Origin of the sequence: Streptantibioticus rubrisoli, assembly GCF_024436055.1 — a bacterium.
GTDB lineage: Bacteria > Actinomycetota > Actinomycetes > Streptomycetales > Streptomycetaceae > Streptantibioticus_A > Streptantibioticus_A rubrisoli.
In genome coordinates this window covers 1-97,699 of record NZ_JANFNH010000022.1, presented here as the reverse complement: position 1 = coordinate 97,699, position 97,699 = coordinate 1, and the positions used below count along the sequence as shown (strand labels likewise).

Sequence of the window (97,699 nt, the reverse complement as noted above, 5' to 3'; positions counted from 1 at the left end):
GGGGGGGGGGGGGGGGGGGGGTGGGGGGGGTTGGGGCCTTCCGGCTGGAGCAGGTGGCCGCTGATCCGGTCCTGGCGGAACGTGGTGTTGGCGCCCTTGACCAGCATCGTGTTGGCGGCCGGTCTGGTTCCACCGGTGGCGTACTCGGGCTCACTGGCGTACTGGCGGTCGGAGTGGTTGGTGAGCATCGTCGGAACCGCGGCGGCGACCAGCAGCAGCATCACGCCGAGCGCCACACCGACCGCGGTCAGCAGGGTGCGGGTCCAGGCCTCGCTGCCGCCACTGGTGGCGAACCGGGCGCCGAGCGCCAGATCGCGCGTCCAAGCGCGCAGCGGCGTACGGGACTTGGCGGACGTACGGACGGTGGCGGTCACGCGGCGTGCTCCAGGTCGCGGGCCCTGCCGTCGCGCACCACGACCTCGCGGTCGGAGTAGGCGGCGACCCGGGCCTCGTGGGTGACCAGGACGACGGCGGCCCTGGTGTCTCGGGCGGCCGCGGTCAGCAGTTCCATCACGCGTTCGCCGTTGAGCGAGTCCAGGGCGCCGGTGGGCTCGTCGGCGAACACCACCCGGGGGCCGGTGACCAGGGCGCGGGCGACCGCGACGCGCTGGCCCTGGCCGCCGGAGACCTCGCCGGGGCGCTTGGCGGAGACCTCGGTGACCTCCAGGCGGTCCAGCCACTCGGTGGCCCGGCGTTCGGCCTCCTTGCGCTTGACGCCGTTCAGCCGAAGCGGCAGCGCCACGTTCTCCACGCAGGTCAACTCCGGTACGAGCTGGCCGAACTGGAAGACGAAGCCGAACTCGTCACGGCGTAGCGCGCTGCGTTCGGCGTCCGACATCTCGGACAACTCCCGGTGCCGATACCGTACTTGGCCGCCGTCCGGGCGGACGATTCCGGCCAGGCAGTGCAGCAGCGTGGACTTGCCGGAGCCCGAGGGCCCCATCACGGCGACCACCTCGCCGGGGCGTATGGAGAAGTCGGCGTTGTCCAGGGCGGCGGTCTGTCCGTAGGACTTGCGCAGGCCGGTCGCCACGAGCAGCAGTTCGGTCATTTCCTGACCTCCTTGGCCAGCTGGTCGAGCCGGGCCGCGGTCAGTTCAAGCCACCGCAGGTCGGCTTCGAGGTGGAACAGCGCGTGGTCGCAGACGAGTTGGTCGGCGAGGTCGCCGCCGGTCTTGCGGCGGGTCAGCTCCCGCATCAGGCGCAGGTGCTCGGAGCGCTGGGTGTCCAGCAGTTCGGCTGCGCCGCGGTTGGTGAGCAGGGCGAGCACGACCTTGGTGTAGAGGGTGCTCTGCAGGTACGGCTCGGGCTTCTCCGGTTGGCTGAGCCACCGTTCGACGTCGGTGATCCCGGCATCGGTGATCGCGTACCGCTTGCGCTCGGGGCCGCCGCCGGGCTCTATGCCGTCCACCTCGACCAGGCCGTTCTTCAGCAGCCGGGCCAGCGTGGAGTACACCTGCCCGTACGCCAGGGGGCGGTCGTGTCCGAACCGTTCGTCGAAGGTCCGCTTGAGGTCGTAGCCGTGCCGGGGGCCGGACTCCAGGAGTCCTAGGAAGGTGTGGCCGATTGACATGGCAGGGACTCTACATCATGGGTATACACCAGGTGTATACGTTGGCGGTATAGAGGCCTGGGGGCGGTACCCCCAGGCCCGTTACGGTTCAGCTCGCTGATTTCGGTGGTCTGCCGCGGCGCGGGATCGGCTTCGCTGTGCCCGGTAGCCGTCCGGCCTCGGACAGTGCCCGGCGCAGCAGGTACTCGATCTGAGCGTTGGTGCTGCGCAGGTCGTCCGCCGCCCAGCGGGCGATCGCGTCGTGGACGGCGGGGTCCAGCCGCAGCAGCACCTTCTTGCGCTCGGCGCGGGCGCTCGCCCGCCGCGGCTCATCGGCGTCCTCGGCGGGCTCGGTCACTGGTAAAGGGTGCCCGTGTTGAGTACCGGCTGGGCCGCGCGGTCACCGCACAGCACCACCAGCAGATTGCTCACCATGGCGGCCTTGCGCTCCTCGTCCAGGTCCACCAGGTCCTGCTCGGCGATCCGGGTCAGCGCGGACTCGACCATGCCGACCGCGCCCTCCACGATCTTCTGCCGGGCGGCGACGATGGCACCCGCCTGCTGGCGCTGGAGCATCGCGGAGGCGATCTCGGGCGCGTACGCGAGGTGGGTGATCCGGGACTCGATGATCTTGACGCCTGCGGACTCCACCCGGGCGGCGATCTCGGTGGAGAGCTGCTCGGTGATCGCCTCGGCGTTCTCCCGCAGGCTCAATTCACCGTCGCCGTGGGCGTCGTAGGGGTACTTGGTGGCGATGTGCCGGACCGCGGTGTCGGTCTGGATGGAGACGAAGTCGACGAAGTTGTCCACCTCGAAGACCGCCTGGGCGGTGTCCTCGACCTGCCAGACCACCACGCAGGCGATCTCGACCGGGTTGCCGTAGGCGTCGTTGACCTTCAGCACCTCGGTCTCGTTGTTGCGCAGCCGGGTGGAGATGGTGCGGCGCGAGGTGAACGGGTTCACCCAGCGCAGTCCGTCCTGCCGGATGGTGCCCTGGTACCGGCCGAACAGCTGGCAGACCCGTGCCTCGCCGGGGGCGACCTGGGTCAGTCCGCGCAGTGTCAGCAGTACGACGACGATCAGTGCCGCCCCGCCCAGTATCAGCGCGGTGGAGGCGGCGCCCTTGTGGCCGCCGCCTGCCATGTTGCCGCCCGTCACGATCAGGACGATGCCGATGGCCAGCGTCACCAGCGCCAGCAGCAGGAAGGGCAGTCCCGGCATGCCGAGCGCGCGCCGCTCGGTGGTGTGTGGCCGGGGCATCTCCGGAATCGCGGCCTCGGCGTCCTGGCGTGGGTCCTGCAGTTCGGTCATGGCTGCCTCGTTTCGGTGGTCCGGCCGCCCGTCCACGGCGGATGGCGGTGTTGCGGCACGCTGTCACGTACCTAGCAAAGTGATATCACAATACCGGGCTGTTGAAACCTGCCGATTTGGTTCCCTGTTGGCGGCGTGGGTCTTCTCACGTACCGAAATTGTGCGACTTTGGCCAAATAAGGCCAGCTACCGGTGCTAGCTTCATCGGTCGCGCGCATGTACAGGGGAGTCGCCGGTGCGCGCGGTGACCACTGGGCGGGGTGAGGAGACCGGAACGTGGGCAGTAGGAGCAAGGCCAAGCCGACCAAGGGCAGAGTCGGGGCCAACGGCAGGCCACGCCGCCGCTGGCTGCGGTGGGTGCTCGGCAGCACCCTCGGTGTGCTGTTGCTCGGCATGGCGGCCTTCGTCTACCTGTACGAGACGGTCCAGCTCCCGAAGGCCAACGCCTCGGCCACCCTCCAGGCGAACGTCTACAAGACCGCCGACGGCAAGGTCATAGCCAGGTCCGGCACGGTCAACCGCGAGAACGTCGACATCAGTCAGATACCCGCCGGCGTGCAGCACGCGTTCGTGGCCGCGGAGAACAAGACGTTCTACACCGACAGCGGCGTGGACGTGCAGGGCATGGCCCGCGGCGTCTACAACACCCTGACCGGCAAGGGCGCCCAGGGCGGATCGACCATCACCCAGCAGTACGTCAAGAACTACTACCTCAGCCAGCAGCAGACGATCAGCCGTAAGTTCAAGGAGCTGTTCATCTCCCTCAAGGTCGACCGGGAGATGAGCAAGGACAAGATCCTCGAGGGCTACCTCAACACCGTCTACTTCGGCCGCGGTGCCTACGGCATCCAGGCCGCCGCCCAGGCGTACTACGGCGTCGACGTCAGCAAGCTCACCGTGCCGCAGGGCGCCTACCTCGCCGCCCTGGTCCAGGCACCCAGCCAGTACGACGTGGTCACCGCCACCCCCGAGGGCAAGCAACTGGCCGTCAACCGCTGGAACTACGTCCTCAACAACATGGTGGAGATGCACTGGCTGGACCAGGGAACCCGCGGCCAGGCGAAGTTCCCGCAGCCGATCCAGCCCAAGGGCACCCCGGGGCAGACCGGTCAGACGGCCTACTTCATCGACGAGGCCGACCACGAGCTGACCACCAACAACGTCATCTCCGACCAGGACCTGGCGGCCGGTGGCTGGACCATCACGCTCACCATCGACCCGACCAAGCAGCGGGCCCTGGAGAAGGCCGTCAAGACCGAGCTGACCAGCCAGCTCGATCCCAAGGCGCGCAAGGTCGACGCCGACGTCCAGGCGGGCGCCGCCTCGGTGGACCCCAAGACCGGCTACGTCGTGGCGCTCTACGGCGGTCAGGGACCGCCCAAGCACTACATGGACAACGCGACCCGCCAGGACTACCAGGTCGCCTCCACCTTCAAGCCGATCGAGTTCGCCTCGGCGCTGGAGAACAACGCCCAGACCCAGGACGGTCGGCAGATCACCGCCAACACCATCTACGACGGCACCAGCGGCCGGGTGGTACAGGGCACCAGCCAGCCGTTCGGCCCGTCCAACGAGGACCATGTCAACTACGGCAACATCACCGTGCAGAAGGCCATGGACGACTCCGTCAACTCCGTCTTCGCGCAGATGGCGGTGGACGTCGGCCTGAACAAGGTGGCCGACACCGCGGTCAAGCTGGGCATGCCCGCGAAGACCGCGGGCCTGCACGACGGACCGGCGATCGCGCTCGGCACGATGGGCGGCAGCCCCCTGGAGATGGCCGGGATCTACGCGACGCTGGACAACCACGGCAAGCTGGTCACCCCCACCATCGTGAAGTCGGTGGAGCGCGGCGGCCAGAAGCCCGAGCTGAAGAACCCGATCGGCGACCAGGCGATCAGCCGCTCCACGGCCGACACGGTGACCTCCGTGCTCACCGAGGTGGTCAACTCCGGTACGGGTTCCGCCGCCCAGCAGGACAGCCAGGTGGCGGGTAAGACCGGTACCTCCGACAGCAACAAGTCGGCCTGGTTCACTGGGTACACCCCGGACCTGGTGACCTCGGTCGGGCTGTTCGGCGAGGACGCCAACAACCACAACCAGGTGCCGCTGTACGGCGTGGGCGGCGTCGAGCGGGTCAACGGTGGTGGCTTCCCGGCGCAGATCTGGGGTGCGTACACCCGGGCGGCGCTCAGCGGCGAGGACCCGCAGCAGTTCGACCTGCAGACGGACCAGGGCGCGGCGGTGCAGTCGGACACGCCGTCCACGGCGCCGTCCGTCTCGACCCGGCCGTCGACCTCGCCGTCCACCAAGCCGTCGACGGCGCCGTCCACGCCGCCGTCGACCGCGCCCTCCCGCAGCGTGCCGCCGGTGAACCCGGGACCGAGCCGGTCCCACGTCCCGTCGCCCCCGGTGACGGGCGGTGGCACGGCTTCCCCGCCGGGCACCACAGACGGCTCAACCCAGGGCGGCGGCCCCAACAACCTTGACGCCCCGGGCCGTTTGCCACAGAACGGCTAGCCCGGGCGGTTTGGGAGTTCGGGGGCTGTCGGGCTTGGGGGCCAGGGGGCGAAGCCCCGACCCAAGAGCCGCCGCGACGGCGAGCGACCACCACGGCGTGGCCCGGCGGCCCCGAACCAACCGCAACCCCCATCGCCCGAATCCGCCGGAAGGGCAACATGCAGCCCCGGGCACGGAGGGCGTTCACGTGCGCGGGGCTGCGGTCTGTCGGGGCGGGAGGCCGTTGACCTCCGCCGCGGCGCGTGCGCCGGTCTTCTCGTGGTGCGGGGTGTGCGTTGACCACCGGCGAGGTGGAGAGGCGGGCCGACATCGCGGGCGCGTCTGCCGGACGGACACAAGCTGACGCCAACAGTTGGACTCGGCCCAAGCCTAAGCCTGATGTGGAACTTCGGATGTCTTATCCGTGGCTTTCGAGTGGCTGCCGCCGCCCGGCCTGAGGATCAGGGCCCGCTCGGTAACGGATGCGGCGCGGACGGCGGCAGCGGCAGCTCGAACCAGACCACCTTCCCCGCGCTGAGCCGCGTCGCCCCCCACCGCTGGGTCATCCGGTGCACCAGGAACAGTCCGCGCCCGGTCTCCTCCTGCGGCGCGGCGTGCCGCATCCGGGGCAGTTGCGGGGCGTCGTCGCCCACCTCGCAGCGCAGTACGTCGGTGCGCAGCAGCCGTAGCGTGATGGGCCGTCCCGCGTACCGCACGGCGTTGGTGACCACCTCGCTGACCAGTAGCTCCACCGAGTCGGCCAACTCGTCCAGGCCCCAGCGCTGCAGCGCCCGGCGCACCAGTCGCCGCGCCCGGCGGGCGGTCTGCGGATGCGGCTCCAGGAACCAGTACGCCACGTCGCTCGGCGCGATCCCGTCGAACCGCGCCGCCAGCAGCGCGATGTCGTCGTCCCGGTCGCCGGGCCCGAGGATGTCCAGTACCTCGTCGCACAACGGCTCCAGCGGCGGCGGGCAGACGATCGAGCCGACCGCGGCCAGCCGCTCGCGCAGCCGCTCGATCCCCGACCACACATCGCGGGTGCGCGACTCCACCAGCCCGTCGGTGTAGAGCAGCAGCGTGGCGCCGGCCGGTGCGGGCAGTTCGACCGCCTCGAACGGCACTCCGCCCACCCCGATCGGCGCGCCCTCCGGCACCCGCAGCACCTCGGTGCGCCCGTCGCCGTGCAGCATCACCGGCGGCGGATGCCCGGCGTTCGCCACCACCAGCCGGTGCGCTATCGGGTCGTACACCGCGTAGACGCAGGTGGCCATCCGGTCATGGCCGAGCCGCTGAGCCTGTTCGTCCAGGTGGTACAGCACCTCCTGCGGCGGCAGGTCAAGGCCCGCGAGGGTCTGTACGGTGGTGCGTAGCTGGCCCATGATCGCGGCCGACTGCATCGAGTGGCCCATCACATCACCGACGATCAGCGCCACCCGGCTGCCCGGCAGCGGCAGCGCGTCGTACCAGTCGCCGCCCACGCGGGCGGTTTCGGCGGCCGGGAGATAGCGGCTGGAGAGCTGGACGCCGGTGGGCTGGGGGAGCGAGTCGGGCAGCATCGCGCGCTGCAACTGGTCGGCGATGTCCGCCTCCCGCCCGTACAGCGCCGCCTTGTCGACGCCGAGCGCGGTGTGGGTGGCCAGTTGGGCGGCCACCAGCAGGTCGTCGTTCTCGAACGGCGGCCGGTCCGGGCGGCGCAGCAGCACCGCGGCGCCGATCACCCGGCGCCGCCCGCGCAGCGGGGCGAGGATCGCCCGCCGCCCGCCCGGCACATCGGTGTTGACCAGCTCCGCGAGCGCCGCCGCGACCTGCGGGGAGTCGGCGAACAGCGGCCGCACCCCGCGCAGCACCTCGGCGAGCGGCCCGTCCATCCGCACCCGGGTGGTCTCCGCCGCGCCGCTCACCTCGGGCGCGGGCACCAGCGGCAGCCGGACGCCCGCCCCGGGAATCTCCGGGATCGGGGTCTCGGTCGGCTCCTCCGGGATGCGGTCGGTCCGGCGCAGCCGCAGCACCAGTGGCTCCACCGGCCGCTCGTCGCCGACCGGCAGCGGATCGCGCAGGTAGACCAAGATGGCGTCGGTGAACGTCGGCACCACCGACCGGCACAGGCCCAGCACGATCTCGTCCAGGTCGATGCCGCGCGCGATCCGCCGGGTCGCCGCCCCGACGTAGCGCAGCCGCAGGCTCTCCGCCGACTCGCTCTCCGGCCGGGTCCCGCCCTCCTGTCGCGGCCGCGCCGCGGGCTGCGAGGCGAGCGGCACCGGGGTGTCGGGCGCCGGGCGGGCACCCGGGATACCCGGCACGACGGCGCCGGGTGCGTCCGGGGCGTCCGCCGGGGTGCCCGGCAGGGGGCGTGGGCGGCCGCCGGGGGCGTCGCCCATGGGCGGGGGTACGTCGCCGCGCCCGCCGTCGCCGCCGCGCGAACGGCTTTCGCCGCGCGGGCCGTTGAGCGGTAGTGCGCCGGGGGTTTCCGTGGCCTGGCCTCTCGTTTCGTGCTCACGGTGGGCACCGTGCCGTACGTGTTCGGTGGCTTCGCCGGGCTCGGCCGCGGCCGTCGGTGCCGGTTGCCCGGCTCCCGGCGCGCCCGGCTCGTGCGGGCGCGCGGCGGCGCCGCTCGGCGCGTTCGTCTCCTCGGCCGCCCGCCAGGCGGCGCGGTGCTCGGTCACGCTAGGGGTTCCATCCGTATCCGTCCGTGGGCCGCCGTCGGACGGTCAGGCGAGTCGGCGGCAGTGCAGGAAGAGTTGCTCCTCCGGAGGCACATCGGTGCTCGCCGGTGCGTACGAGTACGAGGACTCCTCGGTGATCTCGAAGCCCGCGTCCCGTACGACGCGTCGCAATTCGTCCCGCAGGTATCCGGATACCCGGATCGTGTTTCCCAGGAACGGAATGGCGAAATCATCCACATCCGCTTCCACCATGGACAGTGCCAGCAACCCGCCGGGCACCAGGAGTTCACGGATCAGCCGGAGTGTGAACGGGATCTCGGCGCGCGGCAGCATCAGCAGCGAGAAGAACGCCGCGACCCCCTCGTAGTGCCCCCGGCCGCCCACGATCCGCGCGCCTGAGCCGCCGGGCCGCAGGTCGGCTATGTCCAACTGGTGGAACTCCGCCTCCGGCACGTGCTTTCGGGCCAACTCCACCATCACGCCCGACAGGTCGATGCCGACCACGTCATGCCCCGCGTCGGCCAGTTGGCGAGCGGTGGGCAGCCCGGTACCGCAGCCGATGTCCAGCACCCGTGAACCGGCGGGTAGTTCGGCGGCCAGCCAGGCGCCTGATCGCAACTGCCCTTCCTTGTGCGGAAATGCCTCGTCGTACCGGTCGCCGATGGCGTCGAACGCCTCGGCCTGGCCGGTACGGTCCCGCCCCTGGCCCTCGGCACGGGAGACGCCCGTGCCCTCGTATCCGCCGGTTCCCACGGACTCCCCTGACTCAGCGTCAAGCATTGGTATGCGCTTGCTTTTTTTCGCGATGTTGCGGAGCACGATCCTACGGTTGGTGGGGCGGGGGGCATCAAGAGTCTTTCGGATTTCCACAGTGGAGCGAGGGGTTTTACGTGATGTATCCACTGTGGTCCGCGGGGTGCCTCCCGGGCGCCGGGCTCAGCCCGCCGGGCGGTCCCAGTCGTCCGGGAGCCGCGGCACCGGCCAGGCCGGATCCGGGCGCCACCGCTCCCAGCCGTCGCGGAACGGCGAACCCCACTCCTCGATCACCCGCACCGCACGCGCCCCCGCCTGCCGCACCCGAGCCGCCAGTTCGACGTCGACCAGCCCGTCGGCCTGCGCCTGGGCGAACTCGTCCTCGTCCCGCCAGCTCCAACTGCGGTCTGGATTAACCGAGATGTCGAGAAAGTGGTCCTCGGAGTCCACCCCGAGCGACCAACGGCTTCGCGGTTCCTCCAAGTTGACGTACCAGTTCTTGAACCGCCAGCCCGGCTCCCAGAACAGCCACACCGACCACGGCTCGCCCGGGCGGGCCAGCTTCAGCACTCCGGTGCCGTGCCAGCTCTCCACCCGGGTGGCGCGCGGTTTCAGATAACGGGTGGAAAGCGGTTCGTGGTACACCGAGGTGCCGTCGGCCAGCACCGGCTTCACACACCGGGTGCCCGGCGCCATCCACACCGCCAGCACCTCGGCGTCATCGCGCACCACGGTCACCGGGCGCGCGATGTGTACCTGCGCGCGGTAGCGCGCGCCGTTGCCGCGGTAGCGCCAGAGCACTTGCGTGCCGGGCGCCCAGCGCCCGGCACGGCGGGTCGCGGAGGCGGTCTGCGAGTCGGCGGTCATGCACGGATCCTACGGACCGGGGTGTTGCGCGTGGGTTACGGGTGGGTCATCCGCAGGACGTCCAGCGCCTCGTCGAGTTGCCGCTCGGTCAGCAGGCCGCGGTCGACATAGCCCATCTCCAGTACCACGTCGCGGATGCGCTTGCGCTCGGCGAGTGCCCGCTTGGCGACCTTCGCCGCCTCCTCGTAGCCGATGTAGCGGTTCAGCGGGGTGACCACCGACGGGGACGACTCGGCGTACTCGCGGCAGCGCTCCTCGTTGGCGGTGATGCCGTCGACCGTACGCTCGGCCAGCAGCCGGGAGACGTTGGCCAGCAGCCGGATCGACGACAGGATGTTCGCCGCGATCACCGGCAGCGTCACGTTCAGCTCGAAGGCACCGGACGCGCCCGCCCAGCCGATGGTGGCGTCGTTGCCGACCACTTGCGCGGCGACCATCGCCACCGCCTCCGGAATCACCGGATTGACCTTGCCCGGCATGATCGAGGAACCCGGCTGGAGATCGGGCAGCGTGATCTCGGCCAGCCCGGCCCGCGGGCCCGAGCCCATCCAGCGCAGATCGTTGGCGATCTTCGTCAGCCCGACCGCGATGGTGCGCAGCTGCCCCGAGGTCTCCACGATCGCGTCCCGCGCGCCCTGCGCCTCGAAGTGGTTGCGGGCCTCGGTCAGCGGCAGCCCGGTCTCCCGCGCCACCTCGGCGATGACCGCCGCCGCGAAGCCGGGCGGGGTGTTGATGCCGGTGCCCACCGCCGTTCCGCCGAGCGGCAGTTCGGCCAGCCGGGGCAGCGAGGCGTGCAGCCGCTCGATCCCGTACCGCACCTGTGCCGCGTAGCCGCCGAACTCCTGACCGAGCGTCACGGGAGTCGCGTCCATCAGATGGGTCCGCCCGGACTTGACGATGGTCGCGAACTCCTCCGCCTTGCGCTCCAGCGCGGCGGCCAGCTGGTCGAGGGCCGGGAGCAGGTCGCCCATCACCGCCGAGGTGGCGGCGATGTGGATGGAGGACGGGAAGACGTCGTTGGACGACTGGCTGGCGTTGACCTGGTCGTTCGGGTGCACCGGGCGGCCCAGCCGCTCACTGGCGAGGGTGGCGATGACCTCGTTGGTGTTCATGTTGGACGAGGTTCCGGAACCGGTCTGGAACACATCGACGGGGAAGTGCTCGTCCCAGCGGCCGTCCGCGATCTCCCGTGCCGACTCGACGATCGCCTCGGCCACGTCCTTGTCGATCACCCCCAGTTCGGCGTTGACCCGGGCCGCCGCCGCCTTGATCCTGGCCAGCGCCGCGATGTGCGCGCGCTCCAGCCGCTGGCCGCTGATGGGGAAGTTCTCCACCGCGCGCTGGGTCTGGGCGCGCCACTTGGCCTCGGCCGGAACCCTTACCTCACCCATCGAGTCGTGCTCGATCCGGTACGTCTCGCTCATACCTATGACAGTGCCCGGGAACGGTGATCTGTTCCCGGGCACTGCTTTTCGGTCACCCGTCAGGATTGTTCCGCCGACCGCCGGGTCACGAGGACCGCACCGGGATCGAGGTGAACGTCGGCGAAGGCGCCGGGTCCTGGAAGAAGTCGTTGCCCTTGTCGTCCACCACGATGAACGCCGGGAAGTCCTCGACCTCGATCTTCCAGACCGCCTCCATGCCCAGCTCCTCGTACTCCAGGACCTCCACCTTCTTGATGCAGTCCTGCGCGAGCCGGGCCGCGGGTCCGCCGATCGAGCCCAGGTAGAAGCCGCCGTGCGCGGCGCAGGCGTCGGTGACCTGCTTGGAGCGGTTGCCCTTGGCCAGCATCACGAAGGAGCCGCCCGCGGCCTGGAACTGCTCGACGTAGGCGTCCATCCGTCCGGCCGTCGTCGGACCGAAGGAACCGGAGGCGTAGCCCTCCGGCGTCTTGGCCGGACCGGCGTAGTACACCGCGTGGTCGCGCAGGTACTGCGGCATCTCCTCGCCCGCGTCCAGCCGCTCCTTGATCTTCGCGTGCGCGATGTCACGGGCGACCACCAGCGGGCCGGAGAGCGAAAGCCGGGTCTTCACCGGGTACTTGGTGAGCTCGGCGCGGATCTCGTCCATCGGGCGGTTGAGGTCGATCCGCACCACGTTGTCATCGAGGTGCTCGTCGGTGGTGTCCGGCAGGAACCGCGCCGGGTCGGTCTCCAACTGCTCAAGGAAGACGCCCTCAGCGGTGATCTTCGCCAGCGCCTGGCGGTCGGCGGAGCACGAGACCGCGATCGCCACCGGGCAGGAGGCGCCGTGCCGGGGGAGGCGTACGACGCGTACGTCGTGGCAGAAGTACTTGCCGCCGAACTGGGCGCCGATGCCGATCTTCTGGGTGAGTTCGAAGACCTTCTGCTCCAACTCCCTGTCCCGGAAGCCGTGTCCGGTCGGGGAGCCCTCGCTCGGCAGCTCGTCCAGGTAGTGCGCGGAGGCGTACTTGGCGGTCTTCAGCGCGTACTCCGCCGACGTACCGCCGACCACGATCGCCAGGTGGTACGGCGGGCAGGCGGCCGTGCCCAGCGAACGGATCTTCTCCTCAAGGAACTTCATCATGCTGGCCTCGTTGAGGACAGCCTTCGTCTCCTGGTAGAGGAACGACTTGTTGGCCGAGCCGCCGCCCTTCGCCATGAACAGGAACTTGTACGCGCCACCGTCGGTCGCGTACAGCTCGATCTGCGCCGGGAGGTTGGAGCCGGTGTTCTTCTCCTCCCACATGGTCAGCGGCGCCATCTGCGAGTAGCGCAGGTTCAGCTTGGTGTACGCGTCGTACACGCCGCGGGACAGCGCCTCCTCGTCACCGCCCTCGGTGAGCACGTTCTGGCCGCGCTTGCCCATGACGATAGCGGTGCCGGTGTCCTGGCACATCGGCAGCACGCCCGCGGCGGCGATGTTGGCGTTCTTCAGCAGGTCGAGGGCGACGAAGCGGTCGTTGGGGCTCGCCTCGGGGTCGTCCAGGATCTTCCGCAGCTGGGCGAGGTGGGCCGGGCGCAGGTAGTGCGAGATGTCGTGCATCGCCTCGGCGGCCAGCTTCCGCAACGCCTCCGGCGCCACCTTGAGGAAGGTCCGGCCGTCCGCCTCGAAGGTGCTCACGCCCTCGGAGGTCACCAGCCGGTACGGGGTGGTGTCCTCGCCGAGCGGAAGGAGATCCGTGTAGGCGAACTCAGGGTGGGTCGGACGGGAGTCGCGGGGCATGGAAGGCGTCCTCACTCGGCGGCATCGACGAAGCGGAAACCAGGGTAAGACGTGGCCGGGTGTGGCGGTCTGTGAGGTAGGGCTCACCAGAGCAGGACCGGCCTAGTCACGATCTATCGCGTTTGGCTATCGTGGTTGCCGTGGACGAGTCGTCGCTCCAGAAGCGAGAGCAGAAGCCGTACGCGGAGCCGGAGATGCGCGCGTCGGACGTGGACCGGGACCGCATCGCCGAGATCCTGCGCGATGCGCTGGCCGAGGGGCGTCTGACGCACGAGGAGCACTCCGAACGCATTGACGCCGCGTACGCGGCCAAGACCATCGGCGAGTTGGAGCCGCTGGTACGTGACCTTCCGGTGCCGGGTGCCGCATCGGCGCCACGGCCCGCGCCGGTGCAGGAGCCGCCGTCCGGCGCCAGCGAGAACCTGATCGCCGTCTTCGGCGGCTCCACGCGCAAGGGGCGCTGGCGGGTGGGCGGCCGTACGAACGCGTTCGCCTGCTTCGGCGGGGTGGAGATCGACCTCACCGAGGCGGTGTTCGAGCAGCGGGAGATCACCATCAACGCGGTGGCGGTCTTCGGCGGCGTCGAGATCAAGGTCCCGGAGAACGTGACGCTGCGCGGCAACGGCGCGGGGATCTTCGGCGGCTTCGACGTCAAGACCCACGAGTCCCCCGACCCGGACGCTCCCGTGGTCGTCATCACGGGAATGGCCCTGTTCGGCGGCGTCGATGCCAAGCCCAGGCGCGGCAAGCGGCTGAAGGCCTGGGGGCGCGGCAGCCTGGAGGGCTGACCTTACCGGGGCCGCGCCCCGGCGTCGGTCTGGTGCGGCGCGGGCCGCGGCAACTCATTCGCGCCGCAGTGGCGAGCGACCCCCACGGTGGAGCCCGGCGGTGCCCAACTCGCCGCGATCAAAGGGGAGTTCACCCGCCGGGCGTAGCGCAGAAGTTCACGGCGCGCGCACAGCGCAATGCTTCCGTTCAACGCGGCGGGGCGAACGGGCGCAGCCCCGAGGCGTAAGGGCGCAAGCGGCGATGGGCTCGGGGCGACGCGCCGAAGTGCCCCGCCCGCACCACCACCCCACCGGGGCGGAGCCCCGGTGGGCACGCTCCGCATGAACCAGCGCACAGCGGGTAAGGGTTGGGGCATCGTCACTCATACGACTGGGCGGGGAGCTATGCGGTAGGGACAGTCGTACGGAGCGGCGGGCAAGGGTGACAGAACGCCGAAGCCGTCGTCAGGAGTACCCCGTGCTGCAACCGATCGAGCCCGTTAAGGACACCGCCATGTCCCCGTACCGTCACCCCCGGGACTTGGCAGGACCATGGCACGCCGAGGCGGCGTGCCGCCGAGATGAGGCGGGCATGTTCTTCGCGCCGTCGAAGGAGCCGACCGCCGCGCGACTGTCCCGCGAGGAAGCCGCGAAGCGGGTCTGCGCGCGCTGCCCGGTCATGCTGGAATGCCGGGAGCACGCGTTGCTACAGCCAGAACCCTATGGGGTGTGGGGCGGTCTGACCGCCGCGGAGCGCCGGGTCGTACTGGCCCGTCGCCGACGCCGCGACGCGGAACTCCAGCGATCACCGAGGATCGCCGCCGCGGGCTAGTCCCGCGACACCGCGCAGTACGGGACGGGGGCCCCGCCGAAACGGTCGGTGGGGCCCCCGCCCGTGTGCTCGCCTACCGGGCGCGGTCGAAGTCGATCGCGCTGTACGCCCGCAGCTTGGACAGCTTGTGCGTCGAGTCGATCTGCCGGATCGTGCCCGACTTCGACCGCATCACCAGTGACGAGGTGGTCGCGGTCTCCGCCCCGTACCGCACGCCGCGCAGCAGTTCGCCGTCGGTGATGCCGGTCGCCACGAAGAACACGTTCTCGCCGCTGACCAGGTCGTCGATCCGCAGCACCCGGCCCAGGTCGTGACCCGCGTCCAGCGCGCGCTGCCGCTCGGCGTCGTCCTTGGGCCACAGCCGCCCCTGGAAGGTGCCGCCCAGGCACTTGATGGCACAGGCCGCGATGATGCCCTCCGGCGTACCGCCGATGCCCAGCAGCAGGTCGACGCCGGTGCCCTCGCGTACCGCCATGATCGCGCCCGCGACATCGCCGTCCGAGATGAACTTGATTCGCGCGCCGGTCTCGCGGATCTCCTTGACCAGGTCCTCGTGCCGCGGCCGGTCGAGCACCACGACGGTCACGTCCTCCGGGGCGCAGCCCTTGGCCTTGGCCACCGCGCGGATGTTGGCCCCGGCGGGGGCGGTGATGTCCACCGCGTCGGCCGCCTCGGGCCCGGCGGCCAGCTTCTCCATGTAGAAGACCGCGGACGGGTCGAACATGGCGCCGCGCTCGGCGACCGCCAGCACCGAGACCGCGTTCGGCATGCCCTTGGCGGTCAGCGTGGTGCCGTCGACCGGGTCGACGGCCACGTCGCACTCGGCGCCGGTGCCGTCGCCGACCCGCTCGCCGTTGTAGAGCATCGGCGCCTCGTCCTTCTCGCCCTCGCCGATGACGACGACACCGTTCATCGACACGGTGTGGACCAGGGTGCGCATGGCCTTCACCGCCGCGCCGTCCGCGCCGTTCTTGTCACCGCGGCCCACCCAGCGACCGGCGGCCATGGCGGCGGCCTCGGTCACCCGGACCAGTTCCAGCGCGAGGTTGCGGTCGGGGGCCTCCGGGCTGACTTCGAGTTGGGACGGCAAGTTGTGCTCGGTCATCGAGCGCACCTTTCTGTACGGCGACGGCCGGAAACGAGGGTGTTGCGACCTTATCGGTAGCCCGCTCACCTTGAGCAGGGCGCCCGTCACATGAGCGCGTGCACCAGTCATGATGACGCCGCACGGAGTGTGCCCGCCACAGGGCGGCCCGCCGCCACCGGCACCCCTGGACCGGACGGCGAGGGCCATGGGGGACGATAGGGGCGTGGCAAACATGCGTGGCAAGCAGACGGTACGGGACATGGTGCTGTCGATCGCGGTGATCGGCGTGCTCGTCGCGGGCATCTACGTCTTCGTCCCGCACTCCGGAGGCGACCCGGTCAAGACGGTCAGCTACCAGGTGGAGCTGGGGCAGGCGCGGCGCGCGGCGCCGTATCCGGTGGCCGCGCCGGAGGGGCTGTCGAGTCAGTGGCGGGCGACGTCGGTGACCTACGACGGTTCCGACCCGAAGAACTCGCAGTGGCACCTCGGCTTCATCGACCCGGAGAACCAGTACGTCGCGGTGGAGCAGACCAACGGCGACCCGCAGGCGTTCATTTCCGACAAGACGCAGTCCTCGCAGCAGAACGGCTCCCAGAAGGTGGCCGGTCAGACCTGGCAGCGCTACGACGGCGGCCGGTACCGCGCCTTGGTGCGGAAGAACGGCGGGGCGACGACGGCGGTCCTCGGCACCGCGCCGTACGACCAGTTGGCCCAGATGGCCGCGGCCCTGCGGACCTCCGGCGGATCGTGAGCTGAGTCGCCGCGCGGCCGCCCCGGGTGCTCTGGGGCCAAGCGCTCCGCTGGGAGTGCGGCGATACGCCGTCGATCGTCCGCGGTGCCATGGTGGCTGGCCGCGCGGTTCCCCACGCCTCTTCAGGGCGCTGCCGAACCGCAGCGGACTTGCCGCGACCTGCTCAGGCCCGACGAAGAGGCCCCCTGCCCTCGCACGCCGTCGGCGCCTACCCGAACAGGCCGTGGACGGCCCGCGTCCGGTCACCGGCGCCGACGTGAACGTATTCGCCGACCGGAACGCGGCTCCCGGGCCGCCGGGGCGAGCGCCAGCCGGTCACTCATCACCGTCCCCCTCCTGACCGGACCGCCCAGCGTCCGCCGCCCCCTCCTCGCCCTCGGCCAGCGCCGCGTCCAGCCGCGCCCTGGCGCCGTCCAGCCAGCGACGGCACACCTTGGCCAGCTCCTCACCGCGCTCCCATAGCGCGAGGGACTCCTCCAGCGTCGAGCCGCCAGCCTCCAGCCGCCGCACGACATCGACCAGTTCGTCGCGCGCCTGCTCGTATCCCAGCGTGTCCCGCTCGGCCGTCTCCTGATCTGCCATGGGACCAAGCCTAGGCGGGGGGTACGACAGCGCCGTCAACGGCGCGGGACGCGTGGCCCGGCACCGATCACCCCGCGCCGTCCGCGACCCGCACGCTGAACTCGCCGACGGCCACCCGGGCGCGCAGCTTCTCGTCCGTCACCACCTCGTCGGCCGCCCGCACCACGGCACCGTCCGCGCGCTGCAGCACCGCGTATCCGCGGCGCAGCGTCGCGGCGGGGGAGAGCGCCAGCACCCGCGCCCTGGTGTGCTCCAACTCGGCGTCCGCCCGGTCCAGCAGATGGCCCAGGCACCGGCGGGAACGTTCCACCAGAGCGGACACCTCCGCCTCCCGCTCCGTCACCATCCGGTGCGGATGCGCCATCGACGGACGGCTGACCGCGGCCGCCAGACCCCGCTCCTCGCGCTCCAGGAGATTGCGCACGGTGCGCAGCGCCCTGTCCCGCAACTGCTGTATCCGCACCTGCTCCTCGCCGACGTCCGGCACCACCTTCTTGGCCGCGTCGGTGGGCGTGGAGGCGCGCAGATCGGCCACCAGATCCAGCAGCGGGGAGTCGGGTTCGTGCCCGATCGCGGAGACCACCGGGGTACGGCAGGCGGCTACCGCGCGTACCAACTCCTCGTCGGAGAACGGCAGTAGATCCTCCACGCTGCCGCCGCCGCGGGCCACCACGATCACGTCCACGCCTGGATGGGCGTCCAGGTTCCGGATCGCCTCGATGACCCTGGGCACCGCCTGCACGCCCTGCACGGGCACGTTGCGCACCTCGAAGCGGACGGCGGGCCAGCGGTGCCGCGCGTTCTCCAGCACGTCCCGCTCCGCGGCCGAGGCGCGACCGCAGACCAGTCCGATCAACTGCGGCAGGAACGGCAGGCGTTGCTTGCGCTCGGCGGCGAACAGCCCTTCCGCGGCCAGTGACTTCTTCAACCGCTCCAGCCGCGCCAGCAGTTCGCCCACCCCGACCGGCCGGATCTCGGCGGCCCGCAGTGACAACTGGCCGCGCGGTGCGTACCACTCCGGTTTGGCGTGCACCACCACCCGCGCGCCCTCGGTGACCACGTCCGCCACCGCGTCGAAGACGGCACGGAAGCAGGTGACGCTGATCGACACGTCGTGCGAGGGGTCGCGCAGCGTCAGGAACACCACGCCAGCGCCCGGGCGGCGGGACAACTGGGTGATCTGCCCCTCGACCCACACCGCACCCAGCCGGTCGATCCACCCCCCGATCAACCGCGACACCTCGCCGACCGGGATCGGCGCTTCCGCTGACGTGCTCAGTGCCATGTGCCGAGACTATCCGGCACCACTGACAGCCCGAACGCGTTCGGCGTTCCCACCCTAGTTGGAATTTTCCGACTTCAGCATGAATCTGCTCGCTTTCGCCCGTGCGGGATGCCAATTTGGTGCGGTGGAGCAGCAACCCAGCACCCGTACGCCGACGCCTGCCCCCAGCGGCGTGCCCGAGCCCACCGCGACCTGCTACCGGGCGCGTCGTCGAGCGTCGCTGCCCGCTCCGGTGGTCACCGCGGTGCGCCGGGTGCTGCGGCCGAGCGCCCGGCTCACCGGGCTCGGCACCGGGCTGGTGGTCGTCACCCTCACGGTGCTCGGCGGCGCACTGGACAACGTCTTCACCGACGGCCCGGGCACGTTCTTCGGCGCGGTCTTCGTGACGGCCAGCGTGCTGGGCGCGCTGTGGGTGCGGCGCGCGGACCTGGCCGCCGCGCCGGTCAGCGCCCCCATCGCCTTCGCTCTCGCGCTGGGCGTGACCGGTGAGTCCGGGGACGGCAGCTTCCTCGGCCATGTCGCGGGCACGGTGACGGGTCTGGCGACCCGGACCGGCTGGCTCTACGGCGGCACGGCGCTGGCGGCGGCCATCGCCGCCGCCCGTAAGATCGGCGCGCAGCGGGCGCGCAAGCGCCCGTAGGGCGGGGGCTCCAACGCCCTCGCGGCTTCGGGGACTTACCCGAGGCAGGCCATCGCCGCGCCCACGATGCCCGCGTTGTTCTGTAGCTGCGCGGGGACGATCTGGGCGCGGATGCCGTTGATCAGCGGCAGGAACTTGTCCGCCTTGCGGCTCACCCCGCCGCCGATCACGAACAGATCGGGCGAGAACAGCATCTCGACGTGCGCCAGGTACTCCTCCACCCGGGCCGCCCAGTGCTTCCAGCTCAGGTCGTGGTCTTCCTTGGCCTTGGACGACGCGCGCTTCTCCGCGTCATGCCCGTGCAGCTCCAGATGCCCCAACTCGGTGTTGGGCAGCAGCCGTCCGCCGGTGAACACCGCGCTGCCGATCCCGGTGCCGAAGGTGAGCAGCACCACCGTCCCGTCGTGGCCGCGGCCCGCGCCGAACGACATCTCGGCGATCCCGGCCGCGTCCGCGTCGTTGATCAGGGTGACCGGCAGCCCCAGCGCGTCGCTGAACAGGGCAGCGGCGTCAAGGCCGATCCAGGACTCGTCCACGTTCGCCGCGGTACGGGTCACCCCGCCGGTGATCACCCCGGGGAACGTCACCCCGACGGGGCCAGACCAGCCGAAGCGGCCGACGACGTCCTTGACGCTCGCCGCCACCGCGTCCGGCTTGGCCGGGTGCGGGGTGAGCACCTTGCAGCGCTCCTGCGCCAGATCACCGCGTTCCAGGTCCACCGGGGCGCCCTTGATCCCGGATCCGCCGATGTCCACACCGAAGACATTCATGGGACCCAAGCTAAGGCCGCCCGGCCCAGGTCACCCGCCGGACGGGCGAGCCGCCTCGGCCCGCCCGCCATCCGGCACCCGCACGGGAGGCGTTACGCGCCTTCCGGATTCCTCAGGTTCCGCCGCAGCTCCTTGGGCAGCGAGAACTGGATGTGTTCCTCCGCCGAGGTCACCACCTCGACGTCCGCGTAGCCGCGCTCGGCCAGCCAGTCCAGCACGCCCTCGACCAGGATCTCCGGCACCGAGGCGCCCGAGGTGACGCCGACCGTCGACACGCCGTCCAGCCAGGCCTCGTCGATCTCGTCGGCGAAGTCCACCAGGTACGCGTCCTTGGCACCGGCCTGCAACGCCACCTCCACCAGCCGCTTGGAGTTGGAGGAGTTGCGCGAGCCGACGACGATCACCAGATCGGCGTCCGCACCGATCTGCTTCACCGCGACCTGGCGGTTCTGCGTCGCGTAGCAGATGTCGTCGCTCGGCGGGCTGACCAGTGCGGGGAAGCGCTCCTTGAGCCGGTCGACGGTCTCCATCGTCTCGTCCACCGACAGCGTGGTCTGCGACAGCCACACCAGCTTGTTCTCGTCGCGCACCTCGAGCCGGTCGACGTCCTGCGGCCCGTCCACCAGGTGGATCCGCTCCGGCGCCTCGCCCATGGTGCCGATGACCTCCTCGTGGCCCTCGTGGCCGATGAGAAGGATGTCGTAGTCCTCGCCCGCGAACCGCTGGGCCTCCTTGTGCACCTTGGTCACCAGGGGGCAGGTCGCGTCGATGGAGGCCAGGCGGCGCTCGGCGGCCTCCTCGTGCACCACCGGTGCGACGCCGTGCGCGGAGAAGATGACGATGGCGCCCTCGGGCACCTCCTCCGTCTCGTCGACGAAGATCGCGCCCTTCTTCTCCAGGGTCTGCACGACGTACTTGTTGTGCACGATCTGCTTGCGTACATAGATCGGCGCCCCGTACTGCTCAAGCGCCTTCTCGACGGTGATCACGGCCCGGTCCACACCTGCGCAGTAGCCGCGGGGAGCGGCGAGCAGTACCCGGCGGGAAGTCGTAGCAGTCATGCCTCCCATCGTAAGGGCGCCCGCCGACGCTCCCGGGGCGCGGCTGGGTACCCGGCGGGCACCAGCGGTGATGCAATCGGGACGTCGCCCGCCACCGCCTTCGACCGAGGGCGCCCACGGCCCCGAGGAGGCACCCATGGCCACCGCCAAGCTGCGCCGCACCCTGGGGCTGCGCGACCTGGTGGTCTACGGGCTGCTGTTCATCGCGCCGATGGCGCCGGTCGGGGTCTTCGGATCGCTGGACGCGCGGTCGCACGGCGCGGTCGCGCTGGTGTACGTGGTGGCCACGGTGGCGATGGCGTTCACCGCGTTCTCGTACGCGCTGATGGTGCGAGTGGTGCCGCAGGCGGGCTCGGTGTTCGCCTACGCGCGGGCCGGACTGGGGCCCGTGCCCGGGTTCGTCGCGGGCTGGATGGCGATGCTCGACTATCTGCTGATCCCGGCGGTCGCCTACCTGTTCTCCGGCATCGCGCTGCACGCGCTGGTCCCGGCCGTCTCTCCGTGGGTATTCACCACCGTCGCAGTGGTGCTCACCACCGCCCTGAACATGTGCGGGGTACGGGCGGCGGCGCTGGTCGGCTTCCTGGTGCTGGCCATGGAGATCGCAGTGCTGCTCGTCTTCGTCGGCGCGGCGGTGGTGGTACTGGTACGGCACGGCGCCAGCCGCGGCCTGGCCTCGCCGTTCACCGGGCAGGGCGGGTTCTCCGGCACCGCGGTGCTGGGCGCGGTGTCGGTGGCGGTGCTGTCGTACCTCGGGTTCGACGCGATCGCCGCGTTCGCGGAGGAGAGCAGCGGGGGATCGCGGCGGGTGGCGCGGGCGGTGCTGTGCTGCCTGGCGCTGGCCGGGGCGCTGTTCGTCGTCCAGACCTATCTGGCCGCGTTGCTGACCCAGCGCTCCGCCGCCGCGCTGGCCGCCGACCCGGCCGGGCAGGGCTCGGCGTTCTACGACGCGGTGGAGGCGGGGGTCGGCGACTGGCTGCACCAACTGGTCGCGGCGAGCAAGGCGATCGGCGCGGCGTTCGCGGCGCTCGCCGGGCAGGCGGCGGCCGGGCGGCTGCTGTTCGCCATGGCCAGGGAGCGGCGGCTGCCCGGTGCCCTGTCGAAGGTCGACCCGCGCAGCGGCGTGCCGCGCCGCGCGCTGCTGGCGGCGGCCGTGGTGACGCTCGCCGCGGCGGTGTGGGCGGCGCGCCGGGCGGACGGCCTGGACCGGCTGGTCTCGGTGGTGGCCATCGGCGCGTTGACCGCGTTCGCGCTGCTGCACCTGTCGGTGGTGGGCTGGTTCGCGGTCCGGCACCGGGACGCCGGGTTCAGCGCGGTCCGGCACGTGGCGGTGCCGGTGCTGGGGCTCGCGGTGACCGCCGCGGTGATCGCGGCGGCGGCGCGCACCGCGCAGTGGGCTGGGCTGGGCTGGTTGGGGCTGGGCCTGCTGGTCCTGGCGGCGCAACGCGGCGGGCGTACGATGCGGGCCGCTTAGACTGGGGGATCGGTCCCCGCCGGGACCGAACCATTCGTCCTCGCCCTGGGAAGTCGCCACGTGTCGCTCACGATCGGAATCGTCGGTCTGCCGAATGTCGGCAAGTCGACCCTGTTCAACGCCCTGACCAAGAACGACGTACTGGCGGCCAACTACCCGTTCGCCACGATCGACCCGCACGTCGGTGTGGTCGGCGTCCCGGACCCGCGGCTGGACAAGCTCGCGGAGATCTTCACCTCCGAGCGCAAGGTCCCGGCCACGGTCGAGTTCGTCGACATCGCGGGCCTGGTGCGCGGCGCCTCCAAGGGCGAGGGCCTGGGCAACAAGTTCCTGGCCAACATCCGTGAGTCCGACGCGATCTGCCAGGTCATCCGCGCGTTCAAGGACGAGAACGTCGTCCACGTCGACGGCAAGGTCTCGCCCAAGGACGACATCGAGACCATCAACACCGAGCTGATCCTCGCCGACCTGCAGACCATCGAGAAGGTCCTGCCGCGGCTGCAGAAGGAAGCCCGGCTGCAGAAGGACAAGGCCGCGGTGGTCGCCGCCGTCGAGGCCGCGCAGAAGATCCTGGAGGAGGGCCGCACCCTCTTCTCCGCGGGCATCCACAACGGCACCGAGCAGGCCGCGCTGCTGCGCGAGCTGTTCCTGCTCACCACCAAGCCGTTCCTGTACGTCTTCAACGTCGACGAGGACGAACTGGTCGACGAGGACTTCAAGAACGAGCAGCGCGCCCTGGTCGCCCCCGCCGAGGCGATCTTCCTCAACGCCAAGATCGAGTCCGAGCTGATCGAGCTGGACGACGACGAGGCGCTGGAGCTCCTGCAGAGCATGGGCCAGGACGAGCCCGGCCTGGCCACCCTCGCCCGCGTCGGCTTCGAGACCCTGGGCCTGCAGACCTACCTGACCGCGGGCCCCAAGGAGGCCCGAGCCTGGACCATCAAGAAGGGCGCCACCGCCCCCGAGGCCGCCGGAGTCATCCACACCGACTTCCAGAAGGGCTTCATCAAGGCTGAGATCATCTCCTTCGACGACCTCGTCGAATGCGGCTCAGTAACCGAAGCCCGCGCCAAGGGCAAGGCCCGCATGGAGGGCAAGGACTACGTGATGCAGGACGGGGACGTGGTGGAGTTCCGGTTCAACGTTTAGGTTCCGATTCGCTGTTCGCGTTGCCGCGGGCATCTTTCAGGCGCGCAGGTCATGCGGGGTCGGCCCTGGTTGGGTCGGCCCCGTTTGTAGTTAGTCGAGCAGGGGCGGAAGGTCCTGGTTGTCTGGGTCCAGGCACATCGAACCGCGGTTCACGCTGGCCGAAAACCCATCACTTCTGTTGATCAAATCTCCTCCCGTTGTCAGTACCGCGTGCTCTCATAACCTGCGCGGGGATCACCAAAGCCTTTGGACAAGGGGGGACTTGGTCTATGGCGTTACAGGTCAAGGCGTACGTTCGGGCCGCTGGCCCGGGCTTCGTGATGTTGGTCTATGCCGCCTCTGGGGGCGGCACGGAGGTCGAGGGCGGGGCGGAGGTTCCTTCTCCACCTGGTCCTGCGTCCAGCGTGCCGCTTCAGCTGGGTGTGGTCCGATGAGCCGCCGTCGCCCGGTGCGGCGGACCGTTCGGCGCCGACCGGTCCGCCGTTCCAAGAAGCAGGACGATCGGATTGCCCTGCTGGCGGCAGGGGCTGTAGCGATCGTCGTGCTGCTCACCGTCGTGCAGTGGCTGTTGGCGCACTGGTGGATCCTCCTGCTCGCTGGCGTGGTCGCGGCTGTTGCCGGTGGCGTTTGGCTGTGGCAGGCGCGGCAGCGGGCCGAGTGGGAACGGGTGCGTGCCAGTGCTCTGCGGCTGCGGATCGCGGAACTGGACGCCTTGGACCATCGTGCTTTCGAGTTCGCGATACGGGACTTGATGCGACGGGACGGCTGCCAGGCAGAGCAGCTCGGCGGCGCTGGCGACAACGCGTGCGATGTGCGTGCTGTCGATCCCGCGGGTCGTGTCTGGGCCATCCAGTGCAAGCACCGGCGGGACGGAGACCGCGGATCTGCCGTCGGCGTCGGTGTCCTGCAGCAGGTCAATGGCACCGCACGGCAGATCCACGGGGCGGATATCGCTGTCGTCCTCACCAACGGTCGCTTCAGCTCCAAGGCCATTCCTTGGGGGAAGGAGCACCGGATCCATCTCGTCGACCGGCGAAAGCTAGGCGAGTGGGCTGCCGGCTCCCGTCCCCTGTGGGATCTGCTGGATCGCATCCCGCCCCCGCGCCGTCCTACCGCGCTGTCCTGATTCGCAGGGGCTGCGGGTAGGCAGGGGCACCTGCCAGCCGGTGTCCGCCCGAAGGGGGGTGGGTGTGCTGCGCGTATGTACTCGCAAAACCAGCCACCAAACAAGCGCTCTGTCGCAATCACTGCTGACGGCACCGCCGCGGTGCCTGGTTCGAGCTCTGCGGGAAGCCGGGGAGCCCGAGTGCTGAGGGGAGGACGGGCCGGGTGATATTGACCATCAACGTGGCGATTCTGCTGGCCGTGATCATCGTCGTGCGGTTGCGTCGGCGCACACAAGCACGGAGCAGGTTCGATGAAAAGCTGACCGTGGTCATTGTCCTGGTCTTCGGCGTGCTGGTCGCTCCGACCAGTTTCGGGCACTGGATCCTCAACGCCGTGGGCCAACTCGCCCGGAGCGTCTCGCACGTCGGCGGCCCCTGACTCGGCTTCACGGGTCGACGCCGCCGACTCGCTACCGAGAGGTCGGTCCGCCCGGGTCCGCGGAAGCCGTTGACGGGACGGGCTTCGCCGAGGCGGGGGACCACTTGAGGGTGATGTTGAGGTGAACTCCCGTGCTCGCGGTGGCGATCAGCGCGCCCATAGTGCCGTCGAGTTTGACGCCGAACTCGATCTGCACCTCGTCTGGTCGGCGGGGCAGCCCGTGCAGGGAGTCGAGCATGTCGGAGGCGGCGCGGGTCACGGGTGCCAGCGCCTCTCGTAGCGTGGCGCCTGCGTGCGCCAGGCTGATGCGGCCGGCGGGTGAGGTGCCGACGCCCTCGTCCGGGCTCTCCACCACCACCGTTCCGCCGGAGTCCAGCGTGAACTCGATCCGCTCGGGCATGGGGTCTCCTTGGGCTGTCAGGTTCCGCAGGTGAAGGAGGGATGGTCGGTGCTGTAGGCACCGGCCCGTACCTGGTCCAACCGGTCGAGCAGCGCGGGTAGTTGGCCCGGGTTCTGCAGATAGGCGAGCACGGCCCGGTCGAAGGCGGCCGCCATGGTTTCCGGCATGCTGTCCGAGGCGTCGAAGCAGAGGGTGGCGTCCGGCGAGGTGAGCATCTGGTCGATGCGCGCGGCGACCCGGTCACCGGCGTAGGTGGACCGGAGTTGGCCGGTCACCTCACGGTCGGCGGAGAACGCCTGATCGGGCTGGTTCTCCGGCCAGATCCGCTGGGCCTCGGTGCTGGCCATGAAGGAGAGGAACCGGTCGGCGGCGGGGGAGTCGCGGAAGACCGTCAGCAGATCGCCCGCTACCTCGTAACTCGGCTTCGCCGCAGCGTTGTTGGGCGGAAACGGGAAGAAGTCGTAGTCGCGCCCCGGCCGGTAGCGCGGAGTGCCGTTGCTGTTCGGCACCAGCGCGCCGTGCGCCAGCGAGCAGCCACCCGCACGGTTGAAGAGGGGCAGGTCCCCCTGGCTGTAGGGGGTCAGCAGCGCGCCGGAGGCACCGCCGTAGACCTTCGCGGGATCGCCCGCCAGGCGGCCCCAGGTCTGCCAGGCGGACAGCACCGGCTGCGAGTTCCAGGCGAGTTGGCCGTTCACCCACTGGGCGTAGACCCGCGGGCCGGACTGGTGCAGCAGGATGTCCTCGATCCAGTCGGTGCCCGGCCAGCCGGAGTTGGGCGGGTCGGCCAGCGCCAGGCACCATGGCGTCCCGCGCTGCCGGGAGAGCGTGCCGTCCAGGTCGGCCAGTTGCGACGAGGTGCCGGGGGCCGGTTGCCCGAGTCGCCGCGGGTCGTACCAGAGCAGGCTCTTGACGTTGGCTTTGACGACGACGGCGTAGGGGTGCTGGGTACCGGCCTCGATCAGCGTGTACCACTGCGGGCCGAATCGCTGCCGCAGCTCGGCGGGGAGGGAGCGGGCGATGGAGTTGTCGGCCAGGCCGTCGAGTGGGGTGAGCGAGTTCTGCCGGGCGTAGTGGCTCAGTGTTCCCGGGGTGGGGAGCACGGCCAGATCGGGCGGGTCGCCGCGCTGGAGTTCGGTCTGCAGGACCTGGTCCAGGGCGCGGGTGGGGGTGGGCCGGACGGTGATGTGGTAGTCGTGCTGGAACCGGCCCAGCACCTGCTGGAAGGCACTGAGCTCGGATTGGTCCTCCCACGGCACCAGCATGGTGAGGGTGGGCCCGGTGGTGGACGTGCCGTTTCCGCAGGCCGCGGTGGCGGCGAGCAGCAGCAGGGCCAGCAGGAGCCGGACGGCGGTACCGGTTGTGCGGGCGTGTGGCGTCCTCATGGCCGCCCCTCGAAGCGGTATTCGTCGATACGCGGACGCAGTCCGGTCCCGGCGAGCACGGCGGCCGCGGCCGCGAGCCCCGGGATGAGCACCAGCCGGGCCGTTCCACCGCCCGCTGCCGCCCGGATATCGCTGCGGAAGTGCGCCTGGCTGACGTCCTGACGTTTGCGCAGGGCGACGATCTGCGCCTGGAGTTGCTGGGGGTCGGGGGCTGTCAGGGGCCGCATGGCGGTGCCGCAGTGGCCCGTGCCGGGACAGAACCGGGTCACCAGCGCGGAGAGGTCGGCCTCGGCAGCCCTCCCGGTCAGTGTGGCCTGCTGTCCGGCCAGTGCGACGGAGGTCTGGAAGTCACGGTGCGCCGGGGAGAGCGCCTGGTCCAACGCCCGCTGCGAGATGCCGCAGAGCAGTCCGGCGGCCAGGACGCACAGCGCGGCCGCGGCCAGCCGGATGCTCAGCAGCCGCCGGAACCGGCGCCGCACCAGCAGTTGGGTGGCTGCGAAGAAGCCGAGGAGGAGGACCAGCGGCAGCAGCCAGAGCAGCGCGGCGGGCCGGTGCAGCCAGTGCCAGTGCAGCCAGGACAGGGAGTCGGGGGCCAGCACGGGTGCCTGCTCCTCACTCGCCAGCGTCCGCAGGTCCTGCTCGGCCTGGTCGAACACGACCGTGGCGTACCACAGGTCGGGGACGGCCATCCCCGCCTGGAGGCTTTGCTGGCCGTCCGCCGCTGCCTGCTCGACCTGGGCGTTGTAGGTGACGACCAGGCCCTCGACGGTCCGGATGCGGTCGTCGCCAGCGGGGCCCGCGACGTTGTCCCCGGCCAGGTCCGCCAGGTCCTGGTTGACCGCCGCGATGTCGTTCTGGTAGTCGCCGCCCGGCCCGCCGAGCGCCACGGTTCGGGTGCGCACCGCATGGACGGCCGCCTGCTGGGCGCTGACCAGCGCCCCGTAGGCGGCGCTGGTCTGCAACGCGGCCGGGCCGGAGCGCTGACCGATCCGGACGATCTCGTCGTGTCCGGCGGCGAACACCAGCGAGCCCAGCGCGCCGACCAGGACGCAGCCCACGATCAGGACGACCCGCAGGCGCCTGAGGGTACGGGCGGTGTTGGACGGCGCGGCGGCCTCGGTGCTGGGGTCGGCGGCGGCGACCGGTGCCGTGGCGGTCATCGGACGGGGCCCGGCTCTGGCGTGGCGAACTCGTGCCCGCAGTCGGGGTTCTCGCAGAACCGGGCACCGGCCACGGCGACCCGGCCGCACCGCGGGCACGTCGCCCCCGGTCCGGCGGGCCGCGCGTCGGCCGGTGCTGGAGCGCCGGGCGGGCGCGCCGCCGAACGGTACGTACTCGTGCTGGTGGACTGGCCCATGAACAGCGCCAGCACCTCCTTGCGGCCGATGCCGGAACGGAGCCGAGGCGTGCCTGGCGATGCTCCGGACGGATCGGCCGAGTCGTCCATGACCAGCACCTTGTCCAGCCGCCGCAGCGCGTCCTCGTTCCGCAGCTCCCGAGCCAGCGTCAGGGCGAGCGTCCAGGAGCGCAGCGCCTCGTCGTAGGACTCCCGCAGCCAGGCCGCGCCGCCGTCCCGGCGCAGTTCGCGCAGTTCCTTCTCCTTGCGGTGGCGCTCCTGGCCGGTGTCGAGCTGGGTGGCCGGTGGCGCGAGGTCGATCCAGCGGACGTCGACGGGCCGCGGTGGGACGAGCGAGACGGCGCGGTCGGTTCCGATGGCGCCGGTGACCAGCTCGATCGAGGCCAGCCGGTCGAGTTGGGAGGTGGCGGTGCGGGACGGTTCCTCCCGGGCGTCGTCGAGGGTGGCGACATAGTGCCGGGTCTCGTTGCGCCACGGGCCGGTGCCGTAGTCGACAGCCGGGGTGCCGGGGACGGGGCAGGGGTGGGTGCCCAGGTCGGTGAGGTTCGGCATGGTCTCCTCAAGGGCTGAGACGCGGACGCCGGGAACGCACCGGACGCGCAGCGCGACTTCGCGCACACCGCGGCTCATCGCGTTGCGGACCAGCCCGCGGAAGACCTCCGGGAGGTCATCGAGGTCCGGCACGGCGTCCGAGGTGCCCTGTAACTCCTCGGAGATCTGCGTCAGTTCGTCCGGGTCCCAGTCGTCGCCGATGCCCAGCGCGTCGCAGGTGAAGACCGGGCGGCAGTCCGCGAGCACCTTCGCCAGGGTCCGCGGCGCCTGGTCCTGGTGCTGGTTGCGGCCGTCGGTGAGCAGCAGCACATGGCGGATCAGGTCGGCGTCCGGGTCGTTGAGAAGCTGCGATGCCTTGTCCAGCCAGTTGCCGATGATGGTGCCCTGGTTGCCCGGGACGATGCCGCGCACGGCGTGCTTCGCCTCGGCGCGGGTTTCCGGGTTCGCCGGAGCCAGAAAGGACTCCCGGGGGTAGACCATCCGGGCCTGGTGGGTGCCGCCGACGATGGCGAAGCGGGTGCCGTCGCGCAGCGTGTCGAGGGCGGCGCAGCACGCGTCCTTGGCGCGCTGGAGCTTGGTGGGCGGGTAGTTCATGGAGCCCGAGTGGTCCAGCAGCATTACCTGGGCCAACCGGGGGCCGTGCGGGGGGAGTTCGGTCGGCGGATCGATGCCGCGGGCAGGGTCGGAGCCGACGTCGAGACCACTCGCCCGTACCGTGAGATACAGGGATACCTGGCGCCGACGCAGGTACTGGTAAGGATCATGACTAACCGTCAGGTCGAACGCCGGTCTACCGGTCATGCGCTGTCTCCCCGTGGTCTTAAGTGTCCTACCGCGGCGCCCTCACCGGAGGGTGGTCGGGCGGGCCGCGTTCGCCAGGTCGATGAGCACTGTGTGTCGTGCCTGGTCCGGCGCCCAGTGGGCCAGGCGGCGGTAGCACTCCTCCAGCAGCAACCGGGCCTTGCGCACCGTCGTGGCGGCCGAGCCTTCGGCAGGGTCCAGCGCACGCGCCAGCTCGGCCTCGCGGATGAGGGTGCGCAGCCGCCGGGTGTCCAGTTCGTCCAGCCCGAGCAGCGGCAACCGCCGTTCCGCCTCGGCGAGTTCGGCGGCGCCGGGCAGGGAGGCGGTGGGCGAGCCAGGGTTGCCGAGGCGGCCGGTGAGCAGCCGCAGCGCGGCGATCCGGGCGGCGCGGTGGTGCGGGGAGGTCTCCGGGATGTCGGTGAGGGCCTCGACCGCGCCAGCCCGGTCCATCCGTCGGGCCAACGTCCTGGCCCGGCCGAACACGGCGCTCTCGTACCAGGTGTCGGTCGCCCAAACCGACTGGTACTGCTCGGCTGCCGCGGCGAGTTCCGCACTGCCCTGTGCCTGGTACTCGGCGCACAGCGCCAGGGCCAGCCGCGGGGCGAGTTCGCCGGGCACCTGGGCGCGGCAGGACGCGAACTGCTCCCGCGCGTCGTTGAACCGCTCGTCGGCCAGTGCCAGCAGGCCCTGATGCCAGTGGGTCCGCCAGTCGCGCTGCTGCCGGTGCGCCGCTCGGTTGAGTGCCGCGTGCGCCGCGGTGGTGTCGCCGAGCCGTAACTGGAGTCGGCAGCTGAGCAGTTCGACCTCGGTGGTGGGCTGCTGGTAGGAGGCGAGCTGGCTGAGGGCCAGTCGGGGATCGTCGTGCACCGAGGTGGCCAGGAAGCCCGCGGCGGGGTCCCGGGGGTCGGGGAGCGGCTGCGGCAGTGCGGCCGCCGCTGTCAGGGGCGGCGGCGGTTCGACCGTCAACGCGCGGCAGCTGCCTTCCTCGGCGGAGGTTCGCGCCGCCGGGGTGGTCCACCAGCCGAGCGGTGGCAGCGCGCCGAGGCCGTTGTCGATCAACGCGGTGGAGCGGTGGAAGAGGCGGGACGGGACCGGGTACGCCTTCCCGCTCCGCCGCGATGCCAACTCGCGTAGGACACCGCTGAGTTGATCGGCCATATCGGCGGCGGAGGGGAAACGCAGCGCTGGGTCGTGTGCGGTGGCCCGCGCGATCAGCTGGCGGAGGGAGTCGAACTCCGGCTCCTCGGCACCGCGGCGGGCGGTGGCCCGGAACAGGTCGTCCAGCGTGCGGCCGACCGTGTAGAGGTCGGTGGCCACGTTCGGGCCGGTGACGGCAAGTTCGGGCGCGGCGTAGTCGTCCGAGAAGGCGCCCGTCCCGGGTGCGCCGATCTCCTGTACTCCGCCCAGGTCGATCACCTTCACCTCGCGCCGGTAGACCATCAGGTTGGTCGGCTTGAGGTCGCAGAAGAGATAGCCGCTGCCGTGCAGATGGTCGAAGACCCGCAGCACGCGCAGCAGGTAGCCGATCACGTGCTGGACCTCGATCTCGCCCAGGACCTCGGCGCTGGTCAGTGGGTGGCCGGGCACGTACTCCATCACCAGATAGCCCTGGTGCGCCGGACTCCTGCGGCGTTCGGGCCCGTCGTCGGGGGTGTGCAGGACGAAGTCGCGGATGTCCACGATGTCGTCGTGCCGCAGGTCGATGAGGAACCGCTTCTCGCGGTGTACCTCCTCCACGGCCGCCGGGTCGTCGGCGTCGATCAGCCCCTTGAGCGCAACCGGACGGTTCTCCAACCGCTCGTCGTAGGCGAGGTACACCCAGCCGAATCCACCGTGACCGAGGACGCCCTGCACCCGGTAGCGGTCGGCCAGCAACTCGTTCCGGCGCAACCGCGGTACGAAGGAGTAGTACGTCCCGTCGTACGGGCAGCGGCCCTCGACCAGGCTGGGCTGGCCGCCAAGGCCGACGCCGACCGGCTCCCGGCAGTGCGGGCAAAGCCGCCTGTCCTCGGGCACGCGCGGTGCGGCGAGCAGCGCCTCGGCCGGTGCGGGAGCGGCGATCGAGGGCAGCTCCACCAGGGCCAGTCCCCACCAGGGGGCGTCGTCCACGGGCCGGGTGGGCGCCTTCGCCGGTGCTGCGGCGGCGGGCCGGGGCGCCTGCGCGCGCAGGGGGGTCGACGCGTACCCCTCATCCGGCCCGGTGCCCTGCGAACCGGGCCGCTCCTGAGGCGGCGGGCCTGGATCCGTATCGGGGCCTGGATCCGTATCGGCCAGTGGCGGCATGAGGCAGCTGCGGCAGTAACCCGCCGCGTCGAGGTCCCCACGGCATCCGGGACGATCGCAGTGGTTCACCACACACCTCCGCGAGCGCCCCCGTGCGCCCGGTTGCCCGCGTCGGTACGGCCGTTGGCGTCGCTGTCGGCAGGGCTGTCGAGCCGATGGCGTACCGCCGCGTGGTAGTCGGCGACCCGGCGTTCGGCCTCGTCGAGGTCGCACAGCCCGTGGTAGAGAAGGCCGCGCGCGGCCTCGTAGGAGTCGCCGAGGTCTTCGACCAGCCCGTGCGCGGCGGCCTCGGCGCGATAGGCGTCGAGCCGGGCGCGGAGTCGGTCGCGGTGAGCGAGCAGGCCGGTCAGCTCCCGGCTCCGGTCCTGGGCGCGGGCCAGCGCCTTGTTCGCGGCGGCTGTGCAGGCGGCGAGTTCACCGGCCAGCCAGGCGCGGACGGCGGGTTCGGCGAGCGCCGCGTTCTGCTCCGGGACGCCGCCGATCTCCTTGAGCAGCCCGATCCGCACCCTGAGAGCCGCGGCGGCCGCCACCCGCTGCTCCGGGACCGTGCTGATCCGCGGCGCCACGTGCTGATACACCGTCAGCGCATCCCGTTCCGCGGCCGCCACCTCGCGGACGGCGGCGACCAACCGGTCCAGCGACCCCACGCGCTCGGCCGCGCCGGGAAGCTCGCCGTCGCCGTGCCGCGCGTGCAGGCCCGCGAGGTCGGCCGCGACCGCTCCGCGCGGATACGCCACCGAACCGCGGTCGCCGCCGCCGAGTTCGCGGTAACCCAGCAGCAGCCGGACGCCTATCTCCGGCGCCCGGACCGCTACCGGCCGCAGGACGCGTTGGTACAGGTCGTACGGATCGGCCGCCGCGTCAACGGAGTTGACCACCACGACCACCGGCGACCCCAGCTCTTCCAACTGGTCGACGAGGCGCACCCCCGTGTCGGTGGGCAGGCTCAGACTGGTCGCCACCTCCTGCGCTATCTCCGCTGTCGGCTTGCCGGTTGCGTCAACGGCCGCGTCCACCCCGCCCACCGGCGGGAGCGTCCCGGCTGGCGCGTCCGCCACCGGCGCCAGTGCCGAGGCCGCCGCCCGGTACGCCGGGACGGTCAGCCCGACGAGCCGGGAGACCACCCGCACGGCTCCGGGCCCGCCGACCGCGCAGACCCCGCCCGGCCCGTCCGAGCCCAGCCAGGCGACCAGCTGTTGGGTGAGCGCCAGCCGCACCGGGTGGTCCAGGGTCTGGTGGTCCTCCGGGGCGGGGTGGCTGAAGCGCTCGTCGCGGGACGGGCGGCGCACCAGATAGTCGTCGATCACGCTGCTGGCGTAGGCCTGCAGGGCGCGCGCGGAGATCATCCAACTGCTCTCCGCCTGCGGACCGCGCACCTCGGCGATCACTCCGAGGATCTCCCCTGAGTCGGCCAGTGCCGCGGCACCGCTGAACCCCTGGTGGACGCGCGGCTCCCGCACCGCGTCCAGCTGGATCCGCTCGTGGCTGAAGTCATAGGAGCGGAGCACGGCGTCGACCCGCTGCCCGTTGTCGGTACGCGCGGGAAAGCCGAAGACCCGCACCCGCTCGCCGTCCTGCCAGGTGCGCCGGATCCGCGCCCGCGGTGCCCCGGCCACCGGCCGGTCCAGCCGCAGTACCGCCACATCCCCGCGGTGCTCGGGCAGCGGCGGCTGCCAGCAGCACGGCACGACGGTGGCCCGGTACGGATCCTGGGCCCGTCCGGCGACGCGCACCCACACATCGCCACCCGCGTTCCCCCGTGCCTGCTCAACCACGTGCGCGCAGGTGAGAACGTATGCCTCGTCGAGAAGCGTCCCTGCACCGTGCACCCGCCGACCGTCATCCTCGATCCGGACGAGCCACGGATCCTCGTGCCCCCCCATGCCACAAACAGTACGCGTGTGGTTACTGCGTGACTATGCATCAGAAGGGTTTTGCTTCTGACCAATGCCAGCAGCCGCGGCACCGTACCCATCGCCCCGCCATGCGACCGGCGCGACCACCTCGCCGTTCGATCGACGTGACCGACTCGCCCGCGTCAACTACCGATAAGGACGGGTTCGGATGCGCCCAGCAGTCTCACGATCTCGTTGACCGCCGCGCGGCCCGCCCGGTTCGCGCCGATGGTGCTGGCCGACGGGCCGTAGCCGACCAGGTGGACGCGCGGGTCGGCGGCGGCCCGGGTGCCGTCCATCCGGATCCCGCCGCCCGGGCCGCGCAGGCCCAGCGGGGCCAGATGGGTGAGCTCCGCGCGGAAGCCGGTCGCCCAGATGATCGCGTCCACCGGCAGCTCCTCCTCGCCCCAGACCACCCCGTGCTTGGTGAGCCGGTCGAACATCGGACGGCGGTTCAGTGCCCCCAGCTCCTCGGCACGCCTGTACGCCACGCTCGGGCCCAGACCCGTCACGCTCACCACACTGCGCACCGGCAGACCCTGCCGCACCCGCTCCTCCACCTTGGCCACCACGGACCGGCCGTACTCCGGGGTGAACGGACCAGCGTGGTACACCGGCGGCGTCCGGGTCACCCACACCGTCTGCGCCACCTCGGCCACCTCCGACAGCACCTGGATCGCCGAGGCACCCCCGCCGACCACCACGACACGCTGACCGGCGAACTCCTGGGGACCCCGGTAGTCGGCGTAGTGCAACTGGCGTCCGGCGAAGTGCCCGGGATAGTGGGGGAGGAAGGGGCGGGTCCAGGTGCCGGTCGCGTTGATCAGCGCACGCGCGGTCCAGTCGCCCTGATCGGTCTCGACCCGCAGTCGGCCGTCCTCCAGCGAGCGCACCGCCCGCACGCGGACGGGCCGGACCACCGGCAGGGCGTGCCTCGCCTCGTACGCGGCGAAATAGCCCGGCACCACGTCGCGGGCCGCGGCGGCGGGGTCGGGCGTCGGCAGCTCGAAGTCGGGCAGGTCGTGGAAGCCGTGCACGGTCGCCATCCGCAGTGACGGCGAGCGGTGCGCCCAGGCTCCGCCAGGCGCCGGGTCGGCGTCCAGCACCACGAAGCCGTCGTACGGCGCGAAGCCGCGCCGTCGCAGGTGGTAGGCGGCGGACAAGCCAGCCTGCCCGGCGCCTATCACCACGACATCGACGTCACGATTGGTTGCGCCATAAACAGTCACGCCGGTGCAACATGGACCGGTCCCGGCCTGTTCCCCAGCCCCGGCCGCCCCCTACACCTCCGGGAACCGGGTCGGATCCAGCTCCACCTCGCGCAGGATCAGGCGGCTGCGCGGCTCCCTGACGCCGTGGTCCTCCTTCAACCGCTGCACCACCGCCTCCAGTTCGGACGGGTCCGCGCACACCACCCGCAGTTGGTAGTCGTACTCACCGGTCGTGTGTGCCGCCGCCGCGATCCGCGGCAGGGCGGACAGGCTGGCCGGACGGCTCACGGAACGCGGCGGCGCCGGGAGACGGCGGTGTGCCGCCCGGCAGTGCCGCACCGTCTAGCCCAGGGCCCGCGGTGCGCGGCCAACGGGCCCCGCTCACCGGGCAGTTGTGCGCCCGGCTCCACCACGTGGGCGGCGACTGGGGCTTACGGCGCCGGTGGTGCGCGGTGCGGGCCGACCGGGCGACGCCGTTGTGGTCGTTCGCCGCCCACCGGGACATTCCGTCCGCCCCGACGGGGGGCAACGACGCCGGAGCCCGGTGGTGCGAAGTGGTCCGCACCCCGGGCTCCCGTCGTGTGGGCGTTGCCGCTCAGGACGCCAACTCGTCCTCGGGGATGGTGATCACCCAGTGCGTGTCCCGGCGCGGCCTGAGGTAGAACACCCAGTACAGGGCTGCGACCGCGGTGACGCCACCGGTGATCAGCAGGTCGCGCGCGGCCTGCTGGGCCAGCACCCACACCAGTACCACCAGCAGCAGCGCAGGAACCACCGGCCACAGCGGCATCCGCCACACACCCTCGCGCTCCTTGTGCGCGCCGCGCCGGGACGCGAGGGCGGCCAGCGCCACGAAGGCGTACAGCGCGGCGACCGCCACACCCGTGACGCCGTTGAGCGTCGCCACCGGGACGAAGCACAGCACCGCCCCCGGCACGCCGACCGCCAGCGTGGCGATCCACGGTGAGCCGAACCGCTTGCTCAGCGCGGCCAGGCCCCTGCCGATCGGCGCGGGCCAGGCGTTGTCGCGCGCCGAGGCGAACAGCACCCGGGAGTTCTGGATCACCATCACGATCGCCGCGTTGACGATCGCCAGCGCGATGCACAGGCTGATGAAGGTGCCGACGCCGGAGTCGCTCCACTTCTGCACCATGCCCGCGATGTCGCCACCGGCCAGCGTGTTCAGGTCGGGCGCGCCCAGGGTGATGGCGACCACCGGGACCAGCACCACGGCCGCGCCGATCGCCAGCGTCCACAGCACCGTCCGGGACACGGTGCGGCGCGGGTTCTCCATCTCCTCGGACAGGTACACCGCCGTTGAGAACCCCTGGAGGATGAACAGGGCCGCCGCCAGTCCCGCGACGATCAGCCCGCTGGTCACCGGTGCGCTCGCGCCGTGCTCCCCGGCCATCACCGGGTGGACCAGCACGGAGGCGGAGCGATGGGTGTGGCTGAAGCCGAGGAAGGCCACCACGGCGGACGCCACCACCTCAAGTACCAGGAAGATCCCGGTGATCCAGGCGTTGGCCCGCAGGTCGAGCAGGCCCATCACGGTGGCCAGCAGCATCACGGCCGCGCCCATCACCTTGGCGTCGACATGGATCACGGGGGCCAGGTAGTCGGCGGTGCCCAGCGCGATGATCGGCGGGACGATCATGACCACGATCAGCGCCTGGATGAACACCAGCCAGCCGGAGAACCGGCCGGTGAGCGTGCCGACCATGGCGTACTCGCCACCCGCGCTGGGGATCAGGGTGCCCAACTCCGAGTAGCAGAAGGCCACCGCGATACACAGCACCGTGGCGATCACCAGGGTCAGCGCGGTGCCGGTGCCCAGTGTGGCGAACGAGCCCGGGACGATGACGAACAGGGACGAGGCCGGGGTGAGGCAGGAGAGGGTGAGCAGGGTGCCGCCGACCACCCCGATCGAGCGGGTCAGTTTCCGGGTTTCTGTCGGCTCGGCCGGACAGGCGGCGTCGGGGAGTTCGGCGGCGGTGCGCAGGATTTCGGTCATACGGCGTCCCATCGGGCTCGGTGGGGCTCTGCTTGGGAGCGTTATCGCCTCCGTTATGGCTGGCTCATCGGTGGGGGGTCGCTCCCGGGGACGTCATGAGACAACTGGCGTGATTGAAGCGTCAACCCCCGTCTTACAACGAAATCCGTTGTCGTGGAGATCGTATTCGACTGATCTGAAAGCCGATTAGCGGTTTCGGTCGCGTAAACAGCGTGGATGACGGGAGGCGTGGCGCCTTGCGGCGGCGCTGCGGATAGCGCGGCGCGACCGGCGCGGCGGTCGAAATTAGTTCCCGCCAGCGTAAGGGAATCCAGAGGTGATGCCTTGGCCTTGACTTGCGGTTGGACACGGTACGTTGTCAAGCTGTTGCAGCCGGTCAACCTCTGTGGAGGGTCACGTGCCATTTGGTGAGCAGCCCGCGTACCTCCGGGTCGCCGACGACCTGCGGAACAAGATCCTCGACGGCATCCTCCCCCCGCACACCCGGTTGCCCTCACAGGCCCGTATCCGCCGGGACTACGGAGTCTCCGACACGGTCGCCCTGGAGGCCCGCAAGGTCCTGATGGCCGAGGGCTTCGTCGAGGGCCGCTCCGGCTCCGGTACGTACGTCCGTGAGCGGCCGGAGCCGCGGCCCATCGCCCGCTCCGGCTACCGGCCGTCGTACGGCCCGACGCCGTTCCGTCAGGAGCAGGCCGACGAGGGCTGTAAGGGGACCTGGGAGTCGGTGAGCACCCAGGAGAGCGCCAGCCCGGCGATCGCCGCCCGGCTGCGCATCCAGCCGGACGACCGGGTGATGTGCACCCGCTACCTGTTCCGCACCGAGGGCGAGCCGATGATGCTCTCCACCTCCTGGGAGCCGCTGGCCGTCACCGGACGCACCCCGGTGATGCTGCCCGAGGAGGGGCCGCTGGGCGGACGCGGTGTGGTGGACCGGATGGCCGCCATCGACATCGTGGTGGACAACGTGGCCGAGGAGGTCTCCGCACGCCCCGGCCTGGCCGCGGAGACCGCGGAACTGGGCGGTGTGCCGGGCCACGCCGTGCTGGTCGTCTCGCGCACCTTCTACGCCTCGGACCGGCCGGTGGAGACCGCCGATCTGGTCATCCCGGCCGACCGCTTCAAGGTGACGTACCGCCTTCCGGTCCGCTGACCCCCGCCTTTGCGTGGGTGATACCGCTTCCTGACCGTGCGTGATCGATTCCCAGCCCATCGTCCGGGGCAACCCCCCTGAGCTGCAACGTCGCCCGCGGAGCGGCCCGTTCGGGCGGCTCGGCGATCACGATACGTGGCTGTTGCAAAGATCACACAAAGCCGTCCGGGGGAACCGTAACCGCCCTCCCGCCTTTAAGCTGCCGGAGTTTGTGCAAGGCCACGGGGAGAAGAAAGGGGAACCACCGTTTTGTCTGGTTCCAACTACCGCCGTTCCCTCGGCACGGTATCGCTGACGGCCGTCGGCCTCGGATCGATCATCGGCTCGGGCTGGCTGTTCGGTGCCGCCAAGGCAAGCCATCTGGCTGGGCCCGCGGCGATCTTCGCCTGGGTGATCGGTGCCGTGGTCGCGCTGACCATCGCCCTCACCTACTCCGAGCTGGGCTCCATGTTCCCCAAGGCCGGAGGCATGGTCCGCTACGGCCAGTACTCGCACGGCTCGCTCGCCGGGTACCTGGCGGCGTGGGCGAACTGGATCGCCATCGTCTCGGTCATCCCGGGTGAGGCGACCGCCTCGGTCACCTACATGAGCTCGTGGAAGTGGTCCTGGGCGAAGGGTCTCTACAACGGCACCGAGCTGACCGGCTCCGGTGTCGCGCTGGCCAGCGTGCTGCTGCTGGTCTACTTCGCGCTCAACTGGTGGGCGATCACGCTGTTCGCCAAGACCAACACGGCGATCACGGTCTTCAAGATCGTGGTGCCGACGCTGACCGCGGCCACCTTGATGCTGTCGCACTTCGACACGCACAACCTCAGCCGCGCCGGGGGCTTCGCGCCGCACGGCTGGAACGCGGTCTTCAACGCGGTCGCCGTCTCCGGCATCGTCTGGGCGTACAACGGCTTCCAGTCGCCGCTGAACATGGCCGCCGAGGCGCGCAACCCCAAGAAGTCGCTGCCGCGCGCGGTGATAAGCTCGATCCTGATCGCGCTGGTGATCTACGTGGCGCTGCAGATCGCCTTCCTGATGGCGGTGCCCGCGCACGACCTGGCCGGTGGCGGCTGGTCCGCGCTGAACTTCAAGTCCCCGCTGGCCGACCTGGCCATCGCCTGGGGCATCAACTGGCTGGCCATCCTGCTCTACGCCGACGCCTTCATCTCCCCGTCCGGCACCGGCATGATCTACGCGGCCACCACCTCCCGCATGATCCACGGCGTCCAGGAGAACGGCCACCTGCCGGGCGTCTTCGGCAAGGTCGACCCCAAGACCGGTGTGCCGCGTCCGGCGCTGCTGCTGAACCTGGTGGTGGCGTTCGCCTTCCTCGCGGTGTTCCGCGGCTGGGGCTCGCTGGCCGAGATCGTCTCGGTGGCCACCGTGATCTCGTACATCACCGGCCCGGTCGCCGTGATGTCGCTGCGCCGTCTGGCGCCGGACATGCCGCGTCCGGTGCAGCTGAAGTCGATGCCGGTGATCGCGCCGATCGCGATGGTCTTCGGTTCGCTGGTGCTGTACTGGGCGAAGTGGCCGCTGACCGGCAAGGTCATCCTGCTGATGGCGGCCGGTCTGCCGATCTGGGCCTTCTACGAGCTGCGCAAGCCGATGTCGCAGCTGAAGCCGCACCTGAAGGCGGGCGTCTGGATGGTCGCCTACCTGTTCGTGATGGCCTTCGTGTCGTACGTCGGCAACAAGGACTACGGCGGCCAGGGCTATCTGCCCGAGGGCTGGGACCTGCTGATCGTCGCCCTGATCGGCCTGGCCTTCTACTTCTGGGGTGTGCGCAGCGCCTGGCACAACCCGTCGCTGGAGGCGGTGCGCGAGGAGCTCAAGGCGGCCCAGGAGGACGCCGAGCGCGTCTCGGCCTCCGTCTGATCCCGGCACCCGCCGCAAGGACCCCCGCGCACCGCGTGGGGGTCCTTGTCGTTTCCTGCTTCAACGACTGGCGATTTCATGCCCGTTCGCGTACGGACGGGTTCATAGGGTCACCGTTCGGCGTAGGCTGTGGCATATGCGGATCGCCGTTTCCTCGGACATGGATGAGCCGGTCGCCAGGGTCCTCGTCTATGAGCTGCGCCGACGCGGGCACGAGGTGTCCGCCTACGGCGCGCTGCGCAGTGAAGACCGGGAGGGCGCGGGGCGTCCCGACTGGGCGTGGTCGGCGGCGGCCGCGGCCCGCGAGGTCGCGGAGGGCCGGGCGGATCAGGCGGTGGTCTGCTGCTGGACCGGTACCGGCGCGTCGATAGCCGCCAACAAGGTGCCGGGGGTGCGCGCCGCGCTGTGCACGGACGCGTACACCGCCAACGGCGCCCGGCAGTGGAACGACGCCAACGTCCTTGCCGTCGGACTGCGGCTGACCTCCGAACCACTGCTCAAGGAGATCCTCGACGCGTGGTTCGCAGGTCAGCCGAGCGCGGACAAGGCGGACCTCGCCAACATCGACCACGTACGGGAAATCGACGGAGCCGCCTGATGGGCGAGCTGCAGTGGGCCGTCATACGCCAGGACGACAACGGCAACCGCTACCGCGTCGCCAGTTGCGAGACCCGCGAGGAGGCCGAGACGGTCGCGGGCCGCTTCGACGGACGCGGCACGGGGTGCCGCTACCTCGTCGAAAGAATCGATCACCCACGAGCATCCTGAACGCTCCCCCGCTCCTGCTGCGCCTGCGGCGGTCGCCGTGGACTCCCCCCGAAGCATCCACCTGCCCGGGGCCTGGGGGCTTGCCCCCAGAAAAAATTCTTCTCCCGGCGGCGGTGCGCGGAGCGCGCCGCCGTAGAGTGCGGCGCATGAGCGTATCGGTACGAGTGGTGGTCGGCGCAGCCCTCCTGCACCAGGGCAGGCTGCTGGCCGCGCGGCGCAGTGCGCCACCGGAGCTGGCCGGGCGCTGGGAGCTGCCCGGCGGCAAGGTGGAGCCGGGCGAGACCGCCGAGCAGGCGCTGGTGCGCGAGCTGCGCGAGGAACTGGGGGTCGAGGCCGAGCCGCTGGAGCGGATCCCCGGCCAGTGGCCGCTGCGGGCCGATCTGGTGCTGTGGGTGTGGACCGCCCGGCTCGCCGAGGGCTCCGCCCAGCCGCATCCGCTGCAGGACCATGACGCCCTGCGTTGGCTGTCGCCCGCCGAGATGGCCGACGTGGACTGGCTCGACCAGGACCGCCCGGCGGTCGCCGAGGTGGCCCGCAGGCTCACGGAAGGTCGGGCGGCGCGTAGCGCCTCGTTTGGCGCGTAGGCTCGCCGACTGTGGGACTCCTTCGGGGACTCCGCCGGACTGAACGGAGTAACGCGCCGGGCCGCCCGCCGTGTACTCCATTGATCATGGGGTACGGGCCACTTAGACGATATGTCCGACCTGGTGGGAGGTGTGCCGGATGAGCACCCCATCCGCCGCGCAGAACCCCCCACACAGCGAAGCCCACCACCGGCCGCACGGCCTGCAACCGGCCGCCACCCAGCCCGCCGCCTCGGGCGGGCTGCTGGACACCCTGCGGGTGGGCGTCATCATGCTGGACACCCGCGGCCGGGTCGTGCTGTGGTCCCCGCTGGCCGAGGAGATGCTGGGCTGGGCGGGCGAGCACATCGTCGGCCGCCGGATCGACAACATCATCGGCGACTGGTCCACCGCACACGCGGTGCGCGCCGAACGCCTCGGCCGGATCCCCAGCCCCGGCCCCGCGGAGCAGGTGCTGGCCGAGTTGCTGCGCGCCGGACGCTGGGGCGGCGTGCTGCCGCTACGGCACCGCGACGGCCACACCGTGCAGGCCGAGGTGCGGGCCTCACTGCTGGTGGACGGGGACGGCAAGCCGTACGTCCTGGTCGCGCTCGCCGAGACCCAGCTACTGCGCGGCCTGGAGCACGATCTGGCCATCGTCGACGCGGTGTTCGACACCTCCGCGCTGGGCATCGCGATCTTCGACACAGACCTGCGCTTCGTCCGGGTCAACGAGGCCCTGGCCCAGATGAACGGGCGCCCCGCCGAAGACCACATAGGCCGCACCGTCGACGAGATCCTGCCCGGCAAGACCGGCGAGAACCTGACGCTGGTCCAGCGCGAGGTGCTGGCCACCGGACGCACCGTCGTCGACCTGCTCAACAAGGGACCGGGCGGCGAGGGCCTGCGCTCCGCGTCGTACGCCAGGATTGTGGACCGGGCCGGGCGGGTGCTGGGCATCTCCTGCATCGTCATGGACGTCACCGAGCGCCACATCGCGGTCGCCAAGGCCGAACGGGCCCGCGTCCGGCTGACCCTGCTCAACGAGGTGGGCGCGGTCCTGTCCGACCTGCTCGACGTGGACCGCATCGCCCGGCTGCTGCCCGACATCCTGGTGCCGGAGTTCGCCGACTACGCGGGCGTGCTGCTGGTCCGCGACGTCCCCCGGGGCGCCGACCTGCCGCGCCGCCCGCACCCCGCGCACACCCCGCTGGTGCTGGCCGGGTTCACCACCGGACCGGGCACCGAGGCGGTCGCCGCCCAACTGCGCGTCGGCGCCAGCCTCAGCTTCCCCGCGGGCTCACCGCTGTCCGAGGTGCTGGCCGGCGGTCCGGCCTGGTACGCCGAAACCAGTGCGGACCTGCACGCCGCGACCGACACCGTGCACGGCCTCGACCCGCGCATCAAGGCCGCCCTGGAACTGGGCGTCGGCTCGATGCTCGTCGTCCCGCTGCGCGCCCGCGGCATCGTGCTGGGCCTGCTGGTCATCGGACGGTCCGTGCAGCGCGAACCGTTCGACCCGGACGACCTGGCACTCGCCACCGAACTCGCCGACCGCGCGGGCGCCGCCCTCGACAACGCCCGGCTGTACGCGCGGGAGCGGGAGGGCGCCCTGATGCTGCAACGCAGCCTGCTGCCGCAGCACGTACCGGAGTTGCCGGGCGTGGAGGTCGCCTACCGCTACGTACCCGGCAGTACCGGCGCGGAGGCGGGCGGCGACTGGTTCGACGTGGTGCCGCTGGCGGGAGGCCGGGTCGCCTTCGTGGTCGGCGACGCGATGGGGCACGGGCTGCAGGCCGCCGCCACCATGGGACGGCTGCGCACCGCCATGCGGACGCTGGCCGCGCTCGACATGAGCCCGGACGAACTGCTGCGCCGGATCAACGACTTGTCCGACGACTTCGCCCAGTTCCCCGACGAACCGATGATGGCCACCTGCGTCTACGCCGTCTACGACCCGTCGACCCGGGTCTGCTCCATCGCCAAGGCGGGCCATCTGCCACCCCTGTTGATCGATCCGGGCGAGCGCGGCCCGGAGGGCGTGCACCGGCTCGACATGCCCACCGGCACACCGATCGGCGTCGATGACGCGGAGTTCGAGACCACCGAACTGCGGGTGCCGGACGGCTCGGTGCTGGTGCTCTACACCGACGGTCTGATCGAGCGGCGCGGTGAGGACATCAGCCACGGCATCGACCGGCTCAGGACCGTACTCGCCCGCCCGCACCGGTCGTTGGACGACGCGTGCGACGACATGGTCGCCAACCTGGTCGCGGAACTCGAACCCGACGACGTGGCCGTGCTGATGGCCCGGCTCGGCGGGCTCCCGGAGGGCAGCGCGGCGTCCTGGACCTTCCCCGCTGAGCCCAGCGCCGTACGGCGGGCGCGCGCGCACGTGCGTGAGACGCTGGCCGCCTGGGGTTTGAACGCGTTGACCGACGTGACCGTACTCCTGGTCAGTGAACTGGTCACCAACTCCCTGCGGTACGCGCACGGACCCATCGGCGTCCGCATGGTCCGCGGCCCCTCGCTGCTGGTCGAGGTCTCCGACCCGCTGCCCGATCCGCCGCGCGCCCGTACCGCCGACCACGAGGACGAGGGCGGCCGCGGACTGCAACTCGTCGCCCGGGCGTCCCGCCGGTGGGGCACCCGGCAGGGACCGCTGGGCAAGACGGTGTGGTTCGAACTGGTGCTGCCGGGTAGCTGACCTCGGGAAAGTTGCCTCGTTGAAGCCGAAATGATGCTGTGATCGACAAGACCGTGTGCCCGGTGCCGCCGGTGCTCAATACTTCAGTGGTGCCCAATACCCTGAACACTGGGCAGCGGCCGGTCCGGGAGTACTGAATAACTGGAGGGGTCTTGCGCTGCATACGTTCCGGCGGATCCTGCTCCGCCGCTTCGCACGGAGAAGGCCAGCACCCCTCGGGGGCCGACCATGGCTGAACTGCCAAGTCCCCGGGGCCTTGAGCGCGACCGGGAGCGGGACGCCTCCCTGGCCGCGTTCGAGGCGATTTTCGGCCAATCTCCGATGGGGCTTTTCCTCGCCGACACCGACCTCAGACTGATCCGCGTCAACGAGCGCTTCGCGCACGTGTACGGCAAGCCCGCGCAGGACTACCCCGGCCGCACCCCGCACGACTTCCTGCCCCGGGTCGAGGCCGACCGCCTCACCGCCGCGCTGCGCCAGGTCCTGGACACCGGCGAACCGGTGGTCGACATGCAGGTCGTCGGCACCACCCCCGGCACCCCCGGCCGCCGCCGCTGGGCGATCTCCCTGTACCGGCTCACGGACCCGAGCGGCCGCCCGTCCGGAGTGGCGGGCGTGGCAACCGATGTGACGACCCGTCAGCGCGCAGAACGGGAGGCCGCGCACACCCGGCGCGACCTGGCCCTGCTGAACGAGGCGGGCACCCGCATCGGCAACTCCCTCGATCTGGAGACCACCGCAAGGCAACTGCTGGACGTGGCCGTACCGCACTTCTGCGACCTGGCCGCCGTCGACCTCTACCAGGCGCTGCTCACCGGCGACGAGGACCCGGTCGGCAGCTCCGACGGCAGCGCGGACGTACGCAGGGTCGCGGGCGCCAGCGCGGTATCCGGCGGGCCCGACTCGCTGGGCGTCGAGAAGGGCTCGGTGAGCGTGGGCGCGGTGCACCGATACCCGTTCACCTCGCCCGGGGCCAAGGCGCTGCGCACCGCGCAGATCCAGGTCCTCGGGGTCAGCGGCGGCGGCTCCGCGGCCGACGAGGTCGCCGAACCCGACCCGGACCGGGGCGAGTTGCCCGCCGTCGTCCAGTCCACCCTGGTGGTGCCGATGGTCGCCCGGGACACCGTGCTCGGGCTGGTGCACTTCTCCCGCGCCAAGGGCAGCGAACCGTTCGGCGAGCGCGACCGGGCGCTGGCCGGGGAACTCGTCGCCCGGGCCGCCGTGTGCATCGACAACGCCCGGCTCTACCGGCGCGAGCACGAGCGAGCGCTGCTGCTGCAGCGCAGCCTGCTGCCGCCGGGCAACCCGGAGGCCGCCGGTCTCGACATCGCCTGCCGCTACCTGCCCGGCAACGCCGCGGCCGAGGTCGGCGGCGACTGGTTCGACGTCATCGAACTCCCCGGACACCGCACCGCGTTGGTGGTCGGCGACGTGATGGGCCGCGGGCTTCGGGCCGCCGTCGCGATGGGCGAACTGCGCACCGCGGTACGCACCTTGGCGCTGCTCGACCTCGAACCGGCCGAAGTGCTCAGCCAGTTGGACGAGATCGCCCGCGGCCTGTCCGACCCCAGCGGCGGCCGCAGCCGCCGCGCCAAGGACCGGGACGCCGAGGACCTGGCCGAGGTGTACCTGGCGACCTGCGTCTACGCGGTCTACGACGCGGTCACCCGGCGCTGCACCATCGCCAACGCGGGCCATCTGCCGCCGGTCATCGTGCAGCCGGGCGACCCGGCGCTGATGCTCGACGTGCCCCACGGCATACCGCTGGGCGTCGGCGGCGAGCCGTTCGAGGAGGTGGACGTCGAACTCCCCGACGGCGCGCTGCTCGCCCTCTACACCGACGGACTGGTGGAGTCCCGCCACCACTCCCTGGACGAGGGCCTGGAGGCCTTCCGGCGCGCCCTGAGCACCGCCGCGCTACCGCTGGAGGACGCCTGCGACCACGTACTGACCAGCCTGGACACCCACCACGGCGAGGACGACGTGGCGCTGTTGATGGCCAGGGTTCGGGGCCTGCCGGACGACGCGGTCGGCGACTGGACGCTGCCGCCGCAGGGCCAGTCGGTGGCCCAGGCCCGGGAGCTGACCCGGGCGCGGCTGGAGGCCTGGGGGCTCGGCGAGCTCGTGGACACCACGGAGCTGCTGGTCAGCGAGCTGGTCACCAACGCGCTACGGCACGGCAGGGGGGACATACGGCTGCGGCTGCTGCTGGACCGCACGCTGGTGTGCGAGGTGTGGGACTCCGACCTCGTCCAGCCGAGGCGGCGGCGGGCCCGCGACACCGACGAGGGCGGGCGCGGGCTGCAGCTCGTCAGCATGCTCAGCGAGAGCTGGGGCAGCAGGAGGACGCCGCGCGGCAAGACAGTCTGGTTCGAACTGGGGCTGCCGGACGGCCAGTCCCACGGCGCGGACCTGGCGGAGGCGCTGCTGAGCATGTACTGAGGCCCCATTTCTGGGGGCGTACGCCCCCGGACCTTTTTCAGGGACCTCTTTCAGCGCCGTCTGATCTTGTTGCCGAGCCACACCAACGGGTCGTACTTGCGGTCAACGGCCCGTTCCTTGAGCGGAATCAGCGCGTTGTCGGTGATCTTGATGTTCTCCGGGCACACTTCCGTACAGCACTTGGTGATGTTGCAGTAGCCGAGCCCGTGCTCCTCCTGCGCCGCGGACTTGCGGTCCAGGCCCGACTCCTCGGCCGAGTCCAGTGGATGCATGTCCAGTTCGGCGATCCGCATCAGGAAGCGCGGCCCGGCGAACGCCTGCTTGTTCTCCTCGTGGTCCCGCACCACATGGCAGGTGTTCTGGCACAGGAAGCACTCGATGCACTTGCGGAACTCCTGTGACCGCCCCACGTCCTCCTGCCGCATCCGGTACTCCCCGGCGCGCAGACCGGGCGGCGGGACGAACGACGGAATCTCCCTGGCCTTGGTGTAGTTGAACGACACATCGGTCACCAGGTCGCGCACCACGGGAAAGGCCCGCATCGGCGTCACGGTCACCGTCTCGTCCGGTGCGAACACCGACATCCGGGTCATGCACATCAGCCGCGGCCTTCCGTTGATCTCCGCGCTGCACGAACCGCACTTGCCCGCCTTGCAGTTCCAGCGCACCGCCAGATCGTTGGCCTGGGTGGCCTGCAACCGGTGGATGATGTCGAGGACGACCTCGCCCTCGTGCACCTCGACGTCGAAGTCCCGCAACTCGCCGCCGTCCGCGTCGCCGCGCCACACCCTGAAACGGGCGGTGTAGGCGGAACCGTTGGCCTTCGGGCCAGGCGCAGCGCTCATGTGTCGAGCTCCTCGTCCGTGAGGTACTTGAGCAACTCGTCCTTGCCGAAGAGGGCGAGCAGATCGCCGCGGATCGGCGGCATGTCGCGTCGGGTGAGTCTGATCTGGCCGTCGGCGGGATCGACCGCCGCCAGCTCGCCGTCACCGCTGGCGAGTTCGCAGACCAGATTGGTCTTGCGCCAGCGGCGGTCCATCTCCGGGTAGTCGTCGCGGGTGTGGCCGCCACGGCTTTCGGTGCGCTCCAGCGCGGCGCGCGCCACGCACTCGCTCACCAGCAGCATGTTGCGCAGGTCGATCGCCAGGTGCCAGCCGGGGTTGAACTGCCGGTGCCCCTCGACCGCGGCCCGCCGGGACCGCTGCCGCAGATCGGCGAGGCGGCGCAGCGCCTCGGTCATCTCGCTGGCCCGCCGGATGATGCCGACCAGGTCGTTCATGGTCTGCTGCAGCTCCTGGTGCAGCGCGTACGGGTTCTCCGTACGGCTCTCCGGCTCGCCGCCCTCGACGCTGAACGGGCGCAGCACCTCGGCCGCGGCGGTGTCCACCTGCTCGGCGGAGACCCGGGGGCGGTCGTCGGTGCCCAGCTCCGCGGCGTACTCGGCGGCGTGCAGCCCGGCCCGGCGGCCGAAGACCAGCAGATCGGAGAGGGAGTTGCCGCCCAGCCGGTTGGAGCCGTGCATTCCGCCCGCGACCTCGCCCGCCGCGAACAGCCCGGGCACCCCGGTCGCGGCGGCGCTGTCCGGATCGACCTCGACCCCGCCCATCACGTAGTGGCAGGTCGGTCCGACCTCCATGGGCTCGGCGGTGATGTCGACATCGGCCAGTTCCTTGAACTGGTGGTGCATGGACGGCAGCCGCCGCCTGATCTCCTCGGCGGGCAGCCGGGTCGACACGTCCAGGAACACTCCGCCGTGCGGTGAGCAACGCCCCGCCTTCACCTCGGAGTTGATCGCCCGGGCCACCTCGTCGCGGGGCAGCAGCTCCGGTGGGCGGCGGTGGTTGTCCGGGTCGGCGTACCAGCCGTCCGCCTCCTGCTCGCTCTGCGCGTACTTCTCCTTGAAGACATCCGGAATGTAGTCGAACATGAAGCGCTTGCCGTCGCTGTTGCGCAGCACCCCGCCGTCACCGCGCACCGATTCGGTGACCAGGATTCCCTTCACGGACGGCGGCCATACCATGCCGGTCGGATGGAACTGCACGAACTCCATGTTGATCAGCGGCGCCCCCGCCAGCAGCGCCAGCGCGTGCCCGTCGCCGGTGTACTCCCAGGAATTGGAGGTCACCTTGAAGGACTTGCCGATGCCACCGGTGGCCAGTACGACGGCGGGCGCCTCGATGACGAAGAAGCGCCCGGACTCCCGCACATAGCCGAACACCCCGGAAACCCGCGCGCCGTCCTTCAACACCCGGGTGACGGTGCATTCCTGGAAGACCCGCAGCCGGTCCTCGTAGTCGCCGCTGCGTTCGTGGTCCTCCTGTTGCAGGGCGACGATCCGCTGCTGGAGGGTGCGGATGAGTTCCAGCCCGGTGCGGTCACCGACGTGCGCCAGCCGGGCATACTCATGGCCGCCGAAATTGCGCTGGGAGATCCGGCCGTCCTTCGTACGGTCGAACAGCGCGCCCCAGGTCTCCAACTCCCATACCCGGTCCGGTGCTTCCCTGGCGTGCAGCTCGGCCATCCGCCAGTTGTTGAGGAACTTCCCGCCCCGCATGGTGTCCCGGAAGTGCACCTGCCAGTTGTCCCGCGGGTTGGCGTTGCCCATGCTGGCGGCGATTCCGCCCTCGGCCATCACCGTGTGCGCCTTGCCGAACAGTGACTTGCAGATCACGGCGGTGCGCAGGCCCTGTTCCCGGGCCTCGATGGCGGCCCGCAGCCCCGCTCCGCCCGCGCCGACCACCACCACGTCATAGGTGTGCCGCTCGACTTGCGTCATGTGCTGCCGCATCCCCTTCGCTGGTTTTCGGCGACTTACTGTCCCCGTCAGAAGAACTTCGGATCGGCGAACGCACCACTGGCCACCAGGTACACATACAGATCGGCCAGTGCCACCATCACCAACGAGGCCCAGGCGAAAGCCATGTGATGGGCGTTCATCCGTCCAACCCAGGTCCACATCCGGTAACGCACCGGATGTTTGGAGAAGTTCTTCAACCGCCCGCCGACAATGTGCCGGCACGAATGGCAGGACAGGGTGTAGACCCAGATCAACACGATGTTCACCAGCAACACCAGGGTGCCCAGACCCATATGGCCCCAGTGCCCGGCCGCGTCCCGGAACCCGAGCGCCGCGTCGTAGGTGAGGATCACCGCGAAGGGCAGCGCGAAGTAGAAGAAGTAGCGGTGCACGTTCTGCAGGATCAGCGGAAAACGCGTCTCCCCGGTGTACTTCCGGTGCGGCTCGGCCACCGCGCAGGCGGGCGGCGCGGCCCAGAAACCCCGGTAGTACGCCTTGCGGTAGTAGTAGCAGGTCAACCGGAATCCCAGCGGGAAGATCAGCACCAGCAGCGCGGGCGAAAGCCCCCACCACGGCCCGAAGATCTGCAGATCCGCACCCCCCTTCATGTTCACGCAGTTGGTGGCGATGCAGGGGGAATAGAACGGGGAGACATACGGCGCGGCGTAGTAGTCGGCGTTGGCGAACGCCCGCCAGGTCGAATAGACGACGAACACCGTCAACACGGTGACGGTGACGGCGGGCGCCAGCCACCAGCGGTCGGTGCGCAGCTGCCGCGCGGCGATCGCGGCACGCCCGGGGGCGTGCACGCCGCCTGATGAGGGTCCTGCTGTCTCGGTCGTGGCCAACGGGTCGCCTCCGGCGAGAGGGGTGGCTTACCGGGTTCGCCGTGCTTGCGGGCGGACTCAGGGGGCGTGGCGGTCGCGGGCGCCCAGACCCTCGTCGTCGGAGTCCTTCCACAGGTTGGGGTCGTACGGGGCGTCCGGCACGGTGATCATCTGCTGGGCCGCCTTCTGCTGGCCGGACGGCCCGGCCTTGGCGCCGGGAGTGCTCTCCCGCAGCAGCGCAAGGTCCTCGCGCAGATGGTTGGCGTCCACCCGGACCCGCCGCATGTCGACGCTCTGCCCGACGTGCTGCTCCAGCGTGGTCAGGCAGCGGTCGAGTTCGTCCAGGCGCCGCTGGGTGGCAGTGAGCTCGTCCTGCAGGGACATGGCCAGCACCTCCGTTGCGCGTTCGCGCGGGTTGCCCCAGAAAGTGTCGCGCGTCACAGGCGCGCTTGTGAAGACGGTATCCGCTCCGGCGGGGTCTTGTGTTTTCCCGCGACGGGTGGCAGGCGATCTGCGAGGCGTCTTAGTCCACACAGGTGGCCTTGGCCGCCCGCGACGCCGTGTCGGACCGGCTGTCCGCGGGCCATCACCTTCAGTGGGTGCGATAAGCGGCAAACGAGATAAGCGCTCGGGAGTCCCCCGGAGGTGGCCACGATGTCCCGCACCGTCGTCGGAACCATCGCCCTGGCCGCCGTGGTGAGCGCCGCGGCGGCCGGCTGCTCGACCTCCTCCGGCGCCTCCGCCGCGCCCGCCGTCGACGTGGCGACCGTCGCCCGGCCCGCGGTGCGCGACGGTGGGACGCTGCGCTGGGCGGTGGACGACGTACCCGGCACGCTGAACACCTTCCAGTCCGCCGCCGACCCGCAGACCGAGCGGATCGCGGGCGCCGTACTGCCCGCCCTGTTCACCGTGGACGGCCGCGGCCGCCCCCAACGCGACCCGGACTACCTGGAGTCGGCCACCGTGGTGAGCAGGTCACCGCAGGTGGTGCTCTACAGGCTCAACCCCCGGGCGGTCTGGAGCGACGGCCGGGCGATCTCCGCCGACGACTTCGCCGCCCAGTGGAGGGCGCTGAACGGCACCAACTCCGCGTACTGGAGCGCGCACAACGACGGCTACGACCGGATCTCCGAGGTACGGCGTGGCGCGGACGCCCATGAGGTCAAGGTCACCTTCAACCGCCCCATGGCGACCTGGCGGTCGCTGTTCACCCCGCTGTACCCGAAGGAGGTCACCGGCACCCCGGACGCCTTCAACGACGGCAGCCGCGCAGCGCTCCCAGTGACCGCGGGCCCCTTCTCGGTCCAGTCGGTGGACGCCAGACGCGGCACGGTGACGCTGGTGCGCGCCGCCCGCTGGTGGGGGGAGCGGGCCAAGCTGGACCGGCTGGTGTTCACCGCGGTGCCCAGCGCCCGGCGGGCCGCCGCCCTGGCCGCCGGGCGGGTGGACGTGGCCGAGGTGGCCCCGCAGGCGCTGGGCGCGGTCTCCCGGGACCGGCGGCTCGTGGTGCACCGCGCCTTCGACGCCTCGTACACCCAGCTGACGCTGAACGGCGGCAGCGGTCCGCTCACCGACGAACGGGTACGGCGCGCGGTGGCCCGGGCGATCGACCGCAAGGCCATCGCCCAGCAGGTGCTGCGCCCGGCCGGGCTGCCCGCCGCGCCGCTCGGCAACCACCTGGTGCTGGCGTCACAGGACGGCTACCAGGACAACAGCTCGGCGATCGGCGGCACCGACGTGAAGACCGCCCAGGCCCTGCTGGCCGACGCCGGATGGCAGTCCGGCAAGGCGAACGCCGCGCACAACGCCGCGCCCGGCCCCGGCCAGGTACGCCCGGCCAGCACGGCGCAGGGTGGCGGCAAGGTCGCGCGGACCGAGACCGTGGAGCCCGCCACGGTGCGCACCGACCGGTCGGGGCATCCGCTGACCTTGCAGTTCGTGTTGCCGCAGCACGACGCCACGCTCGGCGCGGTCGGCGACCGCATCGCGCGCATGCTGGCCGGCATCGGGGTGCGCACCCAGCTCACCAAGGTCTCCGACCGCAGCTTCTTCCAGGACCAGATCGCCTCCGGCGACTTCGACCTGGCCCTGTACTCCTGGCCCGGCACCGCCTTCCCGGCCACCGACGCCCGCCCGCTGTACGCCAAGCCGGAACCGGGTGCGGACGGCTCGCTGGTCGTCCAGCAGAACTACGCCCGGGTGGGCACCGACCTGATCGACCGGCTGCTGGACCAGGCGGGCGCCGAGCTCAACCCCGGCAAGGCGGCCGACCTGACCAAGCGGGCCGACGCCAGAATCTGGGCCGCCGCGGGCGCCATCCCGCTCTACCAGCGGCCCGAACTGGTCGCCGAGCGCACCGACGTCGCCAACGTGGGCGCCTTCGGCTTCCAGACCCCCCGCTACCAGAACATCGGTTTCCGCCGCTGAGCGGCCCGGCAGCGGCTGGTGATCTCCCGGGCGGACGCTTTTCTCGCGAGCCCCGTACCATGGGGGGAAGGCCGTGGCGTGATGTTGCCCGGCGGGCGCGCGTAGGACCGTACGCGCCGCCATCCACGAATCCGGGAGAAGCGCCGCAGTATGCCCACGCGCCACGACATCCGTAACGTCGCCATCGTCGCCCACGTCGACCACGGCAAGACGACCATCGTCGACGCCATGCTCAAGCAGGCGGGTGCCTTCGCCGCCCACCAACTCGACTCCGTCGACGACCGGGTCATGGACTCCAACGACCTGGAGCGTGAGAAGGGCATCACGATCCTGGCCAAGAACACGGCGGTGAAGTACCACCCCAAGGGCGGTGGCGAGCCCATCACCATCAACATCATCGACACCCCGGGCCACGCCGACTTCGGCGGCGAGGTCGAGCGCGGTCTGTCGATGGTCGACGGTGTCGTGCTGCTCGTCGACGCCTCCGAGGGCCCGCTGCCGCAGACCCGCTTCGTGCTGCGCAAGGCGCTCGCCAAGCGGATGCCGGTGATCTTGTGCATCAACAAGACCGACCGCCCGGACTCCCGTATCGACGAGGTCGTCAACGAGACCTACGACCTCTTCCTCGACCTGGACGCCGACGAGGACCAGATCGAGTTCCCGATCGTCTACGCCTGCGGCCGCGACGGCATCGCCTCGCTGACCAAGCCGGAGGACGGCACGGTTCCGGCCGACAGCGACAGCCTGGAGCCGTTCTTCTCCACGATCCTGGACCACATCCCGGCTCCGACGTACGAGGAGGACGCGCCGCTGCAGGCGCACGTCACCAACCTCGACGCCGACAACTTCCTCGGCCGCATCGCGCTGCTCCGCGTCGAGCAGGGCGAGTTGAAGAAGGGGCAGACCGTCGCCTGGATCAAGCGCGACGGCTCCATCCAGAACGTCCGCATCACCGAGCTGATGATGACCGAGGCGCTCACCCGCAAGCCCGCCGAGAAGGCCGGGCCGGGCGACATCTGCGCCGTCGCGGGCATCCCGGACATCATGATCGGCGAGACCCTGGCCGACCCGGAGAACCCGGTCGCCCTGCCGCTGATCACCGTCGACGAGCCCGCGATCTCCATGACGATCGGCACCAACACCTCGCCGCTGGTCGGCCGTGGCGGCTCCGGCAAGGGCGCGGACGCCAAGGCCGCGGTCAAGGACCGCAAGGTCACCGCCCGCCAGGTCAAGGACCGCCTCGACCGCGAGCTCGTCGGCAACGTCTCGCTGCGCGTCCTGGACACCGACCGCCCCGACGCCTGGGAGGTGCAGGGCCGTGGCGAGCTGGCGCTGGCCATCCTCGTGGAGACCATGCGCCGCGAGGGCTACGAGCTGACCGTCGGCAAGCCGCAGGTCGTCACCAGGGAGATCGACGGCAAGGTCCACGAGCCCGTCGAGCGGCTGACCATCGACGTGCCCGAGGAGCACATGGGTGCCGTCACCCAGCTCATGGGCGTGCGCAAGGGCCGGATGGACAACATGTCCAACCACGGCTCCGGCTGGGTCCGCATGGAGTTCGTCGTGCCGTCGCGCGGTCTGATCGGCTTCCGCACCGAGTTCCTGACCCAGACCCGCGGCACCGGCATCGCCCACTCCATCCACGAGGGCCACGAGCCGTGGTTCGGCACCCTGCAGACCCGCAACAACGGCTCCCTGGTCGCCGACCGCGCCGGTGCGGTCACCGCGTTCGCGATGACCAACCTCCAGGAGCGCGGCGTGCTGTTCGTGGAGCCGGGCACCGAGGTGTACGAGGGCATGATCGTCGGCGAGAACTCCCGTTCCGACGACATGGACGTCAACATCACCAAGGAGAAGAAGCTCACCAACATGCGGTCGTCGACCGCCGACGTGGCCGAGTCGATCGTCCCGCCGCGCAAGCTGTCGCTTGAGCAGTCCCTGGAGTTCTGCCGCGACGACGAGTGCGTCGAGGTCACTCCGGAGGCGGTCCGCATCCGCAAGGTCGTCCTCGACCAGAAGGAGCGCGGCCGCGCCGCGGCCCGCGCCAAGCGCTAACGCTCCCGCTGGGGTTGGGGGTTTTCTGGGGGGTTCCCCCCAGACCCCCCTTCCGCTGGGAGTGGGGGTTCTCTAGGGCTTCGGCGGGCCCCGTTCCGCCGGGGGCTTTGGGGGCATCGCGGATCTTCTTCTGCTGGGCTTTGGGGGGTCCCTGGAGGTTTCCCGGAGCCCCCGGGGTTTTCCTAGATCATTCACGTTCGGATATCGGACAGGGCGTTGGAGTCGGAAGACTTCAATGCCCTTTTTCAATGGTGTGATTCGCGCTTCACCTGTCCGTTTACCGAACGGGCGCGCCCGGAAGTTGTGTGAACAGTCCGTTTCGCGGGTGTCTGTCTATGTTCCATATGTCCAAGATTGCGGGGCTGTTAACCCCAGGTGTGATCAAAGCGAGACCATTTGCATGTTGGTGCCAGGCCCAACATGTCCGATAGTTGGACGCATTGAGCTCGGGTCAATGGGTCACGCGCTGATGGGGAGCGCCGACTCACGAGCATGGAGAGCCGCCTTCCGCTGTCAGGGGTGTCAGCAGAGGACCGGCCCTCCTTTCACGTAGTGACTGTGAACGCCTGTGAGGAGGCTTATCCATGCGCGGAGCCAAGAGCGCCACCATGGTCATCGGGGCGATAGCCATCGCCCTGACCGCCACTGCCTGTGGCGGCGGTAGCAGCAGCGGTGGTGCGGAGGATGGCGTGGTCCGCGCCTGGTGGGGTGACCCGCAGAACCCGCTGGAGCCCGCCAACACCAATGAGACCAATGGCGGCAAGGTCCTGGACATGATCTTCAGTGACCTCAAGGAGTACAACCCGAAGGACGGTCAGGCGCAGAACGCGTCGGCCGAGTCCATCACCTCCAGCGACCAGCAGACCTTCACCATCAAGCTGAAGCCGGGTCTGAAGTTCTCCGACGGCACTCCGGTCACCGCCAACTCCTTCGTGGACGCCTGGAACTACGGCGCGCTGCTGACCAACGCGCAGAAGGACGCCTCGTTCTTCTCCAACATCGAGGGCTTCGACCAGGTACACCCGGACAAGGGCCAGCCGACCGCCAAGACCATGTCCGGTCTGAAGGTCGTCGACAACCTCACCTTCACGGTGAAGCTCACTCAGAAGTTCTCCAGCTGGCCGGACAGCCTCGGTTACGACGCCTTCGCGCCGCTGCCCAAGTCGTTCTTCTCCGACCACGCCAAGTGGCTGCAGCAGCCGGTCGGCAACGGCCCGTACAAGATCGAGTCGTACACCAAGGGCCAGAGCATGAAGCTGGTCCCGAACCCGTACTACACGGGCGACGAGAAGCCGAAGAACAAGGGCGTTCTGCTCAAGGTCTACACCGACGAGAACACCGCCTACGCGGACCTGCAGGCGGGCAACCTCGACGTGTACGAGTACGTCCCGGCCTCCGACATCTCGCACGCCAAGAGCGACATGGCCGGCCGCTACTTCAACGCCCCCACCGGTATCAACCAGACCATCTCCTTCCCGCTGAACCAGAAGAGCTGGGGCGCGTCGGGGATGAACAAGGTCCGTCAGGGCATCTCCATGGCGATCGACCGCGACTCGATCACCAAGAAGATCTTCCAGGGCACCCGTACCCCGGCCACCGACTTCACCAGCCAGGTGCTCGGCTCGGCGGGCGGCTACTCCACCGACGTCTGCGGTGACTACTGCAAGTACGACCCGGCGAAGGCCAAGGAGCTCATCAAGGAGGGCGGCGGCATCCCGGGTGGCAAGTTCACCATCTCGTACAACGCCGACTCCGGCTCCCACAAGGAATGGGTCGACGCGGTCTGCAACAGCATCAACAACGCGCTGGGCGGACAGGTCTGCCTGGGCAACCCGGTCGGCACCTTCGCCGACTTCCGCAACCAGATCACCCAGAAGCAGATGATCAATCCGTTCCGGGCCGGGTGGCAGATGGACTACCCGCTGATCGACGACTTCCTGCAGCCGCTGTACACCACCGACGCCAGCTCCAACGACTCGCACTACTCCAACCCGGACTTCGACAAGCTGATCAGCCAGGCGGAGTCCGAGCCGGACAAGGCCAAGTCCGTCGCGCTGTACCAGCAGGCGGAGAAGCTGCTGGTCAACGACATGCCGGCGATCCCGCTGTGGTACCAGAACACGCCGGTCGTCTGGTCGAGCCGAGTTTCCAACGTGACGGTGAACCCGTTCAGCTACCCGGTCTACTACAACATCACCGTCAAGGGCTGACCCGGCACCGCGCCCCCTCGGTTGAGCCAACCCCGCGGTGAGCCAACCGGGGTGGGACGCGGCGAACAGACGCAAACCGCACGGTGTACGCGGCAGCCGGGCCCACGAGGCCCGACTGCCGCGTGCCCGACCCCTGGAGGACAGATGGGGCGCTACGTCATCCGGCGACTGCTCCAGATGGTTCCGGTGTTCCTCGGAACCACACTTTTGATCTTCGTCATGGTCTACGCGCTCGGCGATCCGGTGGCCGCCATGTTCGGCGACAGAGCGCCGGACCCGGCGACCGCGGCCATGATCAGGCACCAGCTCTACCTCGACCACCCGCTGTGGCAGCAGTACCTGCACTACATGGGGAACATCTTCCAGGGCGACTTCGGCACCGCCTTCGACGGCCAGCCGGTCACCCAACTGATGGGCAGTGCCTTCCCGGTGACGCTCCGACTGACGCTGGTGGCGTTCGCCATCGAGGGACTCTTCGGCATCGGGCTCGGTCTGTTCGCGGGGCTGCGCCGCGGTCGGCTGGCCGACACCGGAGTGCTGGGCTTCACCCTGCTGATGATCTCGATCCCGGTCTTCGTGATCGGCTACCTGCTGCAGTACTTCGTCGCCGTGAAGTGGCAGTTGGCCAACCCGGCGGTCGCCGACGGCGCCCCGTTCGGCGACCTGATCCTGCCGGGCGTCGTGCTGGCCGGTGTCTCACTGGCGTACGTGGCCCGGCTGACCCGCACCTCGGTCGCGGAGAACTCGCGTGCCGACTACATCCGCACCGCCGTCGCCAAGGGCATGCCGCGCCGCCGGGTCACGACGATCCACCTGCTGCGCAACTCCCTAATTCCGGTGGTCACTTACCTCGGCACCGACATCGGCAACCTGATGGCGGGCGCCATCGTCACCGAGCGGATCTTCAACGTCAAGGGTGTTGGCTTCCAGCTCTACCAGGGCATCCTCCGGCAGAACCCGCCCACCGTGGTTGGCTTCGTCACCATCCTGGTGCTGATCTTCCTCCTCGCCAACCTGCTCGTCGACCTGCTGTACGCGGTCCTGGACCCGAGGATCCGGTATGCCTGACACCACCAACTCCACGGTCAAGGACCAGGAACCGACGACCCTCGACGCGGTCGCCGCGATCACCCCGGAGCAGCGCGACGTACCGCGCAGCCTGTGGAACGACGCCTGGCACGACCTGCGCCGCAAGCCGATCTTCTACGTCTCCTCGCTGCTGATCCTCTTCCTGATCGTCATCTCGCTCTGGCCGAGCCTGATGACAAGCACAAGCCCGTACGCGTGCGACCTGGGCAAGTCCCAGATGGGACCGGCCAACGGGCACCCGTTCGGCTTCGACACCCAGGGCTGCGACGTCTACGCCCGCACCATCTACGGGGCACGCGCGTCGGTCGCGGTGGGCATCTTCACCACCCTCGGCGTGGCCATCCTCGGCTCCGTGCTCGGCGGTCTCGCCGGGTTCTACGGCGGTTGGTGGGACGCGATCCTGTCCCGGATCAGCGACATTTTCTTCGGCATCCCGATCCTGCTCGGCGGTGTGGTCATCCTGTCGGTGATCAAGGGTGGTTCGATCACCACCGTCGTCGGCTTCATGGTGCTGCTGGGCTGGCCGCAGGTCGCCCGGATCGCCCGCGGCGCGGTGATCACCGCCAAGCAGCAGGACTACGTACAGGCCGCCCGTGCCCTCGGCGCCAGCAGTAGCCGGATGTTGCTGCGCCACATCACGCCCAACGCGCTGGCGCCGGTGATCGTGGTGGCGACCATCAACCTCGGCATGTACATCTCGCTGGAAGCGACACTGTCGTATCTGGGTGTGGGTCTCAAGCCCCCCACCGTCTCGTGGGGCATCGACATCTCCCAGGCCTCCACGATGATCCGCAACGCTCCGCACATGCTGCTGTGGCCCGCGGGGGCGCTGAGCATCACGGTGCTCGCGTTCATCATGCTCGGCGACGCGGTGCGCGACGCCCTCGACCCCAAGCTGCGCTGAGGAGGCGTCGTCATGACCACGTTGGAAAAGGCCGGTCCCGAGCAGACCGACGCCACCCGCACCGCGCCGCTGCTCGAAGTGCGCGACCTGCACGTCGAGTTCCACACCCGGGACGGCGTGGCCAAGGCCGTCAACGGCGTCAACTACTCGGTGAACGCCGGTGAGACGCTGGCCGTGCTCGGCGAGTCGGGCTCCGGCAAGTCGGTGACCGCCCAGGCGATCATGGGCATCCTGGACATGCCGCCGGGACGGATCCCCAAGGGGGAGATCTTCTTCCGCGGCCAGGACATGCTCAAGATGTCCGGCGAGGAGCGCCGCAAGATCCGCGGCCAGAAGATCGCCATGATCTTCCAGGACGCGCTGTCCGCGCTCAACCCCGTGCTCAGCGTGGGCTACCAGCTCGGTGAGATGTTCCGGGTCCACCAGGGTCTGTCCAAGAAGGACGCCAAGGCCAAGGCGATCGAGCTGATGGACCGGGTGCGCATCCCGGCCGCGAAGGAGCGGGTGGGCGACTACCCGCACCAGTTCTCCGGCGGTATGCGGCAGCGCATCATGATCGCCATGGCGATGGCCCTCGAACCGGACCTGATCATCGCCGACGAGCCCACGACCGCGCTGGACGTCACCGTGCAGGCCCAGGTCATGGACCTGCTCGCGGAGTTGCAGCGCGAGATGAACATGGGCCTGATCCTGATCACCCATGACCTCGGTGTGGTGGCGGACGTCGCCGACAAGATCGCGGTGATGTACGCGGGCCGGATCGTGGAGACCGCTCCGGTGCACGAGATCTACAAGGCCCCGGCCCACCCGTACACCAAGGGTCTGCTGGACTCCATTCCGCGCCTGGACCAGAAGGGCCAGGAGCTGTACGCGATCAAGGGCCTGCCGCCCAACCTGCTGCGGATACCGTCGGGTTGTGCGTTCAACCCACGCTGCCCGATGGCCAAGGAGGTCTGCCGTACCGACGTTCCGCCGCTGGCGGCCGTGAGTGACACGCGGGCCAGCGCCTGCCACTTCTGGAAGGAGACCCTCGATGGCTGAGGCCATTCTCGAGGTGCGGGACCTGGTCAAGCACTTCCCGCTGACCCAGGGGATCATCGTCAAGAAGCAGATCGGCGCGGTCAAGGCGGTCGACGGCGTCAGCTTCGACCTGTACCGCGGTGAGACGCTCGGCATCGTCGGCGAGTCCGGCTGCGGCAAGTCGACGGTGGCCAAGCTGCTGATGAACCTGGAGCGGGCCACCTCCGGCCAGGTGCTCTACAAGGGCGAGGACATCACCAAGCTGTCCGGCAGGGCGCTCAAGGCGGTGCGGCGGAACATCCAGATGGTGTTCCAGGACCCGTACACCTCGCTGAACCCGCGGATGACGGTCGGCGACATCATCGGTGAACCCTTCGAGATCCACCCCGAGGTGGCGCCGAAGGGCGACCGTCGCCGCAAGGTCCAGGATCTGCTGGACGTGGTCGGTCTCAACCCTGAGTACATCAACCGGTATCCGCACCAGTTCTCCGGCGGCCAGCGGCAACGCATCGGCATCGCACGGGGGTTGGCGCTCAACCCGGAGATCATCATCTGCGACGAGCCCGTCTCGGCGCTCGATGTGTCCGTGCAGGCGCAGGTGATCAACCTGATGGGCAGGCTCCAGAAGGAGTTCGACCTGTCGTACATGTTCATCGCGCACGACCTGTCCATCGTCCGGCACATCTCCGACCGGGTCGGGGTGATGTACCTGGGCAAGATGGTGGAGATCGGCGACGACGAGCAGATCTACGAGCACCCCACCCACCCGTACACCCAGGCGCTGCTGTCCGCCGTGCCGGTGCCGGACCCGGAGTCCCGTGAGCACCGCGAGCGGATCATCCTGTCCGGCGACGTGCCGTCCCCGGCAAATCCGCCGTCCGGCTGCCGGTTCCGCACCCGATGCTGGAAGGCCCAGGACAAGTGCGCCACCGAGGTGCCGCTGCTGGCGGTCCCGGAGCGGTTCAAGGGCGCCGACTCGCCCGCCGCACACGAGAGCGCCTGCCACTTCGCGGAGGAGAAGGACGTGGTCGGCGCGGCATAACGCTCACCGCACCGGCCCCACCTGGCGGGGGCGCCCCCCTGTGTCCCGGGGGCGCCCCCGCTTGGCGTTCTCGCGTTCGCACCTCGATGGTCGTGTGGGCTTCGCCATCGGGTTCTTGGGGGTCGAGCCGCCTGCCCCTCAGCTATCCCACAGGCGCCCCCGTCGGCGCTGCGGATCCCGCATATGGGCGGTTTCCCCCGCCGTCTCCGCGTGTACGAGCGCCGGAAAGGCGGGGAAGATCACCTGATGGGTGTTATTTGTGGCTACGTGTGACATGAGCCACGAGGAGGCACCCGATGCGCGGACCCGCACGCCCGAAGTGGGCGGTGTGCGTGGTGGCGGTCGTGCTGGCGGCCACCGCCTGCGGCGGTGGTGGGCGTGTCGGGGGGCCGAACGCGGTCGTGCGCGCCTCCTGGGGGGATCCGCAGCATCCGCTGGAGCCCGCGAACACCAACGAGGTGCAGGGCGGCAAGGTGCTCGACATGGTCTTCCGGGGGCTGAAGAAATACGACCCCAGGACCGGCGCCGCGCAGAACTGGATCGCCGACTCCATCACCAGCCCGGACCAGCAGAACTTCACGGTGAAGGTGAAGCCCGGCTGGAAGTTCTCCAACGGTGAGCCGGTCACCGCGCACTCCTTTGTGGACGCCTGGAACTACGGCGCGCTGGTCACCAACAAACAGCTCAACTCCAGCTTCTTCAGCTATATCGACGGATACCAGCAGGTCCACCCCGGCACCGGAAACCCCACCGCGAAGACCATGTCCGGGCTCGCGGTCAAGGACGACCGGACGTTCACCGTCAGGCTGAGCCAGAAGTTCTCCACCTGGCCGGACACCCTCGGCTACTCGGCGTTCTATCCGCTGCCCAGGGCGTTCTTCACCGACCACGCGGGCTGGCTGAAGAAGCCCGTCGGAGACGGCCCTTACGAGATCGACTCGTACACCAGGGGCACCGTGATGAAGCTGCGCCGCTGGGACGGTTACACCGGCGCGGACAAGGCGAAGAACGGCGGTGTGGACCTGCAGGTCTACACCGACAGCAACACCGCGTACACCGACCTGCAGGCCGGAAACCTCGACCTGGTCGATGACATCCCCACCACCCAACTGCGCAATGTCAGAAAGGACCTCGGAGCGCGCTACATCAACCAGCCGGCCGGAATCATCCAGACGATCGCCTTTCCGATGTACCAGCCGCGGTGGAGCGGCGGCGATACCCAGAAGGTGCGGCAAGGCATTTCGATGGCCATTGACCGAGCCTCGATCACCAGCCGGATCTTCCGCGGCACCCGCACGCCGGCCACCGACTGGACCTCACCGGTGCTCGGCCCCCACGGCGGGTTCAAGGCCGGACTGTGCGGCGCCGTCTGCGCCTACAACCCCGCCGAGGCCAAGAAGCTGATCCAGGAGGGCGGCGGCCTGCCCGGCGGCCAGATGAAGATCGGCTACAACGCGGACACCGGCTCGCACAAGGTGTGGGTGGACGCGGTCTGCAACAGCATCAACAACGCGCTGGGCAACGACAAGGCGTGCGTGGGCGCCCCCGTCGGCACCTTCGCGGACTTCCGCAACCAGATCACCGGCAAGTCGGAGACCCAACCCTTCCGCGCGGGCTGGCAGATGGACTATCCGCTGATCCAGGACTTCCTCCAGCCGCTGTACTACACGGACGGCTCCTCCAACGACTCGCACTGGTCCAACACCGAGTTCGACCGGCTGGTCGACCGGGCCAACGCGGAATCCGACCGGGCACGGGCGGTGAGCGAATTCCAGGACGCGGAACGGATTCTCGCCCAGCAGGTGCCAGCCATTCCGCTGTGGTACCAGAACGGCAACGCCGGATACTCCGCCAACCTCACGAACGTGGCGCTCAACCAGTTCAGCGTCCCGGTCTACAACGACATCACCGTCAGCTGACCTCACGTCTGGAAAGGCTCCATGGGACGGTATGTGATCCGGCGGCTGCTGCAGATGATCCCGGTCTTCGTCGGCAGCACGTTCCTGATCTTCGTCATGGTGTACGCACTGGGTGACCCCGTTGCCGCGCTGTTCGGCGAACGCGCCCCCGATCCGGCGACCGCCGCGCAGATCCGCAGGGACCTGTATCTCGATCATCCGCTGTGGCAGCAGTACACCCACTACATGGCGCAGATCTTCCAGGGGAACTTCGGCACCGCTTTCACCGGCCAACCGGTACTCGAACTCATGGGCTCGGCATGGCCGTTGACCATTCGGCTCACCATCGTGGCGATCATCGTCGAGGCGGTCATCGGCGTCATCCTCGGCATCATCACCGGACTGCGCCGGGGCCGCTCGGTGGACACCGGGGTACTGGTGCTGACGCTGATCGTGGTGTCGATTCCGACCTTCGTCAGCGGTTACGTGCTGCAGTTCCTGTTCGGCGTCAAATGGGGCGTGGTCAACCCCTCGGTGTCCCCGGCCGCGTCGTTCGACGAACTCGCGCTGCCGGGCGTGGTGTTGGCGCTGGTCTCACTGGCGTACGTCACCCGGCTTACCCGTACCTCCATCGCGGAGAACACCCGCGCCGACTACGTACGCACCGCCGTCGCCAAGGGGCTGCCGCGCCGTCGGGTGATCCTGCGGCACCTGCTGCGCAACTCCCTGATCCCGGTGGTCACCTTCATCGGCACCGACATCGGCGCGCTGATGGGCGGCGCCATCGTCACCGAGCGGATCTTCAACATCCATGGCGTCGGCTACCAGCTCTACCAGGGCATCCTGCGCCAGAACTCCCCGACGGTGGTCGGCTTCGTCACCATCTTGGTGATCGTCTTCCTGGTGGCGAACCTGCTCGTGGACCTGCTGTACGCGGTGCTCGACCCGAGGATCCGATATGCCTGAGCAACTCGACCAGCCCAACGGAAGAACCTCGACCGAGGCGGTCGGCCAAGCCGGTGCGGGCGGTGCCATGGAGTTCGCCGCCACCGAGGCGGCGTCCATCGGCCAGGCCACCGGGCCCAGCGCGCGGGCGCGCAGCCTGTGGTCGGACGCCTGGCACGACCTGCGCCGCAACCCGATCTTCATCGTCTCCGCGCTGCTCATCCTCTTTCTGGTCCTGATCGCCATCTGGCCGCAACTGATCGCCACCGGAAATCCACTGGCCTGCGACATCAACATGTCGCAGTTGGGGCCGGCGCCCGGCCACCCCTTCGGCTTCGACACCCAGGGCTGCGACGTCTACACCCGTACCGTCTACGGTGCCCGGGCCTCGGTCACCGTGGGCGTGTGCGCCACGGCCGGGGCCGCGTTGCTCGGCAGCATCCTCGGCGGGTTCGCCGGATTCTTCGGCGGCTGGTGGGACGCGCTGCTCTCCCGGATCAGCGACATCTTCTTCGGCATCCCGATCATCCTCGGCGGCCTGGTCTTCCTCTCCGTGGTCACCAACACCACGGTCTGGCCGGTGGTCGGCTTCATCGTGCTGCTGGGCTGGCCGCAGATCGCGCGTATCGCCCGCGGCGCGGTGATCACCGCGAAGCAGAACGACTACGTACAGGCCGCGCGTGCGCTCGGCGCCGGGCCCACCCGGATGCTGCTGCGGCACATCGCGCCCAACGCGGTCGCACCGGTGATCGTGGTGGCCACCATCGCGCTGGGCACGTACATCTCCCTTGAGGCGACGCTGTCCTTCCTCGGGGTGGGCCTGAAACCGCCCACCGTCTCCTGGGGGATCGACATCTCCTCGGCCTCCACCCAGATCCGCGACGCACCCCACATGCTGCTGTGGCCCGCCGCCGCGCTGAGCGTCACGGTGCTCGCGTTCATCATGCTCGGCGACGCGGTACGCGACGCCCTCGACCCCAAGCTGCGCTGAGGAGACGTCCGTTGGACACATTGCTGGACGTACGCGACCTGCACGTGGAGTTCCGCACCCGGGACGGGGTGGCCAAGGCGGTCAACGGCGTCAACTACTCGGTGAACGCGGGCGAGACGCTGGCGGTGCTCGGTGAGTCGGGCTCGGGGAAGTCGGTGACCGCGCAGGCCATCATGGGCATCCTGGACTCACCGCCCGGGCACATCACCCGCGGCAGGATCTTCTTCCAGGGCGCCGACGTTCTCTCGCTGCACCGGGAGGCGCGCCGCGTACTGCGCGGCGCCAGGATGGCGATGATCTTCCAGGACGCGCTGTCCGCGCTCAACCCGGTGCTGAGCGTGGGGGACCAACTCGGTGAGATGTTCGTGGTGCACCGGGGGCTCTCCCGCAGGGACGCCCGCGCGCGGGCCGTCGAGCTGATGGACCGGGTGCGCATCCCGGCGGCGAGGCAGCGGGTGGGGGACTATCCGCACCAGTTCTCCGGCGGTATGCGGCAGCGCATCATGATCGCCATGGCGATGGCCCTGGAGCCGGACCTGATCATCGCCGATGAGCCCACCACCGCGCTGGATGTGACCGTCCAGGCCCAGGTGATGGAACTCCTGGCGGAATTGCAACGCGAGATGCGGATGGGCCTGATCCTGATCACCCATGACCTGGGTGTGGTGGCGGATGTCGCCGACAAGATCGCGGTGATGTACGCGGGCCGGATCGTGGAGACCGCCCCCGTGCACCAGATCTATCAACGGCCCGCCCACCCGTATACCAAGGGCCTGTTGGACTCGATTCCCCGGCTGGACCAGAAGGGCCAGGAGCTCTACGCGATCAAGGGCCTGCCGCCCAGCCTGCTGCGGATCCCACCGGGCTGCCCGTTCCATCCGCGCTGCCCGATGGCGCAGGAGGTCTGCCGTACCGACGAGCCACCGCTGTACGAGGTGGGGCCGAAGCGCGGCAGTGCCTGCCACTTCTGGAAGGAGACCCTCGGTGGCTGAGGCCATCCTCCAGGTGCGGGACCTGGTCAAGTACTTTCCGCTGACGCGGGGGATCGTCTTCAAGAAGCAGATCGGCGCGGTCAAGGCCGTGGACGGGGTGGACTTCGACCTCTTCCAGGGCGAGACGCTGGGCATCGTGGGCGAGTCGGGCTGCGGCAAGTCGACGGTGGCCAAGCTGCTGATGCGGCTTGAGGAGCCGACCGCGGGGCGGATCCTGCTCAAGGGCGAGGACATCACCAGGCTGTCCGGCAAGGCGCTCAAGGCCGTGCGGCGCAACATCCAGATGGTGTTCCAGGACCCCTATACCTCCCTCAACCCGCGGATGACCGTGGGGGACATCATCGGCGAGCCCTTCGAGATCCATCCCGAGGCCGCCCCGAAGGGTGAACGCCGCCGCCGGGTACAGGAGTTGCTGGATGTCGTCGGTCTCAACCCGGAGTACATCAACCGGTATCCGCACCAGTTCTCCGGCGGGCAGCGGCAACGCATCGGCATCGCACGGGGGTTGGCCCTCAACCCGGAGATCATCATCTGCGACGAGCCGGTCTCGGCACTGGATGTATCCATCCAGGCGCAGGTCATCAATCTCATGACCCGACTCCAGAAGGAGTTCAACCTCTCCTACATCTTTATCGCGCACGACCTGTCCATCGTGCGGCATATCTCCGACCGGGTCGCGGTGATGTATCTCGGCAAGATCGTGGAGACCGGCGACGAGGAACAGATCTACGAGCATCCGACACATCCGTACACCCAGGCACTGCTTTCGGCCGTGCCGGTGCCGGATCCCTCGCGCCGGGAGGGGCGGGAGCGGATCATCCTCGCCGGGGATGTGCCGTCGCCAGCGGACATTCCGTCCGGCTGCCGGTTCCGCACCCGGTGCTGGAAGGCGCAGGAGCGGTGCGTGGTGGAGGTCCCCTTGCTGGCGGTACCTCCGCATCTCCGCGAGTCGGGCGGGCCCGCGGCGCACGATAGCGCGTGCCACTTCGCGGCGGAACGGGACTGCGCGGCTACGGCGGGGTAGGGGGTTCGTCCGACCTCGCCTTCAGCCAACGACGCACGTGAGGGGCCGGGGGCGGAGGGGTGCGGGTCCGGAGCCCCCGGCCCCGCCCCGCGACCGCTTACGCCTCCTCGATGGCCGCCAGTGCCGGGTCCAGGATCACGTCCTGCTCGCGCCCCGCGGTGGTGGGCTCCTCCGGAAAGTGGCAGGCGGTGAGGTGCCCCTCCCCGTTCCCATGGAGCCGCACCAAAGGCGGCTCCACGTCCGCACACTTCTCCCGCGCCTTCCAGCACCGGGTCCTAAACCGGCAACCGGACGGCGGGTTGATCGGCGACGGCACGTCCCCGGCCAGCCGGATGCGCTCCCGGTCGTCGTCGGGGTCGGCCTCCGGCGCGGCCGACAGCAGCGCATGGGTGTAGGGGTGCCGCGGCCCCTCGTAGATGTCCGCCCGGTCCCCGATCTCCACGATCTTCCCCAGGTACATCACCGCGACCCGCTGCGAGAAGTGCCGCACGATGGCCAGGTCATGGGCGATGAACAGGAAGGCGATGCCCATCTCCCGCTGGAGGTCCTGCAGCAGGTTGACCACCTGCGCCTGGATGGACACATCCAGCGCCGACACCGGCTCGTCGGCCACGATCAGCTTGGGCTCCAGCGCCAACGCCCTGGCCACACCGATGCGTTGCCGCTGGCCACCGGAGAACTCGTGCGGGAAGCGGTTGTAGTGCTCGGGGTTGAGTCCGACGATCTCCAGCAGCTCGCGGACCCGCTTCTCCCGGCCGCCGGGCGGGTTGATCCCGTTGATCTCCATCGGTCCGGAGATGATGCTGCCGACGGTCTGCCGCGGATTGAGCGAGGCGTACGGATCCTGGAAGATCATCTGGATCTCGGAGCGGATCGGCGCGAGTTCCTTGCGGTTGGCGTGGGTGATGTCCTGCCCGCGGTAGGAGATCCTGCCCGCGGTCGGCTCCAGCAGCCGGGTCACCAGCCGCCCGGTGGTGGACTTGCCGCACCCCGACTCGCCGACCAGGCCGAGGGACTCGCCCGCCCGTACGTCGAAGTCCACCCCGTCCACCGCCTGTACGGCGCCGACCTGCCGTTTGAACAGGAAACCGTCCAGCACGGGGAAGTGCTTGGTGACCCCGGACACCTCCAACAGCGGCTCACCGGCCGGCCGTTCGGCCGCGGGCTTGGCCAGGTTGGGCTTCGCGGGCTCGGGGCTGTGCTCCCCGGACAACGTGGGCTCGCTCATCGGTGTTTCCTCGGCTCCTGATCAGCCTGCTCGGCCCAGCAACGGCTGGATCCGCTCGGCGAAGATGGACTGCTTCTGCTCGGCCGCGAGATGGCAGGCGGACCCCCTGCCGTGGTCCAGCACGAGTGGCGGACGCTCGTCCTGGCACAGCGTGCCGTCCACCTCGTCGCGGAACGCGCAGCGCGGATGGAACGGGCAGCCGGACGGCGGGTTGAGCAGACTCGGCGGGGTGCCCTTGATCGGCTGCAACGGCACATCCACCGAGGCGGACAGCCGTGGGATGGAGCTCAACAACCCCCAGGCGTAAGGGTGTTGCGGGGTCTTCAGGATCTCCCGGACACTGCCCCGCTCCACGCACCGCCCGGCGTACATCACCAGCACGTCGTCGCAGACGTTGGCCACCACACCCAGGTCATGGGTGATGAAGATGATCGCGGTGCCGGTCTCCTGCTGCAGGTCCCTGAGCAGGTCGAGGATCTGCGCCTGGACGGTGACGTCCAGTGCGGTGGTCGGCTCGTCGGCGATCAGCAGTTCCGGATCGCAGACCAGTGCGAGCGCGATCATCGCGCGCTGCCGCATACCGCCGGAGAACTGGTGCGGGAAGTCGTCCACCCGGGTCTGCGGCTGCGGGATGCCGACCTTGCGCAGCATCTCGATCGCCCGGTCCCGCGCCTCCTTCTTGCTGGCGCCGGTGTGCTTGCGGAACGGCTCGGCGATCTGTCGGCCGACGGTGTAGTACGGGGAGAGCGCGGTCAGCGAGTCCTGGAAGATCATCGCCATCTTGTTGCCGCGCAGCTTCTCCAGCGTCCTGTTCGGCGCACCGGTCAACTCCTGGCCGTCCAGCATGATCTCGCCGCTGATGGTGGTGTTGCGCGGGTTGTGCAGGCCGAGGACGGCGAGGTTGGTGACGGACTTGCCGGATCCGGACTCGCCGACGATGCCGAGCGTCTTACCGCGCTCCAGGTCGAAGGAGAGTCCGTCCACCGCCTTGACGGTTCCGTCCTCGGTGGCGAACTGGACGTACAGGTCACGCACGGAGAGGAACGGAGCGCCCGCGTCCTGGGGCGACGCCTGCCCTTCGGGCTGGGTGAGGGTGGTCATGGGAGGGGTCTCCTGGGAAGCGGTGCGTGGGGCGGGGCGGACGGTCCGGTCATGCCAGCCGGATCCGCGGATCGATGAAGGCGTAACTGGCGTCGATGAGGACGTTGAACAGCACGATCGACGCGGCACTGAACAGCATCACGCCCATCTCCAGCGGCAGGTCGGTCTGGAGCACAGCGGCCACCGCCAGGTTTCCTATGCCGTGCAGTCCGAACGTGGTCTCGGTGATGATCGCGCCACCGAAGACCGAGCCGAGGTCGATGCCGAAGATGGTGATGATGGGACCCATCGCACCGCGCAGGGCGTAGCGGAAGAAGACATACCGCCAGTTCATGCCCTTTGCCCGGGCGGTGCGCACATGCTCCTCGGAGAGCTGCTCGACCATCAACGACCGGGTCTGGCGGCTGTAGTTGGACCAGAAGATCACGGACATCACCAGCGCGGGCAGGATCATTCCCGTGATCGAGCCGACGGGGTTGTGCGCCCAGTCCACGTCATGGCCGCGGTCCAGCCAGCCGAGGTTGTCGGCGAACAGGTAGATGGCGAGCGGACCGATGAAGTAGATCTGCACCGACTGACCGGTGAGCGAGATTCCGCTGGCGATCTTGTCGAACAGCGAGCCCTGCCGGGCGGCCGAGATCAGACCGAGCCCGACACCGATGGTCAGGAAGATGGCCGCGCCCATGACGGCGAGGGTCAGCGTGGTGGGGTAGCGGTCCTTGATGATGTCCCACACCGGCTGCTGGTTGGCGAACGAGAAACCGAAGCACGGGGCGTTGCAGTGTCCGATCGGCATGTCACGACCCGCGAACAGACCCACCATGTAGTGCCAGTACTGAACCGGGATCGGCTGGTCGAGCCCGAGGTTGTGGTGGATGAGCGCGACCGTCTGCGGATTGCAGTTCTTGCCGCAGGACAGCAGCGCCGGGTCGGCAGGGAGGGCGAAGAAGAGGAAGTAGGTGACTGCGCTGATGAGGATGAGGATGACGATGGCGCCGAGCACCCGGCGTACGAGAAATCGGAGCATTGGTCGGGATCTTCCGTAGGGGGCGCCGTCGGCGTCGGCGGCACGGTCGGAGGGGAAGGGGTTCCAGGCCGATCCGGCCGGAGGCGGCCGGTCCCGCCCCCGTTGGGCGGGACCGGCGCGCCAACCCGGTTGGTGCGGTTCCTACTTCACGTACACGGTGTTGGCGTTGATGACGCCGAGGTCCTGACGGAACGTGACACCGCCGAGGCCCTCGCCGTAGATGTTGAAGAACTTGTCGTAGCCGAACGGCACGGAGGGGGAGTCGTTCTTCAGGATGTACTCGGAGAGCTTTTCCCATTCGGCCTGCTGCGTCTTCAGGTCCGTGATCGCGTTGATGCGGTCGATCTCGGAGTTGACGTGCGGGTCGTTGATGTGGGTGTAGTTCGCCACGCCGTCCGCGATGATCCGGCCGTCCCGGACCGGCGGGATGACGGTGGAACCGTTGCCCCAGTCCGCGCCCCAGCCGGTGCGGTACAGGTCGTACGGGTTGTTCACCTTGCCGACCAGCGTGTAGTACGAGGTGGCGTCGATCGACTGGAGCTGCAGGTCGATACCGGCCTTGGCGAAGGCGTTCTTCAGCGTGGTGCCGAAGTTCCGCCACTTCGGGGTGTTGGCGAACGCCAGGGTCAGCTTCAGGTTGGAGACCCCGGCCTCCTTCAGCAGCTCCTTGGCCTTCGCCGGGTCACCGTTGGGGTTGGTCAGCTTGCCGTACGGGTCGTACGGCTTGAAGCCGCCGATGGTCGGGCTCAGCAGGTTGCTGCCCACGTCCATCTGCGCCGCGCCGCCGAGCGCCTGCTGCACCTGCTTGGTCGGGAAGGCGTACGCGATGGCCTGGCGTACCTTCGGGTCCTTGACCCGGCTGGTGTTGATGGACAGTTCCTCGACGAAGGGCTGGTACTGGTTGACGGTCCGGGACTTGAGCTTGGAGTCGCCCAGGATCGTCACCATCTGGGAGGGGGCGGCGGACTGGGACAGCGACAACGCGTCCTTGTCGTCCCCCGAACCAGCCATCAGGCGTTCCGTGAGACCCGGGTCCTGGATGCCGAGCTCGAAGTTCCACTTGTCCGGGTAGGCGTCCCGGATCGGGTCGGTCTTCGGGTCCCAGTTGTCGTTGCGGACGAGGACCAGTGACTTGCCCGCGTTGTAGCTCTCGATCTTGTACGGACCGGAGGAGACCGGGTGCTGGTCGTACTTCTGCTTGGTGTCCTTGGCCTTGGGGATCGGCGAGACGTTCGGCATCGACATCGCGTACGGGGCGTCCGCGTGCGGGGCCTGGAAGTGGAAGACGATGGTCTTGCTGTCCGGCGTCGAGATCACCGAGTCCGGCAGGTCCTTGCCGCCGTACGGGCCCTGGTAGACCTTGCGGTAGTCCTGGCCCGACAGCCAGGTCTGGACGTAGATCGGGCCCTCGGTCTCGAAGTCCGCGTAGAGGCGCTCGATGCCGTACTTGACGTCCTGGGACGTGATCGGCGTGCCGTCCTCGTACTTGAGGCCGTCCTTGAGATGGTATGTCCAGGTCTTCTTGTCCGCCGACGCCTCACCGGTGTCGGTGGCCAGGTCGCCGACGAGCTTCTCGGAGCCGGACTTCGGGTCGACCTTGTAACCGGTCAGCGTGCGGCTGTACAGCGGGGCTATCGCCTGCTGGTTGCTGACGTAGAGCTGGCCGGGGTCGAGGTGGTTGAAGTCGTCCTGCTCGAGGTCGTTGACCGTGCCGCCCTTCTTCGCACCGTCCACCGCGGGCGCCGGCCCCTGGGAGTCCGCCGCGCTGCCCAGGGTGATGGTCTGCACGGTGGGCTTGGCCACGTCGGCCGTACCGCCCGCGCCACTGCCGCCCCCGCTGCTGCACGCGCTCAGGCTCAGCGCCCCCACCGCCAGCACCGCGGCGTAATGAGTCTTACGCATTCTCATGGATTCCTGCCTGTCACTGATCTGCGACTGCCTGGAAGTCGGCCTGCCGGGACCCGGCTGCGGCGACCTTGGACACTCAACGGATGGTCTTGGGATCGAGAGCGTCCCGGACCGAGTCCCCGAGCAGGTTGAAGGCGATGACGAACACCGCCATCGCGATGCCGGGGAAGAACATGTAGGTGATGTCGGACTGGTAGAACTGCGCCGCGTCCTGGAACATCAACCCCCAGTCGGGCGTGGGGTTCTGCATGCCGACGCCGAGGAACGACAGACCGGCCTCCGCGGTGACGTTGACCGGGAGCAGCAGGGTCGACTGGACCAGGATGGTGCTCCAGACGTTGGGCAGCAGCTCCTTGCGGATGATGCGCCACGACGACGCGCCGCTGAGCCTGGCCGCCTCGATGTACTCGCGTTCGCGCAAGGACAGCACCTGAGCGCGTACCAGGCGTCCCAGGCTCATCCAGCCCAGCAGGAACTGCACGATCACCAACGCCAGGAAGCGGATGGTCGTCGACTCCTGGTCGCCGGGCTTGACGAACACCGCGGCGATGACCGGGGTGAAGGCGATGAAGAACAGCTGTTGCGGGAAGGACATCATCAGGTCGGAGAACCGGCCGACGAAGTAGTCGGTCCTGCCGCCGAGGTAACCCTGGATCAGCCCGACCGCCACACCCGCGACCACCGACAGGATCGTCACGCACAGCGCGATGCCCAGCGAGGTGCGGATGCCGTACACCAGCAGCGCGAAGATGTCCCGGCCCAGGCCGGGTTCGATGCCGAACCAGTGGCTCCCGTCGATGCCGCCGTTGGGCTTGATGGGGTAGCCGTAGGAGTTGAGCAGGTTGTCGTCCTGCCCGTAGAGCTTGTACGGATCCTTGCCGGTCAGCGAGGTGATCACCGGCGCGAAGATCGCGATCAGGATGAAGATCCCGACGATGACGGCACAGATAATGCCGGTCCGGTCCCGTTTGAAACGGAGCCAGGCCAGTTGCCTGGGGGAGCGCCCGACGAGTTCCGGGGCGATCTTGGAACCGGAACTGTTCGCTGTGGCGTCCTCAGGAACGGGCTCCGGCTCCGTCGCTGCCTGAGTAGGACTGGTCATTGGGCTTCCATCCCCGCGCAGTGGGTCGACGCGGCTTTGAGTGAATGCCGCGGGTTGTGCGGACTTTCGCAATGGATTCATTGCGGAGTCAAGAGGGGGAACCCCGGGAAAGTGATGTTCTCCAGCTTCTTGAGCGAAGATTTTGCGGATTGCCGCGCACGCGTGCTTGACAATGATCAATTCAGTGGGACGAAGGCGCCTAAACGGGCATCAAGCGACTTAACATTCCGGCAACTTGACTGTCGTCTCACCGATATACGGACGCTCCACGGTGAACACCGTACGGCCGCGCGGGTCTGGTGGATCGACCGGGGTGGTCCGGTTATGCCCCGGTCGATCGCCCGTGTCCTGGTCGGCCCTGGACTCTCCCGCGAGTCTCAGATAATTTCGTCAGAGGTAGTGACACCACCCCAAGTGGTGTCCTAATGTGTGCGAAATTCTCGGCAGGGCACCAGCACTATTCCTCGCCGAGTGTCACGCCATGCCCAAGGACTTCTTGAGGAAGTCCACCTGGAGCAGCAGCAGGTTCTCCGCCACCTGTTCCTGCGGAGTCATGTGCGTTACTCCGGACAACGGCAGCACCTCATGCGGGCGGCCCGCTGCCAACAGCGCCGAGGAAAGCCGCAGCGTATGCGCCGCGACTACGTTGTCATCCGCCAGACCGTGAATGATCATCAATGGCCGTGCGAGTTCCGCTGGTACGGACAAACCCGCCTGAGTTACGAGCGAGTTCACGTCGTACACGTTCCCGCATTCAGCCGGATCCCCCAGGTACCGCTCCGTGTAGTGGGTGTCGTACAGCCGCCAGTCGGTGACCGGCGCGCCCGCGATGCCCGCGTGGAACACATCGGGACGGCGGAGCACCGCGAGCGCCGCGAGGTAACCGCCGTACGACCAGCCGCGGATGGCGACCCGCCCGAGGTCCAGCGGATGCTCGTCGGCGAGCGCGCGCAGCGCGTCCACCTGGTCGTCCAGCGTCGCCCCGGCGAAGTCACCGGCGATGGACTTCTCCCACGCCGGGGAGCGCCCCGGCGTGCCGCGGCCGTCCGCGACGATCACGGCGAAGCCCTGGTCGGCGAACCACTGCGAGGTCAGATGCGCGTTGTGCGCGGCGACCACTCGCTGACCGTGCGGCCCGCCGTACGGATCCAGCAGCACCGGAAGCGGACCGTCCGACGCCTGGTAGCCGGTGGGCAGCAGCACCGCGGCCGGAATGCGCCGTTCGGCCGCCGCCACCAGCGTGGGCCGCGCGGTCAACAGCGGCCGCTCGGCGTACGACGCGATCTGGGCGATCTCCTTGCCGTCGCGCAGTACCCGCACCGTCGCGCCAGGGCGGTCCAGACAGGACGAGGACAGCACCGTCAACGGGCCGCCGCGCACGGCCGAGTGCACGCCCGGTGTCCGTGACACGCGCTCCACCCCGTGCTCCGCGACCCGGTAGACATGGACCTCGCCCAACTCCCGGGCAGCAGCTTCCGGTTGGGCTTCCGCGTCGGGTCCCGACGAGGCGGAGACGAGGATGCCGTCCTCGGCCACGTCGAGCACCGCCCGTACGTGCAGCCGCGCACCGGTCAGCGGCCGGTCGGCCACCATGACCACCCGGGCGTCGTCCCGGTCGGCGACCCGCACCAACTCGCCGTCCGGGCTCCAGGCCGGGACGCCGGAGAAGAGTTCAAGCCACACCGGGTCGCTCTCCTCCAGCACCTGCGCCGTCCCGCCGGTGTCCGTGTCCACCGACAGGTACACCTGCGAGCGCTGGTCGCGGGCCTGGACCAGCAGCAGCGGCCCACCGGACGCCGACCAGTGCACCCGGGCCAGATACGGATAGCGGTCCTGGTCCCAGACCACCTCGGTGCGCGAGCCGTCCAGGTCGAGCAGCGCCAGCGTGACGCGTGCGTTGGGGGTCCCGGCGGCGGGGTAGCCGACCTCGGCCGGGGGGTTCGACGGGTGCGCCGGGTCGGCGATCCACCAGCGGCGCACCGGGGAGTCGTCCACGTGCGCGGCCAGCAACCGGTCGCCGCTCGGCGACCACCAGAAGCCGCGGTGCCGCCCCATCTCCTCGGCGGCGATGAACTCCGCCAGGCCCCAGGTGTGCTTCGGGTCCGCGGGCTCGGCCAGTGCCCGGTCGCCGGTGCCGTCCGCATGGACGACGCGCAGGGCGCCCCGCGCCACGTAGGCGATCAGCCGACCGTCAGGAGAGGGCCGGGGGTCCACCACCGGTCCCGGAACGGGAAGTTCACGGGTGGTGCCCGCGCGCAGTTCGGCGATGAACAGGCGGCCGGACAGGGGGAACGCGGCCAACTCCACAGCCTGGTCGACCGCGTAGCCGACGATTCCCGCCGACCCCTCCCTGGTGCGCTCCCGTCGCGCCTGCTCCTCGGGGCTCAACTCCTCTTCCGCACCGGCCAGGAGGGCGCGGGGGTCGGCGGCGATGCGTTCCTCGCCGGTCGTGGTGTCCAGCAGCCAGAGGAGGTTGGTGCGGTCGGTACCCGAAGGGGAGCGCAGGAAGGCCACCCGCTCGCCGTCGGGGGAAGGGGAGAAGGATCTGGGGGCGCCGAGGGTGAAGCGCTGGGTCCTGGCGTGTTGCTTGGGGAAGGTCATACGTCGAAGCTAAGCGCTCCGCAGGGAGTGCGGCGATGTGCCGTCGATCGTCTACAGCGCCGTTGTGGCTGGTCGCGCCCACGCGGCGGAGCCGCACATGAACACAGCCCGGCGCCCCTTCAGGGCGCTACCGAACCGCAACGGACTTCACCCGACCTGCCTAGTTCGCTCGTGCTGGGTGGCGTTGTGGGGGTTCGCCCAGCCGCCCACCCGTTTGCCCTGGGGTTTGGCTGGCGTCGCGCCCGCGGTGGGGTTGGGGAGATGGAGTGGGGCCTTCCCCGGGCTGTTGCGTAGAACACATCGCATCCGTAATGGAGCGCCCTGGTGGGCACGCCAACACCGTGATCTCCCAAGGGAGTTGCCCAGAAATCCCTCATCTTCCCAGGCGGGACGCGGGTGTTGCCCTGAGAGGGCGAGGTGGGCACCGTAGGTGCGCACAAGCGTGCGCCCCCGCATGCATCTGTGCACCGAGGTATGCGGACTCACGGAAAGTTATGATCAGTTGCCGAAGGTTGTAATACCCGGTTGGCAAGGTCCCGTCGGTGCGTACCTGGAGGTGAGCCGCTGTGGCACTCTCGATTTCGGCGGTGCTACTGCTGCTGATCATCGTGGTCCTGCTGGTCAACAAGTCCGGCCTGAAGGGCATGCACGCCCTCGTCTGTGTACTGCTCGGGTTCTTCCTCGCCAGTTCCTCCGTGGCGCCCACCATCCGGCAGCTGACCACGAACGTGGCAAGCATGATCGGCAACTTCAAGTTCTGACCGGCCCAGGCCATACGCTGCGGGTATGACCGAATCCGACGGCCCGGACGGGCTGCCCGCTCGACGGCTGCTGCTCGTACACGCGCACCCCGACGACGAGTCCATCAACAACGGTGCCACGATGGCCAAGTACGCCGCGGAGGGCGCTCACGTCACCCTGGTGACCTGCACCCTGGGCGAGGAGGGCGAGGTCATCCCGCCCGAACTCGCGCACCTGACATCCGACCGGGACAACACCCTCGGCGAGCACCGCATCGGCGAGCTGGCCGCCGCCATGCGGGAGCTCGGGGTCACCGACCACCGCTTCCTGGGCGGCCCCGGACTGTACCGCGACTCCGGGATGATGGGCGCGGTGCAGAACGAGCGCCCGGGCTGCTTCTGGCAGGCCGACCTGGACGAGGCGGCCGGGCATCTGGTGGCCGTGGTGCGCGAGGTGCGGCCCCAGGTGCTGGTGGCGTATGACCCGAATGGCGGATACGGGCACCCCGATCACATCCAGGCCCACCGGGTCGCCATGCTCGCCGCCGACCTGGCCGCGGACCCCGGGTACCGGCCGGAGCTCGGCGCGCCGCACGCCATCGCCAGGATCTACTGGAACTGCGTACCGCGCTCCGCGGCCGAGGAGGGCTTCGCCAAGCTGCGGGCGGCTGGCGAGACCGTGTTCGCGGGCATCGCCTCGCTGGACGACGTACCGGGCGTGGTGGACGACGACCAGGTGACCGTCGCCGTGGACGGCACTGGCTACGTCGAGCGGAAGGCGGCGGCGATGCGCGCGCACGCCACCCAGATCGTGGTCGACGGTCCGTTCTTCGCCTTGTCGAACGACCTCGGTCAGCCGGTGTTCGCCGTGGAGTACTACCGTATGGTGCGAGGTCACCAGTCGGCAGGGCACGCCGATGACCTCTTCGCCGGAACGGAGGTGTGAACGCGGCCGTGCGCATCGTGCAGTACGTGGTCCTGGGGATCCTCGGGGTGCTGGTCGCCGCCGCCGGGGCGGTGGTGCAGGACGGTTGGTTCCCGGGCGGGTTGATCCTCGCACTGGCGGGCTGCGCCGGACTCTTCTACGGTGGTGCCCAACTCACCCGTAACCGGCTGGGTGCCGCGGTGCCGACCGTGCTGTGGTTCCTCACGGTCATGTACCTGAGCGTCACGCGCCCGGAAGGCGACTTCCTGTTCGCCGCGGGTCTCGGCCCGTACATCTACCTGTTGGGCGGGATGGCGGTGGGCGTGATCTGTGGCACCCTACCGCGTCAGACGCCTCCCGGCGCCCAGAGCGCCCGACTTGGTACCCGATGACACCTGTGTGATGGGCTGACGGTCGGTCGGATCGGCGGTCGCCGGGCCGTACCCGAAGCTGGCCAGTATGGTGGTGCGCGCTGGCGAGCCGCCTGCGGATGGCCGTGACGGGTGGCGAAGCTAACCGGGAGAACCTGCTTTGAGCCGTGAAACTGACAGTTCGTCCTCAGGACCCCAGGGTCGCGGCGGCGCCGCGTACCCGTCCGGGACACCGCCGTACGGAACCCGCCAGTCTGCGTCGCCGCGACCGCAGGAGGAGCAGGGCGTCGGCAGGACGCCGGGCACCCCGGGAGCTGCCGCGGGCGGTCAGGAGACTCGTGAGCGCACACCCCAGGAGCCGAGGACCGAGACCACGCTGACCACCCGGATCCGGATCAACATTCCCGGTTCGCGGCCGATCCCGCCGGTGGTGGTGCGCACCCCGGTCGCCGAAAGCAGCGACGCCGAGGGCCGGCCGGACGGTTCCGCTTCCGCTTCCGCTTCGGCTTCCGCTTCCGCCGCTGAGGGCGGCGGGGCGTCGCGCGGTGCCGCGCCGCGGGCCAGCCGGGCGCCGCTGGGCGCCTCGTCGGGCTCGGACGGGGCCGCCGCCGGGCGCGGTACGGAGACGGCGAAGTCCGGCGCGGGCGGTACGGACAGGGGCGGGGCGGGCACCAGCGACTGGTTCGCGCCGCGCAAGCCGGTGGGTCCGGCTGGCCAGCCCACGTCCGCGGCACGGCAGAAGCCCTCCGGCGCCGCGGCTCCGGGGGCGGGCGCGGGTGGCGCGGGAGCGGCTCCGGGCGCGGGTGGCGCGGGCGCGTCGGGTTCGGGGCAGCCCAACATCCCGTATCTGAACGACAGTCCGGGTGGGCCGCAGCCTTCGGGCGCTGCCGACCCGCTGTTTCCCGGTGCCGGGCCTGCGGCTTCCGGTTCTGCTTCCGGTTCGGGTCTTTCGGATTTCCCCGGCGCCGGTACGACGGCCGCCGGTTCGGGCGATCAGGTCTTCCCCGGCGCGGGTTCGTCAGCCTCCTCCTCGGACCCGTTCGGGGGGCGGCTGGGCGGTGCCGCGGGTGACGGCGTGGTGGGCGGACCGCCGCCCGGCAGTGTGCCGTTCCCTGGTTTTCCGTCGGCGGGCAGCGCACCGGACATTCCGGAGGTGCCCAGCGGGCCGACCACGGGGCCGGTGACCGGTGGCATGTATATGTCGTCGCTGGCCGCGGAAGCGCGGGACGGGGGCGCGTCTGACGAGGCCGACCACATCTCCGGTGACACCCTGGTCAGCGGCATCCCCGCGGTGAACGCGCCGGTTCCGCCCGCTGCGCCCAAGCCGCCCGCGGGGTCCGACGGGGGCGCCAAGCCGAAGGCCGCGGCCAAGCCCGCGCGCAAGGGCCGCTCCAAGGCGGCGCTCGCCGCGACCGCGGTGCTGGCCGTGGTCGGCATCGCGTACGCGGCGGGATTGCTGATGGACCACGCCGACGTACCGACCGGCACCACCGTGCTGGGCGTCGACATAGGCGGCAAGACCAGGGACGAGGCGCTCAAGGCGCTCAACGCGGCCGTGGGCGACCGGGGCACCGCTCCGATCACCGTGCACATCGGAAACCAGGACAAGCAGCTCAAGCCGGAACTCGCCGGACTGTCGATCAACACCGAGGACTCGGTCAACCAGGTCGCGCACCGGGACTACAACCCGATCTCGGTGATCGGCTCACTGTTCGGCGGCGAGCACCAGGTGGCGCCCGCGATCAACGTCGACCAGGAGAAGCTGCGCAGCCAGCTGCAGACGCTGTCGCCCAACACCGGCGGCTCCGACGGCATGGTGAAGTTCGTGGACGGCAAGCCGGTCGGCGTACCCGGCACCCCGTACCAGGCGGTGGACGCCGACGCCTCGGTGCAGAAGATCACCGCCGCCTACACCCAGCGCGCCGAGACCGGCAGGAACGACCCGGTCGATCTGGCGGTCACCACGCACCAGCCGCGCGTCACCCAGGCCCAGATCGACGAGGCGATCAGGACCATCGGCGATCCGGCGATGTCCGGGAAGATCACGGTGACGGCCGGGACGCACTCGGTGCTGTTCAGCCCGCAGAAGTCGCTGAGCAAGATCCTCACGATCGTCCCGGCGCCAAGCAACGGGAAGATGACGCTCCACATCGACCTGGCGGTGCTCAGGCAGCTGTACGGCAACGCCTTCGACGGCGTGCTGCTGGAGCGCGGCATCGGCACCAAGACGCCGGTCACCCCGCAGGACGTAGCCTCGGCGATGCTGCCCGCGCTCGCCAAGACCGCGCCGGAGAAGACCGCGGTGATCCAGAACGTGGCCAACTGAGGCCTGGCGGGCGGAGCTTGACGGGCCGCGGCGGTCGCGGGACGACCGCCGCGGCCCGGCTCATGGGAGAGCTGTCATGGTCCGGGTATGACATCTGTCATCCCCAGAACACGATGAGCGGCACTGCCGAGGTTCCTCGAGGCCAGCGAGGATTGTCCCCATGAGCGCAACAGCCGCACCGACGACGCAGAGGCGGGACATGGCCATCCCGGCCGTCCGCTTCTCGCGGGTGAACAAGTCCTTCGGCCAGGTCAAGGCCGTCAACGACGTCAACCTGGATCTGCACCCGGGCGAGACGGTGGCGCTGCTCGGGCCGAACGGCGCGGGCAAGTCCACCACCCTCGACCTGCTGCTGGGCCTGCGCAACGCGGACTCCGGGACGGTCGAGGTCTTCGGCACCACTCCCGCGCGGGCGATCGCCCAGGGCAAGGTCGGTGCGATGCTGCAAAGCGGCGGGCTGATGGAGGAGGTGAAGGTCCGCGAGCTGGTCAAGCTCGCCTGCGACCTGCACCCGAAGGCCTATCCGGTACAGCAGGTGCTGGAGCACGCCGGGATCACCGAGATCGCCGACCGGATGGTCAACAAGCTCTCCGGCGGCCAGGAGCAGCGGGTGCGGTTCGCGCTCGCCACCGCCGGGGCCAACGACCTGATCATCCTGGACGAGCCCACCACGGGTATGGATGTCACCGTGCGGCAGAGCTTCTGGGCCACGATGCGCCAGCAGGCGGCGCAGGGCCGCACGGTGCTGTTCGCCACCCACTACCTGGAGGAGGCGGACGCGATCGCCGACCGGGTGATCGTGCTGCACCGCGGCCGGGTGCTCGCGGACGGGTCGGCGGCTGAGATCAAGGCCAAGGCCGGTGCCCGCCGGATCGTCTTCGACCTCGACGGGGAGGTGGACGAGGCGGCGCTGCGCGGCCTGCCGTTCCTGACCGCGCTCAGCGTCTCCGGGCGCACGGTGCGCATCCAGTCCACCGACGCGGACGCCACCACGCACGCCGTCTACGGCCTGGGCCTGTACCCCCGGAACCTGGAGGTCGCCGGGCTCGGCCTTGAGCAGGCCTTCATAGCGATCACCGACGCTGCGACCGCTGAGGAGGCGGCACGATGAACACCCTCGCTTCCGGCGCGCTGATCAAGCTGGAGATCACGCGCAGCCTGCGGAACAAGAAGTTCATGTTCTTCACGGTGATCTATCCCGTGGCGCTGTTCCTGCTGATCTCCAGTTCGTCCAGCAAGGCGGACATGATCCCGCACAGCCATCTGTCGACGCAGCTGTACTACATGGTGGGAATGGCCTCCTTCGGCGCGCTGACCGCCGTGCTGATGGGCAACAGCGAGCGGATCGCCAAGGAGCGGGAGAAGGGCTGGGTGCGGCAGTTGCGGCTGACCGCGCTGCCCGGCCATGGCTATGTGATCTCCAAGATCGCTTCCATGGCGACCGTCACGCTGCCCGCGATCGTGATCGTGGAGCTCGTCGCGGCACTGGCCAAGGGCGTCGATCTGGCAGCCTGGCAGTGGGCCGCGCTCACCTTCTCGATCTGGGCGGGCAGCATGGTGTTCGCCGCCCTCGGTGTGGCCATCGGCTACACAGCCTCCGGCGACGCGGTCCGCCCGATCACCATGATCATCTACTTCGCGTTGTCGATCCTCGGCGGACTGTGGATGCCGTTCACGGTCTTCCCTCAGTGGCTGCAGAACATAGCCAAGTGGCTGCCCACCTACGCCTACGCCGGTCTGGGCCACGCCATCGAGCAGGGCGACGCCCCGCATCTGCGGGACATCTTGCTGCTCGTCGCCTACCTGCTGGTCTTCGCCGGTGGTGCGGCCTGGCTGTATCGCAAGGACACCCTCAAGGCGTAAGGGGCCCGGGATGACGGTGGACGAGCGCACGGACGCGGGGCGGAGCCGGGACTCCCATCTCGCGATGATGGGGCGCGCCCCGGAGAACCGCCTTCAGCAGTGGAGCAAGCTGTGCTGGGCGCTCGTCTACCTGCTCTACCTGGGTTCGGCGGTGGGCGATCTGACGTCGGGGCGGCACTCGGCGGTTGCGGTCGCGCTGGGCTGGGCGGGGCTGGTGCTGTTCGTCGGTTGGTATCTGTACCTGTTGCTCAACCGGCGCCCGCGGCGCGACACACCGGCCTGGTGGCAACTGGCCATCGTCTGCGGTCTGTACGCGCTCGCGCTGGCCTTGTCCCTCACCCTCGGCTCGCCGTGGCTGGTGATGTTCACCTATGTGACGGTCAGCGTCGGCGTGCTGCTGCCGATCCGGCATGTGCTGTGGGCGGTGCCGTTCTGCGCGGTGACGATCCTGGCGGTCGGTGCGTTGCTCGGCGCCCGGCAGTGGGACGTCTACGGGCTGTTCTTCCCCGCGCTGCTGGGCGGTGCGGCGATGATGGGCGTTGGCCAGATGGGCCGGATGGTGCGGGAGTTGCGGGAGGCGCGGGAGACGGTCGCCCGGCTGGCCGCGGCCGAGGAGCGGTTGCGGCTCGCCCGTGATCTGCACGATCTGCTGGGGCACTCGCTGTCCCTGATCACGCTCAAGAGCGAGCTGGCCGGACGGATGCTGCCGGAGAAGCCGCAGGACGCGGCCAGGCAGGTCGCCGACATCGAAAAGGTCAGCAGGCAGGCCCTGGTTGACGTACGGGAGGCGGTCAGCGGCTATCGACGGCCCACCGTCGGCGTGGAGTTGGCCGGGGCGCGCACCGCACTGCGTACCGCGGGGGTGGAAGCCGAGGTCTCGCCCACGCTCGACCTGCCGCTGGAGCAGCAGTACCCGGGGCTCGGCGCCGAGGAGCAGGGCGCGCTGGCGTGGGCGCTGCGTGAGGCGGTGACCAATGTGATCCGGCACAGTGGCGCCAAGCACTGCTCGCTGACGCTGGACGAGGTCTGGGAGGCCGACGAGGGCCGCTACCTACGGCTGGAGGTCGCTGACGACGGCCGAGGCCCGGGCCGCTCCCACCATCCGGGCAACGGCCTGGGCGGTCTGGAGGAGCGGCTGATGGTCTCCGGCGGGCGGCTGCGCACCGGCACCTCCAAGCGCGGCGGCTTCTCGCTGAGCGCCTATGTGCCGCTGCGCACCGTGCGGCAGGCGCGGCACCAGACGCGCGGCACAACGGGTTATCCACAGGCGTGATCCACAGCCCTGCCCGTGGTGCGGGCGGCTCGCTACGCTGCACCAATGATCAGGGTGCTGCTGGCCGAGGACCAGTCAATGGTGCGCGAGGCATTGGCGACGTTGCTCGGGCTGGAGGAGGACATCGAGGTGGTCGCGCAGGTCGCGCGGGGCGATGAGGTGGTCGCCGCGGCCCGCGAGCACGCGGTGGACGTGGCGTTGCTCGACATCGAGATGCCGGGGATGACCGGGATAGACGCCGCCGCGCGGCTGCGCGTGGAGTTGCCGGACGTCAAGGTCGTCATCGTCACCACGTTCGGTCGCCCCGGGTATCTGCGCCGGGCGATGGAGCAGGGCGCGGACGCCTTCTTGGTGAAGGACGCCCCGGCGGCCCAACTCGCCGACGCGGTACGGCGAGTGCTGCGCGGAGAGAAGGTCATAGACCCGACGCTGGCGGCGGCGGCGCTCGCCGAGGGCGCCGATCCGCTCACCACACGGGAGCGCGATGTGCTGCGCGCGGCGGCCGACGGGGCGGTCAACGCCGAGATCGCCAAGGCGCTGCACCTGTCGGAGGGCACGGTGCGCAACTACCTGTCCACCGCCATCCAGAAGACCGGTGCCCGCAACCGTTCCGAGGCGGTCCGCGTCGCCCGGGAGAAGGGCTGGCTGTGAGCGGTCAGTTGAGCAGGGCGCGCGCCGAGCGGGCGCGCTGCCGCAGGCCGTCGGCGATCGCCGGATCCATCGCGGTCACCGACTCCGCGTAGGACTCCATCTCCGCGGCGCCAGCCGCGAACTCGCCGCGCTGTACGAGTAGTTGGGCGCGCTCCAGGCGCAGCCCGGCCGGATGGTGGGGAAGCAGCAGGCCGAGTTCGATCGCCCACAGCTGTACCGCGCTGTGCTCGGGGCGGGCCGCGGCCCACGCCCGGATGTTGTTGAGCACCCGGGCGACGATGTCCAACGGTTCGGCGGGCGCGAACATACCGGCGGACAGTGCCACCCCGGTGCTGCCGAGGGCGCCAGCCACCAGCAGTTCGGCGTCGCCCGCGGCCAGTTGGCGGCCCCCGCTGAACGGGTCGACCAGCACATGGCCGCCGTCCGGGGCGCCGATGCCGACCACGAAGTGGCCGGGCAGCCCCACCCCGTACACCGGTGCGCCCAGCCGCCGTCCCACCTCGATCCACACCACCGACAGCAGGATCGGCAGCCCGCGCCTGCGCCGCAGCACATGGTGGAGCAGCGAGGACTCCAGCCGCCGGTAGTCCGAGGGCAGGCCGCGGAACCCGTGGCGCCCGCCCAGTACCTCGGTCATCGCCCGGGCCCAGGCGCCCGGCCCGTCGCCGGTGCGCTGCCGGGCGACGTCGTCGGCCAGCCGGTCGAGTTCGTCCAGGGCGCCTGCGATCGCGGTCTCGTCGAGGCCGGGCGCGGCCTCCGCGCCGACCAGCAGGCACAGCAGCGCCAGGTCGGGTCGGTCCCCGCGTGCGGCCTCGGCGAACCGGCGCCGCCGGTCGACGATGTTGTCCATGACGCCACCTACCTGGTGCCGCCCTGTGGGGCGCGGCGGTAGTGGTAGCCGTGGTGGGCGGTGAAGCCCATCCGTTCGTAGAGCGCCCGGGCGCCCTCGTTGTCCTCCTCCACTTGGAGATACCCGCCCGTGGCGCCTTCATCCAACGCTCTGCGGGCGAGTGCCGCCATCACCGCGGTGGCCAGCCCGGACCGCCGCTGCCGCGGGTCGACCTCCACCGCCCCGAACTGGGCCCAGCGCCCGTCCACCACGCACCGCCCGATCGCCGCCGGTGCCGTCTCGTCGCCCGGCACCGTGGCGAACCACACCGACGGCCCCCCGGTCAGTACCCGCAGCGCGGGCTCGGCCAGCTCGCCGGTGCGGTGGTAGCGGGCCAGCCAGGCGGCGTCCGGCGTCCGGCTGAGCGTGACCCGTTCGGCGCCCGGGCCGTCCGCGACCGGCGCGATGGGGCCGGTGTACACCAGGGTGTACGCCTCCGCGATCCAGCCGTCCCGGGCCAACCGGTCGTCAAGGCGCTCATCGCAGTCCGCCGTTCCGGTGGTGGCCTGGACGTACGGCACCAGCCCGCGCTCGCCGTACCAGTCCCGGACCCGGCGGATCGCCGCGTCGAGCGGCAGGCCCGGATCGCCCAGCGGCAGCACGGAGTTGGCCCGTCTGGTGAACCCTTCGGAGGCGCGCAGCAGCCAGTCGCCGAGCCGCTCGCTCTCCACCGCGGGCCAGCCGCGCGAGGCGAGTTCCTGCAGTTCGCGCGCGGTCGCGGTGGGCGGGGTCGCACGGCGAGAGCGGGCCGGACGGTCGGGTACCACTTTGCCCGCCACCAGCTGGTGTTCCGGAATGTGGACGGTCTCGCCATTCCGTCGTGTGATGATCAGCACACCACCCGACCACGATGTGAGAAGCCCTACGGCGTCGGCGAACACCGGGCGAGCGCCGACGATCTCCGCTACCCTCCGCACCGATACACGTTTTCCCACGTCAGAGGGGGTAATGCGGATTTCGAGCCGTCCACCACCAGCGAACTCCACCGATCGGTCAACCCCTCTTGTTCGTATGCGGCCAGGGAACGGAGATACTAGGAGGTGGGCATCGACGCCGCGCTCCCGCGCGCACGGCGGAGCCGCATCGGTCCGCCAGCCCTATCGAGGAGGAACGACAGCGTGACCTACGTCATCGCGCAGCCTTGTGTCGACGTCAAGGACAAGGCATGCATCGAGGAGTGCCCCGTCGACTGCATCTACGAGGGTCAGCGGTCCTTGTACATCCACCCTGACGAATGCGTCGACTGCGGGGCCTGTGAGCCGGTCTGCCCGGTCGAGGCGATCTTCTACGAGGACGACACCCCGGAGGAGTGGAAGGACTACTACAAGGCGAACGTCGAGTTCTTCGACGAGCTGGGTTCGCCCGGTGGTGCCTCCAAGCTGGGGCTGATCGAACGTGACCACCCGTTCATCGCCGCTTTGCCGCCGCAGAACCAGGACCACGAGTAAGGCGACTGTATTACCGGTCCGCATAGCGATCGATCATGGTCGGTCCCGTACGGCTGTGGGCCGTACGGGACCGACGGCGTTGTACGCGAGAAAGCGAGCTGTACGTGGCGCGAGTGAGTGACCGCCTTCCGGTCTTTCCCTGGGACCGCCTTGAGCCCTACAAGACCGCGGCCGCCGCGCACCCCGACGGTGTGGTGGACCTGTCGGTGGGTACCCCGGTCGACCCGGTGCCCGCGGTGGTCCAGCAGGCGCTGGTCGCCGCGGCCGACAGCCCCGGCTATCCGCTGACGTACGGCGCGGCCGCGCTGCGCGAGGCGATCGCGGGCTGGCTGCACCGGCGGCTGGAGGTGGCCGCGGATCCCGCGGCGGTGCTGCCGCTGATCGGTTCCAAGGAACTCGTCGGCTGGCTGCCGGTCCTGCTCGACCTGCAAGAGGGTGACCAGGTCGCATACCCCGAGCTGGCCTACCCGACCTACGAGATCGGTGCGTTGGTGGCCCGCGCGGAGGCGGTCACCTACGCCGACCCGGTGGCGGACCTCGATCCCGCGCGGGTGAGGCTGCTGTGGCTCAACACCCCGTCCAATCCGACCGGCCGCACCCTGGACGCCGCCGAGTTGCGGCGGATCGTGGCGTGGGCACGCGAGCACGGGGTGCTGGTGGTCTCCGACGAGTGCTACATCGAACTGGGGTGGGAGACCCGGCCGGTGTCGATCCTGCACCCCGAGGTCTGTGGTGGTCGCCATGACGGCCTGATCGCCGTGCACTCGCTGTCCAAGCGGTCCAACTTCGCCGGTTACCGTGGGGCGTTCCTCGCCGGTGATCCGGCGGTGGTCAAGGAGCTGCTGGCGGTCCGCAAGCACCTCGGCCTGATCGTCCCGGCGCCGGTGCAGCAGGCGATGATCGCGGCGCTGGGCGACCAGGCGCACGCCGACGAGCAGTACGAGCGGTACGCACGCCGCCGGGCCGCGCTGCGCGCCGCGTTCGAGGGCGCTGGATTCCGCATCGAGCACAGTGAGGCCTCGCTGTACCTGTGGGCGACCCGCGACGAGCCGTGCTGGGACACCGTGGGCGACCTGGCCAAGCAGGGCATCCTGGTGGCGCCGGGCGAGTTCTACGGATCGGCCGGGAGCCGCAACGTACGGATCGCGTTCACCGCGACGGACGAGCGGGTGGCCGCCGCGGTACGCCGCCTGGGCGGCGCGTAGCGGCCGGGAGCCGTGGGCGGCGTCGTGGCGCAAGCTTGAGGGCCCGGGAGCGCTGCTCCCCGGGCCCTCAGGTGTTCGTGCTCAGCCGCCCAGGGACGGCAGGTCGGCGCCGCCGACCGGGAGGCTGCCGGTGGGCAGGCCGTTGCTGGTGGCCGACTTGGCGGTGCCGCCGACCACGTCACCGGCCGCGTGGTTGGCCTGGCCGACCAGCTTGTTGGCGGCCGGACCGGCCTTCTTGCCGGTCTTGCTGACGGCGCTGGTGGCGGTGGGCAGTACCGTGTGGGCCGTGTTGGAGCCCGCCTCGTTGACCACTCCCGCGGCCTTGTGCACGGCGGCGTCGGCGTTGTGGATGGTCTCCGGGCTGCTCAGTCCGCTCAGGCCGTTGGTCGCGGGCATCTCGGCGGCCTGCGCCGCGCTGGCGCCCATCCCGATGACGGGGGCGGCCGCGGCCACCAGGACGGCGGCCCGGGCGATCCGGCTCTTGAGGGGGAGAGACATGGTGCTCCTTTTACGGAGAGATGAGGACATAGGACGTCCGCAGGCGGACGCCGTGACTACCGCGTGAGAAGCCCTAAGGTTGCGGTTGTTCGAGGTAAAGAGTTGGCAATGGGTCGCATAATAGACTTTCGGGAGAATAGGGCATTCCCGTTGGTTCTCGGGCAGTTGAAAAAACGTCACAGTGCGGGTATCGCAAGCGGGTTGACGGATTGCGCGCAATGTCGAGGGGGAGCACTCGAAGGGCCTTGCGGGGCGTTCAGTATTCCCCTTACGGAGTAACTTCCGGAACTTTGCGCGACTAGTGCTCGACAGTGATCCGAACGTCTCCGTACGAATGTCCGGCCCGCACGGAGTCCTTCACCCAGCCGCTGCCGGATTCCCGCGCCCGCCAAATCCGGCCGCGATACGCGACCTCGGCGATCCGCAGCTCCGGCGCGTGCGCCACCGCCCACTGCGCCAGCGCCCAGCCGTGCTGCGTGGGATCCTCGTCCGTCGGATCGCCGACCGCGTCCCCCGGCACCGTCACCGTGGCGCCCCGGGTGTCCGTGGGCAGCGCGGCCGGGGCCGCCGCCCCCTGCAGGTCGACCGAGGTGGCGTCCGCGCTGTCCTGCCGTTCCAGCACCTGCGCGCCGAACTCCCGCGCCAGCCGCTGCCGTACCGCGGCCGGATCGCCCGGGCTGCCGCCCGCCGGCACCCGGCAGCTCAGGCTGGGCTCCCGCCCGTACAGCGCGGCGGCCAGCAGCGAGGCGTCCGCCTCGTGCTTGGCGTACGCCTGCGGGAAGCCGCTGTGCTGCACCTGCTGCGCGGCGGCGGTCAGCGGCAGCCGTGAGTAGCCGGGGATCTTCACCAGCTCGTCGAAGAACTCCCCGGCCGAGTAGACCGGGTCCAGGATCTGCCGCGCGGTGCCCCAGCCCTGGGACGGGCGCTGCTGGAACAGGCCCAGCGAATCGCGGTCCCCGCCCTTGATGTTGTGCAGCTTCGACTCCTGCATCGCCGTCGCCAGGGCTATCGTCAGCGCCCGTTCCGGCAGGTCGCGGGCGGACGCCACGGCGCCGATGGTCGTCGCGTTCGCCGCCTGCGGCTGCTGCAGGCCCAGCCGGGTGCCGTTCGCCTCGACGAAGCAGTCCAGGCCGTGCGAACCGGTCCAGTCCACGAAGACCACGTACCCCACCAGCGTGAGCAGCGCCAGCAGCGCGGCGGTGCACCGGGTGCGACGGCCGCGCGGGAGGCAAGTGCCCTGGGGGTGTTGGTGTGATGGCTGGGACACGGGCACGCACGACACCGTACTTGAGCCCGCCGCGCGGTCGAATTCCCGGACCCGGCCGGAGCGGGCCCAGGTAGGGTCGCCGACATGAGCACACCCGCACTCGACCTCAGCCAGGACGCCGCGGCGGTCACCGCGCAGCTCGTCGACATCCCGTCGGTCAGCCGGGCCGAGAAGCCGCTCGCGGACGCCGTCGAGCAGGCGCTGCGCGCCCTGCCGCACCTGACCGTTGACCGGGACGGCGACGCGGTGGTGGCCCGCACCAACCTCGGGCGTGCCGAGCGGGTCGTGCTGGCCGGGCACCTGGACACCGTGCCGATCGCCGACAACGTTCCGTCGCGGCTGGTGGACGGGGTGCTGTACGGCTGCGGCACCAGCGACATGAAGTCCGGCGTCGCGGTCCAGCTCCGGCTCGCCGCCACGCTGCCCGCGCCCAACCGCGACCTGACCTTCGTGTTCTACGACGCCGAGGAGATCGCGGCCGAGTTCAACGGCCTGAGGCGGCTCGCCGAGCACCACCCCGACTGGCTGGCCGGTGACTTCGCGGTGCTGATGGAGCCCACCGACGCACTGGTCGAGGGCGGCTGCCAGGGCACCTTGCGGGTACGGGTGGAGACCACCGGCCGCCGCGCCCACTCGGCGCGCAGCTGGCTCGGCGAGAACGCCATCCACGCCGCCGCGCCGGTACTGGCGCGGCTGGCGGATTACCAGCCGAGGCGGGTGGAGATCGACGGGCTCACCTACCGCGAGGGGCTCAACGCGGTGCTGATCGAGGGCGGTCACGCCACCAACGTGATCCCCGACAGCTGTGCGGTGACCGTCAACTACCGCTTCGCGCCGAACCGTTCAGAAGAGGAGGCGCTGGCGCACGTGCGGGAGGTGTTCGACGGCTTCACCGTCGTGCTCACCGACTCCGCGCCGGGCGCCATGCCGGGGCTGTCCCATCCGGCCGCCGCCGCGTTCGTCGCGGCGATCGGCGGCACGCCCGCGCCGAAGGACGGCTGGACCGATGTGGCCCGGTTCTCCGCCTTCGGGATCCCGGCCGTCAACTACGGTCCCGGTGACCCCAAGCTCGCTCACACCCGCGAGGAACACGTGGCGACCTCGGCGATCTTGCGGTGTGAGGAGCGGCTGCGCCACTGGCTGAGCGCGTAGCGGGCCGGGGGTACGTAGGCTGCAGTCGGTGGCCCGTGACGGGCCCGGTGCTGGAGGGAGCGGTACGACGTGGGCAGTGGCAACGCGGAGGACCAGGGGCGGGAGCGCGGCTGGGCCGAGGCACAGGAGGCGGCCGCGGCGGCGAACGCGGCCGCGGAGGCGATCCCGTACGGCCGTGGCTGGCCGGAGCGGCACACCGGGCCGGTGGTGCGGCGCCGCGGCCAGGTCCAGTCGGGCACCACGGACCAGCGGCTGCTGGACAGCCAGGGGCCGACGGACTGGCTGCACGGCGACCCCTGGCGGGTGATGCGCATCCAGTCCGAGTTCGTCGAGGGCTTCGGCGCGCTGGCCGAACTCGGCCCGGCGATCAGCCTGTTCGGCTCCGCGCGCACCCCCGTGGACTCGCCCGAGTACGACGCGGCGGTACGCATCGGGCGGGCGCTGGCCGGGGCCGGTTACGCGGTGATCACCGGGGGCGGGCCGGGCGCGATGGAGGGCGCCAACAAGGGGGCGTGCGAGGCGGGCGGTGCGTCGGTCGGGCTGGGCATCGAGCTGCCCTTCGAACAGGGCCTCAACCCGTACGTCGACGTGGGCATCAACTTCCGCTACTTCTTCGTGCGCAAGACGATGTTCGTCAAGTACGCGCAGGGGTTCATCGTGCTGCCGGGTGGTTTCGGCACGCTGGACGAACTCTTCGAGGCGCTGACGCTGGTCCAGACCAAGAAGGTGACCCGCTTCCCGATCGTGCTGTTCGGCACGGACTACTGGCGGGGCCTGGTCGACTGGGTGCGCAACACCCTGGTCGCCGAGGGCAAGGCGTCCCGGCACGACCTGGAGCTGTTCCAGCTCACCGACGACGTGGACGAGGCGGTCAAGCTCGTCACCAAGGCGGATCGCTGAGGGACCGCGCCGCGGGTCCTCGCCAGCGGGCGCGGCGGTGGTCCGCCGTACCGCCGTCGCAGCCCCCGCGGGTGGCGGGAGCTCCCGCCTTCGTTACGCCAGGCCGCGGCGGGCCACGGCCGGGGGGCGGTGGCCCGCGATGGTGGCCACCATGTCCAGCACCTGGCGGGTCTCGGCGACCTCGTGCACCCGGTAGACCCGGGCGCCCAGCCAGGCCGAGACGGCGGTGGTCGCCAGGGTGCCCAGCAGCCGCTCCTTGACCGGCTTGTCCAGGGTCTCGCCGACGAAGTCCTTGTTCGACAGCGACACCAGCACCGGCCAGCCGGTGCCCACCATCTCGCCGAGCCGCCGGGTCGCCTCCAGCGAGTGCCGGGTGTTCTTGCCGAAGTCATGGCCGGGGTCGATCAGGATCCCGTCCCGCCGTACGCCCAGCTCCACGGCCCGTTCCGCCAGCCCCAGGGTGACCCGCAGGATGTCGGCCATCACATCCTCGTAGGTCACCCGGTGCGGGCGGGTGCGCGGCTCCGCGCCGCCCGCGTGCGTGCACACCAGACCCACCCCGAAGCGCGCGGCGACCTCGGCCAGCTTGGGGTCGACCCCGCCCCACGCGTCGTTGATCAGGTCCGCGCCCGCCTCACAGACCGCCTCCCCGACCTCGTGCCGCCAGGTGTCGACGCTGATCACCACATCCGGGTACCGACCGCGCACCTCGGCGACGAACGCGGCCGTACGACGGATCTCCTCCTCGGCCGACACCTCCTCCCCAGGACCGGCCTTGACCCCACCGATGTCGATGATGGCAGCACCCTCTGACACCGCCCGTTCCACCCGCAGGAGCGCTGCCTCGTCGGTGAAGGTGGCGCCCCGGTCGTAGAAGGAGTCCGGCGTCCGGTTCACGATCGCCATGATCACCGGCTCGTGGTCCCCGAACTCCCGCTTCCCCAACCGCAACATGCTGTTTCGCCCTTCTCGACCGGCTGCCCCGCCAGCGGCGCTCCACTCGGTGCCGACACTCCTCGATCGCCCGTCGCGACCCTAACCCGTCGCCCACCGGACCACCGAGCACAGCGCGGCATGGCACGATCGGGGCGGACACTTGGACAGCAAAGGCACCGACGCTTCAGGTACTGAGGCCGGACCCGGGAGAGATCGTCTTGTTCTGGTTCATGCTCATCGCGCTGGTCGCGGTGGTCGGCGCCGTGGCCGTCGCGGTCCTCGGCGACGGGGGCACGCTGCGCGACGCCGAGCCGGACCGCCTGTCGGACCCGCTGCCCGGGGACCGGCCGGTCAGCCGTGCCGACGTCGACGACCTGCGGCTCGCCGTGACGCTGCGCGGCTACCGGATGGACGCGGTGGACGACGTGCTCGACCGGCTCGCCGCCGAACTGGCCGAACGGGACGCGCGCATCGCCGAGTTGGAGGCGGCGCTGGCCGGTGCGCAGGACGCCGCGCTCGGCGCGCCGTCACTGGTCAAGGAGCACCCGCGGGACACCGCGCCCAACGGGGAGCAGCCGCATGACTGAGGGCGGAGCGCTCACCGGTGCCGACGGCCTGACCCGCTGCCCCTGGGCGCGGGACGGCGACGGCTACGCGGACTACCGGACGTACCACGACGCCGAGTGGGGGCGTCCGGTCCGCGGTGACGTGGAGTTGTTCGAGCGGCTGTCGCTGGAGGCGTTCCAGTCCGGCCTGTCGTGGCTGACGATCCTGCGCCGCCGGGAGGGGTTCCGGGCCGCCTTCGCGGGCTTCCGGCCGGAGAAGGTGGCCAGGTTCACCGACGCCGACCGGGAACGGCTGCTCACCGATCCCGGGATCATCCGCAACCGGGCCAAGATCGACGCGGTCATAGCGAACGCCCGCGCCGCGCTCGACGTCGCGGAGTCCTACGAGGGCGGCCTGGACGCGCTCATCTGGTCCTACGCGCCGGGCGACCGTCCGGCGCCGCGGACGGTCGCCGATGTTCCGGCCACCACGCCGGAGTCCGTCGCCCTGGCCAAGGAACTCAAGAAGCGGGGCTTCCGCTTTGTCGGTCCTACGACCGCGTACGCCGCGATGCAGGCGTGTGGGCTGGTCAACGACCACCTTGCGGCCTGCGCCTTCCGCTGACGGGGGCTGTGCGCCTGGCGTGCGTTCGGGGCTGCGCACCGAACCCCGGTGGGGGGTGCGCCCGTGGGGTCCGGTTGGGGGTGCGCCCGTGGGGCGGCCCCCGGTTGGCTGCGGTGGTTTGTGGCCGCCGGGCGCCGCCGTCGGGGTTGCTCGCCGCCGCGTCGGGAGGGAGCGGTGGGGGCAAGTCCCCGTTGTTCCCGGGGGCATGGGGGCTCGCCCTCAAGAGGGAGTCCGCCGCGGCGGCGCGCGGCTCCGGCGGTGGGGGAGCGGCGGTCGGGAACCGCCGCGACCCACGCCGGACGAGCCCCGAGCGGCTAGCGGCCGACGTACTTCGGGCGCTCCTTGTTCAGGAAGGCCTCCACCGCGATGCGGTGGTCCGCGGAGGTTCCGGCGCGCTCCTGTAGTTCGTCCTCCTTGACCAGGGTCTCGATCAGCGAGTGCGACGACCCGTAGGCGAGGGACTCCTTGATCGCGGCGTAGGCGACCGTCGGGCCCTGGGCCAGCTCACGGGCGACCGCGAGCGCGGCGGCGGGCAGTTCCTCGGTCGGCACCACCTTCTGTGCGATGCCGAGTTCAAACGCCTCCTGGGCGGTGATCTTGCGCGGGAACATCAGCAGGTCCGCGGCGCGCCCTGGGCCGACCAGCCGCGGCAGGGTCCACGACGCCCCCGAGTCGGCGGTCAGCGCCACCCCGGCGAAGGACGTGTTGAAGCTGGCCGAGTCCGCCACCACCCGGTAGTCGGCGGCGAAGGCGAACCCCGCGCCCGCACCGGCCGCGACCCCGTTCACCCCGGCCACCACCGGCTTGGGCATCGTCGCGATGGCCGAGACGATCGGGTTGTAGTGCTCCTGGACGGTGCTCATGGTCTTGCCGCCCGGCGTCGCCGGTCCGCGCAGCGTGCTGACGTGCTCCTTGAGGTCCTGGCCGACGCAGAAGGCCCGCCCGGTCGCGGTGAGCAGCACCGCCCGTACCGACTGGTCGGCGCCCGCCTCGCGCAGGGTGTCCCGCAGCGCGTCCTTGGTCTCGGTGTCGAGGGCGTTCATCGCCTCGGGCCGGTTCAAGGTGATGGTCGCGAGCCCGTCGGCCACCTCGTAGAGCACGGTGTCGGCCATGGCAGTCAGTCCCTCCGTCGCGGCTTGGCGCGGTGTGCGCTGCGGTCAGCATGCCGGAGTTCGCCATCGGCCGACATGTGACCTGGATCAAAGGACCGGCGGCGGCCCACTCAGCGCTGAGCGGAACGCGGGGCGGGAGTATCGCAGCCACCTCGCCGGATTGGGTGGTTTTGCGAGCGGGTGTCGTCGCGTGGCCGGTCCCCGATGTTGGTCATAGGGGACTGGCATGCGGGATAATGGCCTGGAACCAATGTGTTCGAGTCCGGCGGCGCCTGGGCCGCCGGTTGCGAGGAGCTGGTTTCAGGAAGGGGAACGAGCATGGCGGCCATGAAGCCGCGGACGGGTGATGGCCCGCTCGAGGTGACAAAGGAGGGGCGGGGCATCGTCATGCGCGTTCCGCTCGAAGGCGGCGGGCGTCTCGTCGTCGAGCTGACACCCGATGAGGCCAAGGCCCTGGGCGAGGCCCTGGAGAAGGTAGTCGTCTGAAATACGGCGTTATGAGCCGCCACAGCGGCTCGGGCCTTCGGATTTTCGGCTCCGGGCTTTTGCGAACACCGGGATGAACACCGGATGTGGTTCGCAAAAGCCCGGAGCCGTCTTCATGCGCCTTTCTTCACCGCGCACAGCAGCCCGTCGTCGGTCGGCAGCAGCACCGGCACCAGCGCGGCGCTGTCCCGTACCGCGCGCATCACCTCGCGCACCCCGTGCACCTCGGTCTCCTGGTGGGCGGCGTCCATCGCCCGGCCCTGGGCGAAGACCCCCTCGAAGCAGACCAGTCCACCAGGCCGCAGCAGGCGCAACGATTCAGCCAGGTACTGCGCGTACTCCAGCCGGTCACCGTCGCAGAAGACCAGGTCGTAGCCGCCGTCCGCGAGCCGGGGCAGGACGTCCAGGGCCGGGCCGGGGATGAAGCGGGCGCGGTTCGCCGCGAAGCCCGCCTCCCGGTAGGCCTCCCGGGCGAGCTGCTGGCGGTCCGGCTCGGTGTCCACCGTGGTCAGCACGCCGTCCGGGCGCATCCCGTGCAGCAGGTGGATGCCGGAGACCCCGACGCCGGTGCCAATCTCGGCGACCACCCGGGCGTCGGCGGCCGCCGCCAGCATCCGCAGCGCGGCGCCGGTGCCGGGGGAGACCGAGCGCACGCCGACCTGACGGGCGCGTTCCCGGGCCCGTAGCAACGCCTCGTCCTCGGCGACGAAGGCGTCCGCGAACGCCCAGCTCGCCTGCCGGTTGCCGGTAATGGCCCTCTCCTGTCCCCGTTTGTCCCCGCGGTCGTGCGTGAAGTCGCTCGGCGACTGTATCCGCTGCCGATGGGAACCTGCGGAGGGGACCGTGCGTTGACGCTGGTGGGATGGGTACGGAAGGACGCGCAGGTCTTCCGTGTTCGTCGACGGTCCCAGCGGACCGGAGCCGGGACAAAGCTGCTTATCCGGAGCTAACGGGCGAGGTGGATATGGTAGGGGCTCTACTGGACACCACCAGAGCCGACAGGGGAGGTGCGGCTGTCGACGGCGACCAGGGAGTGCTCAGGCGTTTCCGTCGGTCGGCAGGGCAGCCGAGATCCGTGAACGAGACCGCTGACCGTGCCACCGCCGCCACCGCAGGTTCCGAGGCCGGGTCCGCGAACGCCACCGCGGCGTTCGCCCCCACGGTGTCCTTCGGCGCCGACGGCGAGACGTGGACTCCGCCCTCATGGGAGGAGATCGTCAGCACGCACAGCGCACGGGTCTACCGCCTCGCCTACCGCCTGACCGGCAACCAGCACGACGCGGAGGACCTCACCCAGGAGGTCTTCGTCCGTGTCTTCCGGTCGCTGTCCACCTACACCCCCGGCACGTTCGAGGGCTGGCTGCACCGCATCACCACCAACCTGTTCCTGGACATGGTGCGCCGCCGCCAGCGGATCCGGTTCGACGCCCTCGGTGAGGACGCGGCGGAGCGGCTGCCCAGCCGTGAGCCGTCGCCCGCGCAGCACTTCAACGACACCCACTTCGACGCGGACATCCAGCAGGCGCTGGACACCCTCGCGCCGGAGTTCCGGGCGGCGGTGGTGCTGTGCGACATCGAGGGGCTGTCGTACGAGGAGATCGCGGCCACCCTCGGCGTCAAGCTGGGCACCGTCCGCAGCCGCATCCACCGCGGCCGCTCCCACCTGCGCAGCGCCCTGCAGCACCGTGCGCCCGCCGCCCGCCCCGGGCGCGCGATGGCCGCGGTCGCGGCGGGCGGCCAGAGCAGTGAAGGAACGGCGACGCGGGGGAGAGCGTGAGCGGCACAGGCCCATTCCGAAGTGGTACGAGCGGCACGGCCCGCTCCACGGCTGAGGAACACCTAGGCGACCGCCTGGCGGCGTTCGTCGACGGTGAGCTGCCCGATGACACACGCGAGCGCGTGCTGGCCCATCTGGCCACCTGCGAGCAGTGCAAGACCGAGGCCGACGAGCAGCGGCGGCTGAAGAACGCGGTCGCCGACGCGATGCCGCCCGCGCTGTCCGCCGGGCTGCTGGCCCGGCTACAGGGGCTGCCGGGCCACGGCCCCGGCGGCGACGGCCCCTATCTCGGCGGTGGGCTGTTCGGACCGCAGGACGACTTCTGTGCGGCGGAGCGGCCCGACGACTCCCGAGAGCCGTTCGGGCGCCAGGAGGGCGCCAGGGCGTATCTGCCGCCGAACGGCGCCAGTGCGCTGACGCCGTCCAGTGGGCGGCTGGACGGCTTCCGGTTCCGCATCCACGACGTCAACCGCTCGGCCTCGCGTGGGCGGCGGTTCGCCTTCGCGGCGGCCGGGGCGTTTTCGCTGGCGGCGATCGCGCTGGGCGGTGCGCTGCCGCTGGACGCCGCCGTCGAGGGCGGCGGCACGGCCGACGCGGGCGCGGGGTCCGCGGTCACCCCGCCCGGCGGCGGGGGCAACGGGGCGCTGCTGGCGGGCCGGGAGCGGCCGGGCGGGCCGCTGGGTGGGACCGCGGCGCACGTCAGGCCGCTGTCGGCGCCGGGGCCCATGCTGCTGCCGCAGGGCGGCCGGGCGCCGGTCTCGCTCGCGTCCACCACCCCGGAGGCGGTGCCGCAGCCGCCCATGCCGCTCACCGCGCGGTCGGTGGCGCCGTCCCCGTTGCCGTTGCTGGGCAGCGGCCCCGCGCGCTGACGCGTTTTCGTACGCCTGGTTGAATTCCGGCTCAGTAGCCTGCCGCGTTGCGCCTTCGGGGGTACTGGTGTGGGCTGAGAGGTGCCAGAGCCTGCTGAATCCTTCCGTGCCTGGGGGGACCGCAGAAACAGGGGAGAACATGGACGAGGGGAAGGCCGCCCGGCCGCACTGGTGGAGTCGCCCGCAGGAGGCGCCGCGGGACCAGGACGCCACGGCGCCGTCCGCCCCGGAGGCGCCCGCTCCGGTCCCCCAGACGGACCAACCGGCCGCCGCGGAGCCCGACGCGACGCCCGACGCCAGGCCCGACGCCACGCCTGACGGCGCGGAGAGGGTGTCGCTGTCGAAGGACACCCCCGCGCCCCCCGCCGTCCCGCCCGCCCCCTCCGTACCGCCTTCCGAGCCGGTGCCCGAGAACCCCTACGCCACGCCCCTGGCAGGCGTCGGCCACCCGGTGCCCGGCGCCGGGCCGCAGCCCCCGCCCCACCCCCC

87 protein-coding genes and 2 pseudogenes are annotated in these 97,699 nt (G+C 70.3%); 46 read left to right on the top strand and 43 right to left on the bottom strand.

Annotated elements, in window-relative coordinates:
- From NON19_RS19080 to NON19_RS19060, 5 genes and pseudogenes are all read right to left on the bottom strand, one after another.
- Positions 1-374, bottom strand: a pseudogene (locus tag NON19_RS19080) (ABC transporter permease); the annotation flags it as partial.
- Positions 371-1,051 (bottom strand): ABC transporter ATP-binding protein, encoded by a 681-nt coding sequence (locus tag NON19_RS19075; RefSeq protein ID WP_255929659.1) that lies wholly within the window; start codon positions 1,049-1,051, stop codon positions 371-373. The pseudogene NON19_RS19080 and the gene NON19_RS19075, both read right to left, overlap by 4 nt.
- Entirely contained in the window at positions 1,048-1,572 is a 525-nt protein-coding gene (locus NON19_RS19070; RefSeq protein ID WP_255929657.1) for a PadR family transcriptional regulator, read from the bottom strand. The genes NON19_RS19075 and NON19_RS19070 overlap by 4 nt, the downstream gene beginning before the upstream one ends.
- 88 nt (positions 1,573-1,660) lie before the next feature.
- Positions 1,661-1,909, bottom strand: coding sequence for a type II toxin-antitoxin system antitoxin (locus NON19_RS19065; protein ID WP_255929656.1), 249 nt, complete (start codon positions 1,907-1,909; stop codon positions 1,661-1,663).
- Positions 1,906-2,862: an SPFH domain-containing protein gene (locus NON19_RS19060; RefSeq protein ID WP_372514189.1), complete on the bottom strand. Its 957-nt coding sequence runs from the start codon at positions 2,860-2,862 to the stop codon at positions 1,906-1,908. The genes NON19_RS19065 and NON19_RS19060 overlap by 4 nt, the downstream gene beginning before the upstream one ends.
- Before the next feature lie 276 nt (positions 2,863-3,138).
- Between NON19_RS19060 and NON19_RS19055 the strand changes: the two genes are divergently transcribed.
- On the top strand, positions 3,139-5,382 hold the full coding sequence (locus NON19_RS19055) for a transglycosylase domain-containing protein (RefSeq protein WP_255929655.1): 2,244 nt from the start codon (positions 3,139-3,141) through the stop codon (positions 5,380-5,382).
- Positions 5,383-5,822: 440 nt separating this feature from the next.
- Here NON19_RS19055 and NON19_RS19050 read toward each other — a convergent pair whose 3' ends face one another.
- The 5 genes from NON19_RS19050 to NON19_RS19030 all read right to left on the bottom strand — a co-directional run bounded on the left by NON19_RS19050 (position 5,823) and on the right by NON19_RS19030 (position 12,830).
- A complete protein-coding gene (locus NON19_RS19050; RefSeq protein WP_372514188.1) occupies positions 5,823-8,024 on the bottom strand; it encodes a SpoIIE family protein phosphatase in 2,202 nt (733 codons plus the stop codon).
- A gap of 45 nt (positions 8,025-8,069) precedes the next feature.
- Complete coding sequence (locus NON19_RS19045) at positions 8,070-8,804, bottom strand: class I SAM-dependent DNA methyltransferase (RefSeq protein ID WP_303653987.1); 735 nt, start codon at positions 8,802-8,804, stop codon at positions 8,070-8,072.
- 156 nt (positions 8,805-8,960) lie between these two features.
- Entirely contained in the window at positions 8,961-9,644 is a 684-nt protein-coding gene (gene fomD / locus NON19_RS19040; protein WP_255929653.1) for a cytidylyl-2-hydroxypropylphosphonate hydrolase, read from the bottom strand.
- A gap of 35 nt (positions 9,645-9,679) precedes the next feature.
- The gene (locus tag NON19_RS19035) at positions 9,680-11,068 is read right to left on the bottom strand and encodes a class II fumarate hydratase (RefSeq protein WP_255929652.1); all 1,389 of its coding nucleotides are present in this window, start codon (positions 11,066-11,068) and stop codon (positions 9,680-9,682) included.
- Positions 11,069-11,153: 85 nt separating this feature from the next.
- Positions 11,154-12,830, bottom strand: a complete 1,677-nt coding sequence (locus NON19_RS19030) for a fumarate hydratase (protein WP_255929651.1) — start codon at positions 12,828-12,830, stop codon at positions 11,154-11,156.
- Between the two features lie 140 nt (positions 12,831-12,970).
- Between NON19_RS19030 and NON19_RS19025 the strand changes: the two genes are divergently transcribed.
- Together NON19_RS19025 and NON19_RS19020 are read left to right on the top strand one after the other, a co-directional pair.
- The gene (locus NON19_RS19025) at positions 12,971-13,618 is read left to right on the top strand and encodes a DUF1707 SHOCT-like domain-containing protein (RefSeq protein WP_372514187.1); all 648 of its coding nucleotides are present in this window, start codon (positions 12,971-12,973) and stop codon (positions 13,616-13,618) included.
- 457 nt (positions 13,619-14,075) lie between these two features.
- Positions 14,076-14,429 (top strand): WhiB family transcriptional regulator, encoded by a 354-nt coding sequence (locus NON19_RS19020; protein WP_255929650.1) that lies wholly within the window; start codon positions 14,076-14,078, stop codon positions 14,427-14,429.
- 73 nt (positions 14,430-14,502) lie between these two features.
- Here NON19_RS19020 and glpX read toward each other — a convergent pair whose 3' ends face one another.
- Complete coding sequence (gene glpX / locus NON19_RS19015; RefSeq protein WP_255929647.1) at positions 14,503-15,534, bottom strand: class II fructose-bisphosphatase; 1,032 nt, start codon at positions 15,532-15,534, stop codon at positions 14,503-14,505.
- A 214-nt stretch (positions 15,535-15,748) separates the two neighbouring features.
- On the opposite strand from glpX, the gene NON19_RS19010 reads away from it, so the two are divergent.
- Complete coding sequence (locus tag NON19_RS19010) at positions 15,749-16,267, top strand: DUF4245 domain-containing protein (protein ID WP_255929673.1); 519 nt, start codon at positions 15,749-15,751, stop codon at positions 16,265-16,267.
- A 315-nt stretch (positions 16,268-16,582) separates the two neighbouring features.
- Here the strand turns inward: NON19_RS19010 and NON19_RS19005 are convergent, their stop codons facing one another.
- Positions 16,583-16,849, bottom strand: a complete 267-nt coding sequence (locus tag NON19_RS19005) for an exodeoxyribonuclease VII small subunit (RefSeq protein ID WP_255929644.1) — start codon at positions 16,847-16,849, stop codon at positions 16,583-16,585.
- Between the two features lie 67 nt (positions 16,850-16,916).
- Entirely contained in the window at positions 16,917-18,134 is a 1,218-nt protein-coding gene (gene xseA / locus NON19_RS19000) for an exodeoxyribonuclease VII large subunit (RefSeq protein WP_255929642.1), read from the bottom strand.
- Positions 18,135-18,258: 124 nt separating this feature from the next.
- Between xseA and NON19_RS18995 the strand changes: the two genes are divergently transcribed.
- Positions 18,259-18,774, top strand: coding sequence for a DUF6542 domain-containing protein (locus NON19_RS18995; RefSeq protein ID WP_255929640.1), 516 nt, complete (start codon positions 18,259-18,261; stop codon positions 18,772-18,774).
- 35 nt (positions 18,775-18,809) lie between these two features.
- Here the strand turns inward: NON19_RS18995 and ppgK are convergent, their stop codons facing one another.
- Together ppgK and NON19_RS18985 are read right to left on the bottom strand one after the other, a co-directional pair.
- Complete coding sequence (gene ppgK, locus NON19_RS18990) at positions 18,810-19,544, bottom strand: polyphosphate--glucose phosphotransferase (protein WP_255929639.1); 735 nt, start codon at positions 19,542-19,544, stop codon at positions 18,810-18,812.
- Between the two features lie 92 nt (positions 19,545-19,636).
- Positions 19,637-20,605 carry a 4-hydroxy-3-methylbut-2-enyl diphosphate reductase gene (locus NON19_RS18985; RefSeq protein WP_255929638.1) on the bottom strand — a complete coding sequence of 323 codons (969 nt, stop codon included), beginning with the start codon at positions 20,603-20,605 and terminating at the stop codon, positions 19,637-19,639.
- Positions 20,606-20,741: 136 nt separating this feature from the next.
- On the opposite strand from NON19_RS18985, the gene NON19_RS18980 reads away from it, so the two are divergent.
- The 4 genes from NON19_RS18980 (at position 20,742) to NON19_RS18965 (ending at position 24,773) form a co-directional block, all read left to right on the top strand.
- Positions 20,742-22,079 carry an APC family permease gene (locus NON19_RS18980; RefSeq protein WP_255929637.1) on the top strand — a complete coding sequence of 446 codons (1,338 nt, stop codon included), beginning with the start codon at positions 20,742-20,744 and terminating at the stop codon, positions 22,077-22,079.
- A gap of 60 nt (positions 22,080-22,139) precedes the next feature.
- A complete protein-coding gene (ychF, locus tag NON19_RS18975) occupies positions 22,140-23,228 on the top strand; it encodes a redox-regulated ATPase YchF (RefSeq protein WP_255929636.1) in 1,089 nt (362 codons plus the stop codon).
- A gap of 430 nt (positions 23,229-23,658) precedes the next feature.
- The gene (locus tag NON19_RS18970) at positions 23,659-24,354 is read left to right on the top strand and encodes a restriction endonuclease (RefSeq protein ID WP_255929635.1); all 696 of its coding nucleotides are present in this window, start codon (positions 23,659-23,661) and stop codon (positions 24,352-24,354) included.
- A 206-nt stretch (positions 24,355-24,560) separates the two neighbouring features.
- Positions 24,561-24,773, top strand: coding sequence for a hypothetical protein (locus tag NON19_RS18965; protein ID WP_255929671.1), 213 nt, complete (start codon positions 24,561-24,563; stop codon positions 24,771-24,773).
- A gap of 31 nt (positions 24,774-24,804) precedes the next feature.
- Here the strand turns inward: NON19_RS18965 and NON19_RS18960 are convergent, their stop codons facing one another.
- From NON19_RS18960 to NON19_RS18920, 9 genes are all read right to left on the bottom strand, one after another.
- Positions 24,805-25,173 carry a CU044_2847 family protein gene (locus NON19_RS18960; RefSeq protein ID WP_255929634.1) on the bottom strand — a complete coding sequence of 123 codons (369 nt, stop codon included), beginning with the start codon at positions 25,171-25,173 and terminating at the stop codon, positions 24,805-24,807.
- 17 nt (positions 25,174-25,190) lie between these two features.
- Positions 25,191-26,555 (bottom strand): ABC transporter substrate-binding protein, encoded by a 1,365-nt coding sequence (locus NON19_RS18955; RefSeq protein ID WP_255929633.1) that lies wholly within the window; start codon positions 26,553-26,555, stop codon positions 25,191-25,193.
- Positions 26,552-27,715 carry a GlnX family signal transduction membrane protein gene (locus tag NON19_RS18950; protein WP_255929632.1) on the bottom strand — a complete coding sequence of 388 codons (1,164 nt, stop codon included), beginning with the start codon at positions 27,713-27,715 and terminating at the stop codon, positions 26,552-26,554. The genes NON19_RS18955 and NON19_RS18950 overlap by 4 nt, the downstream gene beginning before the upstream one ends.
- Positions 27,712-29,265, bottom strand: coding sequence for a vWA domain-containing protein (locus tag NON19_RS18945; RefSeq protein WP_255929631.1), 1,554 nt, complete (start codon positions 29,263-29,265; stop codon positions 27,712-27,714). Before NON19_RS18945 ends, NON19_RS18950 begins: the two co-directional genes overlap by 4 nt.
- A 42-nt stretch (positions 29,266-29,307) precedes the next feature.
- On the bottom strand, positions 29,308-31,374 hold the full coding sequence (locus tag NON19_RS18940) for a serine/threonine-protein kinase (RefSeq protein WP_255929629.1): 2,067 nt from the start codon (positions 31,372-31,374) through the stop codon (positions 29,308-29,310).
- Between the two features lie 239 nt (positions 31,375-31,613).
- Positions 31,614-33,431 (bottom strand): trypsin-like serine peptidase, encoded by a 1,818-nt coding sequence (locus NON19_RS18935; RefSeq protein WP_255929627.1) that lies wholly within the window; start codon positions 33,429-33,431, stop codon positions 31,614-31,616.
- A gap of 155 nt (positions 33,432-33,586) precedes the next feature.
- The gene (locus tag NON19_RS18930) at positions 33,587-34,633 is read right to left on the bottom strand and encodes an NAD(P)-binding domain-containing protein (RefSeq protein ID WP_255929625.1); all 1,047 of its coding nucleotides are present in this window, start codon (positions 34,631-34,633) and stop codon (positions 33,587-33,589) included.
- 90 nt (positions 34,634-34,723) lie between these two features.
- A complete protein-coding gene (locus tag NON19_RS18925) occupies positions 34,724-34,942 on the bottom strand; it encodes an Lrp/AsnC ligand binding domain-containing protein (RefSeq protein WP_255929623.1) in 219 nt (72 codons plus the stop codon).
- Between the two features lie 307 nt (positions 34,943-35,249).
- Positions 35,250-36,668 (bottom strand): APC family permease, encoded by a 1,419-nt coding sequence (locus NON19_RS18920; RefSeq protein ID WP_255929621.1) that lies wholly within the window; start codon positions 36,666-36,668, stop codon positions 35,250-35,252.
- Between the two features lie 397 nt (positions 36,669-37,065).
- Between NON19_RS18920 and NON19_RS18915 the strand changes: the two genes are divergently transcribed.
- From NON19_RS18915 to NON19_RS18885, 7 genes are all read left to right on the top strand, one after another.
- Positions 37,066-37,818: a GntR family transcriptional regulator gene (locus tag NON19_RS18915; protein ID WP_255929619.1), complete on the top strand. Its 753-nt coding sequence runs from the start codon at positions 37,066-37,068 to the stop codon at positions 37,816-37,818.
- 249 nt (positions 37,819-38,067) lie between these two features.
- A complete protein-coding gene (locus NON19_RS18910) occupies positions 38,068-39,684 on the top strand; it encodes an APC family permease (protein ID WP_255929617.1) in 1,617 nt (538 codons plus the stop codon).
- Between the two features lie 136 nt (positions 39,685-39,820).
- Positions 39,821-40,282 (top strand): RpiB/LacA/LacB family sugar-phosphate isomerase, encoded by a 462-nt coding sequence (locus NON19_RS18905; protein WP_255929615.1) that lies wholly within the window; start codon positions 39,821-39,823, stop codon positions 40,280-40,282.
- A complete protein-coding gene (locus NON19_RS18900; RefSeq protein ID WP_255929613.1) occupies positions 40,282-40,452 on the top strand; it encodes an SPOR domain-containing protein in 171 nt (56 codons plus the stop codon). The genes NON19_RS18905 and NON19_RS18900 overlap by 1 nt, the downstream gene beginning before the upstream one ends.
- A gap of 146 nt (positions 40,453-40,598) precedes the next feature.
- Positions 40,599-41,036, top strand: coding sequence for a (deoxy)nucleoside triphosphate pyrophosphohydrolase (locus NON19_RS18895; protein ID WP_255929612.1), 438 nt, complete (start codon positions 40,599-40,601; stop codon positions 41,034-41,036).
- Positions 41,037-41,175: 139 nt separating this feature from the next.
- Complete coding sequence (locus NON19_RS18890; RefSeq protein WP_255929611.1) at positions 41,176-43,722, top strand: SpoIIE family protein phosphatase; 2,547 nt, start codon at positions 41,176-41,178, stop codon at positions 43,720-43,722.
- 228 nt (positions 43,723-43,950) lie between these two features.
- The gene (locus tag NON19_RS18885; protein ID WP_255929610.1) at positions 43,951-46,164 is read left to right on the top strand and encodes a SpoIIE family protein phosphatase; all 2,214 of its coding nucleotides are present in this window, start codon (positions 43,951-43,953) and stop codon (positions 46,162-46,164) included.
- Positions 46,165-46,214: 50 nt separating this feature from the next.
- On the opposite strand, the gene NON19_RS18880 is transcribed toward NON19_RS18885, so the two are convergent.
- The 4 genes from NON19_RS18880 to NON19_RS18865 are packed head-to-tail and all read right to left on the bottom strand — an operon-like array spanning position 46,215 to position 50,172.
- Positions 46,215-47,009, bottom strand: a complete 795-nt coding sequence (locus NON19_RS18880) for a succinate dehydrogenase/fumarate reductase iron-sulfur subunit (RefSeq protein ID WP_255929609.1) — start codon at positions 47,007-47,009, stop codon at positions 46,215-46,217.
- On the bottom strand, positions 47,006-48,940 hold the full coding sequence (locus NON19_RS18875; RefSeq protein WP_255929608.1) for a fumarate reductase/succinate dehydrogenase flavoprotein subunit: 1,935 nt from the start codon (positions 48,938-48,940) through the stop codon (positions 47,006-47,008). Before NON19_RS18875 ends, NON19_RS18880 begins: the two co-directional genes overlap by 4 nt.
- 47 nt (positions 48,941-48,987) lie before the next feature.
- Positions 48,988-49,809, bottom strand: a complete 822-nt coding sequence (sdhC, locus tag NON19_RS18870; RefSeq protein WP_255929607.1) for a succinate dehydrogenase subunit SdhC — start codon at positions 49,807-49,809, stop codon at positions 48,988-48,990.
- Between the two features lie 57 nt (positions 49,810-49,866).
- Complete coding sequence (locus NON19_RS18865) at positions 49,867-50,172, bottom strand: Rv0250c family protein (protein WP_255929669.1); 306 nt, start codon at positions 50,170-50,172, stop codon at positions 49,867-49,869.
- Positions 50,173-50,442: 270 nt separating this feature from the next.
- Between NON19_RS18865 and NON19_RS18860 the strand changes: the two genes are divergently transcribed.
- The 12 genes from NON19_RS18860 to NON19_RS18805 all read left to right on the top strand — a co-directional run bounded on the left by NON19_RS18860 (position 50,443) and on the right by NON19_RS18805 (position 66,385).
- On the top strand, positions 50,443-52,215 hold the full coding sequence (locus NON19_RS18860; RefSeq protein ID WP_255929606.1) for an ABC transporter family substrate-binding protein: 1,773 nt from the start codon (positions 50,443-50,445) through the stop codon (positions 52,213-52,215).
- Positions 52,216-52,365: 150 nt separating this feature from the next.
- Positions 52,366-54,270, top strand: a complete 1,905-nt coding sequence (typA, locus tag NON19_RS18855; protein ID WP_255929605.1) for a translational GTPase TypA — start codon at positions 52,366-52,368, stop codon at positions 54,268-54,270.
- A gap of 584 nt (positions 54,271-54,854) precedes the next feature.
- Positions 54,855-56,480, top strand: coding sequence for a peptide ABC transporter substrate-binding protein (locus NON19_RS18850; protein ID WP_255929603.1), 1,626 nt, complete (start codon positions 54,855-54,857; stop codon positions 56,478-56,480).
- A 144-nt stretch (positions 56,481-56,624) separates the two neighbouring features.
- The gene (locus NON19_RS18845; RefSeq protein WP_255929601.1) at positions 56,625-57,548 is read left to right on the top strand and encodes an ABC transporter permease; all 924 of its coding nucleotides are present in this window, start codon (positions 56,625-56,627) and stop codon (positions 57,546-57,548) included.
- Positions 57,541-58,473, top strand: a complete 933-nt coding sequence (locus NON19_RS18840) for an ABC transporter permease (RefSeq protein ID WP_255929599.1) — start codon at positions 57,541-57,543, stop codon at positions 58,471-58,473. The genes NON19_RS18845 and NON19_RS18840 overlap by 8 nt, the downstream gene beginning before the upstream one ends.
- A 12-nt stretch (positions 58,474-58,485) precedes the next feature.
- The gene (locus NON19_RS18835; protein ID WP_255929597.1) at positions 58,486-59,514 is read left to right on the top strand and encodes an ABC transporter ATP-binding protein; all 1,029 of its coding nucleotides are present in this window, start codon (positions 58,486-58,488) and stop codon (positions 59,512-59,514) included.
- The gene (locus NON19_RS18830) at positions 59,507-60,535 is read left to right on the top strand and encodes an ABC transporter ATP-binding protein (RefSeq protein ID WP_255929595.1); all 1,029 of its coding nucleotides are present in this window, start codon (positions 59,507-59,509) and stop codon (positions 60,533-60,535) included. Before NON19_RS18835 ends, NON19_RS18830 begins: the two co-directional genes overlap by 8 nt.
- 296 nt (positions 60,536-60,831) lie before the next feature.
- Positions 60,832-62,454: a peptide ABC transporter substrate-binding protein gene (locus tag NON19_RS18825; RefSeq protein ID WP_255929593.1), complete on the top strand. Its 1,623-nt coding sequence runs from the start codon at positions 60,832-60,834 to the stop codon at positions 62,452-62,454.
- A gap of 21 nt (positions 62,455-62,475) precedes the next feature.
- Positions 62,476-63,399 carry an ABC transporter permease gene (locus NON19_RS18820; RefSeq protein ID WP_255929591.1) on the top strand — a complete coding sequence of 308 codons (924 nt, stop codon included), beginning with the start codon at positions 62,476-62,478 and terminating at the stop codon, positions 63,397-63,399.
- Positions 63,392-64,369: an ABC transporter permease gene (locus tag NON19_RS18815; RefSeq protein ID WP_255929589.1), complete on the top strand. Its 978-nt coding sequence runs from the start codon at positions 63,392-63,394 to the stop codon at positions 64,367-64,369. Before NON19_RS18820 ends, NON19_RS18815 begins: the two co-directional genes overlap by 8 nt.
- Before the next feature lie 11 nt (positions 64,370-64,380).
- Positions 64,381-65,361: an ABC transporter ATP-binding protein gene (locus NON19_RS18810; protein WP_255929587.1), complete on the top strand. Its 981-nt coding sequence runs from the start codon at positions 64,381-64,383 to the stop codon at positions 65,359-65,361.
- Positions 65,324-66,385, top strand: a complete 1,062-nt coding sequence (locus NON19_RS18805) for an ABC transporter ATP-binding protein (RefSeq protein ID WP_372514185.1) — start codon at positions 65,324-65,326, stop codon at positions 66,383-66,385. The genes NON19_RS18810 and NON19_RS18805 overlap by 38 nt, the downstream gene beginning before the upstream one ends.
- 97 nt (positions 66,386-66,482) lie before the next feature.
- Here NON19_RS18805 and NON19_RS18800 read toward each other — a convergent pair whose 3' ends face one another.
- The 6 genes from NON19_RS18800 to NON19_RS18775 all read right to left on the bottom strand — a co-directional run bounded on the left by NON19_RS18800 (position 66,483) and on the right by NON19_RS18775 (position 75,352).
- Complete coding sequence (locus tag NON19_RS18800) at positions 66,483-67,613, bottom strand: ABC transporter ATP-binding protein (protein WP_255929585.1); 1,131 nt, start codon at positions 67,611-67,613, stop codon at positions 66,483-66,485.
- Positions 67,614-67,634: 21 nt separating this feature from the next.
- Positions 67,635-68,714: an ABC transporter ATP-binding protein gene (locus NON19_RS18795; protein WP_255929583.1), complete on the bottom strand. Its 1,080-nt coding sequence runs from the start codon at positions 68,712-68,714 to the stop codon at positions 67,635-67,637.
- A 49-nt stretch (positions 68,715-68,763) separates the two neighbouring features.
- The gene (locus NON19_RS18790) at positions 68,764-69,741 is read right to left on the bottom strand and encodes an ABC transporter permease (protein ID WP_255929581.1); all 978 of its coding nucleotides are present in this window, start codon (positions 69,739-69,741) and stop codon (positions 68,764-68,766) included.
- Between the two features lie 141 nt (positions 69,742-69,882).
- A complete protein-coding gene (locus NON19_RS18785) occupies positions 69,883-71,643 on the bottom strand; it encodes an ABC transporter substrate-binding protein (RefSeq protein ID WP_308213706.1) in 1,761 nt (586 codons plus the stop codon).
- An 82-nt stretch (positions 71,644-71,725) separates the two neighbouring features.
- Positions 71,726-72,751 carry an ABC transporter permease gene (locus tag NON19_RS18780; protein WP_255929577.1) on the bottom strand — a complete coding sequence of 342 codons (1,026 nt, stop codon included), beginning with the start codon at positions 72,749-72,751 and terminating at the stop codon, positions 71,726-71,728.
- Between the two features lie 474 nt (positions 72,752-73,225).
- Positions 73,226-75,352, bottom strand: coding sequence for a S9 family peptidase (locus NON19_RS18775; RefSeq protein ID WP_255929575.1), 2,127 nt, complete (start codon positions 75,350-75,352; stop codon positions 73,226-73,228).
- A gap of 566 nt (positions 75,353-75,918) precedes the next feature.
- On the opposite strand from NON19_RS18775, the gene NON19_RS18770 reads away from it, so the two are divergent.
- From NON19_RS18770 to NON19_RS18760, 3 genes are read left to right on the top strand one after another with little or no spacing between them, the layout of a single operon-like run.
- A complete protein-coding gene (locus tag NON19_RS18770; RefSeq protein ID WP_255929573.1) occupies positions 75,919-76,113 on the top strand; it encodes a hypothetical protein in 195 nt (64 codons plus the stop codon).
- Positions 76,114-76,138: 25 nt separating this feature from the next.
- Positions 76,139-77,038: an N-acetyl-1-D-myo-inositol-2-amino-2-deoxy-alpha-D-glucopyranoside deacetylase gene (mshB, locus tag NON19_RS18765; protein ID WP_255929555.1), complete on the top strand. Its 900-nt coding sequence runs from the start codon at positions 76,139-76,141 to the stop codon at positions 77,036-77,038.
- Positions 77,035-77,409: a DUF6113 family protein gene (locus NON19_RS18760; protein ID WP_255929553.1), complete on the top strand. Its 375-nt coding sequence runs from the start codon at positions 77,035-77,037 to the stop codon at positions 77,407-77,409. Before mshB ends, NON19_RS18760 begins: the two co-directional genes overlap by 4 nt.
- Before the next feature lie 306 nt (positions 77,410-77,715).
- Here NON19_RS18760 and NON19_RS18755 read toward each other — a convergent pair whose 3' ends face one another.
- Together NON19_RS18755 and NON19_RS18750 are read right to left on the bottom strand one after the other, a co-directional pair.
- Positions 77,716-78,060, bottom strand: coding sequence for a hypothetical protein (locus NON19_RS18755; protein WP_255929551.1), 345 nt, complete (start codon positions 78,058-78,060; stop codon positions 77,716-77,718).
- Positions 78,061-78,381: 321 nt separating this feature from the next.
- On the bottom strand, positions 78,382-78,582 hold the full coding sequence (locus NON19_RS18750) for a hypothetical protein (RefSeq protein WP_255929549.1): 201 nt from the start codon (positions 78,580-78,582) through the stop codon (positions 78,382-78,384).
- On the opposite strand from NON19_RS18750, the gene NON19_RS18745 reads away from it, so the two are divergent.
- The 5 genes from NON19_RS18745 to NON19_RS18725 all read left to right on the top strand — a co-directional run bounded on the left by NON19_RS18745 (position 78,569) and on the right by NON19_RS18725 (position 83,501).
- Positions 78,569-79,714, top strand: a complete 1,146-nt coding sequence (locus NON19_RS18745; RefSeq protein WP_255929547.1) for a hypothetical protein — start codon at positions 78,569-78,571, stop codon at positions 79,712-79,714. The two genes, NON19_RS18750 and NON19_RS18745, sit on opposite strands and share 14 nt — an antisense overlap.
- Positions 79,715-79,874: 160 nt before the next feature.
- A complete protein-coding gene (locus NON19_RS18740) occupies positions 79,875-80,825 on the top strand; it encodes an ABC transporter ATP-binding protein (protein ID WP_372514184.1) in 951 nt (316 codons plus the stop codon).
- Positions 80,822-81,577, top strand: coding sequence for an ABC transporter permease (locus tag NON19_RS18735; protein ID WP_255929545.1), 756 nt, complete (start codon positions 80,822-80,824; stop codon positions 81,575-81,577). The genes NON19_RS18740 and NON19_RS18735 overlap by 4 nt, the downstream gene beginning before the upstream one ends.
- Positions 81,578-81,587: 10 nt before the next feature.
- Positions 81,588-82,850, top strand: a complete 1,263-nt coding sequence (locus NON19_RS18730) for a sensor histidine kinase (protein WP_255929543.1) — start codon at positions 81,588-81,590, stop codon at positions 82,848-82,850.
- A gap of 45 nt (positions 82,851-82,895) precedes the next feature.
- Positions 82,896-83,501, top strand: a complete 606-nt coding sequence (locus NON19_RS18725; protein ID WP_255929542.1) for a response regulator transcription factor — start codon at positions 82,896-82,898, stop codon at positions 83,499-83,501.
- A 4-nt stretch (positions 83,502-83,505) separates the two neighbouring features.
- On the opposite strand, the gene NON19_RS18720 is transcribed toward NON19_RS18725, so the two are convergent.
- Entirely contained in the window at positions 83,506-84,351 is an 846-nt protein-coding gene (locus tag NON19_RS18720) for a SirB1 family protein (RefSeq protein ID WP_255929540.1), read from the bottom strand.
- Between the two features lie 8 nt (positions 84,352-84,359).
- Positions 84,360-85,376 (bottom strand): GNAT family N-acetyltransferase, encoded by a 1,017-nt coding sequence (locus NON19_RS18715; protein WP_255929538.1) that lies wholly within the window; start codon positions 85,374-85,376, stop codon positions 84,360-84,362.
- A 132-nt stretch (positions 85,377-85,508) separates the two neighbouring features.
- Here NON19_RS18715 and fdxA point away from each other — a divergent pair, with 132 nt between their 5' ends.
- Together fdxA and dapC are read left to right on the top strand one after the other, a co-directional pair.
- The gene (fdxA, locus tag NON19_RS18710; RefSeq protein WP_255929536.1) at positions 85,509-85,838 is read left to right on the top strand and encodes a ferredoxin; all 330 of its coding nucleotides are present in this window, start codon (positions 85,509-85,511) and stop codon (positions 85,836-85,838) included.
- 104 nt (positions 85,839-85,942) lie between these two features.
- A complete protein-coding gene (dapC, locus tag NON19_RS18705; RefSeq protein WP_255929533.1) occupies positions 85,943-87,043 on the top strand; it encodes a succinyldiaminopimelate transaminase in 1,101 nt (366 codons plus the stop codon).
- An 81-nt stretch (positions 87,044-87,124) separates the two neighbouring features.
- Here dapC and NON19_RS18700 read toward each other — a convergent pair whose 3' ends face one another.
- Together NON19_RS18700 and NON19_RS18695 are read right to left on the bottom strand one after the other, a co-directional pair.
- Positions 87,125-87,541, bottom strand: coding sequence for an ATP-binding protein (locus NON19_RS18700; RefSeq protein ID WP_255929531.1), 417 nt, complete (start codon positions 87,539-87,541; stop codon positions 87,125-87,127).
- 298 nt (positions 87,542-87,839) lie between these two features.
- Positions 87,840-88,814: a VldE C-terminal domain-containing protein gene (locus NON19_RS18695; protein WP_255929529.1), complete on the bottom strand. Its 975-nt coding sequence runs from the start codon at positions 88,812-88,814 to the stop codon at positions 87,840-87,842.
- A gap of 78 nt (positions 88,815-88,892) precedes the next feature.
- On the opposite strand from NON19_RS18695, the gene dapE reads away from it, so the two are divergent.
- Positions 88,893-89,960 carry a succinyl-diaminopimelate desuccinylase gene (gene dapE / locus NON19_RS18690; RefSeq protein ID WP_255929527.1) on the top strand — a complete coding sequence of 356 codons (1,068 nt, stop codon included), beginning with the start codon at positions 88,893-88,895 and terminating at the stop codon, positions 89,958-89,960.
- A 162-nt stretch (positions 89,961-90,122) separates the two neighbouring features.
- Positions 90,123-90,860 (top strand): LOG family protein, encoded by a 738-nt coding sequence (locus tag NON19_RS18685; RefSeq protein WP_255929663.1) that lies wholly within the window; start codon positions 90,123-90,125, stop codon positions 90,858-90,860.
- 93 nt (positions 90,861-90,953) lie between these two features.
- Here the strand turns inward: NON19_RS18685 and folP are convergent, their stop codons facing one another.
- Positions 90,954-91,814 (bottom strand): dihydropteroate synthase, encoded by an 861-nt coding sequence (gene folP / locus NON19_RS18680; protein ID WP_255929525.1) that lies wholly within the window; start codon positions 91,812-91,814, stop codon positions 90,954-90,956.
- A gap of 200 nt (positions 91,815-92,014) precedes the next feature.
- On the opposite strand from folP, the gene NON19_RS18675 reads away from it, so the two are divergent.
- Together NON19_RS18675 and NON19_RS18670 are read left to right on the top strand one after the other, a co-directional pair.
- A complete protein-coding gene (locus NON19_RS18675; RefSeq protein ID WP_255929523.1) occupies positions 92,015-92,383 on the top strand; it encodes a DivIVA domain-containing protein in 369 nt (122 codons plus the stop codon).
- The gene (locus NON19_RS18670; RefSeq protein ID WP_255929521.1) at positions 92,376-92,966 is read left to right on the top strand and encodes a DNA-3-methyladenine glycosylase I; all 591 of its coding nucleotides are present in this window, start codon (positions 92,376-92,378) and stop codon (positions 92,964-92,966) included. The genes NON19_RS18675 and NON19_RS18670 overlap by 8 nt, the downstream gene beginning before the upstream one ends.
- A gap of 314 nt (positions 92,967-93,280) precedes the next feature.
- Here NON19_RS18670 and chcB read toward each other — a convergent pair whose 3' ends face one another.
- On the bottom strand, positions 93,281-94,078 hold the full coding sequence (chcB, locus tag NON19_RS18665) for a 2-cyclohexenylcarbonyl CoA isomerase (RefSeq protein WP_255929519.1): 798 nt from the start codon (positions 94,076-94,078) through the stop codon (positions 93,281-93,283).
- Between the two features lie 318 nt (positions 94,079-94,396).
- Here chcB and NON19_RS18660 point away from each other — a divergent pair, with 318 nt between their 5' ends.
- Positions 94,397-94,564, top strand: a complete 168-nt coding sequence (locus NON19_RS18660; RefSeq protein WP_126915881.1) for a DUF3117 domain-containing protein — start codon at positions 94,397-94,399, stop codon at positions 94,562-94,564.
- 113 nt (positions 94,565-94,677) lie between these two features.
- Here NON19_RS18660 and NON19_RS18655 read toward each other — a convergent pair whose 3' ends face one another.
- Positions 94,678-95,217, bottom strand: coding sequence for an O-methyltransferase (locus tag NON19_RS18655; protein ID WP_255929661.1), 540 nt, complete (start codon positions 95,215-95,217; stop codon positions 94,678-94,680).
- A 311-nt stretch (positions 95,218-95,528) separates the two neighbouring features.
- Between NON19_RS18655 and sigE the strand changes: the two genes are divergently transcribed.
- The 3 genes and pseudogenes from sigE to NON19_RS18640 form a co-directional block, all read left to right on the top strand.
- Positions 95,529-96,341: an RNA polymerase sigma factor SigE gene (gene sigE / locus NON19_RS18650; protein WP_255929515.1), complete on the top strand. Its 813-nt coding sequence runs from the start codon at positions 95,529-95,531 to the stop codon at positions 96,339-96,341.
- Positions 96,338-97,210 carry an anti-sigma factor family protein gene (locus NON19_RS18645; protein WP_255929513.1) on the top strand — a complete coding sequence of 291 codons (873 nt, stop codon included), beginning with the start codon at positions 96,338-96,340 and terminating at the stop codon, positions 97,208-97,210. Before sigE ends, NON19_RS18645 begins: the two co-directional genes overlap by 4 nt.
- A gap of 139 nt (positions 97,211-97,349) precedes the next feature.
- Positions 97,350-97,699, top strand: a pseudogene (locus NON19_RS18640) (protease); the annotation flags it as partial.

Excerpts from the sequence above, each read along its gene's own strand:
- NON19_RS18920 (WP_255929621.1), bottom strand. The coding sequence starts at position 36,668 with ATGACCGAAATCCTGCGCACCGCCGCCGAACTCCCCGACGCCGCCTGT.
- NON19_RS18900 (WP_255929613.1), top strand. The coding sequence starts at position 40,282 with ATGGGCGAGCTGCAGTGGGCCGTCATACGCCAGGACGACAACGGCAAC.
- NON19_RS18890 (WP_255929611.1), top strand. The coding sequence starts at position 41,176 with ATGAGCACCCCATCCGCCGCGCAGAACCCCCCACACAGCGAAGCCCAC.
- NON19_RS18725 (WP_255929542.1), top strand. The coding sequence starts at position 82,896 with ATGATCAGGGTGCTGCTGGCCGAGGACCAGTCAATGGTGCGCGAGGCA.
- folP (WP_255929525.1), bottom strand. The coding sequence starts at position 91,814 with ATGTTGCGGTTGGGGAAGCGGGAGTTCGGGGACCACGAGCCGGTGATC.
- sigE (WP_255929515.1), top strand. The coding sequence starts at position 95,529 with ATGGTAGGGGCTCTACTGGACACCACCAGAGCCGACAGGGGAGGTGCG.
- NON19_RS18980 (WP_255929637.1), top strand. The coding sequence starts at position 20,742 with ATGGCCACCGCCAAGCTGCGCCGCACCCTGGGGCTGCGCGACCTGGTG.
- NON19_RS18935 (WP_255929627.1), bottom strand. The coding sequence starts at position 33,431 with ATGGGGGGGCACGAGGATCCGTGGCTCGTCCGGATCGAGGATGACGGT.
- NON19_RS18825 (WP_255929593.1), top strand. The coding sequence starts at position 60,832 with ATGCGCGGACCCGCACGCCCGAAGTGGGCGGTGTGCGTGGTGGCGGTC.
- NON19_RS18785 (WP_308213706.1), bottom strand. The coding sequence starts at position 71,643 with ATGCGTAAGACTCATTACGCCGCGGTGCTGGCGGTGGGGGCGCTGAGC.
- NON19_RS18730 (WP_255929543.1), top strand. The coding sequence starts at position 81,588 with ATGACGGTGGACGAGCGCACGGACGCGGGGCGGAGCCGGGACTCCCAT.
- NON19_RS18740 (WP_372514184.1), top strand. The coding sequence starts at position 79,875 with ATGAGCGCAACAGCCGCACCGACGACGCAGAGGCGGGACATGGCCATC.
- NON19_RS18790 (WP_255929581.1), bottom strand. The coding sequence starts at position 69,741 with ATGCTCCGATTTCTCGTACGCCGGGTGCTCGGCGCCATCGTCATCCTC.
- NON19_RS18845 (WP_255929601.1), top strand. The coding sequence starts at position 56,625 with ATGGGGCGCTACGTCATCCGGCGACTGCTCCAGATGGTTCCGGTGTTC.
- ppgK (WP_255929639.1), bottom strand. The coding sequence starts at position 19,544 with ATGAATGTCTTCGGTGTGGACATCGGCGGATCCGGGATCAAGGGCGCC.
- glpX (WP_255929647.1), bottom strand. The coding sequence starts at position 15,534 with ATGACCGAGCACAACTTGCCGTCCCAACTCGAAGTCAGCCCGGAGGCC.
- NON19_RS18865 (WP_255929669.1), bottom strand. The coding sequence starts at position 50,172 with ATGTCCCTGCAGGACGAGCTCACTGCCACCCAGCGGCGCCTGGACGAA.
- NON19_RS18905 (WP_255929615.1), top strand. The coding sequence starts at position 39,821 with ATGCGGATCGCCGTTTCCTCGGACATGGATGAGCCGGTCGCCAGGGTC.
- NON19_RS18860 (WP_255929606.1), top strand. The coding sequence starts at position 50,443 with ATGTCCCGCACCGTCGTCGGAACCATCGCCCTGGCCGCCGTGGTGAGC.
- fomD (WP_255929653.1), bottom strand. The coding sequence starts at position 9,644 with ATGACCGCCGACTCGCAGACCGCCTCCGCGACCCGCCGTGCCGGGCGC.
- NON19_RS18720 (WP_255929540.1), bottom strand. The coding sequence starts at position 84,351 with ATGGACAACATCGTCGACCGGCGGCGCCGGTTCGCCGAGGCCGCACGC.
- NON19_RS18880 (WP_255929609.1), bottom strand. The coding sequence starts at position 47,009 with ATGAGCGCTGCGCCTGGCCCGAAGGCCAACGGTTCCGCCTACACCGCC.
- NON19_RS18945 (WP_255929631.1), bottom strand. The coding sequence starts at position 29,265 with ATGACCGGTAGACCGGCGTTCGACCTGACGGTTAGTCATGATCCTTAC.
- NON19_RS18885 (WP_255929610.1), top strand. The coding sequence starts at position 43,951 with ATGGCTGAACTGCCAAGTCCCCGGGGCCTTGAGCGCGACCGGGAGCGG.
- NON19_RS18735 (WP_255929545.1), top strand. The coding sequence starts at position 80,822 with ATGAACACCCTCGCTTCCGGCGCGCTGATCAAGCTGGAGATCACGCGC.
- mshB (WP_255929555.1), top strand. The coding sequence starts at position 76,139 with ATGACCGAATCCGACGGCCCGGACGGGCTGCCCGCTCGACGGCTGCTG.
- NON19_RS18660 (WP_126915881.1), top strand. The coding sequence starts at position 94,397 with ATGGCGGCCATGAAGCCGCGGACGGGTGATGGCCCGCTCGAGGTGACA.
- NON19_RS18850 (WP_255929603.1), top strand. The coding sequence starts at position 54,855 with ATGCGCGGAGCCAAGAGCGCCACCATGGTCATCGGGGCGATAGCCATC.
- NON19_RS19070 (WP_255929657.1), bottom strand. The coding sequence starts at position 1,572 with ATGTCAATCGGCCACACCTTCCTAGGACTCCTGGAGTCCGGCCCCCGG.
- NON19_RS18835 (WP_255929597.1), top strand. The coding sequence starts at position 58,486 with ATGACCACGTTGGAAAAGGCCGGTCCCGAGCAGACCGACGCCACCCGC.
- NON19_RS18960 (WP_255929634.1), bottom strand. The coding sequence starts at position 25,173 with ATGCCCGAGCGGATCGAGTTCACGCTGGACTCCGGCGGAACGGTGGTG.
- NON19_RS19035 (WP_255929652.1), bottom strand. The coding sequence starts at position 11,068 with ATGAGCGAGACGTACCGGATCGAGCACGACTCGATGGGTGAGGTAAGG.
- NON19_RS18840 (WP_255929599.1), top strand. The coding sequence starts at position 57,541 with ATGCCTGACACCACCAACTCCACGGTCAAGGACCAGGAACCGACGACC.
- NON19_RS18750 (WP_255929549.1), bottom strand. The coding sequence starts at position 78,582 with ATGCCACCGGTCACCGGCCCCGTGGTCGGCCCGCTGGGCACCTCCGGA.
- NON19_RS18955 (WP_255929633.1), bottom strand. The coding sequence starts at position 26,555 with ATGAGGACGCCACACGCCCGCACAACCGGTACCGCCGTCCGGCTCCTG.
- NON19_RS18700 (WP_255929531.1), bottom strand. The coding sequence starts at position 87,541 with ATGTCTCTCCCCCTCAAGAGCCGGATCGCCCGGGCCGCCGTCCTGGTG.
- NON19_RS18800 (WP_255929585.1), bottom strand. The coding sequence starts at position 67,613 with ATGAGCGAGCCCACGTTGTCCGGGGAGCACAGCCCCGAGCCCGCGAAG.
- NON19_RS19030 (WP_255929651.1), bottom strand. The coding sequence starts at position 12,830 with ATGCCCCGCGACTCCCGTCCGACCCACCCTGAGTTCGCCTACACGGAT.
- NON19_RS18780 (WP_255929577.1), bottom strand. The coding sequence starts at position 72,751 with ATGACCAGTCCTACTCAGGCAGCGACGGAGCCGGAGCCCGTTCCTGAG.
- NON19_RS18970 (WP_255929635.1), top strand. The coding sequence starts at position 23,659 with ATGAGCCGCCGTCGCCCGGTGCGGCGGACCGTTCGGCGCCGACCGGTC.
- NON19_RS19075 (WP_255929659.1), bottom strand. The coding sequence starts at position 1,051 with ATGACCGAACTGCTGCTCGTGGCGACCGGCCTGCGCAAGTCCTACGGA.
- NON19_RS18775 (WP_255929575.1), bottom strand. The coding sequence starts at position 75,352 with ATGACCTTCCCCAAGCAACACGCCAGGACCCAGCGCTTCACCCTCGGC.
- NON19_RS18985 (WP_255929638.1), bottom strand. The coding sequence starts at position 20,605 with ATGACTGCTACGACTTCCCGCCGGGTACTGCTCGCCGCTCCCCGCGGC.
- NON19_RS18820 (WP_255929591.1), top strand. The coding sequence starts at position 62,476 with ATGGGACGGTATGTGATCCGGCGGCTGCTGCAGATGATCCCGGTCTTC.
- NON19_RS18670 (WP_255929521.1), top strand. The coding sequence starts at position 92,376 with ATGACTGAGGGCGGAGCGCTCACCGGTGCCGACGGCCTGACCCGCTGC.
- NON19_RS19010 (WP_255929673.1), top strand. The coding sequence starts at position 15,749 with ATGCGTGGCAAGCAGACGGTACGGGACATGGTGCTGTCGATCGCGGTG.
- NON19_RS18830 (WP_255929595.1), top strand. The coding sequence starts at position 59,507 with ATGGCTGAGGCCATTCTCGAGGTGCGGGACCTGGTCAAGCACTTCCCG.
- NON19_RS18950 (WP_255929632.1), bottom strand. The coding sequence starts at position 27,715 with ATGACCGCCACGGCACCGGTCGCCGCCGCCGACCCCAGCACCGAGGCC.
- NON19_RS18875 (WP_255929608.1), bottom strand. The coding sequence starts at position 48,940 with ATGACGCAAGTCGAGCGGCACACCTATGACGTGGTGGTGGTCGGCGCG.
- NON19_RS19005 (WP_255929644.1), bottom strand. The coding sequence starts at position 16,849 with ATGGCAGATCAGGAGACGGCCGAGCGGGACACGCTGGGATACGAGCAG.
- NON19_RS18795 (WP_255929583.1), bottom strand. The coding sequence starts at position 68,714 with ATGACCACCCTCACCCAGCCCGAAGGGCAGGCGTCGCCCCAGGACGCG.
- typA (WP_255929605.1), top strand. The coding sequence starts at position 52,366 with ATGCCCACGCGCCACGACATCCGTAACGTCGCCATCGTCGCCCACGTC.
- dapE (WP_255929527.1), top strand. The coding sequence starts at position 88,893 with ATGAGCACACCCGCACTCGACCTCAGCCAGGACGCCGCGGCGGTCACC.
- NON19_RS19060 (WP_372514189.1), bottom strand. The coding sequence starts at position 2,862 with ATGACCGAACTGCAGGACCCACGCCAGGACGCCGAGGCCGCGATTCCG.
- xseA (WP_255929642.1), bottom strand. The coding sequence starts at position 18,134 with ATGGCACTGAGCACGTCAGCGGAAGCGCCGATCCCGGTCGGCGAGGTG.
- chcB (WP_255929519.1), bottom strand. The coding sequence starts at position 94,078 with ATGGCCGACACCGTGCTCTACGAGGTGGCCGACGGGCTCGCGACCATC.
- NON19_RS18815 (WP_255929589.1), top strand. The coding sequence starts at position 63,392 with ATGCCTGAGCAACTCGACCAGCCCAACGGAAGAACCTCGACCGAGGCG.
- NON19_RS18895 (WP_255929612.1), top strand. The coding sequence starts at position 40,599 with ATGAGCGTATCGGTACGAGTGGTGGTCGGCGCAGCCCTCCTGCACCAG.
- NON19_RS19045 (WP_303653987.1), bottom strand. The coding sequence starts at position 8,804 with ATGCTTGACGCTGAGTCAGGGGAGTCCGTGGGAACCGGCGGATACGAG.